Raw genomic sequence first — 109,664 nt, 5'->3', positions numbered from 1 at the left:
AAGCGTCATCGCGATGTCCTTGCAGGCGCAGATGGTGGCGCCGAGCATAGCATCGACATGTGATTCTTGCCCGAGCTGGTCGGCATTTGCGCAAGCTCTGCGCGGTTGCGCCGCCTCCATTGCCGCCCCACGTTACGCCGCAACGTCATGGCCCCGCGCCATCGGCGTCCCGCCTATGGGCGAGCCGGCAACGCCGGTCCCAAGCCCGCCATCCGAGGAATTCCCCCGATGTCCGATCTCTCCGGTTTTCCGATCACATTGCGCTGGCCGGCCCAGCATCCCGACCGGCTGCAGCTCTATTCGCTGCCGACGCCCAATGGCGTGAAGGTCTCGATCATGCTGGAGGAGACCGGCATCCCCTACGAGCCGCATACGATCGACATCGGCAAGAACGAGACTTGGACGCCGGAATTCCTCTCGCTCAATCCCAACGGCAAGATCCCGTCGATTCTCGATCCCGATGGTCCGGGCGGCAAGCCCTTCGCCCTGTTCGAATCCGGCGCGATCCTGGTTTATCTCGCCGACAAGGCCGGCAAGTTCCTGCCCACCGATCCGGCCCGCCGCTACGAGACCCTGCAATGGGTGTTTTTCCAGATGGCGGCAATCGGCCCGATGTTTGGCCAGCTCGGCTTCTTCCATAAGTTCGCCGGCCGCGAATACGAGGACAAGCGCCCGCGCGATCGCTACGCCAACGAGAGCAAGCGTCTGCTCGGCGTGCTCGAGACCAGGCTCGCCGGCCGCGACTGGCTGATGGGCGACGAATACACCATCGCCGACATCGCGACGCTCGGCTGGGTCCGCAATCTCGTCGGCTTCTACGGCGCCGGCGAGCTGGTCGAATACGACAAGCTCAAGCTGGTTCCGAAATGGCTGGAGCGCGGGCTCGCGCGTCCCGCCGTGCAGCGCGGGCTGGAGATTCCGAAGCGGGCGTAACACCACGTCATGCTCGGGCTTGACCCGAGCATGTCAGGCCGGATGAGGCTCCGATTGGCGCCTTCTCGTCACGAGGTTCTCGGGTCTGCGCTGCGCTTCGCCCGAGAATGACGCCCCTTAGTACTTGATCACGCCAAACCGCCGGAACGCATCGTGGATACGATCGGCATAGGCGTTGAAGCTCGGATAATCGCCGAGATGGGCGGGGCGCGGCCGCGGCAGCTCGATCTTGATCTCGTCGACCACCCGCCCCGGCGTCGGCGACATCACCAGCACCCGGTCGGAGAGGCCGATCGCCTCGTCGATCGAATGGGTGATGAAGACGACGGTCTTGGCCGTCTCCAGCCAGAGCATTTCGAGGTCGTGCCGGATCTGCGTGCGCGTGATCGCGTCGAGCGCGCCGAAGGGCTCGTCCATCATCAGGACGGACGGGTTGTGGATCAGCGCGCGGGCGATCGAGACGCGTTGGCGCATACCGCCGGAGAGCTGCTTCGGATAGCGGTCGGCGGCATGGCTGATGCCGAGCTTGGCGAAGAGCTCGAGCGCCCGCTCCTTCGCCGGCGCCAACGGCAGGCCGCGGATTTCGGCCTGCAGCATGACGTTCTCCAGCGCCGTCCGGAACTCCAGCAGCAGATGGTCCTGGAAGACGATGCCGATATCGGTCAGCGGCTCGGTCAAGCGCTTGCCGTTGACCAGCAATTCCCCGCCGCTGGTCGGGATCAGCCCCGCCGCCATCAGCATGAACGTGCTCTTGCCGCAGCCGGACGGGCCGATCAGGCTGACGAACTCGCCGCTCCGGATGTCGAGCGTCAGCCCGTCGACGGCCGTGAAGCCGCCGAAGGTCTTGACGATCCCGCGCCCCTGGATCGAGGCGGCGGGAGAGGCGGCTGCTGCAGTCATGCCTTATCCTCGTCGACTACGAGCAGGCCGGCGCCGAAGCCGGAAGGAGCTCGGTCGTGTAGTAGTCGGTGATCGGCTTGTCCTTGGGCAGGCCGAGATACTGCGTCAGCAGGTCGAAGCTCACGCTCCAGTTCTTCTCCGGCACCTTGCCGAGTGAAGGGGCGCCGGGCGCGCAGAGCAGCTTGTTGACGACGTCGAACTGGGCCAGAACCTGCGCCTTCTTCACCGAGGGGAATTGCGCGACGACCGCGTCGGCAGCAGCGTCAGGGTTCTTGCGGGCGGCGTCCCAGCCCTGCAGGCTCGCCTCGATGAACTTCTTGTAGAGCTCGGCATCGGCCTTGATCTTGTCGTCGCGGGCGATGATCGACAGGCCCACCGTCGGCACGCCGACATCGCGATAGAAGATGTCGCGGACCTTGAAGCCGCGCTCGCGGATCTGCACCGAATGGAAATCGGCGCCGCCGAGGATGGCGTCGACCTTCTTCTCCAGCAGCGCGCCAACGAAGGCGCCAGGATCGATGTTGATGACGTCGACCTTGCCCTTGTCGATGCCGTTGCTGGCGAGGATGGCGTCGAGCAGCGTCGTCTGCGCCGTGCCGGGCTGGACCGCGAGCTTCTTGCCGATGAGGTCCTTGGGCGAGGCGATTCCGCTCTCTTCCAGCGAGATGATGGCAAAGCCATTGGTCTGCAGCACCGGTGCGATGATCTTCACCGGCGCACCCTTGGTCCGTAGCTGCATGGCGGCCGGAGCGTCGGCGAAGCCGACATCGGTCTGGCCGGTCGCGACCATCTGCGCGGTCGTGCCCGAGCCCTTGCCCTCTTCGATCGTCAGGTTGATGCCGGCCTTCTCGTAGAGGCCCATCTGCTTGGCCATCATGAAGCCGGCATTCGGCGCTGCCGCGAGGAAGTTCAGCGTGATCTTCATCGGCTTGCCGCCGGCCTGGGCGAGCGCGCCGCTCGTGCCGAGCGCCAGCATGGCGGCGGCGGTGAGCAATGTCCTTCTCAGCATGGTCGTTCTCCCTGTGGTTCCGGTTTGCCCGGATTGGCGGTCGTGTCTTTGGTCGTCAGCCCTTGCGCTGCCAGGGCATCAGCAGCACCTCGAGCCCGTCGACGAGGTAGCTGAACAGGATGCCGACGACGCTGAGCGCCACCAGGCAGGCGAAGATCAGCGGCATGTCGAGGAAGCTCGTGCCGCGCAGGAGCAGATAGCCGAGGCCGGCATTGGCGCCGACGAACTCGCCGACGATCGCCCCGGTCGCCGCGAATACCGCCGAGACCTTCAACCCCGAGAAGATGTAGGTCAGCGCCGCCGGCACCCGGACATAGCGGAAGGTCTGCCAGGCCGAGGCTCCCATCGAACGCGTCAGATAGAGCACCCGTTCATCCAGCGCCCGAAAGCCTGTCATGCTCGCGACCAGCGTCGGGAAGAAGCAGAGCAGGAAGGTCAGCAACACCTTCGGGAACAGGCCGAAGCCGAACCAGACCACGAAGAGCGGCGCGATCGCGATCTTCGGCACGAGCTGGAAGAAGACGATGACCGGATAGATCGCCTTTTCGAGCAGCCTGACCGAGACGATGACGTAACCCAGCGGGATCGAGACCACCGCCGCCATCAGGAAGCCGAGCACGATCTCGTTCGCCGTCACCAGCGTGTGCTGGAAGATCAGCACCCGGTCGAGCCAGAGCCGCTCGAAGAAGGCGCTCGGCACGGGCAGGATGTATTCGGGGATGCCGGCCATCGGTACCAGCAGCTGCCAGGCGACAAGCAGCACGGCGAAGCTCGCCAGGGGCCAGGCGATGGCCGATACCCAGGCAGCAATCTTGCTTGAAGCCTGCGGTGCGGTCCCTGTGGTCGCGCTGGTGACGCTGTCGCTGCTCATGCTGATGTCTCTGTCGGCATCGTTTGCCCGGCTGCCCCTGTCGAAACGGCTGGCAGGGGCCCGATCTGTCGCCGCCTCAGCGGCCAGATCTCAGCCATGTTCCGGGCGGCAGTGGCGAGCGCCGCCGCGATCTCGCTGCGACGCGGCTCAAGCATGCGTGGCAGCGGCCCGGCGACGCTGAGCGTGCCGGCGATCGCCGCCCCCGCATCGGGCCCGGCACGGAAGGTCGTCGCCAGCGCGACGGTGCCGATCTCGCCTTCCTCGATGGCGAGCGCGAAGCCGCGGCTTCGCGTTTCAGAAAGATGCAGGCGCAAGGCGTCGACATCGCTGAGCGCGTTCGGACCGGCGCGGCCCTCCGCGTCGAAGCCGCGCGCGCAGACGATGCGCAGCGCCTCCGCCTCGGGCAGCGAAGCAAGCCAGGCCTTGCCGGTCGCGGTGGCGTGCAGGACGATGCCCATTCCCATCGGCGGCTCGTAGCGCAGGCCGGCGGTCGCGCCCTGGGCGCGCGCGATCCAGGTCAGGTTCTCGCCCTCGACCACGGCGAGGCGGCAATATTCGCGGGTGGAGCGGGCGAGTTCGTCGAGGACGAGCTGGCCGGCATCTGGCAGCCCGCGCAGGTCGAGATTGCGAAAAGCGAGCTGCGACAGTTTCAGCGTCAGCCCATAGGCGCCCGATTGCGCATCCTGGGTGACGAAGCCGCGCTCGGCCAGCGTCGCCAACAGCCGGTGCGTCGCGCTGACCGGCAAGCCGAGCTGCTCGGCGAGCACGGTCAGATCGGCGCCATCGGCTTCACCCGCCAGCGCCTCCAGCAGCTTGAATGCACGTTCGACCGCCGCGATCGTCACCCGTCTCCGCCCTCATTATGATTAAGATTGGAAATCATTTCCAATTTGGATTTCATTTCCGTATAAAGACGGGCCGAGGCCAAGTCAACGCGCCTCGCAGGTGAGCCGATGGAGGAACGATGAGCCTGGCAGGTGAGGGGGCGGTCGCGATCTGGCACGATATCGCACCGGAGGGCAGGGCAGATTTCTATGCCTGGCATGGCGAGGAGCACATGCCGGAGCGGGTCGGCATTCCCGGCTTCCTGCGCGGGCGCCGCTATGTCGCGATCGACGCTGACCTTGAATTCTTCAACCTCTATGAGGCCCAGAGCCTCGAAGTTCTGAAAGGGCAGGACTACACGGCGAGGGTCAACGCGCCGACGCCCTGGACGCAGTCGGCGGTGAAGCACTTCCGCTCGGTGGCGCGCGCGATCTGCCGTGTCTCCCACACCAGCGGTCCGGCCCAGGGCGGGCTGATCGCGACCTTTCGCTACGACGTGCCTGATAACATAGCCTCGGCCCACAAGGCGGCGCTGTTGCGCGGATTGGTGCCGGACCTGCTTGCCACCCGCGGGGTCGCCGCCGTGCACCTGCTGGCGGCGGATGCCGAGGCGAGCGGCATCGCCACTGCCGAGCAGAAGGTGCGCGGCATCGCCAACGCCGTGCCGCGCTGGGTGCTGCTGGTCGAAGGCTGGGGCGATGAGGCCGAATTCGTCGCGCTGGCACGCGATCAGCTTGCGGCTGAGGAACTTGAGGCCCTCGGCGGCCAGGGCCCTTTCTCCCTTGGCCTCTACCGTCACCAGATCACCCGGACCAAGACCTCCTGGAGTGCCGGCTGATGAGCGTGCGTCATGATCTCTCCGGCCGGCATGCGATCGTCACGGGTGGCGCCGGTGGGCTCGGCCGCGGCATCGCGTATGCCCTGATCGTGGCGGGCGCGAGTGTCGAACTCTGGGATCAGGACGCCGACGGCCTGGCGCAGGCGGTCGCCGAATTGGGGCGCCGCGCCAGCCAGCGCCAACTCGATATCCGTGACGTCAACGCGGTCGAGGCGGCCGCCGATGCTGCTGTCAGCAGCCATGGCCGCATCGACATCCTGATCAACAATGCCGGCGTGCTGGGCGAAGTGAAACCGATCTGGGAGACGACGCCGGAGAACTTCCAGCGCGTGCTGCAGGTCAACCTGTTCGGCGCCTATCTCGTCACCCGCGCCGTCGTCGGCCGGATGCTGCGCCAGGAACCGCGGCGCTCGCCGGACGGACATCCCTTGCGCGGCCATGTCGTCAACATCGCCTCGATACAGGGCAAGGAAGGTATGGCGCAGGCGGCCGCCTATTCCGCCTCCAAGGCCGGTTTGATCGCGCTGACCAAGAGCGTCGCCAAGGAGACGGCGAAGGAGGGCATCATCGTCACGGCGGTGACGCCGGCGGCCGCCGAGACCGCCATGGCCAAGGAGATTTCGGACGAGCGGCGCGCCGACATCATGTCGCGCATCCCGATGGGGCGTTTCGTCGAGGTATCGGAGGTGGCGCGCATGGTGCTCTGGCTATCCTCCGACGACTGTTCCTTCTCGACCGGCGGGATCTTCGACCTTTCGGGTGGTCGCGCGACCTACTGAGCGCCGCGCCGCGCGAGGCGCATGCCCCGTCTGCAAGGTCCCGTTCCTGGCTTCCTTCCGACGCCGGGCTTGTGCCAGCATGGCCGCTCCGGCCGTTCGGCTGCGATTCCAGGGACAAGTTCATGCTTTCGGTTCGCGATATCGCTCGCCGCGTCGCCAATGGCGCGATGTCGGCTCAGGCCGCCCTTGCTGACAGCGAGCGGCGCATCGTTGAGCGGGACGGCGATCTGCGCGCTTTCGCGGCTCGTCCGGAAACGCTTTCGCCCGGAGAAGGGCCGCTGGCCGGCATCGCCGTCGGGGTCAAGGACATCATCGATACCGCCGATCTGCCGACCGGCATGGGCTCGTCGATCTATGACGGCCATCGGCCCAAGGCCGATGCGTCCATCGTGATGGCGCTGAAGGCGGCAGGCGCGACCGTCGCCGGCAAGACCCAGACCACGGCCTTCGCCTTCCTCGACCCCGCTCCCACGCGCAATCCGCACGATCCCTCCGCGAGTCCGGGCGGCTCTTCGGCAGGTTCGGCCGCCGCGGTCGCTGCCAGCCTCGTCCCGCTCGCCATCGGCACGCAAACCGGCGGCTCGGTGATCCGTCCGGCCGCCTATTGCGGCATCGCTGCGATCAAACCCTCCTATGGGCTTCTGCCGACGGTCGGGGTCAAGCCTTTCTCCTGGTCGCTCGATACGCTCGGCCTGATGGCGGCCAGCGCCGATGATCTCGGCTTCGCCCTGGCGGCGCTGACCGGCCGCGCCGATCTCGATGCGCCCGAGGCGACATTGGACGGGCTCAAACTCGGTCTCTGCCGCCAGGAATTCACCGACAAGCCCGAGCCGGTTTGCGAAGGTGCGTTGCAGCGCATCGCCGATTTCGCACGCAAAGGCGGCGCAACCGTCCTGGACATTGCGACGCCGGCCGAACTCGGCGAGACCTTCCATGCCCACGGACCGCTGCAGAACTGGGAGGCGGCGCAGGCGCTCGCCTGGGAATACGCCAATCATCGCGAGGCCTTGCCGCCAAAGCTGCGCGCCTATCTCGACGAGGCCCGTACCACCACGCCGCAGGAATACGATGCGGCGCGCGGCACCTCCCGGCGCGGGCGCCGGGTAGCCGAGCGCTGGTTCGGCGAGGTTGACCTCGTGCTCACCTATGCTGCGCCGGGCGAGGCACCGGAGACCCTCGCTTCGACCGGTGATTCCAAGTTCAACCGGCTCTGGACCCTGCTCGGCACGCCCTGCCTCACCGTGCCGCTAATGCGTGGCCCGCGCGGCCTTCCGGTCTCATTCCAGCTCATCGGACGCTTCGGTGAGGATGCGAAGGTCATCGCCGTGGCGCGTGCGCTCGAGCGCCTGATCCTGATGCCGCAGTGACAAAATCCCGACGAAAGCTGGGCGCTGGTCCCGCTTGGGACAATATTGCAGCGCAACAACTCAGGCTCGATTGTGGCGGTAGGGATTTATACTGCTCTTTGGAATACTAAAAACCTTCCGCGCGAAGGTCTTGTTCGGAACTATCCACAAAGCAGTTCAATGCTTTAACCGCTGATTAAGAACGTTTCTCTGCTGCGACGCTCGCTGCGGCGTCGCAGCCACTTGCAGCGGCCGTCGTTTCTGCTAGCTTCCATGTCAGGTCAATGACAAAGGAGAGTTCTCATGAACCTCGCGCTAAGTCTCGACCGGTTGGCCATGGGTGCGGCATTTGCGCTGGTTCTGGCGATCGTGATCGGAGCGTTCTGACGGGGAAGTCAGTCTCAGTCGAAAGACCATGAACCAATTGAGAAGCGTCGCCGGAGAGGCCCGGCGGCGCTTTTCCTTTGAATCCAGCAAGGTGCCCGCTCAACTCTCCGGGCAGGGATTCTGGGTCACTTCCCAAGACATCATGTTGATCACACGACCGCAGGTGGCGAGGCGTCGGCCCATGGTGGTCCGGATGCAGGCCATGCTGCCTTCTGCGATCTTCTTGCCGTCGCTCCAGCAGAAGCAATAGGGCTCGGGGGCCTGTGCCAGGCGCGGCTTGTCGAGGGCTGCCGCGCGCTCCTGCGCAACGGCAGGGGTTTGGAACAGTAGCGCGATTGTCGCAAAGAGCGCCCAGAAGGGCAGCGCCGCTGCGCCTGAGCAGGGTAGCCTCCGAGGGGATCGGATCATGGCTCGCTCCCGTCGTTCGCCTAAAGGCTAACGTGACGGAAACCATAGCACGGCAGCGCCGAACCCCCAATGGTGGGATAGTCGGCTCAGCGGCGCTGATCTCCGCAGGCTCACCTTGCGAAAGTCGTACGACCCGACCATATTCCGGGTTCAGAGAGCCAATCCGGCTCCGGGAGGAACCATGTCTCTGATTTCGCTCGCCCGTCGTGGCCGTGCCGTTGCCCTCATCGCCGGCGCACTTCTGCTGGTGCCGATCATCGCCGAGGCCGCCCCGGGCGGCCGCAGCGTCGGCAGTCGCGGCTCGCGCAGCCAGTCGCAGGTCGCGCCGACGCCGACCGCGCCCGGCTCCTCGTTCCAGCGTAGCCCGACGCAGGCGCCTGGCCCGACGGCCGCCGCCCCGGCTGCAGGCGCAGCGGGTGCCGCCGCGCAGGCGGCTCGCCCGTCCATGGCGCGCAGCCTGATGATGGGCGTCGCTGGCGGCCTGCTCGGCGCTGGTCTGTTCGGCCTGCTCTCGGGCGCCGGCTTCGGTGGCCTTGCCGGCATGCTCGGCCTGCTCTTCCAGGTTGCCCTGGTCGGTGGCCTGATCTGGCTGGCGCTGCGCCTGTTCCGCCGTCGCAGCGAGCCGCAGCTCGCCGGCGCTGGCGCGCCGCTCGGTCGTGAGGCCTATCAGCCGCAGGCTGCTCCGGCCATGGCCGGCGGTCTCGGCGGTGGCGCTGCCGCTGCCGCTACGGCGGCTGCCAAGCCGGTCGAGTTCGAGCTGGTCGGTGCCGACTACGGCAGCTTCGAGCGCCTGCTGTCCGAGGTCCAGACGTCCATCTCTGATGAGAATGTCGCCCGTCTGCGTCAGATCGCGACGCCGGAGATTTCCGGCGCTCTTGAGGAAGAGTTCGCCGAGAACGCCCGCAAGGGCCTGATCGAGCGTGCCGCCGAGGTCAAGCTGCTGCAGGGCGACCTCGCCGAATCCTGGCGCGAAGACGGCTACGACTACGCCACCGTCGCGATGCGCTTCAGCCTGCTCACCGCCATGGTCGAGCGCAATGGCGGCAAGGTCGTCGAGGGCCACGCCACGATCCCGCGCGAGGTGATCGAGCACTGGACCTTCGTGCGCTCGCGCGGCGGCGAGTGGAAGGTCGCGGGGATTCAGCCGGTCGAATAAGCCGGCGACCACACCCGAAATCTGCACGGCCGGGCTCTGCCCGGCCGTTTTTCGTTTCGGGGGCCAGCGAAGCGCCTTATAGGCTTCCGCTGCCCGGCCGGCGTCGGCCTGGATACTGATTGGAGCGATCACTATGAGCGACATGCGTCTCGTCGTCGTCGGCGCCGCCGGCCGGATGGGCCGCTCGCTGGTCAAAGCGATCCATGACACGCAAGGCTGCGTGCTCTCCGCGGCGATCGAGCGGCCGGGCTCGCCCGTGCTCGGCCAGGATGCCGCGGTGCTCGCCGGCTTGCCCGCCAGCGGCGTCACGGTCAGCGACGACGCGCTCGCCGCCTTCGTCGAGGCTGAGGGCGTGCTCGATTTCACCACCCCCGACGCGACGGTGGCCTTCGCCGGCCTCGCTGCGCAGGCCCGCATCGTCCATGTCGCCGGCACCACGGGCATGGAGCCGCAGCATCTAGCGAAGCTCGAGGCGGCGGCACGCCATGCCGCCATCATCCGTTCCGGCAATATGAGCCTCGGCGTCAACCTGCTGGCAGCGCTGGTGCGCAAGGTGGCGGCGACGCTCGGCACCGATTGGGACATCGAGATCGTCGAGATGCACCACCGCATGAAGGTCGACGCGCCCTCGGGCACCGCCGTCCTGCTCGGTGAGGCGGCGGCGCAGGGGCGTGCCGTCGATCTCGTCGAATCCAGGGTCGCCGTGCGCGACGGCCAGGTCGGCGCCCGCCTGCCCGGCTCGATCGGCTTTGCCGCGCTGCGTGGCGGCACCGTCGTCGGCGACCATAAGGTGATCTTCGCCGGCGCCGGCGAGCGGCTCGAACTCGCGCACGTCGCCGAGGATCGCAGCCTGTTCGCGCAAGGCGCGGTCAAGGCGGCGCTCTGGGGCCGCGGCCGCAAGCCCGGGCTTTATTCGATGGCCGACGTGCTCGGCCTCGACAAGTTCTGAGTGCTGCGATGACGGCGCTTGCTGTTGCGCCTGGCGTGACGCATTGGCCAGGCTATCTCGATCCGGCCGAGCAGGCTGCGCTGGTTGCCGATTTGCGCGAGGCGGCGCGGCAGGCGCCGTTCTATGTGCCGCGCATGCCGAAGACCGGAAAACCATTCTCGGTCAAAATGACGAACTGCGGCGCGCTCGGTTGGGTCTCGGATGAGCGCGGCTACCGCTACCAGCCGCTGCATCCCGAGACCGGTGCGCCTTGGCCGCCGATCCCGGCCCGGCTGCTGCGCGCCTGGGAGGACCTCGCAGGCTATCCGCATCCGCCTGAGGCCTGCCTGGTCAACTTCTACGAGCCGACCGCAAAGATGGGTCTGCATCAGGACCGCGACGAGCAGGATTTCGACGCGCCGGTGCTGTCGCTCTCGCTCGGCGACACCGCGATCTTCCGCATTGGCGGTACAAGCCGCGGGGGCAAGACGATCTCGCTGAAGCTGGCTTCCGGCGATGCGCTCGCCTTCGGCGGAGAGGCACGGCTCGCCTATCACGGCATCGACCGCATCCTTGCGGGATCGTCGAGCCTGCTGCCGCAGGCAGGGCGGATCAATCTGACCTTGCGGCGGGTGACGAAGCCGTCAAGCTGACGAGTTCGGCGCGTCGTCGCCCGGCAGCTTCGGGAACGACCAGCCGAACAGGAGCGAGCCGGCGCGCAGGCCGAAGCCCGCGGCGAGCCCGCCCAGCATGACGAGCCTCGCGTCCAGCCCCATTTGCGCGAGCAGGACAGTCGTGGCGGCGCCGGCTGCTGCGGCGGTGACGTAGAAATCGCGGCTCCACAGCACCATCGGCCGGTCGCCGGCGAGGATATCGCGAATGATGCCGCCGAAGGTGGCGGTCACCGCGCCGAAGGCGATCGCAGAGGCGATCGGAACGCCTGATGCGAGCCCCTTCTGCGCTCCGACCACGGCAAAGAGCGCGAGTCCGGCCGCGTCGGCCCAGATCAGCAGGCGCTTGGCGCCCCAGCCATCGAGCATGCCCGGCTTGCAATAGGCGATGGCCCAGGCCGTCAGGGCGACGGCCGTGCACAGCATCACGTCGGACGGCGCCTCGATCCAGAAGACGCGCCGGTCGAGCAGGAGGTCTCGCAAGGTGCCGCCACCGACGCCGGTGACGGTGGCGAGCAGGATGAAGCCGAACGGGTCCATCCGCTTGCGGGCGGCGACGAGTGCCCCGGTCAGGGCGAAGACGACGACGCCCGCAGCTTCGAGCACCTGTCAGTTCACAGGCTTGTCGCCGGCATCCGCGGCCGGGCTGCCCGAGCCGTTGGCGGCGGGCTTGGGCGCGCCGGCCGAGACGCCGACCAGCGCCGGGCGCAGCACCCGCTCGCCGATCTTGTAGCCGGTCTGCACCACCTTCGAGACCAAGCCCTTGGCGATCGCGGCGTCGGGCGCCTCGAACATGGCCTGGTGCAGGTTCGGGTCGAACTTCTCGCCATGCGGATCGATCTTGCGCACGCCGTGGCGCTCGAGCGTCTTCAGCAACTCGCGCTCGGTCAGTTCGACGCCTTCGACCAAGGCGTTCACCGCAGTATCGGCGGCCGCGCGGGCCGCCTCCGGCAAGCTTTCGAGCGCGCGGCGCAGATTGTCGGCCGAGCCGAGCAGGTCGCGGGCGAAGCTGGTCACCGCATAGGCCTTGGCGTCGGCGATCTCGCGCTCGGTGCGTCGGCGCAAATTCTCCATCTCGGCGAGGGTGCGCAGCAGCTTGTCCTTGAAGTCGTCGCGCTCGGCCTCGGCCGTGGCGAGCGGATCGGGCGTCTGCGTCTCGACCGCCTCGGTCTCTGCCGTGTCCTGGCTCTCGGTTTCCGGCTTCGGATCGTCCTTCGCAGGGTTCTGCGTCATTCCATCATCCCAATCGTTGATCGTCATGCATCATTGCGGCGTAACCTCGAGGCACACCGGCTTCGTCGCCGATATCGGGCTTCGGCGGGGCGAAATCAAGCGCGGGCCATGGCCTTCGCCTTGGCGGCGGCCGGCTTGTCGGGCTCCTGGTTGAACACGGCGAGCAGCGCCTGGCGGATCAGCAGCTGGCGGCCGGTCGAGGTGATCTTCGCTCCCGTGAGGTCGGTGACGTAGAAGACGTCGACGGCTTTCTCGCCGAAGGTCGCGATATGGGCCGAGGCGATGTTGAGGTTGAGCTTCCCGATCGCGGTGGTGAGATCGTAGAGCAGACCGGGCCGGTCGAGGCCCGAGACCTCCAGCACCGTGTGCCGCGACGACAAGACATTGTCGATGATCACTTCGGGCGCGACCTGGAAGGTCCCGCCACGCGGTGGCGGAGTGCGGCGCTGGGCGACGAGGTCGGCGATCTTGATCTCGCCCTTGAGCGCGCGCTCGATTGCTGCCGCAATCCGCTCGGCCCGGCGCAATTCATCGTCGTCGCGCTCGAAGGCGCGCGAGACGAAGATCGTGTCGAGCACCAGCCCGTCGGTGGTGGTGAAGATCTGCGCGTCGACGATGTTGCCGCCGGCCGCCGCGCAGGCGCCTGTCACGATAGCGAGCAGGCGCGGATGGTCGGGCGCCAGCACGGTGAGCTCGGTCACGCCGCGGAACTGATCGGTTTCGACCTTTGTCGCAGTCGTCCGGCCGGCGATCTCGGCCTCGCGCAGGAAGCGCGCGTGCTGTTCCTGCCGCTCGGGTTCGACCTTGAGCCAGTAGGCCGGATAGTGCCGGGCGAGATAGGCGTCTCGCTCCTCCGTCGTCCAGTCGGCGAGCCTTGCCTCCAGCGCCTCCTGCTTGCGCTCGACCCTGGCCTTGCGTTCGATGCCGGAATGGCCGCCGGCGAGCACGATCTCGGTCTCGTAATAGAGCGTGCGCAGCAATTGCCCCTTCCAGCCGTTCCAGACGCCTGGGCCGACCGCCTTGATGTCGGCGACGGTCAGGACGAGCAGGAGCTTCAGCCGCTCCAGCGTCTGCACGATCGCGGCGAAGCTCTCGATCGTCTTGGGGTCGCCGAGATCGCGGCTTTGGGCGACGGTCGACATCACCAGATGGTTCTCGATTAGCCAGACCACCGTCTCGGTCTGCGCATCGGTGAGGCCGAGCCGCGGGCAGAGCTTGCGGGCGATGCGGGCGCCCTCGACTGAATGGTCCTCCGGCCGGCCCTTGGCAACGTCGTGCAGGAAGAGTGCGACATAGAGCGCGCGCCGGTTGGTGATCGTCGCGAAGATCGAATTCGCCAGGGGATGCTCGGCTTCGAGCTTGCCGGAGTCGATCTCGGCGAGAATGCCGATCGAACGGAGCAGGTGCTCGTCGACCGTATAGTGATGATACATGTTGAACTGCATCATCGCGACGATGCGGCCGAAATCCGGGATGAAGCGGCCAAGCAGCCCCGATTCGTTCATCCGCCGCAGCACCGCCTCGGGTGAGCGGCGCGCGGTCAGGATCTCCAGGAAGATGCGGTTGGCCTCGCGGTCCTGCCGCAACTGCGGCGTGACCAGCCTGAGTGACTGCGTCACCAGCCGGCTTGTATCGGGGTGGATGGCGAGATCGTCGCGGCTGGCGATCTCGTAGAGTCTGAGCAGATTGACCGGATCGCGCTTGAAGGCCTCGTCGTCGATGACGGCGAGGCGCTGGCCGCGCAGGGTGAAATCGGGGTGGCCTAGAGCCCGAACGCGCCGGCGCTTGGTGAAGGTGCCGATCAGGCTGGTCAGGCTGGCGCGCGGCTTCTGCTGTCGGGCTTCGAGCGCGGCGCAGACGATCGCGGTCAGGTCGCCGACATCCTTGGCGACGAGGAAATAGGCCTTCATGAAGCGCTCGACCGGCGCCTGGCCGCTGCGCCCGGCATAGCCGATCGCGGCCGCGACCTGGCGCTGCAGGTCGAAGGAAAGCCGCTCCTCGGCCCGCCCGGTGATGAAGTGCATCCAGCAGCGCACGCGCCAGAGGAATTCCTCTGAGCGCTGGAACATCGCGAACTCGCGCGCATCGAACAGCCCGGCTTCGACCAGCTCGGCGGAATCATCGACGCGGTAGGAGTATTTGGCGATCCAGAACAGTGTGTTGAGGTCGCGCAGGCCGCCCTTGCCGTCCTTGACGTTGGGCTCGACCAGATAGCGCGACGAGCCGGCGCGAGCGACGCGGGTCTCGCGCTCGGCGAGCTTGGCCTCGGTGAAGGCGGGGGCCGTGCCCTCGGCGATTTCGGCGCCGTATCGCCGGACAAGATCGGCAAACAGCGCCGCATCGCCGCAGATCAGCCGCGCTTCCAGCAGCGCGGTGCGGATCGTCATATCGGCCCGGCCCTCGCGGATGCAGTCGTCGACCGAGCGCACGGAATGGCCGACCTTCAGCTTCAGGTCCCAGAGCGGGTAGAGCATGGCCTCGACCACGCTCTCGCCCCAGGCGGTCTGCTTGTCGGGGAAGAGGAAGAGCAGGTCGACATCGGAGCCCGGCGCCAGCGTGCCGCGGCCATAGCCGCCGACGGCGACGACGGCGATGCGCTCGCCGGCGGACGGGTTCTCGACCGGATAGAAATGCCGCGTCGCTGCCGCATGCAGGCTGGCGACGACGCTGTCCATCACGCCGGAGAGCCGCTTGGCGCAAGACAGGCCGTTGCGGGTGCGGGCCAGGATCTCCCGTGCCGACTGGCGCCCTTCTTCGAGGTTGTCGCGCAGGGCACTGATCAGGGTGCTTCGCAGGCCGTCGCGATCCCCTTTGTCGAACGGCCGCGCCAACTTGCCGACCGCAGCTGTGGGATTCTCGATGAACTCGGCGAGGCGGGGCGCTGGCTTGTCGGGGGAGGGCGGCACTGAACGAGGCTCTTCGGGGCTTTCGGCAGAGGCGGCGGCCAACGATTCCTAGCACGAATGCGGCGAGGCGCAGAGCCTTAATTAAACGAGATACAATGTGAAAATATTGATCTCACATGGGTGTTCGTCTTGTTTGACAAACAGAACGTGTGAACCTAAAAAAAGGACACGCGCCGATTTGAGCCAGCAGCTTGCGGGCGCGAAACAAGTGCAGCTAAAGCGGGGGCGCCGGAGGCCAGAACGCCTCCTATCCCTTCGCGCAAAGTCTTCGAAGGGGACGCCATGCCGATCATCTCAGCCTTGACCCGCCGCGCTGTGCTCGCCGGCCTTGCCGCAGCCTCGCTCGCCTTCGGCAGCGCCATGGCGCAGGCGCCCAAAGAAATCCGCGTCGATTACGCCACCTACAACCCCGTCAGCCTGGTGCTGAAGGAGCGCGGCATCCTCGAAAAGGCGCTCGAGGCCGATGGCATCAAGGTGCGCTGGGTGCTCTCGGCCGGTTCGAACAAGGCGCTCGAATTCCTCAATGCCGGCTCGCTCGATTTCGGCTCGACCGCCGGCGCGGCCGCGCTGATCGGCAAGATCAACGGCAACCCGATCAAGTCGATCTATGTCTATTCGCGTCCCGAATGGACGGCTTTGGTCACCGGCGCCAAGAGCGAGATCACCAAGGTCGCCGAGCTCAAAGGCAAGCGCGTCGCCGTCACCCGCGGCACCGATCCGCACATCTTCCTCGTTCGTTCGCTCGCCGAAGCGGGGTTGACCGAGAAGGACGTCAAGCTCGTGCTGCTGCAGCACGCCGACGGCCGGCTCGCGCTCGAGCGCGGCGATGTCGAGGCCTGGGCCGGGCTCGACCCGATGATGGCCGCCGCCGAGGTCGAGGCCGGCGCCAAGCTCTTCCACCGGAAAGCCGCCGACAACACCTGGGGCGTCCTCAATGTCCGCGAGGAGTTCGCCGAGAAGAACCTGGAACTCGTCCGCAAGGTGCTCAAGGCCTATGAGGAGGCGCGCGCCATCGCGCTCGCCAACCCGGCCGAGGTCAGGAAGGCGCTTGTCGAGGCGACCAAGCTTTCCGACGCGGTGATCGAGCGCCAGCTCACCCGCACCGAGCTGACCCACAGCACGATCGGCCCGGCGCAGGCCGAAACCATCCTCGCCGCGGGCCTCGCCCTGCAGCAGGCCGGCGTCCTGCCGGCCAGTGCCGACGTCAAGGCGACGGTCGACGCGCTGATCGACAAGCGCTTTGCCGCGACGAACTGAGCGGGCATGATCCCGTCGCAATGAGTTCGATCGAGATCGCAGAAGCCATAGACGGGAAGCCGGCCGCGCCGCATGCGCGGCCGGCTTCCCGCATCGGCTTGCGGCTCGCCGGCTTCCTGCTGCCCGTCGTCCTCGCGATCATCTGGGAAATCCTGGTCCGGGCTGGTCTCGCCAATGGCCGGCTGATGCCGCCGCCCAGCGTGGTCGGCAAGACGCTCTGGCAGCTCGCGGCCAGCGGCGAGCTCTGGACCCATGCGCTGGCGACGCTCTGGCGCGTTGCTGCCGGCTTCGGCATCGGCGCCGCCGTAGGCACCGCGCTCGGGGCCCTGACCGGCGCCTTGCCGCTGGCGCGCGGCCTGCTCGACCCGACCCTGCAGGCCCTGCGCGCCATCCCCTCGATCGCCTGGGTGCCGCTCTTCATCCTCTGGTTCGGCATCTTCGAGGCCTCGAAGGTGGCGCTGATCGCGGTCGGCGTCTTCTTCCCGGTCTATCTCGGCGTCGCTGCTGCGATCCTCTCGATCGATCGCAAGATCGTCGAGGTCGGCCGCGTCTTCCGTCTCGGTCGCCTCGCCATGGTTCGGCGCGTGCTCTTGCCGGCGATCCTGCCCGACTGGTTTACCGCCTTGCGCGGCGGGCTCGGGCTCGGCTTCATGTTCGTCGTCGCCGCCGAGATCATGGGCGCCAGCGAGGGCCTCGGCTATCTCCTGGTCGACGGCCAGCAGCTTGGCCGGCCCGACACGATCATCGCCGCGATCATCGCTTTTGCCGTGCTCGGCAAGCTCGCCGACGGATTGCTGCTCGCCATCACGCGCCCTTTCCTCGCCTGGCAGGACACTGCCAGGGACAGGCTCTGAGGGGCGCGGCTGATGCTGGTCTTCGACAGTCTCGCCAAGACCTATGCCGACGGCACCCGCGCGCTTGCCGGTATCGACATCTCCGTCGCCGCCGGCGAGATCCTGGCGCTGGTTGGCGGTTCCGGCTGCGGCAAGACCACGCTGCTGCGTCTCGTCGCCGGGCTCGACCGGCCGAGCGAAGGCCTCATCCTGCTTGATGATGCCGCGATCACCGAGCCTCGGGCCGATGTCGGCGTGATCTTCCAGGAACCGCGCCTGCTGCCCTGGCTTTCGGTCGCCGACAATGCCGGCTTCGGCCTCAGCTCTCTGCCGGCAGCGGAGCGTTCCCGCCTCGTCACCGGCGCGCTCGCCCGCGTCGGCCTCGCCGGCTACGAGGCGCGCTGGCCGCGCGAGCTCTCCGGCGGCCAGCAGCAGCGCGTCGCTATCGCCCGCGCCCTCGTCACCCGGCCGAAGCTCCTGTTGATGGACGAGCCCTTCTCGGCACTCGACGCGACGACGCGCGCCAGCCTGCACGGCCATCTGCTCGCGCTCTGGGAGGAGAGCCGGCCGACCGTGGTGATGGTCACCCATGATGTCGAGGAGGCGGTGACGCTGGCCGATCGCATCGTGGTGATGCAGCCGCGGCCCGGACGCATCTTCGACGAGCTCGACAATCCGCTGACCCGCCCGCGCGACCGGCTCTCGCCGTCCTTCGAGGCGATCAAGCGCGAGGCGCTGCGCACGCTCGACCGCTCACTCACCGACAGCGAGCCGCGCCAGCACAAGACGGCCGAGAGTGCCGGCATGTGGTGGTAGACCGTTTGACAAAACGGACGTCTAGACCGTATGAAAGGACATACGCGCCGATTTGAGCCTCAGCTTGCGGGCGCGAAACAAATGCAGCTAAAGCGTGGGAACGAAGAGATGGCCTGATGCCGTCGACGCTCCCTCCGCCTTGTCTTGGAAGGAGTCAGTTGATGTCGGCCGCTCTTCACAGCCTCTCCCGCTCTCCCGACAATGCTCTGCCGCGCCCGGGGGCGGGCCAGATTGTGGCGCTGCTCGGCGCTGCCATCGAGGTGCGCTCGGCGGCGCTCCGAGGATTTGCGGGTCTCGCATCCGATGACGGGGTGGTTCCGACGCCCGAGATCGGCCTGCTCTGCGCCCGGCCGCGCTTCTTCCCCTGGCTCAGTCTCACCGAGAACCTGGCCTTTGCCTTGCCGAAGGCGACGCCGTTCGAGCGCGAGGGCCTGATCACCAATGTGCTGGTTCGCGTCGGCCTCGCCGCGCAGGCGACGCAGCGGCCAGGGGCGCTCTCGCCCGAGGAATTGCTGCGGCTCGCCATTGCCCGTCTCCTGCTGGTCAGGCCACGGCTGCTCCTGATCGACGAGCCGTTCGCGGCGCTCGACGCCGAGGCTCGTGAGCGGCTGGCGGCCTTCCTGCCCGAACTGTGTACGCAGGGGCGCCCCGCCGTCGTCATTGCGACCGGTTCCGTCGAGGAGGCCGTGCGCCTGGCCGACCGCATCCTCGTCCTGCCGCAAGGAGCGGGGCCGGTCGCCTTCAGTCTCGACAATCTGCTGGCCCGCCCGCGCGACGAGCGCTCCGTCGGCTTCGTCGCCCTGCGCCGCGAGTTGCGGCGCGCACTCGAAAAGGAAAGCCGCCATGTCGTGCCGGACGTAGAGGCGGCGGCCTGAAGCGGCTACAAGGCACGCCACCGCTTCACAGGGATTACGATCATGGACGTCACCGCGCTGCGCGCTTTGCAGGCCCCGCTCAAGGACAAGTACCGTGAGGCGCCGGATGCGGCGGTGATCACGCTGAAGGCCAAGGGCGAGCTCGACGACCAGCACATCGCCTGCAAGGTCGAGACCGGCCGGGCGATCGCGCTCGCCGGCCTGCATCCTGCGACCGGTGGCTCCGGCGCCGAGCTCTGCTCCGGCGACATGCTGCTCGAGGCGCTCGTCGCCTGCGCCGGCGTCACGCTGAAGGCGGTCGCGACCGCGCTCGAGATCGAGCTGAAGAAGGGCACGGTCCGGGCCGAGGGCGATCTCGATTTCCGTGGCACGCTTGGCGTCGCCAAGGATGCGGCGGTCGGTTTCAAGGCGATCCGCCTCTCCTTCGACGTCGAGACTGATGCGCCGCAGGAGAAGCTCGATACCTTGCTCAAGCTGACCGAGCGCTATTGCGTCGTCTTCCAGACCCTGAACGTCAAGCCGGAGCTGTCCGCGGTGTTGCAGACAGCCTGAGCTGACGCGCTCAGCCGGGCAGGGGGCGCGGCGTCCCGTCAGGGTCCGTCGCTTCCGGCTCCTGCGAGATCGGCGCGGTCAATGGGGTTATGATCGCGAAGGGCCGTTCGGCCATCTGCTCGGCCGCCGCCCGCTGCCTGATGCGCAAGCCCGCGACGGCCGCGAGCGCGGCGGTCGCGGCCGCCATCAAATAGAGCAGCCCGTTGATGTCGAGGCGCGCCATCACCTGGGCGCCGAGGATCGGGCCGAACGCCGAGCCGATGCCGCTGACCAGGATCAGCCGGCCGCTGACGGCGACGATACGATCCTGCGGCATGCGATCGAGCGCATGAGCAACGCAGACCGGATAGAGCGTCGACATGAAGCCGCCGAGCAGGGCGGCGACCGGCAGCACCAGCGCCAGATGGCGCGGGACGAGATCGAGCAGCACTGCCGCAGCGGAAAAGCCGAGAGCGAGCCCTGCCAGCACGACCCGGCGGTCGCCCCGATCCGACAGCCTGCCGACCGGGACCTGAAAGGCGAACCCGCCCAGCACCGCGACAAGCATGAACAAGGCGATCGTCTCCTGGGGAATGTTGTTCCGCGCCATCCAGGCCGGGAACAGCGCGTAGAAGGCACTGGTGACGATGCCCGAAACGACGCAGCCGATCACCGAGACCGGCGCCTGTCGTGTCAGCTCGCCATAGGCGAGGGTCGAGTCGCTCGGAAGCGGTGGCGCTTCTGCGCGTGTCGCGCTCACCATCATCAGCGCCAGCGCGAAGAGCGCGACGACGATGTTGAACGGCGTCGTCGAGGCGACAGGCAGCTTGCCGATCAGCAGCTGGCCGGCCGCCAGCGCCAGGAAAGTGCCGACCATGTAGATTGAGAAGATCCGGCCGCGCTGGTCCGGCGGTGCCTTGGCGTTGAGCCAGCTTTCCGTCGTGATGAACAGGCCGACGCAGCCGATGCCGATCGCCATCCGGCACAGGATCCAGCCGAGTGGCGAGACGAAGAGCGGCATTGCCGCGGTCGCGACCACCACCAGGCCGGCAAAGGCGGCGTAGGCACGGATATGTCCGATGCGCTGAATGACGTGGCCGCAGCCGATGGCGCCGATCGAGAAGCCGACAAAATAGGCGCTGAGCACGATGCCGGTGAGCGTCGCCCCGAAATCCTCTACCGTCAGGCGCAGCGACAGGAACGTGTTGAAGAAGCCGTTGGCGAGCTGCACGAGGCTCGTCGCGGCGATGAGCGTTCCGATCTGGACGAGCACGGCTGAAGGCCTCCGGCGCGATCTGGGAGGTCCCAGCTCTACGCCGGAATGTGCTCTCGCCATGGCAGAGCGGACGGAAAATGCGCTCTTGGGGCCCGAAATGCCGCCATCCGGCGTGCGCGGAGCACGCGCGCACAATGGCTGATCTCGTCACAAAGGTCGCCTCAGAGTTGCGATATAGGCTCTGATCGGGCCAAGCCCGAACCGTCCTGCATTGCTCGCCCCGATTGCAGGCGCTGCAACAGGAGACGCGTATGCCGATTCTCGCGACCATCGTCGGCGCCATCACCACTGGCGTGATCTACTGGATGATCTGGGGCGGCGGCATGGAATATGTCAGCCAGCGTCTCAGCGCCGGCAGCGAGCAGAAGCGCCGCGAGCTCTTGAGCAAGCGTCGTGCCGAGGCCGAAGCCGAGGCGCGCCGCACGGCGTTGAAGACGCTGCCGGAAAGCCGCGATGGCGCCGTCGCGCTGATGTGCCTCGTTGCCAACGAACGCGGTGAGCCGACGACCGAGCAGCTTGACCTCATCCGCAGCGAAATGCGCGTCATGCTGGAATACGGCGCCGATCTCGATGAGCGCCTCGTCCTGGCGCGCCATGCCGTGAAGGCCTCTCCCTCGAAGACGATCGCGCTGATGGATTTGCGCGATCTGCTGCGGCCGCATCTCAACCGGGCGGAGTTCGAGGAGCTCTTCGCCATGCTGCGCCGGGTCGCCGAGCTTCACGGCGGGCCGACCGATGGCCAGGACAGCCTGATCGGCGAGGCCGAGCGGCAATTGCCACGGCCACGCTAGGGTTGGTGGCGGCCCTTACTCTGCCGCCTTCAGCTTCACCTCTTTGGCGAATGGCAAGGCCGGCTCATTGGGCCTGGCATCGTCGAATTCGAGCGCGCCGATCCTCTCGGCCCGGCCGGTGACCTTGCCGGCCGAGGTCTTGATCTGGCTGACGTCGTCCTGCGCCTGGCGGAAATGATTGTCGAGCTTGTCGACGCGGTCGCCGAGCCGGCGGACGTCGTCGAGCAATTTGCCGACCTCCGACTGGATCACCTGCGCCTCCTCGCGCATGCGCGCATCGCGCACCAGCGACTGCATCAGCTGGATTGCCAGCGCCAATAGCGAGGGCGAGACGATCATCACCCGCGCCCGGTGCGCCTTCTGGATGACGTCGTCGAAATGCTCGTGCAGATCGGCATAGATCGATTCCGACGGCACGAAGAGCAATGCCATGTCCTGCGTCTCGCCCGGCAGGAAATAGCGCTCGGCAATGTCCTTGACGTGCTGGCCGACATCGCCGCGCACCCGCGCCGAAGCCTGCTTCTTCGCTTCGTCGCCGCGCGCCTCGCGCAGCATGGTGAAGCTCTCCAGCGGGAACTTGGCGTCGATGACAAGGCCGCGCCCATCGCCCGGCAAGGTTACCAGGCAGTCCGGCCGCTTGCCGCTTGAGAGCGTCGGCTGGAACGAAAAGAAGGCGGCGGGTAGCCCATCGCGGATGATCGCTTCCATCCGGCCCTGGCCATAGGCGCCGCGCGCCTGCTTGTTGGAGAGCACGTCCTTCAGCGTCACCACCTCGCCGGTGAGCTCGGTCAGGTTCTTCTGGGCGCTGTCGATGACGGCGAGCCGCTCCTGCAATTTGCCGAGGCTCTCGCTGGTCTGGCGGACATTCTGCTCCAGCCCGGCGCCGACCTGCTGGCGCAGCCCGTCCATCCGGTCGGCCATGATGCGGGCGAGGTCGCCCTGCCGGGTCGAGAGGATCTCGGCCATGGACTGCATGCGGCCGGTGAGCTCGGCTTGCAGCCGGTTCATCTCGGCGACCTTGTCATCCATCTCGCGGGCCCGTTCGGCCGCCATCGCCGCTTCCATTTCGCGCCGACGCGAGCCGCGCCAGGACGTGAACAGCGCCAGCGTCAGCAGGATGAGCGTCAGCCCGGCGAAGCCGAAGGCAGCCTCGGCCCAGCTCACCGGGCGCTCAAGCAGGACGAAAGCGATCTGGTTCATCGTAGAAGCCTACACGATTCGTGTGGCAATTCTAGAACGAAAGCGGAACAGTTTGACCGCTTCCCCACAAGAGCTTATGTCGCCGCAACTCCCGACAATCGTTTCAGAGCGCCCTATGGCTATCCGTCCTCTCGTCATCCTGCCCGACCCGATGCTGCGCAAGGTTTCCGCACCGATCGGCGACATCACGCCGGAGATCCGTAAGCTCGCCGAGGACATGCTGGATACGATGTATGACGCGCCGGGAATCGGCCTGGCCGCGATCCAGATCGGCGAGCCGGTCCGCCTCGTCACCCTCGACGTCTCGAAGAAGGCCGAGGAAGGCGAGCAGCAGGCGCGCGAGCCGGTGGTCTTCATCAATCCGGAGGTGACGTGGAGTTCGAAGGAGCTCAGCTCCTATGAGGAGGGCTGCTTGTCGATCCCCGAATATTACGAGGAGGTCGAGCGGCCGGCGCGGGTCAAGGTCAGCTATCGCGATCTCGACGGCAAGGCGCAGGAGATCGAGGCCGACGGCCTGCTCGCCACCTGCCTGCAGCACGAGATCGACCATCTCAACGGCGTGCTTTTCATCGATTATCTGTCGCGGCTGAAGCGGGAGCGTGTCACCAAGCGCTTCGCCAAGGCAGCGAAACGGGACAGCGCGGCCTGAACGGCAGGTCGGTAGCTATGGACAGCGTCATCGCATGAGCTTGCGCGTCATCTTCATGGGCACGCCGGATTTCGCCGTGCCCACTCTGACCGAGATTATCGGCCAGGGTCATGAGGTCGTTTCCGTCTATACGCGCGCTCCGGCACCGGCCGGGCGCGGCATGGAATTGCGGCCCTCGCCGGTCCAGGTCACGGCCGAGCGCTTCGGCATTCCGGTGTTCTCGCCCAAGACACTGAAGAACGCCGAGGCCGCCGAGATCATGGCCTCGCACGAGGCTGATGTCGCCGTCGTCGTCGCCTATGGTCTGATCCTGCCGAAGGCGATCCTGGAGGTGCCTGAACTCGGCTGCCTCAATCTCCACGCCTCGCTGCTGCCGCGCTGGCGCGGCGCGGCGCCGATCCAGCGCGCCATCATGGCCGGCGATGCCGAGACCGGTGTCTGCGTGATGAGGATGGAGGAGGGGCTCGATACCGGCCCTGTCGCCATGGTCGAGACGCTGGCGATCGATGGCAACGCCACGGCCGGCGAGATGCATGACCGGCTCGCCGGTCTCGGCGCCGATCTGATGGTCCGGGCGCTGCCGGCGCTTGGCCGGGGCGGCCTGCGCTTCACCCCGCAGCCCGAAGAGGGCGTGACCTATGCCAGCAAGATCGGCAATGACGAGGCGAAGCTGAGCTGGAACTGGCCGGCGCAGCAGGTCCACGATGTCGTGCGCGGCCTCTCGCCCTTCCCCGGCGCCTTCATTGAGGTTGACCTCGGCAAGGGGCCGGAGCGGCTGAAGCTGCTGCGCACCGCACGCGCCGGCGGCGCGGCCGAGCCGGGCACGCTGCTCGACGACGAGGGCACCGTCGCCTGCGCGGTCGGGGCGGTGAAGCTGCTTCAGCTCCAGCGCGCGGGGAAAGGGCCGATGAGTGCTCAGGAATTTCTGCGCGGCGCCAGGCTCGGCGCTGGCGCGAAGTTGTAAAGATGCCGCGCTACAAGCTCGTCATCGAATATGACGGCACACCCTTTTCAGGCTGGCAGCGCCAGCTCAACGGGCCGTCGGTGCAGCAGAGCGTCGAGGAGGCGATCGAGGCCTTCTGCGGCCATGCCGTGCGCCTGCATTGCGCGGGGCGGACCGATGCCGGCGTCCATGCCACCCACCAGGTCGCCCATGTCGATCTCGACAAGGACTGGCGCACCGATGTCGTGCGCGACGCCACCAACGCCAGGCTGAAGCGCCTGCCGGTGGCGGTGCTGAGCGCCGAGGCGGTGCCGGACACGTTCGATGCCCGGATCTCGGCGACGCGTCGCTATTACATCTACCGCATCCTCGACCGGCGGGCGCAGCCGGCTCTCGACGCGAACCGCGTCTGGCATGTCCCGGTCAGGCTCGATCACGAGGCGATGGACCGCGCCGCCAAGGCGTTGATCGGCCATCACGACTTCACCACCTTCCGCGCCGCCGAATGCCAGGCCAACGGCCCGATGCGCACGCTCGACCGGTTCGACTGCCGGCGCGAGGGGGCCGAGATCGTGGCCTATGTCCATGCCCGCTCCTTCCTGCACCATCAGGTCCGCTCCATGGTCGGCTGCCTGAAGATGGTCGGCATGGGGCGCTGGCCGGAGAACAAGGTCGGCAAGGTGCTGGCGGCGCGCGACCGCTCGCAATGCGCGGCGCTGGCGCCGCCCAGCGGGCTCTATCTCGCGGGCGTGGATTACTGAATTCGGCTTAGAATCCGGCCAGCCCGAAGGTCTGGATGACGGCATAGTCCGCCAGCAGGCTGGCACAGGCGACCGCTCCAGCGACGCCGCTCTCAGGCCCGAAGGCGGCGCGCGCCACGCAATAGCGCAGCCGCAGCACGATCGTCGCGAAGGCGAGGGTCTGGAAGGCTGCGATGCCCGGATTGGACCAGCCCAGCGCGAAGACTGTCGCCGGCACCGCCATCAGCCCAGCCGACAGGATGGCTGACCAGTTCCAGATGATGATGAAGCCGGTGAAGCGCGGATTGTGGGTGAGGTTCGGCGCGATTCCGACCAGCAGCGCCGGCACGGTGAGCACCGCCAGCATCTCGGCGGTGACGACCGCGGCGAGCAGCCCGGGCGCATCGAAGAGCCCGCCACTGTTCGACAGGCCGGCAAGGGTTCGTTCGGCCGCCAGCACCGGGATCATCGACGGAATGGTCAGGATGAGCGCGAGATAGGAGCGCCAGAAGCCGTCACGGCTCAGGTCGAGATCGGGTAGGGCCCTGGCGTCGGCTGTGAGCAGGCGCCAGGAGGCGATCAGGGAACGCGTCACATCGTCGGCAGCCAGCCTCATGGCTCAACCCTCCTGACGTCACGGCATTAGACTTTCGTCTAACTGTGATCCCTCAGCCGGGTTCCGTCAAGATTGCAGTGGCGTGGCGAAATAGGTCTTCAGCAGCCGGTGCGTGATCCGCTCGAGCGTCTTGAGATCGGCGGTCGCGACCCGTTCGTCGATCTTGTGCATGGTCTGGCCGACGACGCCGTATTCGACCACCGGGCAGTAGTTCTTGATGAAGCGGGCATCGGAGGTCCCGCCGGTCGTCGACAGGGCAGGGCGCTTGCCGGTTTCAGCTTCGACTGCCTCGGCGACCATGGCGACGAATGGCCCGGGCTGGGTCAGGAAGGCGACGGCATTGGTCGGCTCGAAGGCGATCTCGTAGCGCACGGCATTGCCGGCTGCCTCGCGCAGCCGCCGCTCGATCTCGGCGGCCAGCGTCTCCGGCGTCCAGAGGTCGTTGAAGCGGATGTTGAACACGGCCCGGGCTTGCGACGGGATCACGTTCGTCGCGGGATTGCCGACATCGAGCGTCGTTACCTCGAGATTGCTCGGGTCGAAATGCTCGGTGCCGGCGTCGAGCGGGGTCGCGTCCAATGCCGCCAGCAGCCGGACCATGCCGCGGATCGGGTTCTGGGCCAGGTGCGGATAGCCGACATGGCCCTGCACGCCCTGGACGCTGAGCTTGCCGGTCAGCGAGCCGCGCCGGCCGATCTTGATCATGTCGCTCATCGTCGCTGGATTGGTCGGCTCGCCGAGCAGGCAATGGTCGAAGCGCTCGCCGCGCTGATCGGCCCAGGCCAGCAGCTTGACCGTGCCGTTGACGGCCGGTCCCTCCTCGTCGCCGGTGACGAGGAAGGCGATCGAGCCCGGCGCCTCCGGGTTCTCGCGGCGATAGCGGATCGCGGCAGCAACCATGGCGGCGAGTCCGCCCTTCATGTCGCAGGCGCCGCGGCCGTAGAGCACGCCATCGACGATCTCGGCTGCGAAGGGATCACGCGTCCAGGCGGCGAGATCACCAGGCGGCACGACGTCGGTATGGCCGGCGATGACGAGGACCGGCCCCTCGCTGCCGATGCGGGCATAGAGGTTCTCGATATCCGGCATGCCGGGCTCGGAGAAGATTGGGCGCTCGACATTGAAGCCCTCGGCGCTCAGCACGGCGCCGAGTAATGCGAGCGCGCCGCCCTCTGCCGGTGTTACCGAGGGGCAGCGGACCAACGCCTGAGTGAGGGCGATCGGGTCGGTGGGATCGAAGTCGAGGGGGGCGGGCGTGTTCGGGCTCATCGAGCCCGTTTAGCAGCCCCTTCTTGCGCCGCAAGCGCCGCATCGGGATCGACGCCCGGCATCAGGCCGAGATCGACCAGCGCGACCAGCCAGGCCATGGTCGAGATCGCGACCAGCGAAGGCGCCCAGGCATAGCCGAGCAGCGGCTGCAATTCCCGCGGCAGGACGATGGCGCAGATCAGCAGGATGCCGAAGAGCGACGAGCCGCCCCGGTCGGTGGCGCGCTTCGCCGCCAGCGCCGCCCAGGGAAACAGGGCAAAGGCGTTGGCGAAGGCAACGATCTTCGTCGCGGTGAATTTGTCGGTCAGTTGCGGCGCAACCCACTGGATCGCCAGCAGGCAGAGCGCGAGCGCAATGCTGCCGAGCCAGAACTGGCGTAGGCCGATGCGGCCGTCGATATCGGTGAACAGGCGGATTGCGGACATGCGTCAGGCTCCGATTCCGCATCTTTGCACGCCCGGGCGCCCGAATGAAGCATATGCTTAATAAAAGGTTAATGCCCGCGAACCGCTTGTATCGCCAGAGAAAATGCTTGAATGCGGGAGGCGGCGCCGCTAGCTGCGGAACGTCCGCCGAGCTTCGGAAAGGCCGTTCGGCCGACTGGCAGGCGAAAATATGTCCGGGCGGCACGCTGCGCCGCCGAGCGAGGTTTCCAGGATGACCATTCGTCTGCATCGCGGCGATCTGCCTGATGGGTTCCAGCCGGGGCCGATCCTGGCGATCGACACCGAGACCCTGGGGCTCAATCCGCAGCGCGACCGGCTCTGCGTGGTGCAGCTCTCGCGCGGTGACGGCACCGCCGATGTCGTGCAGATTCCGAAGGAAGCGCCGGCGCCGGCCAATCTCTGCCGCGTCCTCGCCGATCCCGGCGTGCTGAAGCTCTTTCACTTCGCCCGCTTCGACATTGCCGCGCTGGAGAAGGCGTTCGAGGTCGTCACCGCGCCGGTCTACTGCACCAAGATCGCCTCCAAGCTGGTGCGCACCTACACCGATCGGCACGGTTTGAAGGATCTGGTCCGGGAACTGCTCGGCATTGACTTGTCCAAGCAGCAGCAATCCTCCGATTGGGGCGCCGACACGCTCACCGAGGCGCAACTCGGCTACGCCGCGGCCGACGTGCTGCATCTTCACGCACTGAAGGCGAAGCTCGACGTGATGCTGGAGCGCGAAGGGCGCGCGCATCTCGCCAAGGCCTGCTTCGATTTCCTGCCGACGCGCGCCGAGCTCGATCTCGCTGGCTGGCCCGAGGTCGACATCTTCGCGCATACGTAAAGTTGAGTTATTTGAACTAAGCTGTTCGCCGGGCGGCTGCCGAACCGGTTGCGCGCGCTCATTGGAGCGCGCCGGTTCGACATGAAAAAGCCGCTGGTGGCTGGCAATGGGCGGGCATGACCTTGGCGATCACGACCCCTGAGACGCGGAGCCCGGCGGCGATGCGGGCGCAGATCCGGCAGCGCGCCTTCCAGACGGCGCGCCGGCATTCTGCGCTCGTGCGCGTGCTGCGGCGGCTGATCCCGGTCGGCGCTGTCGTCGCGGTGGTCGGCCTGATCGTCGTCCCCTTCCTCAATCCGTTGCGTCAGGTCGGTAATCTTTCGCTGGGCGGCATCAGCCTGTCGGGCGGCAAGGTCGTGATGGAGGCGCCGAAGCTCGCCGGCTATCGCAAGGACAATAGCCCCTATGAGGTCACGGCCGACTCGGCCCTCCAGGACGTGCGCAATCCGACGCAGATCGAACTGGTCAAGATGACGGCGCGGGTGCTGGTGAAGGACGAGGGCTGGATCAACATCAACGCGCAGAGCGGCCTTTTCGACCAGCAGAAGGAGAAGCTGAAACTGGTCGACGATGTGAAGATCCGCACCGAGTCGGGCTATGATGTCCGCATGCGCACGGCCGATGTCGACTTCAAGGGTGGAACCGTCAATTCGCGTGAGCCGGTCAAGGTCAATCTCGGCACGACCACGATTGACGCCGACACGCTCGACGTGAAGGACAATGGGGCGCTGATTACCTTCGAGGGCCGCGTGCATGTCCTGATCGAGAACGCGCCGGCGCGCAGCCTCGCTGGGCCGGAGCGCGAGGGCAGCACGCCCAATCTCGAAGCCCTTCGTTCCGCCGGCAAGCCGTAAGATCATCGCACCGAGCCATGCAGGTCAACCACAGGTCACCGATGAAACCCTTCGTTCTCGCTCTCGCTGCCCTGATCGCGCCGGCCCTGTCCGTCGCTGCTCAGGCTCAGCAGCCGCCCGCGCGATCCGGCTCGGCGCCTGCTGCAGCGCCCGCCGCCGCGAGTGCTACGCCAGCCAAGCCGGCCAAGCCGCGTGGCGGCGCCCCGGGCTCGCCCTTCGGCGGCATGGGCGGTGACAGCAAGGAGCCGATCAAGATCGACGCCAACAAGCTCGATGTGCTCGACAAGGACAACAAGGCGGTCTTTTCCGGCAATGTCGTTGCCGTACAGGGCGAGACCACCGTGCGCTGCTCGGTGATGACGGTGTTCTATGAAGGTCGTGGCCAGGGCGGCACGCCGAAGCCGGCCCAACCTGCCGCGCAGGGCCAGGGTCAGAGCAGTGACGGCGCGATCAAGCGCATCGAATGCACCGGACCGGTCACCGTTGTCTCGAAGACCCAGGCCGCGACCTCGGACAATGCCGTCTTCGATCGCGCCAACAACAAAGTGATCATGACCGGCAATGTCGCTTTGAACGATGGCCCGAACATCACCCGGGGCGACCAACTCGTCTATGATACGCAGACCGGCGTCGCCAACGTGACCTCGAAGGGCCGTGTCCAGGGCTTCTTCGTGCCGAATTCGGGCGAGGCCGGTAAGGACGGCAAGGACGGCAAGGATAAGGCGGGGGCCAAGCCGGCCGCCGCACCGACCAACTGAATTCCTTTGCGGCTGGGGCGGTCGCAGGAAGGCGTTGCCAGTTCGGCGCGCCTCGCATACCAGAGCGGACCCATGTCGAACGCCAGCAGCTCGCGCTTTCTCCTGTGACGGTGCCTCTTTCTCCTCCTCCCGCGGCTGGCCAGCAGGCGCAGCCCGGCGTGACGCGGCCGGCCAAGGCGCCGGCGGTGCGCTCTGGCGTGTTCGCCAGGCTCGGCGGACTCTTCGGCAAGGGCAAGGACAAGCCCGCGGCTGAAGAGGATGTGCAGCCTGGTCGCATCGCGAGCGCTGTCGGTGGCACCGGCATCCTGGCCGTCAGCGGCCTGCGCAAGACCTACGGTTCTCGCAACGTCGTGAGCGAGGCCTCGCTCTACGTCCGCAACGGCGAGGCGGTCGGGCTGCTGGGACCGAACGGCGCCGGCAAGACCACGATCTTCTACATGATCACCGGCCTGGTCAGCGCCGATATGGGTGTGATCTCGCTCGAAGGGAACGACATCACCACTCTGCCGATGTACCAGCGCGCCCGGCTCGGCATCGGCTACCTCCCGCAGGAGGCGTCGATCTTCCGCGGCCTCTCCGTCGAGGACAACATCCGCGCCGTGCTTGAAGTGGTCGAGCCGAACCGCAAGAAACGCGAACGCGAACTCGACAAGCTGCTCGACGAGTTCAACATCGCCCGCCTGCGCAAGGCGCCTTCGATCGCGCTCTCGGGCGGCGAGCGGCGGCGCTGCGAGATCGCCCGCGCGCTCGCCGGCCGCCCCTCCTTCATCCTGCTCGACGAGCCCTTCGCCGGTATCGACCCGATCGCGGTGGGGGATATCCAGGAACTGGTCCGGCAGTTGACCGATCGCGGCATCGGCGTGCTGATCACCGACCACAATGTCCGCGAGACTTTGGGCCTGGTCGACCGCGCCTACATCATCCATTCCGGCCGCGTGCTGACCGAAGGCTCGCCGGCCGAGATCATCGCCAATGCCGATGTCCGCCGCGTTTATCTCGGCGAGGACTTCCGTCTCTGAGCGGAATTGGCGGGCGCTCCGCCTGCCGATGTTGCAGCGCATTAACTTCCCGGGGCGAAAGCCCCCGAAGAGCTTTGACGCCGCCGCAGCCTCCGGCTAGTCTTGTTGACAGGCAAGAACCGTGCCGAATTGCCGCAGGCTGAGGAGTCGGGATCGCGATGGCGATGATGCCACGCATGGAGCTGCGCCAGGGCCAGTCCCTGGTGATGACGCCGCAATTGCTGCAGGCGATCAAGCTGCTCCAGCTCTCCCATCTCGAACTGCAGAGCTTCGTCGAGGGCGAGCTCGAGCGCAACCCGCTGCTCGAGCGCAGTGACGAGACTCCGGAGCTAGGTTCACTGAACGGTGCGGGTGAAAGCCCGCTCGCCGTTGACGCAGAAACCTATGCTCGTGCCGAGAGTCTCAACACCCAGGAAGGCATGGAGGGCCGGCTCGGCACCGGGCTCGACAATGTCTTTCAGAACGAGCAGCCGCAGGCGGCGCGGCTTGAGACGCAAGGGGCCGACAGCCTGCCGATCATCGGCGGCAGCTATGGTGGTTCCGGCGGTTCCTTCGACGAGGGGCCGGACGGCTTCGAAAGCAGCCTGACCAGCGAACTCTCGCTGCACGATCATCTCAGCGCCCAGCTCGACCTTGCGATGACCGCGCCGGCGGAGCGGCTGATCGGCAGCCATATCATCGATGGCGTCGACGATTCCGGCTATCTGAGCGAGCCTCTGGCCGATATCGCCGAGCGCCTCGGCGTTGACCTCGCCAGGGTCGAGGCGGTGCTCGCCGTCGTGCAGGGCTTCGACCCGAGCGGTGTCGCCGCCCGCGATGTCAGCGAGTGCCTGGCGATCCAGCTGCGCGAGCGCAACCGCTACGACCCGGCGATGCAGGCCTTGCTCGCCAACCTGCCGCTCCTCGCCAGGCGTGACTACGCCGCCCTGAAGCGGATCTGCGGGGTCGACGACGAGGATATCGCAGACATGGTCGCCGAGATCCGGCGGCTTGACCCAAAGCCCGGTCGCGCCTTCGGCGGCTCGGCTGCCGAGACTGTGGTGCCGGACGTCTTCATCCGCGCCGCGCCGGACGGCTCCTGGCTGGTCGACCTCAATCCCGACACCCTGCCGCGCGTGCTGGTCAACCAGACCTATCATGCCCGCGTTTCGAAGGCTGTGCGGAACGATGCGGAGAAGGCGTTCATCGCCGAATGCCTGCAGACGGCGAACTGGCTGACACGCTCGCTCGAGCAGCGCGCCCGCACCATCCTCAAGGTCGCCAGCGAGATCGTGCGCCAGCAGGACGGCTTCTTCGCCCACGGTGTCGAGCATTTGCGTCCGCTCAACCTGAAAACGGTCGCCGATGCGATCAGCATGCATGAATCGACCGTCTCGCGCGTCACCTCGAACAAGTATCTCGCCTGCTCACGCGGCGTCTTCGAGATGAAGTACTTCTTTTCCGCCGCGATTGCCGCAACCGGCTATGGCGAGGCACATTCGGCCGAGGCCGTGCGCCACCGCATCAAGCAGATGATCGACGAGGAGGCGCCAGGTGACGTGCTCTCCGATGACGCCATCGTCGTCAAGCTGAAGGGGAACGGCGTCGACATCGCCCGCCGAACCGTGGCGAAGTATCGGGAATCGCTGCGCATTCCATCCTCGATGGAGCGCCGTCGCGAAAAGGCGGCGATGGCGCTCGCTGTACGCTGAGCCCCCGGGCGCTCGCCGGCGCCCGGCTTGGTTGGCATCACGCTGCGGCAGCTGCCGCAAGACACGCGTCGTGGGGCATGCCGCCTGTGCAGCTCCGCCCGGCGATGCATTGACAACCTCGGGGGCCCGTCCTTACCTCCTTAGGATGGTCGGCTACTGACCATGGCGACAAGAAGGGGAAGCACTCCATGAGCTTGCGAATCTCCGGCAAGAATCTCGATGTCGGCGAGGCCCTGCGCGGCCAGGCCGAAGCCAGGGTCGCCGCAGCGTTGGGCAAGTACTATGAGGGCGGCTACCAGGGCCACGTCACCGTCGGCAAGGACGGCACCGCGTTCAAGACCGATGGCGTCCTGCATCTCTCCTCCGGCATCACGCTCGAAGCCTCCGCCACTGCGCACGATCCCTACGCCAGCCTCGACAAGATGGCCGAGCGTATCGAGAAGCGGCTGCGTCGCTACAAGCGAAGACTGAAAGATCGCGCTGCGGCCACCAACGGGCGCGAGCCCGGGCTGGAAATCCCCAGCTATGTGATCGCTGCCCCCGATGAGGATATCGAAGAGCACGAGGCCGATCACGCCGGCGAGAATCCGGTGATCGTGGCGGAATCGACCAAATCCCTGCACCAGATGACGGTTGGCGATGCGGTCGCTGAGCTCGACCTGACCGGCGCGCCTGTGGTTATCTTCCGCCATGCTGGCAATGGCCGCATGAACGTCGTATACCGCCGCCGCGACGGCAATATCGGCTGGATCGATCCGCCGGCTTCTCTTTCTTGAAGTCTCGCCGCTGATGGAGCTCGGGCGCCGGCCGGGATGCCGGTGGCGCCTGCGTTCCGGCACGGGACATGCATGGATTGGCCTATGACGCTGACCGATCTTCTCCGACCCGACGCGGTGATCTCACCGCTGCGTGCCAACAGCAAGAAACAGGCCTTGCAGGAGCTGGCGCAGCACGCCGCCCTGCTGACCGGCCTGCCCGAGCGCGAACTCTTCGAAGCCCTGCTCCAGCGCGAGCGCCTGGGCTCGACCGGGATCGGCGACGGCATCGCGATTCCGCACGGCCGGATGGCCGGTATCGACCGGCTCGTCGGCCTGTTCGGCCGCGCCGATAAGCCGATCGACTTCGAGGCGCTGGACGGTCAGCCGGTTGACATCGTCTTCGTGCTGATCGCCCCGGAAGGGGCGGGGGCCGACCACCTGAAGGCACTGGCCCGCGTCGCGCGCGTGCTGCGCAACCAGTCGGTTCTGGAGCAGGTGCGCCATGCGCATGACCCGGCCGCCATCTACGCCATCCTGGCGGAGACTGCTGCCAAGGCGGCCTGAGAGAGGCAGCACGGGGCTGCCGCTTCCCTGGAATGATCTCAATCTAGGCTTGGAGGCCTTGCGCCAAGCGGCTATGACGCGGCCGAAACCGTGAGGCGCCGCGCGTTCTGCACATGGCGTCGTCGAACCGACGGAGCGCCGCCGATGGCCTATACCCATGTCGATCTCTTCCCGCTCGGCGAGGACAAGACGCCCTACCGTTCGCTCGGCAGCGACGGGGTCACGGTCGAGACGGTCGGCGGGCGCGAGGTCCTGAGCGTCTCGCGCGACGCGATCAAGCGGCTCTCCGAGCAGGCCTTCATCGACATCAACCATCTGCTGCGGCCCGGCCACCTCGCCCAGCTTGCGAAAATCCTCGACGACCCCGAGGCGACCTCGAATGACCGCTTCGTCGCCTATGACCTGCTCAAGAATGCGGGCATCGCAGCCGGTGGCGTGCTGCCCATGTGCCAGGACACCGGCACCGCGATCATCATGGGCAAGAAGGGCCGCAAGGTCTGGACCGAAGGGGAGGATGAGGCGGCGCTCGGCGAAGGCGTCTACGACGCCTATCTCAAGCGCAATCTGCGCTATTCGCAGGTCGCAGCCCTTTCCATGTTCGAGGAGAAGAACACCGCGACCAACCTGCCGGCGCAGATCGACATCTATGCCGAGGGCCAAGGGCCCAACGACTCCGCCTACAAATTCCTCTTCGTCGCCAAGGGCGGTGGCTCGGCCAACAAGACCTTCCTCTTCCAGGCGACGCCTTCGCTCCTGACCAAGGACCGGATGATGGCGTTCCTGAAGGAAAAGATCCTGACGCTCGGCACCGCCGCCTGCCCGCCCTACCACCTCGCCATCGTCATCGGCGGCACCTCGGCCGAGCAGAACCTCAAGACGGTCAAGCTCGCCTCGACCAAATATCTCGACGCGCTGCCGACGAAGGGCTCGCCCTCCGGTCACGCCTTCCGCGACATCGAGATGGAGGAGGAGGTCCACAAGTTGACCCAGGCGCTCGGCGTCGGCGCGCAGTTCGGCGGCAAGTATTTCTGCCATGACGTGCGTGTCATCCGCCTGCCACGCCACGGCGCCTCGCTGCCGATCGGGCTCGGCGTCTCCTGCTCGGCCGACCGTCAGGCCAAGGGCAAGATCACCAAGGACGGGATCTTCCTCGAGGCGCTCGAGACCGATCCGTCGAAGTACCTGCCCGAGATCGACCAGGCCAAGCTCGGCGGCGATGTCGTCAAGGTCGATCTTAATCGGCCAATGAGCGAGATTCTCGCCACATTGACGCAATACCCGGTGAAGACCCGGCTCTCGCTGACCGGGACGATCATCGTCGCGCGCGACTCGGCCCATGCCAAGATCCGCGAGCGGCTGGAGAACGGCCAGGGCATGCCGGACTACCTGAAGAACCATCCGGTCTATTATGCCGGCCCGGCCAAGACGCCGGAGGGCTTCGCCTCGGGCTCGTTCGGCCCGACCACGGCAGGCCGGATGGATTCCTTCGTCGACCAGTTCCAGTCCTTCGGCGGCTCGATGATCATGCTCGCCAAGGGCAACCGCTCGGCGCAAGTCCGCGAGGCCTGCAAGGCGCATGGCGGCTTCTATCTTGGCTCGATCGGTGGGCCGGCAGCGCGCCTCGCCCAGGACTGCATCCGCAAGGTCGAGGTGCTCGAATATCCCGAGCTCGGCATGGAAGCGGTCTGGCGCATCGAGGTCGAGGATTTCCCGGCCTTCATCGTCATCGACGACAAGGGCAACGACTTCTTCAAGGAGCTGAATCTCGGATGATCGTCCGCGTCGCGTTCGCCGCCCTGCTGATCCTTGTACCTGCCGTAGCGCTGGCACAATCGCGTCCCGTTCCGGCGACGTGCACGCGCGATCTGTTCCAGAACGAGGCGGCGATGCGCCAGCGGCAATATCGCATGCAGCAGGTCGCCACGGCCGATCAGGCGACGCAGTGCGCGGCCTGGCGCGACCATGTCGCCTTCATGCAGAAGGCCCGTTCCGTCTTCGCCACCTGCCAGAGCGGACGGCAGCGCGAGGAAAATGTCGGCCAGATGGACCAGTCGCTGGCCGACTACCGCCTGCTGCTCGCCAATCGCTGCGGAGGCCGTTGACTACCTGATCTCTGGCGGTTGGCCGAGCTGCGCCTTGAAAAAGGCGAGCACGCGGGCGTTGAAATCGGCGTGGAACGCGGCCCGGTCGAAACCGGGCTGATCGCTGCAGAGCTCGCCAGCCGACTGGGCCAGCTCGGCCGGGCAGGGCGGCAGGAAGGAGAAATGCTGGGAGCCGGGCACGGCGCGGAATTCGGGCTTTACCGGCAGCCAGTCCGCTATGTCTGCGACACTGGCCGGGGTCACGCCGTCACCTCCGTGCTCTGAGCCCCAGAGCTGAACCGGCACCAGCACGTTCTTGAAGCTCTGCTGCGTAAAGAAGACGCTGAGCGGGTCGGCGATGACCGCAGCCTTGATGCGCGGATCATGGCTGAGTTCCGGCAGTTCTCCCATGCGGACCTGATCGCAGAGCGGGCTGTTATTGCCCTCGCAGAGCCTGAGGCGCTTACCGAAATATGGATTGGCGCCGACGGCGACGAGTCCGGTATAGCCGCCCCGCGAGAAGCCGAAGAATCCGATCCGCTCGGCATCGACCCTGGCCGCATCGGGCCATGAGCCGAGCATGTAATCGACCGCGCGCTTGATGTCGGCCGGCCGCTCGACGAAGACCGAGAACTCGCGCGTACGGCTCTGGTCCAGGCTGGTGTCGCCGGGGTGGTTGATGGCGACGACGATGAAGCCGGCGTCGGCCAGAACCTCTGCCGTGTCACGGTGTCCGAGGAAGCTGCCGGTCCTGCCGTGCGAAACCACGATGAGCGGACGTTTCTCACCCGCGAGCGGACAATTCATGACGACGGACATGGCGAAAGGGCCGAGTTTCACCTCGCTCGGCGGCCGCGTGCACGGATACCAGACCGCGCCCTTCAACGGCTGAAGTAGCCCTTCGGCCGGAATTTCGACGGGCTTGAACCCGGCCGCCTGCGCCAGGGAGGGCACAAGGCAAAGGGCGATCCAGCAGAGGAGACGGCTGAGGTTCATGGCATGCTCGCGCTGCGGATGGGGATCAGGAGGTCGGTGCGCAACGCGGCAGGCGCTATCCCGCGCGATGACGTGTCGAGATAATGCTCCAGTATGGGCCGATCATCCGGCTCGTAGCCGCTGCCCGGCATCCAGTTCGTGTAGATGGCTTGCACGGCGGCTTTGATGCGGGTGTACGGACCGGTCAGCCGGTGCACGGCATAGTGGCCGCCGGGGATCTCCAGCGCCTCGATCTCTGTATCCTCTGGCCAAGGATCGGGCGAGGCGATGGCGGCGTAGTATCTGAAGCGATCGGCATGTTCGGGATTGCCGAAGGAGGCACCCCATTTCCCCGAGATCGTTCGTATGCCGGCGCGCAGACGCAGCTGCCGGTGCGTGTGAGGAATGGTGGCGAACGACCCGACATGCCGTAGCGCATGCAGCCATTGCGCCGGTCGTTCGACGATCGCGACAGTCGGCATGGCTTCATCGTCGCTGTCGTTACTGGCCGCCTGGTCGACGGTGAGGATCGCGCGCCTCATCTGCTGCCGGAATGCACGCGGCGACTGCCCGGTGAACTGGTGAAAGGCGCGCGTGAAGGCCTGCGGGCTATCATAGCCGACAGTCAGTGCCACTTGTGTGATGCTTTCATTCGAGCCGGTCAGGAGGCGTGTCGCGAGGGCCAGTCGGACTCGGCGGATCGTGGCCGCCGTCGTCTCGCCCACCACGCCGGCGTAGACACGGTGAAAATGGAAGGGCGAGAAATTGGCGAGGCGTGCGAGATCGTCGAGACGAAAGTCGGCCATCGGATCAGCAACGATGGCGGCGACCGCACGAGCCACGCGAGCGCGATAATCCTGTACTGTTCGATCGCTGGCCATCGAGAATAGCCTGCCCTATCGGTGAGCCGGAAACTTAGCTGCTTTTGCTAAAGTACCCGGAACGGGACCGGTCCGTTTCCTCATCATGCATCCCGATTCACCTCATGGATGTGAATGCCGCAATCGTCTTGCCCCCGAAACGCAGCGTGGCGAACGGGTTTGGGCAGGGCGGCATTTGAGGTATGGCTGTCGCGCCGCCGCCCTGCCGTGTTGCACCGCTGGGTTTCTGATGTGAGCAGCCACGAGATGATGGATGACTAGCGATACGACCTCTCCGCTCGGCATCGCCGTCGTGCCGGTGACGCCTTTCCAGCAGAACTGCTCGATCGTCTGGTGCACGCGCACCAAGGAGGCTGCGGTCGTCGATCCCGGTGGCGATGTCGAGCGCATTCGCGGCGCGCTGACGGAACTGGGTGTAACCCCGGTCGCGATCTGGCTGACCCATGGCCATATCGATCATGCCGGTGGCGCGACCGAGCTCGCCGGCGTGCTGAACCTGCCGATCGTCGGGCCGCACGAGGCCGACAAATTCCTGCTCGACGCGCTACCGCAGCAGGGGCTGATGTTCGAGATGCGGGGTGTGCAGGCGGTAACGCCGACGCGTTGGCTCGCCGAGGGCGACAGCGTTTCGGTCGGCGATGTCAGCTTTTCCGTGCAGCATGTGCCTGGGCATACGCCCGGCCATGTCACACTCTTCCAGAAGGATCTGCGCTTCCTGCTCGCCGGCGACACGATCTTCGCCGGCTCGGTCGGCCGCACCGATTTCCCCTATGGCAACCACAAGGACCTGATCGGCGGCATCAAGGGCAAGCTGCTGCCGCTCGGCGACGACGTTCAGTTCCTGCCCGGCCACGGCCCGGCCAGCACGCTCGGCGAGGAGCGCCAGACCAATCCGTTCCTGCAGGGGTGAGGGAGCCGTCGGGGCCGTCATTCTCGGGCGAAGCGAAGCGCAGACCCGAGAATCTCATGACGAGAAGGCGCTGATCGGAGCCTCTTTCAGCCTGAGATGCTCGGGTCAAGCCCGAGCATGACGCGGTTGAAGGGCTCCAGAAACGCTAACGGCCATGTCCGGAAGGGCGCGCGTACATCCGGCGTCGCTGGCTTCGGGTTCATGGCCGTCTTCAACGGGACGGAGGGCGGTGGAACGCCCTCGACATCACCGTGACCCCGATATGGGATTATGATCCTGTCATTGCAAGGGCGGTTCCATGAAAAACCGGCCGCGTCCTTAGGCGCTCGCTCGCGTTGCCGGTTTCGCGGCCCATGCGATAGTCGCGGCCATGTGGGAGATTCTCTCGACCTATTGGCCGCATATCCTCGGCGTCGTCTCGCTGGCGCTGACCGTCGTCGCGGCCAGCCATGCCGCGATGACCAAGGACGAGGTGCGCGCCGCCATCGGCTGGGTCGGCGTCATCGTGCTCTCGCCGATCATCGGGCCGTTGATCTATGCGGTGGGTGGTATCAACCGCATCCGTCGCGCCGCGATCGTCTCGCAGCGCAAGCCGAAGCTCGGTGCCGATCCGCTGGCGCAGACATTCGAGGTCTCGAACGCCGACATCGCCCGCGATTTCGGACGCCGCTTCGCCGCGCTGAAGACCCTGGGCGACAAGGCGACGCGCCGCCATCTCAAGTCAGGCAATGCGATTGCGGTGCTCAGGACTGGCGACCAGGCCTATGCGGCGATGGCAGAGGCGATCACGGCGGCCGAGCGCTCGATCATCCTCGAGAGCTATATCTTCGATCGCGATCCGCTCGGCTTGCGCATCGCTGCCGCGCTGATCGCGGCGGTTCGGCGCGGCGTCGATGTGCGCGTGCTGATCGATGCCGTCGGCGCGCGCTATTCGGTGCCGAGCATCGTCGGCCATCTGCAAAAGAACGGCGTGCCGACCGAGGTCTTCAACGGCAACATCATCATTGGCCTGAGGCTGCCCTATGCGAACCTGCGCACCCACCGCAAATTGCTGATCGTCGACGGGCGGATCGCCTTCGCCGGCGGCATGAACATCCGCCAGGGCTTCACCTCCGAATTCGCCGGCGAGGCTGCGGCCCACGATACGCATTTCCGCGTCGAGGGGCCGGTCGTCGAGGATCTGTTCGCCGTCGCGGCTGAGGATTGGCGCTTCGCTTCGGGCGAGGAGCTCGCCGGCGATACCTGGGCAGTCACGCCGGCGGTGGCGCCGCAAGGTCCGACCGTGCTGATGCGCGCGGTTGCATCTGGCCCCGACGCCAGCCTGGAGACCAACCACAAGCTGCTGATCGGCGCTTTCTCGGTGGCGCGGGCCTCGATCCGGATCATGTCGCCCTATTTCCTGCCGGATCGCGAACTGATCAGTGCGCTGATTACCGCGGCGCGGCGCGGCGTCGCCATCGACATCGTCGTGCCCGACGTCAACAACCTCGTCCTGGTCGACCGCGCCATGCGGGCGCAGTTCGACCAGGTGCTGAAGGATGGCTGCAAGGTCTGGCGCGCCACCGGCTCGTTCGATCACTCCAAGCTGCTCGCGATCGATGGTGCCTGGGCTTATGTCGGCTCGTCCAATCTCGATGCGCGCTCGCTGCGGCTGAACTTCGAGATCGACCTCGAAGTGCTCGACGAGGATTTCGCTGGAGGTATCGAGCAGCGCATCGACGCGGCGATCGCCAGAGCACGGCCGGTCACGCTGAAGGGGCTGCGGTCACGACCCTTCCCCTTGCGCCTGCTCGACCGGATGCTCTGGCTCTGGTCGCCCTATTTGTGAGGGTAGCGGCTTCACGGGGCAGGCCATTTACCGTCATGGTCGGGCTTGTCCCGACCACCCACGTCTTCGTTTCACTGATCGAGTTTGGTGGTCAAGACGTGGATGCTCGCCACAAGGGCGAGCATGACGGTGCGGGGCCTCAGGCGTCGAACACGCCCTTGAGGAAGTCCTGCTTGCCGACCTGGAAGCCGTTCTCTCGCAGGATGTCGTAGGCCGTCGTGGCGTGGAAATAGAAATTCGGCACGGCAAAGCGGGTGAGGTAGTCGACGCCCTTCATCGTCACGGTCGCCGACGGGCCGCGCGGGAAGGTCACGTCCTTGTCGAGCCCGGCGTCGAGCGCCGCCTTGTCGACCGAGGCGATGAAGTCGAGAGTTTTCGCGATCCGTGCCTTCAGCTCCTCGAAGCTCTTCTCCTCGTCGGGAAAACGCGGATTCTCGGCTCCGCTCACCCGGGCGGCCGCGTTCTTGGCGAAGTCCGACATCAGCTGAATCTGCCGGGTGAAGGACAGCATGTCCGGGGCGAGCCGGCTCGAGAGCAGCACCTCCGGCTGGATCTTGCGCTCGGACGCCTCAGAGCCCGCCTTGTCGAGGATCGCGTCGAGCGCCTTCAGGGTCTGGATGAAACCCGGGAAGACGGCGGCATAAGCGGAAAGCGGCATCGGAAATCCTCACCAACGAAAACGGGCCCGGAAAGGGCCCGCTGCGTCTGCCGATATAAGCCTTTCCCCGCCGATGTCAGCGGGCGCCGGCGTCAGTCCTTGGCGCGCTCGACATAGGCCCCGGTCTCGGTCATCACGACGATCCGGGTGCCGGGGCCGATATGCGGCGGCACGGCGGTGCGCACGCCATTGGTCAGGATCGCCGGCTTGTAGGAGGAGGAGGCGGTCTGGCCCTTGGTCACCGGCTCGGTCTCGGCGACCTCGCAGGTGACGCGCTGCGGCAGCTCGATCGCGACGGCGCGGTCCTCGAACACCGAGAGCGAGACCTTCATGCCTTCCTGGAGATAGGGCGCCATGTCGCCGACAACGCCGCCATCGACCGGGATCTGGTCAAAGGTCTCGGGGTTCATGAAGACGTACTGCTCGCCGTCCTGATAGAGATAGGTGAAATCGCGATCCTCGACATAGGCGCGCTCGACCTGCTCGGTGGTCTTGTAGCGCTGGGTCATCTTCACGCCGTCGGCGATGCGGCGCATGTCGATCTGCGTCGTCGGCGTGCCCTTGCCCGGGAAGAAGCTCTCGGCCGAGATGACCGTGCAGAGATGCCCGTCGAGATCGAGGACGTTGCCCTTGCGGACGGAGGAGGCGATGACCTTGACCACGTGCGGTTTCCTTGGCTGGCGCGGGCTGCGTCCGCGCGCTATGCGAATTCCTGTGCCGCGCCACTACCGCATTCGAGGCGCAAACGGAAGCGCGCAGGCCGTTTGTGCAGGCTTTCAGCGCAGTGAGGCTCGATGAGCGAGACGCTCCCGCCCTTCTGGCGGCCGGATATCCATGCCGACCGGCGTCCGGCGCTGCTGGCGCGTGGGCGGATCAAAACGGCGCTGCGGCGCTGGTTGGAGGCGCGCGACTTCCTCGAGGTCGAGGCTGCGATCCTGCAGCTCTCGCCCGGCAACGAGACGCATCTGCACGGGTTTGCCACCACGCTGGTCGACGATGGCGGCGCGAGGCATCCCTATTACCTGCACACCTCGCCGGAGTTCGCTGCAAAGAAGCTGCTGGCGGCCGGCGAGCCGCGCATCTTCGATTTCGCCCGTGTCTTCCGCAATCGCGAGCGCACCGCCTTGCACCATCCCGAGTTCACCATGCTGGAATGGTATCGCGCCGGGGAGGATTACGAGGCGCTGATGGATGATTGTGCGGCCTTGCTGGCCGAGGCGGCGCGCGCGGCGGGGGCGAGCGTGCTGCGCTGGCGCGGCGCCGAGGCCGATCCGTTCGCGGCGCCGGAGCGGCTGACCGTGCAGGATGCCTTCCGTCGCCATGCCGGCATCGATCTCAAGCGCACGATCGCGGCCGACCTCTATCTCGACCGCCCGGCGCTCGCGGCCGATGCCGCTGAGGTCGGCATCCGCCTCGCCGAAGACGACAGCTGGTCCGACATCTTCAGCCGCATCCTCTCCGAGAAGGTCGAGCCCGAGCTCGGCCGCGGCCGCGCCACCATCCTGTGCGAATACCCGATCTCGGAGGCGGCGCTGGCACGGCCCAAGCCGGGCGACCCGCGAGTCGCCGAGCGCTTCGAGCTCTATGCCTGCGGCGTCGAGCTCGCCAACGCCTTCGGCGAATTGACCGATCCGGACGAGCAGCGCCGGCGCTTTGAGGCTGACATGGACGAGAAGCAGCGCATCTATGGCGAGCGCTACCCGATCGACGAGGATTTTCTCACCGCACTTAGCCTGATGCCGCAGGCCTCGGGTATCGCGCTCGGCTTCGACCGGCTGGTCATGCTCGCGACCGGCGCGCGCCGGATCGAGGATGTGCTCTGGACGCCAGTCGCGGAACCGGGCAGGGGAGGGCGATGACGATCCACCAGCCGCCCGGCCAGCCGCTGAAGACGGTCGACGCCCTCGTCGAGCGTGGCCTCGTTGCGCCCGCGCGGCGTGACACGCTGGCCGCAGTCGGCAGGCGCTATGCCGTCTCGGTGACGCCAGCGATCGCGGCGCTGATCGACCCGGCCGACGACGCCGACCCGATCGCCCGCCAGTTCATTCCCGCTCCGGCCGAGCTGACGACGCTGCCGGAGGAACTCGCCGACCCGATCGGCGACGAGGTGCATTCGCCGGTCGAAGGCGTCGTCCACCGCTATCCCGACCGTGCCCTGCTCAAGCTGGTCCATGCCTGCCCGGTCTATTGCCGGTTCTGCTTTCGCCGCGAGATGGTCGGCCCCGGCGGTGATGCGCTCACTGGCGAGAAGCTCGACGCTGCGCTCGCCTATCTCGCCTCCCGCCCGGAGATCTGGGAGGTGATCATGACCGGCGGCGACCCGCTGATCCTTTCCGCCCGGCGGCTGCGCGAGGTCGCCAGGCGCCTCGCCGCGATCGGGCATATCAAGGTGGCGCGCTGGCATACGCGCGTGCCGATGGTGCAGCCGGAGCGCATCACCGAGGACTATGCCCGCGCGCTGCGCATCCCCGGCAAGGCGAGCTACATCGCCATCCACGCCAACCATCCGCGCGAGTTCACCGAGGAGGCGAAGGCTGCGCTGGCACGTCTCGTCGACGCCGGCCATGTCCTCGTCAGCCAGAGCGTGCTGCTCAAGGGCGTCAACGCCGATATCGCGACTTTGTCGGCGCTGATGCGCGCCTTCGTCGAGAACCGGGTCAAGCCATATTACTTGCACCATCCCGACCTCGCGCCGGGCACCTCGCATTTCCGGTTATCGCTGGCGGAAGGGCAGGCGCTGGTCAAAAGTCTGCGCGGCAACCTTTCCGGCCTGTGCCAGCCGACCTATATCCTCGACATCCCCGGTGGGGCCGGCAAGATCCCGGTCGGTCCCGCCTTCCTTTCGGGCTGCGAGACGCCCGGCGCGCAAGGCTTCGCGGAGGATCGCCATGGCGACCTCCATGCCTATCCGCCGGTCTGAAGCTGCCCTTGTCGCGGCGATCCGCGAAGGACTGAGCCATGCTGAACTCTGCTGCGTCCGAAAAACTGCCGTTCGCGATCGTCTCCGATATCGCCTGCCCGTGGTGCTTCATCGGCAAGACCCGGCTCGAGACCGCGCTCGCCAACCACAATCTCACCGAGCGCGTCGCCATCACCTGGCTGCCCTATGAGCTAAACCCGGAGATGCCGGCTGAGGGCATGGATCGCACCGCCTATCTCGACGGCAAGTTCGGCCCGGGCAAGCGCCGCGAGATCGAACTCCGCCTGTCGGAGGCGGCTTTGGAGAGCGGCGTCACCTTCAACTGGGCGAAGGTGACGAAGAGCGTCAACACCCGCATGGCGCATATGCTCGTCGCCGCCGCTGCAACTGTTCTGCGCGGCAGCGAGATGACCGCGGCGCTGTTCAAGGCCTATTGGCAGGATGGACGCGATATCGGCGATCTCGAGACGCTGGTCGCGATCGCCGGCGAGCAGGGCTTCGACGAGCAGGCGGCACGCGACGAGTTGTCCAATGACGAGCTGCGCGAGACCGTGATCGGGCTCGAGGCGCATGCCCAGAAGGTCGGCGTCACCGGCGTGCCCTTCTTCATCGTCGACGGCAAGCTCGCGGTCTCCGGCGCCCAGCTGCCGGAAGTCTGGACCCAGGTCTTCGCGCAGGTCCTGGCGGCGAAGCCTAATGACGAGGATGAGTGACGCGTTCCGCAGTGCATTTTCTCTGCTGGATCGAAAAAAAGACCTGTCTCAAAAATGAGAAATCCTTGCATCGACATTCGAATCGTGCCTTTCACCCGGTAGCAGGCGGAGGGCAGGGCGATGACGCAGAAGATCAATGATCTCCGGGACCGCATGATCGTCGCGCTCGACGTGCCGACGGTCTGGGACGCCTACCGCATTGTTTCGACGCTGGGTGACGGGGCGAGCTTCTACAAGATCGGCTACCGGCTCGCTTTCGCCGGTGGACTCGACCTCGCCCGTCAGCTGGTGACCGAGGGCAAGAAGGTCTTCCTCGATCTCAAGCTGCACGACATCGGCAATACCGTCACCGAGGGCGTGGAATCGCTGACCAAGCTCGGCGTCACCTTCCTCACCGTGCATGCCTATCCGCAGACTATGCGCGGCGCGGTCGAGGGGCGAGGCGAGGCGGCCCTGAAGCTGCTCGCGGTCACTGCCCTGACGTCCTATGATGATGGCGACCTCAAGGATGCCGGCTATGGGCTCGCGGTGCGCGATCTCGTGCGCATGCGCGCCCAGCAGGCCCGCACCGCTGGCGTCGACGGTATCGTCTGCTCGGCCGCCGAGACTGAGATCGTGCGCGGTGTGATCGGCCCCGACATGGTCATCGTCACGCCCGGCATCCGGCCGGCTGGCAGCGCGGTCGGCGACCAGAAGCGCACGCTGACCCCGGCCGAAGCGATCCGAGCCGGCGCCGACCACCTCGTCATCGGGCGTCCCATCATCCGCGCGGCTGACCCGCGTGCAGCGGCCGCCGCGGTCATGGACGAGATTGCGGGCGCCGCTTAGATTATCGCGCGTCCGAACGGACGCGATCACGATGATCTATCATAGCGTTATCGCATCGGAGTCTTCCGAAAAGTGGGGTCCACTTTTCGGTCCGATGCGATAGTCTGCCGCTCCTTTCCACCGGATCCGGATATGGCAATGCCCAAGGGATATGTGATCGGTCGCGCCAAGGTGACCAATGCGACGCAATGGGCGGCCTATGCCGCGAAGGCTTCCGAAGCGATCAAGCAATATGGCGGCACGCCTTTGGTGCGCGGCGGCCAGATGACGGTCGGCGAGGGCGAGGGCCGGGCCCGCAACGTCATCCTCGAATTCCCCGACTACGCCACAGCGAAGGCCTATCTGCTCTCGGCCGAATACGGCGAGGCCCGCAAGCTGCGCGAGGGCGCAGGCGAGATCGACCTCGTCGCGGTCGAGGGCGTGTGACCATGGCGAAAGGCTACTGGATCGCTCGCCTCGACGTACAGAACGAGTCGGAATACGCGACCTACCGCTCGCTCAACGCCATCGCCTTTGCCAAATATGGCGGCAAGTTCCTCGTCCGCGGCGGCGAGTACAAGCTCGCCCGCGGCGAGGGTCGCAAGCACAACGTCGTCATCGAGTTCAAGGACATCGAGACGGCGCGCGCCTGCTACGAATCGCCGGAATACCAGGCGGCCGTGCAGCACCTCGCCAAGGTCGGCGCGGTCGATCTCGTCATCATCGGCGGCTATGACGGGGCGCAGCCGGGCGATTGAGATCGCTCGGCCCTCAGCTTTCGAACAGGTTGCGATAGCGGCTCGGCTGCGAGCGCAGATACTGCTTCGGCGCCTTGATGCTGGCGCCGAGATGGGCGGCGGCATGCCAGGGCCAGCGCGGCTCGTAGAGAATGCCGCGGGCCAGCGCGACCATGTCGGCATCGCCGCCGGCGACCACCGCCTCGGCATGCTCGTAGTCGGTGATCAGGCCGACGGCGATGGTCGGCACGCCGGTCGCCGCCTTGACCGCCCGGGCCAGCGGCACCTGATAGCCCGGCGAAAGCGCGATCTTCTGCGCGGCTGAGACGCCGCCGCTGGAGACATGCACGAAGCTGGTGCCACGCACCTTCAGCGCTTCGCAGAAGGCGACGGTCTGCGCGATGTCCCAGCCGCCCTCGACCCAGTCGGTGCCGGAAACGCGCACGCCGACCGGGATCGCAGCCGGAACCGCCTCGCGCACCGCGTCGAAGACTTCGAGCGGGAAGCGCATGCGGTTCTCCAGAGAGCCGCCATAGGCATCGTCGCGCTGGTTCGACAGCGGCGACAGGAACTGGTGCAGCAGATAGCCATGGGCACAATGCAGCTCGATCGCCTGCAGGCCGAGCCGCACCGCCCGGCGCGCCGTTGCGACGAAGGCCTCGCGGACCCGCTTCAGCCCGGCTGCGTCGAGCGGCAGCGGCGGCCGGTCCGTGGCCTGCATCGGCAGGGCCGAGGGGGCGAATGTCTGCCAGCCGCGATCCTCGAGCGGGCGCTGCCCGCCACCGGTCCAGGGTGAATGGACCGAGGCCTTGCGGCCGGCATGGCCGAGCTGGATGCCGATCGGCATGTCTGAATGGCGGCGGAGCGCTTCAAGCACGCGCGCCAGCGCCGCTTCGTTCGCATCGCTCCACAAACCGAGATCGTCCGGGCTGATCCGCCCGTCCGCCTCGACAGCGGTCGCCTCGATGATCAGGAGCCCGGCACCCGACAGAGCAAGGTTCCCGAGATGGATCAGGTGCCAATCCGTGGCCGAGCCTTCTTCAGCCGAATACTGGCACATCGGCGCGATCACGATCCGGTTCGCCAGATGAAGGCCGCCGAGATCGAAGGGTTGGAAGAGCTGGCTGGACATGGACGTCTCCGGACAGGCGGGTTCGGGCGCATGATGGCGGTTCAGGGCGAGATCAGCCAGATCGCCAGGGGGAAGGTGAGTGCGGCGGCGGCGGTCGAGATCACGATCGCAGCCGCGATCGGGCGGCTGCCGGTGTCGAAGCGCTCGGAAATGACGAAGACATTGGCTGCGATCGGCAGTGCCGCATAGAGCACGCCGGCCTGGACCCAGAACGGATCGAGCTTCAGGACCAGCGCCAGCACCACCCAGGTCAGCAAGGGGTGCAGGACGAGCTTGCCGACGACGAGCGGCAGGACGCCGCGCAGGGGCAGCCTGCCCTGGCCGCTCCACTGGAAGGCGGCGATGCCGAGGGCGAAGACGCCGACTGGGGCCGCCGACGCGCCGAGGAAGAGCAGGAAACGGTCGACCGGCTCCGGTAGCGCGACGCCGCTCAGCGACAGCGCGATCCCGGCCAGGATCGAGAGCATGAACGGGTTGACGATCGTGCCGCGAACGAGCTTGAGCGCGATCGAAAACGGCGAGCCCTGACCGCGCCCGGCCTCGATCAGTCCGATCGAGAGCGGCACGATCAGGGCCGTGTCGCAGATCAGGCCGATCGCGATGGGCGCCGCGGCGCTGTCGCCGAGGAAGGCGAGCATCAGCGGTATGCCGAGGAAGGCGAAATTGCCGCCGACCAGCGCCTGAGCCCGCGATACGGTGTTGGGGAAAGGCAGGCCGAGCAGGCGCCGCTGCAACAGGATGGCGAGGGCGAGTACCCCGACCCCGATCAGCGCGAGCGCGGCGAAGAAGACGCCGTTCCACAATTCCGCGATCGGCTGGCGCGACATTACCCGCAGCACCATCGCCGGCGTCGCCACCATGAAGGCGAAGGTGTTGAACACCCTGACGGTATCGGCTGCGAACAGGCCGCGCCAGGCGGTGAAGGCGCCGAGCCCTATCACCGCGAAGAAGGGCGTGCTGGTGGCAAGGAATTGCAGCATGGGCGGACCGGTCGCCCGCGCAGCGGGCCTGTGACATCGCGCTAGCAGATTTTGACGGCTATCGCGGCTGCCACAGACGCATGGGGCCTGCGCTTGGGCGGCGTTAGTGCCGCTCGGCCTCCACTGCGGCAGTCTTCGAGCTGCTGCCGCGCCGGGCCTTCAGGATCGGCTCGACGATGACATGCATGCCGACGAGGCAGAGCCCGCCGACGATGAGCCCGAACACCGCGGAGGCCGCCGCGGTGGCCAGCCATTCGAGCAAGCCCGTGAGCGCTGGCCAGGCCTGCCCGGCCGCGACGGCGACGCCATGGATGGCATGCTCGATCCCGGCGAGCCCGTAGCCGGCGAGGCCGTGGATGATGATGCCGCCGCCGACCCAGAGCATCGCCGCCGTGCCGACCGCGCTCAGCACCTTGAGGAAGGGCGGCATGCCGGTGACGAGGCCACGACCGAGGAGCCGGATCGGGAGAAGGCCGCTGCGTGCCAGCGCGACGCCGGCATCGTCCGCCTTCACGATCAGGGCAACGACGCCATAGACCAGCACGGTCATGCCGAGGCCGACCACGGCCAGCACCAGCGCCTGCATCCAGAAGGAGGAGGCGGTGACGCCGGCGAGCGTGATCGCCATGATTTCGGCCGAGAGGATGAAATCGGTCTTGATCGCGCCGGCGATCTTCTGCTCCTCGAGCTGCTTTGCGTCGAGGATGTCGGTGCCGCCCTCGCCGGCGGCCTCGTCATGATGGGCATGCGGCACGGCGAGTTCGTAGACCTTCTCGAAGCCCTCGAAGCAGAGATAGGCGCCGCCCGCCATCAAGAGCGGCGTGATCGCCCAGGGCGCGACGAGGCTGAGCACCAGCGCTGCCGGCAAGAGGAAGAGCAGCTTGTTCTTCAGTGAGCCGAGCGCGATCTTCCCGATGATCGGCAATTCGCGCTCCGCCGCGAAGCCGACGGCGTAGCGCGGTGTCACCGCCGCGTCGTCGATGACGATGCCGGCCGCCTTGGCACCGGCCTTGGTCGCCTGTGCGGCTGCGTCGTCGAGCGCGGCCGCAGCGACTTTGGCCAAGGCTGCGACGTCGTCGAGAAGGGCGAACAGTCCCGAGCTCATGGCGGTCTCCAGGCGAGGCCGCAGGGTGGGCGGCGCGCAGCTGATAAGCGATCAGATTTGCCCTGATATGACAGCAGCGAGGCGCTCGCAGGCAAGCGGGAGCGGATGCGGACTTGACTCCGGCACGGTTTGGAGTCGCTTTATGCTTGGAACAAAAAGTGAACATATACTCCGATGGCTGACGCTTCCACCCGTTCCCTGGCTGCCCTGCGGCAGAGCCTCGCTCTGGCGGGGCTGGCGCGCGAGCTCGCGCCGGTGGAGCACGTCGCCTTCGGGGCGCCCTCGCTGGACGAGCCGCTGGGAGGCGGCATCGCACGCGCCGCCCTGCATGAGGTCTATGCCTCGGGCGCGGCCGATCTTCCCGCCGCCACGGGCTTCGCCGCGGCCCTGGCGCTGCGCGCCGCCGGATCGCGACCTTTGCTCTGGGTCCGGCAGGATTTCCTCGACGCCGAGGCCGGGCGCCTGCATCCGCCGGGCCTGGCCGAGCTCGGGCTCGATCCGTCGCAGATCCTGCTGGTCAGGGTCAGGGACGGCGAGGGAGCGTTGCGGGCCGGCGCGGAAGCGGCGCGCTGCGCCGCGCTCGGGGCGACGCTGATCGAGCCGTGGGGCGCGCCGCGCCAATTCGACCTGACCGCCAGCCGCCGCCTCGCGCTGGCGGCGGAGGCCTCCGGCGTCCTGACCCTGCTGTTGCGGGTAGCAGCGCAGCCGGAGCCCAGCGCCGCCAGCACGCGCTGGCAGGTGCGCGCTTTGCCGTCGCGGGCGCGGGAGGCGCAGGCGCCGGGCGATCCCGCCTTCGGATTACGGCTGCTGCGTCATCGCGGCGGCCTTGGTGAGCGTGAGTGGCGTGTGGAGTGGAACCGTGACGAACGATGTTTCCGGGACAGGATTGGGGACGAGGGAGGCAACAGGGATGCAGCGCCGCTATCTCGCCCTCTGGTTTCCCTATCTGGCGAGCGAGCGCCTGCGCCGGCGGGCCTCCGCCGGGCCGGATGAGCGCCCGCTCGTCCTGGTCGAGAAGGATCGCGGTGCGTTGCGCCTCGCCGATTGCGACAAACAGGCGGTCAAGCTCGGCCTGACGCGCGGGCTGACGTTGGCCGACGCCCGCGCCCGCATCCCGGAGCTGGCGGTGGTCGAGGCGGATCCGGCCGCCGACCAGCGCTTGATCGAATGGCTCGCCGCGCTCTGCGATCGCTTCACCCCGCTCGTCGCGCTCGATCCGCCGCATGGGCTCGTGCTCGACATCACCGGCTGCGCCCATCTCTTCGGCGGCGAGGTGGCCCTGCGCCAGCGGCTCGGCCTCGGCATGCGCCGGCTCGGCCTGAGCCTGCTCGCCAGTATCGCCGGGACACCGGAGGCGGCCCGCGCCCTCTGCCGTTTCGGCGACTGCGCCGTCTCCCGTCCGGGCGAGGATGAGCGACGGACACTGCCGCTGCCGGTCGCGGCGCTGGAGGCTTCGCCAGAGACGGTGATCGCCCTGTCGCGCGCCGGGCTGAAGACGCTGGGCGATCTCGCCGGCCGGCCCTCGCATACGCTCGCCGCCCGCTTCGGCGAGACACTCGTTACAAGGCTGCGCCGCATCCTCGGCCATGAGGACGCCCGCATCACGCCTTTGCGGACGCCGCCCGATTGCGTGGTCGAGCGGCATTTCCCCGATCCGCTGCAGGACACAGACGGGCTGGAGGCGATCGTCGCCCGCCTGCTCGGCGAGGCCGGACGCCTGCTCGAGGCACGAGGCGAGGGCGGGCGCGTCTTCGAGATCAGCTTCTTTCGCAGCGATGGTGCCGTGCGCCGGCTGGCGCTGGAGACTGGCCGGCCGTCGCGCGACGCCGCCGCGATCCTGCGGCTCTATCGCGAACGCATCGACAGCCTGGCCGACCCGCTCGATCCCGGCTTCGGCTTCGACGCGATCAGAATCGGGGTGCTGGTCTGCGAGCCGCTCGGAACGCCCCAGGCGAGCCTCGACGGGCGCGCCGTCGAGGAGGAGGCGGTGGCCGATCTGATCGACCGGCTGGTCGCCCGCTTCGGCCGTGAGCGCGTGCTGCGCTTCGTCGCGCAGGACAGCCATCAGCCCGAGCGCGAGGCTGCGTTGGTCCCGGCAGCCGCCAAGTCGGACGAGGCGCCCTGGCCGGTCTCGCAACCGGACGAGCCGCCGGCCCGCCCGCTCCAGCTTTTCGAGCCACCCCAACCGGTCGAGACCCTGGCCGAGGTGCCGGATGGCCCGCCCTTGCGCTTCCGCTGGCGGCGCGTGCTGCACGAGATCGCCCGAGCCGAGGGGCCGGAGCGGATCGCGCCGGACTGGTGGCGCGACGGGCCCAATGAACACACGCGGGATTACTATCGCGTCGAGGATGCGCAGGGGCGCCGCTTCTGGCTCTTCCGCGCCGGTCTCTACGGCCGCGAGACGACCGCGCCGCGCTGGTATCTGCACGGGCTGTTCGCATGAGCGGGCATGCGACCTCTCGGACCGGGCGCCCACGCACTCCCTCCCCCCTTGTGGGGGAGGGTTGGGGAGGGGGGTATCGAGAGTGCTGTGCTGGAAGGCTGGACCCAACCGATATCGAGGGCGCCCTGCTCCCGCAGCAGCACGACTGGCTACCCCCCTCTCTAACTCTCCCCCACAAGGGGGGAGAGGACAGGGCGCGGTTCCCACGCGCGGGCGATAACCTTCGGCAGGCGCGGTCATGACCGCCTATGCCGAGCCCGTCGCCGCGACGAATTTCTCCTTCCTGCGCGGCGCCTCGCCCGGGCCGAACCTGGTGATGACCGCGCTGCTGCTCGGCCAGACCGGCCTCGGCATCGCCGACCGCAACACGGTCGCCGGCGTGGTGCGGGCCTGGAGCGCGCTGCGCGATCTGCGCGAGGATGGCGTACTGGCTCCCGAAAAGATTCGCGAAGGTGGCAGCCCCGGCGAATACATCTGGGTCGAGAACCCGGCCTTCGCCGACTTACCCTTCACCTTGCCTCAGCTCCAGGCGATGGCGAAGGCCTTCAAGCTCGTCACCGGCAGCCGCCTCGTCTTCGCCGACAGCGCGCCCGACATCGTCGTCTACCCCGCCAACCGCGCCGGCTGGGGCCGGCTCTGCCGCCTGCTCACCACCGGTAATCTGCGTGGCGGCAAGGGCGAGTGCATCCTCAATCTCGAAGACCTGCTGAACGATGCCCGCGACCTCCTGCTGATCGTCATGCCGGAACGCCGGCTCGACGGTTTGTCCGAGATACTCGCCCGGCTCGACGATGCCGCGCCCGGTGCGGTCTGGCTCGCCGCCAGCATGTCACGCCGCGGCGACGATCGCCGTCGCCTTGCCCGGCTGAAAAGCATCGCGGCTGCGACCCGCACGCCGCTGATCGCCAGCAACGACGTGCTCTATGACGCGCCCGAGCAGCGCGACTTGCAGGATCTGCTGACCTGCATCCGCGAGGGCACGACGATCGACAAGGCCGGGCGCCTCCTCGAAGCCAATGCCGAGCGCCATCTCAAGGCGCCGCAGGAGATGGCTCGGCTCTTCAGGGACGCGCCGGAGGCGATCGCAGAGACGCAACATTTCCTCGGGCGCATCGATTTCGATCTGGGCGAGTTGAAATACGAATACCCCGACGAGCCGGTGCCGCCCGGCTGGGAGCCTCAAGCCTGGCTGGAGGAACTCGTCCGGAAATGTGGCGAAGTCCGCTATCCGGAAGGTGTGCCGGCGAAGGTGCGCGATCTGCTGGCCAAGGAGCTCGCCTTGATCGGCAAGCTCGACTACGCCCGTTATTTCCTGACCATCCGCCAGATCGTCGATTTCGCCGAGAGCAGGGGCATCCTCTGCCAGGGCCGGGGCTCCGCCGCCAATTCCGCCGTCTGCTACGTGCTCGGCATCACCGCCGTGAATCCGGCCGAGAGCGACGTGCTGTTCGAGCGCTTCATCTCGACCGAGCGGCGCGAACCGCCCGATATCGACGTCGATTTCGAGCATGAGCGGCGCGAGGAGGTGATCCAGTGGATCTATGAACGGTATGGTCGCACTCGCGCCGGCATCGCCGCGACCGTAATCCATTACCGGCCGCGCAGCGCCATGCGCGAGGCCGGCAAGGCGCTGGGACTGACCGAGGACGTCACTGCCCGCCTCGCCTCGACGCAATGGGGTAGCTGGGGCTCCGACATCACCCGCAACCAGATCCGCCAGGCCGGGCTCGATCCCGACAACCCGGTGATCGCGCAGGCGGTGCGGTTCGCCGTGCGCCTGCTCGGCTTCCCGCGGCATCTCTCGCAGCATGTCGGCGGCTTCGTGCTGATGCGCGAGCGCCTGGACGAGACCGTGCCGATCGGCAATGCCGCGATGGAGGATCGCACCTTCATCGAATGGGACCGTGACGACATCGACGCTGTCGGCCTGATGAAGGTCGATGTGCTCGCATTGGGCATGCTGACCTGCATCCGCAAGGCTTTTGACCTGCTGCGCGATAAAGAGGAGATCGATCTGGGGCTCGCGGATGTCCCGCAGAAGGACGAAGCGACCTACGACATGCTCTGCGAGGGAAAATCCCTCGGTGTCTTCCAGGTCGAGAGCCGGGCACAGATCAACATGCTGCCGCGGCTGAAGCCGCGAAAGCTCTATGACCTCGTCATCCAGGTCGCGATTGTCCGCCCCGGCCCGATCCAGGGCAACATGGTGCATCCCTATCTGAAGCGGCGGGCCAAGATCGAGGACGTGACCTATCCGTCACCCGCGCCGGAGCATGGCCCGCCCGACGAGCTCTTCGAGGTCCTCAACAAGACGGAAGGCGTGCCGCTCTTCCAGGAGCAGGCCATGCGTCTCGCTATGGTCGCGGCGAAGTTCAGCGACATCGAAGCCAACGGCCTGCGCAAGGCGATGGCGACCTTCCGCAATGCCGGCACCATCGGCAATTACGAGGCGATGATGGTCGAGCGCATGGTTGGGCGCGGCTATGAGCGTGATTTCGCCCAGCGCTGCTTCGAGCAGATCAAGGGCTTCGGCAGCTACGGCTTCCCCGAGAGCCACGCCGCCTCCTTCGCCAAGCTGGTCTATGTCTCCTCCTGGCTGAAATGCCATCATCCCGCGATCTTCGCAGCGGCGCTCTTGAACTCGCAGCCCATGGGCTTCTACGCCCCGGCGCAGATCGTCCGGGAGGCGCAGGAGAATGGCGGCGTCGAGCCGCGCCCGATCGATGTGAATTCCAGTGCCTGGGACAACCTGCTGGAGCCAGGGGAGCCGGGTTGGAAAAGTCCCTGGGCGCTGCGTCTCGGTTTTCGCCAACTCGACGGCTTCAAGGAAGACTGGGCGGAGCGCCTCGTCGCCGCCCGCGGCGAAGGTTACCGCGATGTCGAGGAACTCGCTCGCCGCGCCCGCTTGCCGGCCCGTGCCATGCGCCTGCTCGCCGATGCCGACGCCTTCCGCTCGCTGGGATTGGATCGACGCGAGGCGCTCTGGGCGGTACGCCGTCTGCCGGACGACGAGGCGCTGCCGCTGTTCGAGGTGGCGCAGGCGCGCGAGCTCGGCGCCGAGCAGGCCGCTGCATTGCCTGCGATGCCGCTCGCCGAGCATGTCGTCGCCGATTACCAGACGGCGCGGCTCTCGCTGAAGGGCCACCCGATGGGCCTGCTGCGACCCCGCTTCGCCCGCGAGCGCATCGCCAGTTGCGAGCAGATTTCAGCGATGCGCGATGGGACCTGGGCCAGCGTCGCCGGCGTCGTGCTGGTGCGCCAGCGTCCCGGCAAGGGCAATGCCATCTTCATCACGCTGGAAGACGAGACCGGCATCGCCAATGTCGTGCTCTGGGCCCGCGATTTCGAGCGCTTCCGCCGCGAAGTGATGGCGGCGCGGCTGCTCCTCGTCGAGGGCAGGGTGCAGAAGAGCCCGGAGAACGTGATCCACCTGATGGCGAAACGCGTCGTCGATCGCTCGGCCGAGCTGCTCAGCCTGTCCGACACCCACCGGGCCGAGATCGTGCTCACCCGCGCCGACGAATTCCAGCATCCGCAGATTCTGCGGGCGCATCATCCCCGCAATGTCCGCATCCTGCCGAAGTCGCGCGATTTCCATTGAGGCCGGGAGCCTCATCACAACTGCATCCAGTCGCCATTCTTTGAATGCTCTGGCGTGACTAGATTGTCGGCCTCACTGTCAGTTCGCACGCAGGCCTAAGGAGACGTCATGAACATCATCCGCGCCGGGACAAGGGCTTCGGCGAAAGGCTCGAGCGACTGGTTCAGCGGCACCGTCCGCATCGATCCGTTGTTCAATCCGCATGCAGCAGAGCGCGTGCAGGGCGCCAGCGTCACCTTCGAGCCGGGAGCCCGCACCGCCTGGCACACCCATCCGCTCGGCCAGACGTTGGTCGTCACCGCGGGCTTCGGCCGCGTGCAGCGCTGGGGTGGCCCGGTCGAGGAGATCAGGCCGGGCGACGTGGTCTGGTTTCCGCCGGGCGAGAAGCACTGGCACGGCGCCGGGCCGGAGACGGCGATGACCCATATCGCCGTGCAGGAGGCCCTGGAGGGCAAGGTCGTCGACTGGCTCGATAAGGTTTCGGACGCGGAATATGACGGCCGAGGGCCGGCGGTGATGTGAAGTCACCGCACCTTGGCGCGGAAAAGGCGGCCCTCAGGCCGCCTTCTTGCCCGCATCGAACGGAATCTCGATGTCGACGGCGAGCGTCGAGACCTGGGGCCCGCGCTCCATCCGGACGGTGACCTTGTCGTCGTCGACCTGCACATGCTTGGCGATCACGCGCAGGATCTCGTCGCGCAATTTGGTCACGAGGTCGGCGCCATCGGCCGACAGGCGCTCATGGGCGAGCAGGACCTGCAGGCGCTCGCGCGCGGCGGGAGCCGACTGGGGCCGGAAGAAGAGACGACGCAGGTTCATGCCGCTTTCCTTCCGAAGATCTTGCCGAAGAAGCCGCGTTTTTCGCCGGGAATGGTCATCGGCAGGTTCTCGCCCTTGAGGCGGCGCACCGCGTCGAAATAGGCGAGCGCCGGCGCGCTGCGCTCATCCGCCAGGGTGACGGGTGAGCCGATATTGGAGGCGCGCAGCACGTCCATGCTTTCGGGGATGATGCCGAGCAGCGGGATCGACAGGATCTCGAGGACGTCCTCCACCTTCAGCATGTCGCCGCGCTCGGCGCGGGCCGGGTCGTAGCGGGTGAGGAGCAGGTGCTTCTCCATGCGCTCGCCGTTCTCGGCCTTCAGTGTCTTCGAATCGAGCAGGCCGATGATGCGGTCGGAATCGCGCACCGAAGAGACTTCCGGATTGGTCACCACGATCGCGATGTCGGCATGGCGCATGGCGAGGGTGGCGCCGCGCTCGATGCCGGCCGGGCTGTCGCAGATCACCCAGTCGAAATGGCTCTTCAGCGCGCCGATGACCTTCTCGACGCCCTCGGAGGTGAGGTTGTCCTTGTCGCGGGTCTGCGAGGCCGGCAGGAGGTAGAGCGTCTCGACCCGTTTGTCGCGGATCAGCGCCTGCGTCAGCTTGGCTTCGCCCTGGATCACGTTGACGAGGTCGTAGACCACCCGCCGCTCGGCCCCCATGATCAGGTCGAGATTACGCAGGCCGACATCGAAGTCGACGACCACGACCTTGTCGCCGCTCTGCGCCAAAGCTGCGCCCAGGGCGGCGGAGGACGTCGTCTTGCCGACGCCGCCCTTGCCCGATGTGACCACGATGACCTTGCCCATTGACCTCTCCTAGTTCCGGTGGACGCGTTGTCTGTCGACTCTTCGATGTGGCGCGAATTCTTGTCGTTCGGCCGGTCCAGGCCGAACGGAAAGCGCGCTAGGCCAGTGACCCGGCCGTGAAGGTTTCGCCTTCGAGCCAGAACTGGACGGGCTTGCCGCGCAGGCCTGGCTCCAGGTCCTCGGCCGTCTTGTAGTAGCCGTCGATGCCGACCAGCTCGGCCTCGAGCTTGCGGCAGAAGATGCGGGCCTCCGCGTTGCCCAATGTGCCGGCCATCGCCCGCCCCCGCAGGGTGCCGTAGATATGGATCGAACCGCCGGCGATGACCTCGGCGCCGGAGGCGACCGATCCGACGATGGTCACGTCGCCCTCGGCGAAGATCGACTGCCCCGAGCGCACCGGCTGGGTGACGACGAGCGACGCCGGCGCGGTCCTGGCGGGCAGCGGCGTGGCGGGGGCCTCTGCCGCGGTCTCGGCGACAGGAGCTTCCTTGGCCGGCTCGGCCGCCGGTTCCTCGATGTCTCCGGTTGTTTTTCCGCCCGACATGGCCGGCGGCAGATCGTTCCCCAGCATGGAGGGGCGTGCGCCCTCGATCCCCATGATCCGAACATTGCGCGCGCCGAGCTTGCCGACGAGGTCGCGCAGCTGCGCGCGGTCGATATCCAGGCCCTCGACGTCCAGCACGACCGGCCGCCGCAGGAAGAAGCCGGCGGAGCGGCCGGCGAGATCGTCGAGCCGCACCAGCCAATCCTCGAAGGGCAGCTCGGGTGTCAGCGTCAGCGCAAGGTAGGATCGCCCCTTGAGGCGGATCGGCCGGGGTTTGGTTAACACGGCGGTCATCTTGGTAAATTTTCGGTTGCTCAGATGTAAGAATCGAATGGTTAACGAGCGGTAAATAGGTCGGACGATTTGCAGGGAAAGTATCGCGCAGGCATGCGGAGATGATACGAAAATGCTTTGATTATCAAAGTGATGAGAGCGTGCCGCGTTGAGGCGCTACGGCAAGACGCATTAAGAAAATTGCGCGGAGCGCTTGCGTTGCCCCGCGACCGGAGCCTGGCGGCGAGCCTTGTATTCAGCGGAGCTTCGCAGGCTGCCAGAATGCACTGTCAGCGCCCTGGGCACCGATTGCTGGGCCGCGATGTCGAGAGAAAGGCTGGTGCTGCGAGAGAGGATTGAACTCTCGACCTCTCCATTACCAATGGAGTGCTCTACCACTGAGCTACCGCAGCAGGACCGTGCTTATGCTGGCGTTTCGGGTCGATCGAGGACCCGGAAGGCGCCGCGCCGTTCCGAAGCGGCGTCCTGATGCCATAAGCCCTGCGCCGACGCAACCTGTTACGCACATATCCCTGCATCTGAAAATGAAGGGCGCCTGAGCACTCCCTTCGCACGGGAGTGGTCACAGGTTCGATTCCCGCTCGCCTTCAGTCCGGCAGCAGCAGGCGCTGGTCGATGCGGAAGAGCCGGCCGTCGCCGAGGAGATGGGCGGAGAAGCCCAGGCCAAAGAGCGGCCGGAAGGCGGCGTCGCGGACGTTGAGGCCGCCGGCATAGGCCCCCATCGCCGGCATGACGCAGCGCGTCGGTGACAAAGCGAAGCAGCGCCGGCGCAGCGCCCGGCCGCGCATCCGGACCTTGGCGGCGGGGTGCAGATGGCCGGCGATCTCTGGCAGTACACCAGCAGGGCTCGGCTCGTGCTGCAGCCTGACTCCGCGGAGGTCGATCTCGTCGACCACCGCGCCGCCCATGGCGGCCGAGATCGCCGGGTCGTGGTTGCCGCTGATCCAGAGCCAGTCGCGGCCGGCCTGATAGCCGCGCAAGGTCGCAAGGCAGCTCTCGTCGATCCGCGCTTCGGCGCCGCGATCATGGAAGGAATCGCCGAGCGCGATCACGCGCGCCGGCTGATAGCGCAGGATCGCGGCGCCGAGCAGCCGCAGCGTCGCGGCGGAATCATAGGGCGGCAGCAGCACGCCGCGCGCCGCATAGGCCGAGCCTTTCTCGAGGTGCAGGTCGGCGATGACGAGCGTGCGCTCGTCGGGCAGGTAGAGCGCGCCGGAGAGGTCGGGCACGAGCGCGAGCCGGCCGAGCATGAACGCCTCGGCCGCCGTTTCCGTCGCTTGCTGCGCCGCCAGGGTCACGCCATCGCCTCTTCGAGCATCTGGGCTTCGGCTTCCGCCAGGATTTCGTCGGCCGCCTCGCCATGGACCGCCTCGCGCCCGATCTCGAGCATGACCGAGACCGAGAGTGGCGAGACGTGATCGAGCGGCTGATGCACGATTCGCCCGCTGATCCGTGTCAGCATCTGACCCAGGCGGCCGATATCGAGCAAGCCCGTCGCGGCATCGGCGCGTGCGGCGCGCAGCAGCACATGGTCAGGCTGGTGCCGGCGCAGCACGTCGTAGACGAGATCGGTCGAGATCGTCACTTGCCTCCCGCTCTTCTCCTGGCCGGGAAAGCGGCGCTCGATCAGCCCGCCGATCACGGCGCAGGAGCGGAAGGTGCGCTTCATCAGCGCCGATTCGGCCAGCCAGTCCTCGAGATCGTCGCCGAGCATGTCCTGCGAAAAGAGTTCGTCCAGCGAGAGCGCCCCGCGTGCGATCGCCGCCGCCATGTCGCCGAGCGTCCAGACGGCGATGCCGTAATCGTTGCAGACGAAGCCGAGCGGTTTCAGCCGCGCCCGCTCCAGCCGGCGGGTCAGCAGCATGCCGAGCGTCTGGTGGGCGAGGCGGCCCTCGAAGGGGTAGGCGACGAGGAAGAAGCGCCCTGCGCGCGGAAAAGTCTCGACCAGAAGCTCGCCCGGCTTGGGCAGCCGCGATTTCAGCCGTTGTGCATGCAGCCAGGACGAGACCTCGTCGGGCAGCTTCGCCCATTCCTTCGGCGAGGCCAGGATGGCGCGGACGCGGGCGGCAAGGAAGGTCGAGAGCGGGAACTTGCCGCCATTATAGGACGGGATCTTAGGATCGGTGCCGGCGGCGGTGCGCGAGCAGACCACCTCGTTCTCGACGATCCCCTCGAAGCGCAGCACCTCGCCGGCGAAGATGAAGGTGTCGCCGGGGGTCATCGTCTCGGCGAAATACTCTTCCAGCTCGCCGAGCATGCGCCCGCCGCGGCTGAGCATCTTCTGGCCGCCGGGACGGGCCGGTCGCGAGCGGCCGAGCCGGACCTTGAGCATGGTCGACTCGACGATCGTGCCGACATTCATCCGGTACTGCTGGATGACGCGGGCATTGCTGGCGCGATAAAGCCCGTTCTTGCTCTGCCGGAGCTTGGCGAAGCGCTCATAGCTCTTCAGCGCATAGCCTCCGGTCGCGACGAAATCGACCACCGCGTCGAAATCGGCGCGGGTAAGGTCGGCATAGGGCGAGGCTGTCAGGACTTCCTCATAAAGCGCGTCGGGCTCGAAGCCGTCGGAGCAGGCGACGCCGAGTACGTGCTGGGCGAGTACGTCGAGCGCGCCGATCCGTGGCGGCGGCGTATCCTGCGCCGCCTCCGCCACCGCATCGAGCGCGGCGCGGCATTCGAGCAATTCGAAGCGGTTCGACGGCACAAGCAGCGCCTGCGAGGGCTCGTCCATGCGGTGGTTCGAGCGGCCGATGCGCTGCATCAACCGGCTCGCGCCCTTGGGCGCGCCGACATTGACGACGAGGTCGACATCGCCCCAGTCGATGCCGAGATCGAGCGTCGCGGTGCAGACCACGGCCTTCAGTTTGCCGGCCGCCATCGCCGCCTCGACCTTGCGGCGCTGGCCGACATCGAGCGAGCCGTGATGCAGCGCGATCGGCAGCGTCTCGTCGTTCACGCTCCACAGCGCCTGGAACATGAACTCGGCCTGCATGCGCGTATTGACGAAGACCAGCGTCAATTTGTGCGCTTGGATCGCGGCATAGATGTCGCCGACGGCATGGGCGGTGACATGGCCCGCCAGCGGCAGCCGGCGGCTGGTCGCCATGATGCCGATTTGCGCCTTCGCCCCGCCCGTGACGGTGACGAGGCCCGACGGTGTCTCGGCGCCGCCGAGATAGGCCTGCAGGTCCGCCGGTTCGCGCACCGTTGCCGACAGGCCGACCGCGCTCATCTCGGGCGCGAGGCCGCGCAGCCGGGCGAGATCGAGCGAGAGCAGGTCGCCGCGCTTGGAGGTGACGAGCGCGTGCAATTCGTCGAGCACGACGCGGCGCAGGTTCGCGAAGAACGGCTTCGCATCGCGGTGCGAGACCAGCAGCGCGAGCTGCTCGGGCGTGGTCAGCAGGATGTCGGGCGGGCGCTCGATCTGGCGGGCGCGCTTGGCCGGCGAGGTGTCGCCGGTGCGGGTCTCGACCTTGACGGAGAGCCCCATCTCGCGGATCGGCGTCTCGAGATTGCGGGCGATATCGACCGCGAGCGCCTTCAGCGGCGAGACATAGAGCGTGTGCAGCCCGTCTCTCTCTGCGCCGCGCTGGGTCAGCTCGATCAGCGAGGGCAGGAAGCCGGCAAGCGTCTTGCCGGCGCCTGTCGGCGCGACCAGCAAGGTCGAGCGCCCGGCCCGGGCTTCCTCGAGCAGTGCGAGTTGATGCGCCCGGACGCTCCAGCCGCGGCTGGCGAACCAGGCGGAGAAAGCCGGCGGGAGAGGCGAGGGCGCATCCATCGGAGGACAGAGATAGGCTCTGTCGAACGAAAAGGGAACGGCGGGCTCGTGCCTTTCACGCGGCGATGCCAGCGTTCGATCCCAGCACCACGACCCTGCTGCCGACGGGCACGCGTCGATAGAGGCCCATGATGCCCTGGTTGAGCAGCCGGATGCAGCCCGACGAGACCATCGTTCCGATCGTCCAGGGTTCGACGGTGCCGTGCAGTCGGTTGTGTGGAGTCACTTGCCAAGAGCAGACGTTCCCCCCAGGCGAGTTTCCCGACCGCTACTCGCCTATGCTGGAAAGCAATTCGTCGAGCTGCTCCAGCTGCTCCGGCAATGCGGCCGCCGAGCCCTGTAGTGCTTCCTCAAGCGCCTCCTTGGACGGATAGACTTCGTGGAAATTTAGCAGCGTCTTCCCGCCCAGGTCCTCGAAGGTCACGGTCGTGACCGCGCCCTCTTCGCCCTCGTCGTTGGTCCAGACGATGCGCTCGTTCGGCACCACCTCGAGGTACTTGCCGTAGAAGGCCATGGTGTCGGAACCGCCGGCGCCGAATTCCAGCCGATATTTGCCGCCGGTACGGACGTCCATATCACACGATACGAGCGAAATGCCGGATACCGATTTTGGCACCCACCAGCGCTGGAACAGCTCGGGCTGGCTCCACGCCCTGTAAACCGTGCTCGGCGGCGCATTGAATGTCCGCGTTACGACGAGTTCGCGATCCCCTCTGCGCTCGACTGACGTGTGGTTCTGCGCACCACCTGCACTGTTAACTTGCTGATTCATCGCTTTCCTCCTGTTTTATTTCGCTGATGATTTCGTCCAATGCTTCGAAGCGGGCTTCGAAGAGCTTACGATGCGCCTCGATCCACTCGGCTTCCGCCTTGAGGCCGCGTTTCCCAAGCTTGCAGGTCCTCACCCGCCCGACCTTCTGCGTGACGACGAGCCCCGCCCGCTCGAGAACCTGGACGTGCTTCTTCATGCCGGTCAGCGTCATCTGGAACTTATCCGCGAGACTGGTGATCGACGCGTCCCCTCGCCCAAGCTGATCGATGATCCCGCGACGGGTCGCATCGGACAGCGCCGCGAACGAGAGATCGAGGGGAGGACTTATATACTGAACCATATAGTTCAGTGTCTAACCTGCTCATGCAGGAAGCGCAAGCGTCCCCAACTTGCCCTGCCGTAGACCGGTCATTCGAGGTGATACACCGCGGCAGCGGCGGCAAAAATCGTCTGCTGCGGGTCAAAAGTGGACCTTCGAGCCGCTGATGAACGAATGTCAGCTTTCAGCGCCTACTCCCCGAAAGCAGTCCGCCGGCTAACGGCCCATTTCCTGCCGGCCAGACAGACCTATCGAACGCCTGCTTTCTACCAGACATCGCCGTTCTCGACCCATGGGCGAACAGGGCCGTGACCAGGTGGCGACCTGATCTGAGGATAGCGTTTGGGCAGTCCGAGGTTCGAGCTTGTGTCCGAGGTCGACGCGGAGGCGGCTTAGCGATCGCCGCTCTTCGTGCCCTCAGCGGCGCTCGGCGATGACGAGCAGCCCTGGCACCGGCTGGCCGCGATCGATGCGGGTACTTTGCGCCTCGATCAGTATTGGCTCCAGCCTCGCCTCGCCGAGCCTCTCCCTGAGCCAGCCCTCGGCATGGGCGAAGCGCCGGTCCTGGCCGACGGCGACGCCTTCGCCGGCATGGCTCTGCACCGTGAAGGCGAGGAGCCCGCCCGCCTTGAGGACGCGCGCGCTCTGATGAAAGCTCGGCGCAAGGTCGCCGAGATAGACGAAGACGTCGGCGGCGATGACGAGATCGGCCGAGGCGTCGGGGCGGCTCGACAGGAAGGCGGTCAAGCCCGCCGTGGCGAGCTTGTCGTAAAGCGGCTGGCCATCGGCGCTGAGCTTGTCGCGCGCCTTGGCGACCATGCGCGGCGAGAGATCGCAGCCGGCGAGGAACTCCACCTCGGCGCGGATCGCTTCGCCCATCAGCCCGGTGCCGCAGCCGAGATCATAGGCCGTTCCGAAATGGAAGGGCTTTCCGGCCTCTGCGCAGCGGCGCGCCAGCGCCTCCTTCAGCAGTGCTGGCGCCTGGTATTGCAGTGTGCCGACGAGGTGGCTGTCGAAGCGGTCGGCGTAACCGTCGAAGAGCACGCCGGAGAAGTTCTCCGAGGTCGCCTGCTCGGCCGCCAGGGCGCCGATGCGGGCGAGGTCGAGCTTGGCGCCGACATGGTCGTTCGGGTCGAGGTCGAGGCATTGCCGCCAGGCGGTGGCGGCCTCCTCATTGTGCCCGAGCGCCTCCTGGGCCAGCCCGTAAAGATGCCAGGCGGCGGTGAAATCGTAGTTCTCGGCGAGCGTTTGATCGAGGATATCGATCGCCGCCTGCGCGTCGCCATCCTTCAGCGCCGCCTCGGCCCAGGCATAGCGACGGTCGAGACGTTCATCGCCGGAACTGGCGGAGTACACGCTGCTGCCCTTTTCGATCATGCTGCGGGTTTAACCGAGCCAAATGACACTGGCCAGACGATGAAGCCTTCCGACCTCCTGATGCCGACCCCCGCCGGGCTCTATTGCCCGCCGGCCGATATCTACGTCGATCCGGTACGTCCGGTAGCGCGGGCGCTGATCACCCATGGCCATTCCGACCATGCCAGAGCCGGCCATGGCGCCGTGCTGGCGACGCGCGAGACGCTGGCGATCATGGCGCTGCGCTATGGCGAGGCCTTCACCGGCTCGCAGCAGGCGGCGGCGCCGGGCGAGACCATCCGCATCGGCGCGGTCGACTTCCGCTTCGTCCCGGCCGGCCATGTCCTCGGCTCGGCCCAGATCGTGGTCGAGCACAAGGGCCTGCGCATCGTCGTCTCCGGCGACTACAAGCGCGAGCGCGATCCGACCTGCGCGCCGTTCGAGCCGGTCACCTGCGACGTCTTCATCACCGAGGCGACCTTCGGCCTGCCGGTATTCCGCCATCCGCCGGCCCATGCCGAGACCGCCAAGCTGGTCGATTCCGTCCGGCTCTTCCCGGAGCGCACGCATATCGTCGGCGCCTATTCGCTGGGGAAGGCGCAGCGGCTGATGGCGCTGATCCGCGAGGCCGGCTACGAGCGCCCGCTCTACATCCACGGTGCGGTCGAGAAGATCACCGAGTTCTACCGGGCCGAGGGCGTGCCTCTCGGCGAAGTCCGCAAGGTCGAGCCAAGCGAGCGCAAGGCCGAGGAACGCAAGGCATTTGCCGGCGAGATCGTCATCTGCCCGCCGAGCGCGATCCAGGACCTGTGGTCGCGCCGTTTCCCCGATCCGGTCACCGCCTTCGCCTCGGGCTGGATGCGCGTGCGGGCACGGGCTCGTCAGAAGGGCGTCGAGCTGCCGCTGATCATCTCCGACCATGCCGACTGGGACGACCTGCAGGCGACGATCCGCGAGGTCTGCGCCGGCGAGATCTGGATCACCCATGGCGAGGCCGAGGCGCTGGCGCATTGGTGCGGCACAGTCGGGCTGAAGGGCACGCCGCTCCACCTCGTCGGCTATGGCGACGAGGGCGAGGCCGAGCCGGACGCCAGGCCGGCGGAGGTGTCGGCATGAACCGCTTCGCCTGGCTGCTCGACCGCCTCGCCTATGAGCCGCGCCGCAACGGAAAACTCGCGCTGATCGCCGATTACCTGCGCACCACGCCCGATCCCGATCGCGGCTATGCGCTCGCGGCGATGACCGGCGGGCTGGTGTTCCAGAATGCCAAGCCCGGCCTGATCCGCGCCTTGATCGCCGAGCGCACCGACCCGGTGCTGTTCGCACTCTCCTATGACTATGTCGGCGATCTCTCCGAGACGGTCGCGCTGATGTGGCCGGCGCGGCACGGCGTGAACGACGTGCCGCATCTGCCGGATGTCGTCGCCGGCCTGCGCAACTCCGGCAAGACCGAGATGCCGCGCCTGATCGCCTCCTGGCTCGATGCGCTCGACGAGACCGGCCGCTGGGCCCTGCTCAAGCTGATCACCGGTGCCCTGCGCATCGGCGTCTCCGCCCGCCTCGCCAAGACCGCGGCGGCGAGCCTAGGCGGCATTCCGGCCGACGAGGTCGAGCAGGTCTGGCATGGGCTGGAGCCGCCTTATACCGCGCTGTTCGCCTGGCTGGAGGGCTCAGGCGCGCGACCCGAGGCGACCGATCCGGCGCCGTTCCGTCCGGTCATGCTCTCGCATGCGATCGAGGACGGCGATTTTGACAAGCTCGATGCCGGCGAATTCGCCGCCGAATGGAAATGGGATGGCATCCGCGTCCAGGCTGTCGCCGGCACGCGGCCCGACGGCAGCCGGACCGTCAGGCTCTATTCCCGCACCGGCGAGGAGATCGGCGGCGCCTTTCCCGATCTGACCGAGGCGCTGACGGAGGACGGTGCGATCGACGGCGAGTTGCTGGTGATGCGCGACGGCGTCGTCCAGAGCTTCAACACGCTGCAGCAGCGGCTTAACCGCAAGCAGGTGACGCCGAAGATGCTGGCCGAGTTCCCGGCCCATATCCGCGCCTACGACCTGATGGCCGAGGCCGACGACGACCTGCGTGCCCACCCGTACACGGAGCGGCGCGCCAGGCTCGAAGCGTTCCTCGGCAGGCTCGACAACGCCCGTTTCGACCTCTCGCCGACCATAGCGTTCTCGAGCTGGGATGAGCTGACGGAGGCTCGCGCCGATCCGGCCAGCGCCGGCGCGGGCCCCGATGCCGAGGCGGTCGAGGGCTGCATGCTGAAGCGGCTCGACTCGCCTTACCTGCCCGGGCGACCCAAGGGCTACTGGTACAAATGGAAGCGCGATGCCCGCCTGGTCGACTGCGTGCTGATGTATGCCCAGCGCGGCCACGGCAAGCGCTCCTCCTTCTATTCCGATTACACCTTCGGCGTCTGGCGGGTCGGGGAAGCGGGCACGGACGAGCTGGTGCCGGTCGGCAAGGCCTATTTCGGCTTCACCGACGAGGAGCTGATCGAGATCGACCGCTATGTCCGCAAGAATACGCTGAATCGCTTCGGGCCGGTGCGCGAGGTGACGCATACGTCGTCGAGCGGGCTGGTCTTCGAAGTGGCCTTCGAGGGTTTGCAGCGCTCGACACGCCACAAATCCGGCATCGCCATGCGCTTTCCCCGCATCAACCGCATTCGCTGGGATAAGCCGCCGGGCGAGGCCGACCGGATCGAGGCGCTGGAGGCGCTTCTGCCGGCGGGGGGCTGATGCGGAGGGCTCAGCGGATCAAGAAGGCCGCAGCGAGCAGGATCGCCGCCGCGAGCGCGTGATAGGCGGCGAAACGCAGGAAGGTTTCACGGCGCACCCGCGCGAACACGCCCTGCGCATAAGCCTCCGGCGGGCGCTCCGCCTGGTCGAGCATCAGCCAGATCTCGGTACGCTTGTAGGGCCGCAGCGGCGCCTGCTGTGCCAGCATGAGCAGCACCGCGACGACGAGGAGTGCGCAATAGCCGCCCGCCTTGAGCGCGGCCGGCGGACTGCCGGAGAGGCCGACCATCAGGCAGAAGGTGGCAAGGCCGGCAAAGCCGCAGGCGCGCGCCGTCGAGATTTCCGCGAGCGTCCGCAGGCGGCGCAGCGGGTCGGCCTTGTCCGGATCGCCAGCGCTCGACATGCGGCTTCCCATGCGGAGGGCGGCCGGGGCCGTTCTAGAACCCCGTCACCGCCGGCAGCGCCAGAATAAGCACTCCGACCAGCCAGATGCCAAGCGACGTCGCATCACTATTCCGTCGGCCGGTGAGGCGCTCGAAGACCGCGGCCGGTGCGCCGGCGAGGATCAGGCAGGCGACCGAGACGAAGAGCGAGGTGAAATAGTAAAGCAGGATCGGCGAGGTGACGAAGAAGGACGGCGCCAGCAGGAACTTCACCAGGATGAAGGCCGGGTCGAAATAGGGCGAGAAATGCATGCCTGAGAGCAGGGAGAAGCCGGCGATGCCAACGAGCAGCCCGTCCTGCCGCACCAACCTGTCGCGATCATCGCCATTATCTGTGGTCTGATTCATGGCGTCACCCCGTGGCGGCGGGCAGGAGCCCGAGCATGCGGACGATGTAGAACAGCAGGAAGCGCAGCAGGAACAGCCAGACGATCGCGAACAGATTGAGCAGCGGAGGCGGCACCAGCGCCGGCGTCGCCAGCCGCACCAGGTTCAGGATCGGATCCGTGATCTGGCAGAAGACACGCCAGATCACCTTGTCGCTGTCGGGTGGGAAAAAGAGGGAGAGGATATAGCGCCCGAGCAGCGTGTAGATCAGCGCGGCCAGCATGAGATTGGGCAGGTGGAAGACCCAGAACCCGACGGAATCGGTCAAGCAGCTTTCTCCTGTAGCCGGCCGGGCGCGCGGCGAAATCTCGATTTGCGGCAGTGTGAACGGGAAGGGGCGGGAAGTAAGTCCCGCCCCTTCGTTGGTGTTCAGGGCCGGAAGGCGATCAGCTCGTCTTCTCTTCCATGATCGTGCCGCCGCGCGGGCGCCGGCAGGCGTCGACGAAGTCCATCATCGCCTTGGAGGGCGCGGCGGTCAGCATCGACACGACATACATCGCCAGGAAGCCGGCCGGCAGGCCGAACAGCGCCGAGGAGATGTTGTTGATGTTGAACCAGCCGACCTTGGAGGCAAGCGGGTTGGTCACCAGCGCCGGGCCGCTGGCGATCGCCGGGTCGGCCAGGAACTTCGCCATGTTCTCGGGCGAGATCAGCGGCGCGCCCGAGACCGGGTTGAGCAGCGAGCTCATCCCGAAATACTGCACGCCGAGATGCGGGTAGTATCGGCTGATCACCAGGTAGAACAGCGTCAGACCGAAGCCGATCGTGATGCCGGCAATGGCGCCCGCCGAATTGGCGCGTTTCCACCAGATGCCGAGCACCAGCGCCGGGAACAGTCCGCCCGCCGCCAGCGAGAAGGCCCAGGACACCATGGCAAGGATGTCCGAAGGCCTGGTCGAGGCGGTGTAGGCTGCCAGCACCGCCACGATGACGAGCAGCACGCGCGAGACGATCAGGCGGCGTGCAGTCGGCGCGTTCTTGTCGATCATCTTGTAGTAGACGTCGTGCGAGAGCGCATTGGCGATGGCGAGCAGGAGCCCGTCCGCGGTCGAGAGCGCGGCGGCAAGGCCGCCGGCCGCGACGAGGCCGGTGATGACATAGGGCAGACCGGCGATCTCGGGCGTCGAGATCACCACCACGTCGGTGTTGATGCCGAAATCCTGCAGGCGCAGCACGCCGGTATGGCCACTGACCGCACCGCAGGCCGCCGTGATCGCCTGGACGCTTTCCGCCGCCTTGCCGCAGATCGTCACCAGGCCGAGCTTGCCCCAGCTGAAGACCCATTGCGGCATGTCGGCGAGGTTCTTGCCGATCAGGGTCGAGTAGACCTCCAGCTTCGAGAACGCCGCATAGGCCGGCGCCGTGAAGTAGAGCAGGAAGATGAACAGCAGCGACCAGGCGACCGAGATGCGGGCGTCACGCACGGACGGCGTGGTGAAGTAGCGCATCAGCACGTGCGGTAGCGAGGCGGTGCCGACCATCAGGCACAGGATCAGGGCGAAATAGTTCGCCGGGCTGTAGTTCAGGAACGGTGTCGTGTGGGGCTTGAGCGTGGCTGCGGTGGCGAGGTTGTTCTGCAGGAAGCTCTGCTCGAGCGCGGTGATCTCCTGCAGGGCCTGGCCATAGGTGAGCTGCGGGATCGGCAGCCCGTATTTCTGTGCCGACAGGATGACCACCGGGACCAGATAGGCGACGATCAGCACGATGTACTGCGCGACCTGCGTCCAGGTCACCGCCCGCATGCCGCCGAGCATCGAGCAGACCAGGATGCCGGCAAGACCGACATAGACGGCGACGGTGAAGTCCATGTCGAGGAAGCGCTGCGCGATCAGGCCGGTGCCGAAGATCTGCGCCACCACATAGGTGAAGGAGCAGGCCAGCAGCACGATGACCCCGAGAAAGCGCGCGACGTTGCCGCCATAGCGCGCCGACAGGAAGTCGGGCACGGTATAGGCGCCGAACTTGCGCAGGAACGGCGCGATCAGCACCGCGACGAGCACATAGCCGCCGGTCCAGCCGAGCACGAAGGCGAGGCCGTCATAGCCGAGCAGGAAGAGCGAGCCCGCCATGCCGATGAAGGACGCCGCCGACATCCAGTCTGCGCCGGTCGCCATGCCGTTGTAGAAGGCCGGAACGGAGCGCCCGGCGACATAATATTCCGAGACCTGGACCGTCCTGGAGATGATGCCGATGATGGCATAGACTAGGATGGTGAAGCCGACGAACATGTAGCCGAGGATCTTGTTCGGGACGCCGGCCTTTTCCAGGATGGCGACCAGGATGATGAAGGCGACGAAGCCGCCCGTATAAATCCCGTAGATGCGGCCGAGGCTTGAGGTGAAGCCACCCGAGCCGGCCTGTGCTTCGCTCGACATGATCGTAGCCCTCCCCGGCTCAATCGTCTTCGGCCACGCCTGCGTCGCGATCGATCTTGTCCTGCGCCTTGGCGAACCAGAACAGCATCACGACGAAAGCGATGAGTGATCCCTGGGAAGCCATATAGAAACCCAGAGGGAATCCGAAGATCTTGATGCCGTTCAGCGGCGTCACGAACATGTGGATGGCGTAGCTGAAGAACAACCAAAGCGCCATCATGACGAGCATGAGCTTGCTTGTTTTCTGCCAATGGTGATCGTCTTCTTGCGAATCCATGAAACGTTTCTCCCGAGAGTTTGATTATTGCTTGTTGTGCAACTCCGGCTGTTGTCGGATTCTCGTGATTCGCGCCTGTCCGGTCCCCAACCGCCTAACGGTAGGTTAATGGAAGTGGGTCGACGAAAGAATGTGTACTAAAGACGTAAGTCTCCATCCAAAGACCAAGTCGCGACCGCGTTGCAGCCGCAGTCGATCTGCGCGACATCGCAATGATCGGGCATCGTCCCCGCCGAAACCGGCGGTGGCGCTTGAGATCGCGACCGCGCAGGGCCAGACTGTGCGGCAATCGATGGGAGGGAATGCCAGTAATGAGTCGTCAGCCGTCGACCCGGATCGTGATCGCGGACGATCATCCGCTCTTTCGCGGCGCGCTGCGCCAGGCGGTGTCGCATGCGCTTGCCGGCTCGGAGGTGAGCGAGGTCGGCTCGCTCGAGGCGCTCGGCCAGGCGCTCGCCGAGGCCTCAGATACCGACCTCATCCTGCTCGATCTCAGCATGCCGGGCGTGCAGGGTTTTTCCGGCCTGCTTTTCCTGCGCGCCGCCCATCCCGAGATTCCGGTGATCGTCGTCTCGGCCAATGACGACCCCGCGGTGATCCGCCGCTGCATCGAGTTCGGCGCGCTCGGCTTCCTGCCCAAGACCGCCGAGGTCGCGCAGATGGGCGAGGCGATCCAGGCCGTGCTCGACGGCGGCGTCTGGACTCCGCCCGGCGTCGATCTCTCCGCGCCGGTCGATCATGAGACCGCCGACATGGTCCGCCGCCTCGCCACGCTGACGCCGCAGCAGGTGCGCGTGCTGATGATGCTGTCGGAGGGGCTGCTCAACAAGCAGATCGCCTATGAGCTCGGCGTCTCCGAGGCGACGGTCAAGGCGCATGTCTCGGCGATCCTGACCAAGCTCAATGTCGACAGCCGCACGCAAGCCGTGATCGCCGCCGCCAAGATCGCCGGCGCCGGCTGGGCAGCGCAAGGCGCTTCGGCGACGAGCTGAGACGCGTAGCGGTTGACGGCGGCGTTCAGCGCAGGTTCAACCGCGAGCGGGTTTTGTCCTGCTGTCGATCCGTAAGGGGATTTCCATGGCTAATGGTGGTGGCACCGAGCGTTTTCTGGGCGGTTCCGTCCTCAGTGTCCTCGTGCGCCTGTTCTTCATCTCGCTCTTGGTCGGCGCGGCGATGGCGTTCCTTGGCCTGTCGCCGCGCGGTCTCTTCGACTCGGTGCTGCGCTTCGTCCGCTCGATCACCGATCTCGGCTTCGACGCGGTCCGCGAGGTCGGCGGCTGGGCGATCGCCGGCGCCTTGGTCGTCGTGCCGCTCTGGCTGCTCAGCCGGCTCTTTGCTTCGAAGCGGTAGGCAACGGATCGGTCGCCTGCGCCTGACGCGCTTCCTGAAGGTCCTTGCCCGGGAGCATCAGGGCAAGGCCCGCCGCGGCAAATGACAGGATCGCCGATACGGCGATCGCGGCCGAGAAGCCCGTGCTGAACGCCTGTGCCGATTGAACGCCGCCGGCGTTGCCGAAAGCCGCGACCGCCACGGCAATCCCTGAGACACCGCCGAGGAAGCGGAACATGTTGAAGATGCCGGCGGCTTTGCCGATCTCCGGCTTGTCGACCGCGCTCAGCACGGCGTTCTGGGCAGCGGGCATGGCCATCGAGATGCCGGCACCCGCGATGACGAGCGGCGCGACCAGATTGGCGAAGGCGAGATCGGGCGCGGCGATCAGGCTGATCCAGCCGAAACCGAGCGCCTGCAGTAGCACGCCGCCGGTGACGATAAGGCGCTCACCGAGCTGGTTGATCAGTCGCCCTGCGATCGGCGCGACGAAGAACAGCGTCGCCGTCCAGGGCAGAAGCCGCAAGCCCGCATCGAGCGGCCCGTATCCCTGCGCGACCTGAAAGAACTGGGGCAGGAAGAACACGACGCCATACATGCCGGCATAGAACAGGAAGCTCGCGACGACGCCGGCCGCGAACCGGCGCGAGCGGAACAGGCGCAAGGGGATCATCGGCTGCGGCGCGGAGCGCTGCCAGCCGATGAAGATGAGGGCGAGCACCACGCCTCCGACCAGAGCCGTGAGGATTTCTGTGCTGGCCCAACCGGCGCCGTTCCCACGCAGGATGCCCCAGACCAGTCCGAGGGCGGCGAGCGTGACCAGCACCACGCCGAGCCCGTCGATCGCTTTGTCCTGGCCCTGGCTTTCCGGAACATGACGGCGGGCGAGGAGAATGATGGCGAGGCCGATCGGCAGGTTGATCCAGAAGATCCACTGCCAGGCCAGCCCTTGCGAGATCGCGCCGCCGACGAGCGGGCCAGCGATGATGCCGAGCCCGGTGACGCCGCTGAAGATGCCGAGCGCCTTGCCGCGCTCCTGGGGCGGGAAGGCCGCGCTCAAGAGCGCCATGGCGAGCGGCATCAGCAAGGCTGCGCCGACGCCCTGCAGGGCGCGTCCCGCGATCAGAAACGTGGCGTTGCCCGAGAGAGCGCAGATGATCGAGGCCGCGACGAAGACGGCGATCCCGGCGCTGAACATCCGCTTGCGCCCGAGGCGGTCGCCAAGCGCGGCGCCGGTCAGGAGCAGCACGGCGAAGCTCAGATTATAGGCGTTGAGCGTCCACTGCAGCGCTTCGATCGATGAGCCGAAATCGGCCCGGATCGTGCTCAGGCTGGTCGCCACGACCATGGCGTCGAGGGCTGCCATGAGCGAAGCCGCCGAGGTCAGGCCGAGCACCCAGGCCTTCTGTGAACTGGATGGTGCCGGGGCTTTCGATTCCGCCGATCGGCTTTGGTTCACATCATTCATCGCCCGAGGCTCCCTTGAGGCTTTGCTTGCATCATGCAAGTTTGTGACTCGCTTGCATGATGCAAGTCAAGTGGAGCTGAAAGCGAGTTCCGAAGGGCCGGAAGTCGATCGCGTGGAGCAGGGGAAAGGTGTGGGGGCGCGAGCTGCGCCTTTGTGAAGGGCGTGGCATTGGCGAGTGGAAGGCGGAATGCGCTACGACGGTCGTGCTTCAGCCGTCAGCCACGTATTCGATCGGGCGCTCGAGGCGCGAGCAGCTACCGCTGTGTTTTCGGGCGTGGCTGGCGCCGCTGCGCAACGATATCCACGACCGCGACTTCGCCCTCGCCGTCAGCCTCTCGCAACTGCAGCGTTACCGGCTGGCCATCGGCGCGATTCGTGAACAGAACCGGACCGGGCTCGACCCATTTGTCGCCCCAATGGGTCAGGGCGATGATCACCGGCTTCAGCTCCAGCCCCTTCTGGGTGAGCAGGTATTCGGCAGGCTCGCCGGACGAGCCGCCTTGCCGGCGCTCCATCAGCCCGGCCGCGACGAAGGCTTCGAGGCGCTTGGCGAGGATGTTGGTGGCAATGCCGAGCTTCTTCTGGAACTGCGAGAAGCGCGTGTAGTCGCGGAACATCGCATCGCGCAGGATCAGCAGGCTCCAGCGTTCGCCGACCAGCTCCAATGCAAAGGCGGCGGCACAGTCCTGATTGGCGTAAAGGCGTCCGAGCATACCAAGAAGATAGCGCTTCGCTTGCGTCACGCAACTTTCGGCGCGACGGCCTGCTCAGGCTCACGTCCAGCCGCCGCCCCGGGCTTGTGTCAGGGCTGGCTGATCTTACTCGGCTCGCGCTGTCTTCTTCAGATCGTCTCGCCGCGCGCGATCGCCTCAGCATCACGCCCGACCAGCACGTCGAGCCGCGGCAGTCCGGCCTTGCGCATCTGCATATCGAGCCCGCGCTTGACCTCGCCGACCAGCCCCGGCCCCCTGAACACCATCGCCGAATAGAACTGCAGCAGGCTCGCCCCGGCCCGGATCTTGGCGAAGGCGGTCTCCGCCGAATCGATGCCGCCCACGCCGATCAGCGGGAACTGGCGTTCGACGCGCAGGAAGGTCTCGGCAAGGATCCGCGTCGAGGCCGCAAACAGCGGTTTGCCCGAGAGCCCGCCGGTTTCGACCTTGTTCGCGCTGCGCAGGCTGTCCGGCCGCGCGATCGTCGTGTTCGAAACGATCATGCCGTCGACCTTGCGACGCCTCGCGACTGAAACCATGCCATCGAGCTCGGACAGGGAGAGGTCGGGCGCGATCTTGATCAGCACCGGCGTCGGCTTGCCCCCGGCCGCGGCCTCGTCGCGGGCGGCGAGCGTGCGCGCGATCAAATCGTCGAGCGCGTCCTCGGCCTGCAGGTCGCGCAGGCCAGGCGTATTCGGCGAGGAGACGTTGACGGTGAGGAAATCGGCGAGCGGCGCGAGCCTGCCCGCCAGCACCGCATAGTCGGCGCTGCGATCGGCCGAATCCTTGTTGGCGCCGAGGTTGACGCCGACGATGCCGCCCTTCTTCCGACGCGCTGAAAGCCTAGCCGCGACCGCCTCCATGCCCTCGCTGTTGAGGCCGTAGCGGTTGATCACCGCCTCGTCCTCTGGCAGGCGGAAGACGCGCGGGCGCGGATTGCCGGGCTGCGGCAGCGGCGTCACCCCGCCGACCTCGACAAAGCCGAAGCCGAGCCCGAGTGCGCCGTCGATCGCCTCGGCATTCTTGTCGAAACCGGCGGCGAGGCCGACCGGGTTGGCGAAACGCAGTCCGAAGGCCTCGACCGCCAGCGACGGCGGATCGGCCGCCGGCCGCAGCGGCGGTGCAACCGCCAGCGCCGCGATCGTCAGCCGGTGGGCCTGCTCGGCGTCGAGCTTGTGGATCAGCGGCCGCGCCAGGCCGAACAATGCTCCGATCACGCGATATCCTCCGGAAAAACGTGACCGCCATCGTCGAGCGGCAGCGGCGCGATCCAGCGCGCCTGCTTCGGATCGAGTGGGGCATAAAGATGCGGGAACATTGCGCCGCCGCGCGATGGCTCGTAGCGCAGGGCCTCGCCGAGCTTGGCGTCATCGACGGCGATCAGCAGCAGGCAGTCCTGACCGGCGAAATGCTTTGCTGCGGTTTCGCGGACTTGCCCGGCGGTCGAGAAATGGATGAAGCCGTCGGCGAGGTCGATTGGCGCTCCCTTGAAGAGGCTTGTGGCCTCAGCCTCGCGCCAGAGCGCCTCGGGACAGATCTTGTAGATGAGCGGCATGGCGCTCGGCATATCGCTTGCGGGGCGTCGACAAAAGCGGAAACCGTGCCGCATCGAGGTGCTTCGGGGATTTCTTCGCCTGGATGTCGGCTTGCCTATGCCGGAGCGCCACTTGCGGTCAAAAAAACCGCCATCGGTGGCCGCTAGGCACAGTGAATCAGATTGAATTCTTACCGGATAGGGGATATTTCCTATATCGATCCCCGCTTAGCGCCGCGTCGGCACCATCAGGAAAGAGGCCTCTCCGCGATGCTGTCCCATGACCAGATCTGGAGCGCGATCGACACGCTCGCCCAGCGCTATGGCCTCTCCCCGTCCGGTCTGGCCCGCAAGGCCGGGCTCGACGCCACCACTTTCAACCGCTCGAAGCGTGTCGGCACCGATGGACGCGAGCGCTGGCCCTCGACCGAATCGATCGCCAAGATCCTTGCCGCCACCGGCGCCTCCTTCGACGAGTTCATGAACGTGATCCGGCGCGGTGCGCCGCCAACGCGCACGATTCCGCTGATCGGCTTCGCCCAGGCCGGTTCCGGCGGCTTCTTCGATGATGGCGGCTTCCCGCTCGGCTCGGGCTGGGACGAGGTCGCCTTTCCCGGCCTGCAGGACGAGAAAGCCTATGCGCTCGAGATCGCCGGCGATTCCATGCTGCCGCTCTATCGTGACGGTGACACCATCATCGTCTCGCCCGGTGCCGCGATCCGTCGCGGCGACCGTGTCGTGGTCAAGACCGTCGAGGGCGAGGTGCTGGCCAAGCAGCTCAGGCGCCAGACGGCGAAGACGGTCGAGCTCGCCTCGCTCAATCCGGAGCATTCCGACCGCGTTCTGGCGCTCGCCGAGATCGCTTTCATGGCGCGGGTGATCTGGGCGAGCCAGTAAAGCATCGGCCCGAAAAGTGGGAACCGGTTTTCGGGTAAAGCCGATGCTCAGAAGGTCTCAGGCCAATACGCGCTGCGCCGGCAAAGACACAGTGAAGACTGCGCCGGTCTCGGACGGTTCGAGCGCGATCATGCCGCCATGCAGCCGCACCAACTCGGCGGCGATGGCGAGGCCGAGGCCGGTGCCGCCGGGGTTGACCGAGCCACGGAAGGCCTGGAACAGGTTGTCGCGCGCCCGCGCCGGCACGCCCGGCCCGTTGTCGGCGATGCGGAGGATGATCTCCTCATGACGCCGGCCGGCGCTGATCCTGAGCGCTGGCGTCCGCTCGCCGGCTTCCGCGATGCTGTCGAGCGCCTGGATCGCGTTGCGCATCAGATTGGACAGGACGCGGGCCATCTGGTCGGGATCACAGGGCGCGATCACCTCGGCCGGCACCTCGTTGGCGAAGACGATCGTGCCGTTCTCGCCGAGGCCGAGCAGCTCGGCCTGTTCGGCGACGAGCTGGCGCAGCGCCACATCGCGCAGCGTCGGGTTCGCCTCGGTGGCCCGGCCATAGGCGAGCGTCGCCTGGCAGAAATCGATGGCGCGCCCGAGGGTCGCGATCAATCGCGGCGCGAAACGCCTGATCTTCGGATCGCGCGTCTCGGTCAGCCGGTCGGACATCAATTGCGCCGCGGCCAGCATGTTGCGCAGGTCGTGGTTGATCTTGCTGACGGCGAGCCCGAGCTCGGCGAGGTGCTTCTTGGCGCGAAGATCGTCGGCGAGCGTCGCCTGCATGCGCGCCAGCGCCCGCTGCGCCTCGCCGATCTCGTCGGCGCGCTGTGTCGGCTCGATGATCCGGCGTGGATTCTCCGGGTCGTGCTCGAACTCCATCACATTGGCAGCGAGATGCCGGATCGGCTGCACGATCAGCCAGTTCAGTGAGAGATAGACCAGCCCCGCCGTCAGGATCGAGATGATCAGCGTGACCAGCGTCAGGTTGACCGAGAACTTCAGCATGGCCCGCCGCAGCGGCCGTTCGTCGATCACCATTTCGACGAAGTCGGCGGCGCCGACCGCCTGTCCGACCACTCGGATCGGCATCTCGTGCGACGGGCTGACCAGCGTCGCCACCGATTCCACGATCGACTGCATCCAGCTCTGGTCGCGCAGGTCGACGGTCTTGGCGACCTCGTGAGGCATCGAGTCGAGGCTGAGCAGGCGCCGCGCCCCACCGACACGCGCGGCGATGGCGGAGGCACCGACGCCGGCGAGCAGCCGCTCCTCGCTGCCCTCGGGCATGCCTTCGGCCGGAGCGCCTTCGAGCACGAGCACGGCGATTTGTGCCGCCGCCAGCCGGTCGTTCAGCCAGTTGCGCCTGAAATTTGCGACCGAAGGCAGATAGATCAGCACCTCGGCCAGCATCACGAACAGGATGGTCAGGACGAGCAGCTTGGCCGACAGGCCGAGCTGCGTCGGCCCGCGCGGAACGCTGATCGACAGAGCATTGGGATCGAACCGTCTCGGGGACATCAAGAGCCAATCTACCCGAAACGGCGCAGAAAGCCGATCAGCCGGCGAATGCCCGGCTTCGCCGCCAGTGGCGCCTGGAAAGAGAGCGCTGCTCGCTGCGAAATCTCGGAGAGGCTCTGGGACGGAACGATGAACCCGGCCATGTCCCTGACGTTCATCCTCTTCTGCACGGCCAGGGCCCAAAGCGCGATCAGTTCGGCGGCCTGCGCCCCGGCGATGACGACGCCGAGGATGACGCCCTTGCTGTCGGTGATCAGCTTGATCAGCCCCTCCGCCTGCTGCTCTGCCTGAGCGAGCCCGCTCTCGGCATAGGGCCAGCGCAGCACCCGGATCGCGCCCTGCGCGCGAGCCTGTGCCTCGCCCTGGCCGACGCTCGCCAATGCCGGCCGGCCGTGAATGGTGCGCGGCACCTGGTCCCGCCTGAAGCGAATCGGCAGGCGAAACAGGGCATTGCGGAGCACGAGCCCCGCCTGATGCTGGGCAGCCTGGCTGGGCGCCATCCCGGCTGCCGCGCCGCCGGCGCAGGCGCCGATGGCGTAGATGCGGCGATTGGCAGTGCGCAGCGAGGCGTCGACGATGACGCCTGTGTCGTCGGTGCGAACTCCCGCAAGGTCGAGTTCGAGCGCCGCGATATTCGGCTTGCGGCCGCTCGCGACCAGGAGATGCGTGCCATCGATGGCGATATCGCCGTCGAGGACAAGGCGTGGCCGCTGCCGGTGGCTCTCGGCGCGCAGGACCAGCCGGCCTTCATGCAAGGTGATGCCGTCCCCGAGCAGGGCGCGCCTGAGCACGCCAACCGCTTCCGGATCCTCGTCCGGCAGCAGGCCGTCCGGCGCGATCAAGGTGACATCGCTGCCGAGCGCACGCATCGCCTGCGCGAGCTCGACGGCTGCTGCTGCTCCGCCGAGCACGACCAGCCGGTCCGGCTGCTTCGCCAGATCGAAGATGCTGTCCTCTGTCAGATAGGACAGGTTGGCGAGGCCCGGAATCGAAAGTCGCGCCGGCAGCGAGCCGGTGGCAATGATGAAACGCCGGGCTCTGATCACCGTCTCGCCGACGCTGATCTGATGGCGGTTCTGGAAGCGCGCTTCGCCCTTGAGCACGAGGACACCCAGGGCGGTAAGGCGCTCATCCGAGTCGTTCGTGGCAGACTTGGCTGCAACCCGGTCGAGGTGAGCCCGGACGCGGCTATAATCGATCTGGCCCGAATCTGCCGCAAGGCCGAAGGACGTGGCGCCGGCGACGGCCCGCGCCTGGCCGGCTGCGGCGCGCAAAGCCTGGCCGCGTGCGCCCTCGTTCGGGGGAAGCTCGCTCCCACCATGCCGAACCAGGACGGTTCGGACGCCGAACAATGCAGCGGCCGTCGCGACCGCAACCCCGCCCGGGCCATGGCCGATGACGCAGATATCCGGCGTCAGCGGCTCCTTGCTGGCTGCTGGGCTGGCGGTATCACTCACGCCGCGTCTCCCGGTCGCTAGAGCCGGATGATTTCAGTTGGAATCGCAGGGCGATGCCAACTGAAATCTGAATCCGTCTCTCATCAAAGGGTTAGAGCAGGATCTATGCGAAAAACCGGTTCCCACTTTTTCGCATCCTGCTCTGTCCTGCTGGTGCAGATGCGTTGCCGCACCGGCGGAATCAAGCGCGCCGTTGCGATACCCGGGTAGAAACGGCCAATTCCGGCGAGACGATGGTTGGACGCCTATCTTCAGGCGATCTTGCGGGGCTCGTCCTTGCCGAACTCCGACACCGGCTGCGGCCGGCCGAACAGGTAGCCTTGCGCCCGCTGGGCGCCGAGCAACTGCACCGCCATGCGCTGCGCTTCCGTCTCGATGCCTTCGACGACCACGTTCATCGACAGGCGTCGGGCGAGCTGGCACACCGCCTCGATCACCGCCTTCGAGGCCTCGTCGCTATTGACGTCACGGCTGAAGCTCTGGTCGATCTTCACCTGCGAGAACGGATAGGTCGAGAGATAGGCGAGGGAGGAATAGCCCGTGCCGAAATCGTCGAGTGCGAACTTCACCCCGATCGCACGGAGTTCGTTGATGACCTCGAGCGTCGTCTTGTTGTCCTCGATCAGCAGCGATTCCGTCACCTCGAGCGTCAGCCGACCAGGCGCGAGATGGGAAAGCAGCAGCGCATTCTTCACGGTTTCGACGATGCGACGGGGCTCACGGAACTGCAGCGGCGAGATGTTGACGGAGACGCCGACGCCGTCGGGCCATTTCGCCGCATCGCGGCAGGCCTGGCGGATCGCCCAGTCGCCCATTCCGGCGATCAGGCCAGATTGTTCGGCGATCGGGATGAAAACGCCGGGCGGGACCATCCCGCGCGTCGGGTGCCGCCAGCGCATCAGCGCCTCGCGCGTCACGATCTCCTGCGTGCGCAGCTCGATGATCGGCTGGTAGTACAGCTCGAGCACGCCGTCGGCACTGGCCTGGCGCAGATCGAGCTCGATCTCGTGGCGTTCGAGCATCTCTTCCGCCATGGCCGGGTCGAAGAAGGTCGCGGTGTTGCGGCCGGCTCCCTTCGCCTTGTAGAGCGCCGTGTCGGCATGGCGCAGCAGGTCGGCGGGCGTGGCGCCGTCGACCGGCGCGAGCGCGATGCCGATGCTGGCGGTGACATAGACTGTCTTGGTATCGAGCTCGAAGGCCCGGTCCATCGTCTCGATCATGCGCTGCGCGATCATCCGGACCGTCGCGACATCGGTTGCCGGCAGGATCAGCACGAATTCGTCGCCGCCGAAGCGCGCCAGCAGGTCGTTGTGGCGGATCGTGCTCTTCAGGCGCTCGGCGGTCTGGATCAGGACCCGGTCGCCGATGTCGTGGCCGAGATTGTCGTTGACCTGCTTGAAGCCATCGAGGTCGATATAGAGCAGCGCGAAGGTCTCGCCGGTCCGCTCGTGCCGGCGGAAGGCATCAGCCAGCTGCGTGTTGAACTCGAACCGGTTGGCGAGCCCGGTCAACTCGTCGAAGCGCGCCATCTGCTCGATCCGCGCCTCGGTCGCTTTCCGCTCCGTCGCATCTTCGGTGAGCATCAGGACGCCGCCTTCGGCCGCGGGCGCGAGGGTGACGACGAGCATCCGGCCATTGCGTGACTGCAGCTCGTAGATGGCCGCCTGCTGCGTCATCCGGACGCCATCGAGCGCCGCCTTGATGTCACGCACCTGTTCCGGCGTCATCACCTGCCGCTCGACCAGGAAACGGGCGATCGCGGTAATCGGCGTGCCCGGTAGCGCCAGTGTCTCGGGAACCCCGTAGAGAGCGGCATGCGGCGCGTTCGAGACCGCAAGATCGAGCTTGCGGTCGAACATCGCCAAACCATGGATCATCGTGTTGAGCGCGGCGTCGAGAGTCAGGTTCTGCGAGCGCAGCGCGGTCGCCAGGGCCTTGGATTGCTTGGTCGCGTCGCTCAGTGCCAGCAGGTTGCGGTGCAGCGAGTTGGTGATCGCGATATTGGCGCCGACATAGAGGAAGGCAAAATAGCCGATGTACTGGTAGTACGGATTTTGCGCCTGGATCAGGCCGATCGCCATCGGGACGCAGAAGGTCAGGAGCTGGACGGCGACGAATTTCGGCCGTCCCGCGTTGCGCGCGACATAGCCGGAGGCGAGCGCGATCGTCGAGGACACTGAGGTGATATGGGCGGCGGGATCGTCGGTCCAGGCCAGCGCCGCATAGCAGCTGAAGCCGAGGACCGCGCTGAATACGGTCGCGCCGAGGAAATACTCCCGGTCCCAGCGCCTAGTCTGCGCGAGCGTATCCTCGGAATGGTCGAGCCGGCGATAACGGACCACCGTGATGATCCGCATGACGACGACCAGCGCGACGCCAAGCGTCAGCGCCATGAACAATTCGGCCCTGGTGGCAATCCAGCACAGGAGTGGCGTGAGGATACCGGCGATACCGCCGGGGATGATCGAGCCCGGCGAGGAGAACAGCGAAGAGACGAGCAGGCGATAATCGACAAGGTCGACCGCGTTCCGGCCGTCATGCCCGGCCGGCTGTCCCGCGATCGTCCTGTCTGCGCTGGCGTCGCGCAACCGGTTCGGCACTCCCGCCATCCGCTCCTGCCTTTTGACGGTCTCCGGAGAGGCGGTTGAACGACCTATCCTATGCCGCGTCACCTAACGGCTTTAAGAGGGAAAGGTAAAAGTTTCATGAGAGTTACACGGCGGAGTCGCACAATCCTTGCGAACGCCGGTATGGCGGGCGTTCGCTGCGGCCTGTTCAGCCGGCGCCGGCACCGGCGAACCGGTCTTCCGGGACCCGCTGATAGACGCGCGAGAGCATGCGGTCCTGCGTCTGGGCGATGCGCTGCAGCTTCGAGATCGCGCTCGGGTGCAGGCGCAGCATACAGTCGGTCCAGAGCTGGCCGAGATATTCGAGTTCCTCGCGCAGATTGCCGGCGCGGCGGTTGAAGGCCGAGAACAACGCCGTCCTGGCGGCGTGGATCGGCAGCGAGTCGGCGGCGTATTTGCGCAGCCAGTCCTCGCCCGTGCCGGCCGGCACCACCGCCTCCAGCCCGCCCGCGGCCATGAACTCGGCTGCGCTCATCTCCTCGCCGGACTGCAGCATGTGCTCGGCCGCACGCTGCCCCATCCGGCGCGACAGCAGCCCTACGGCCGTGATCGGGAAGTGGTTGAACTTGATTTCCGGGTAGACGAACGACGCCTGTTCCTCGGCGATCATGACATTGCACGAGCGCGGTGCGTCGATGCCGCCGCCGATCGCCTTGGCGTGGATAGTCGACAGGGTGACGACCATGCCGTTGAGGCCGCTCGCGTTGCGCAGCGCGTCCTCGACCGAGAGCCGGGCGTATTCTGCCAAGGCGGGGCGGTCATTCTTGGCGAGGCAGTCGAGATAGAAGTCGAGGTCGCCGCCGAGCGTGAAGAACGGTCCTGTGCCGCGGAAGGCAAGGAAACGCACCGGGGCGTTGTGATACTGCTCCGACGCACCCCAGAGATCGATGATCGCCTGCTGAATTTTGCCGAGGCTCTCGAGCAGCTGCAGCGTGAAGACCGGCTTCAGCTCCGGCTTGATGGTGACCCAGAGCAGGCGCAGCTCCGGCTCATAGGCGAGCTGAACCTCCGGCAGGAAGCCGGCGTGGTGGCGGATCGCTTCGATCACATCGCCATTGGTGAGCTCGGCAACGGTCTGGCCGCCAGCCGTGGGTGCATAGCTCTGAAACATCGTCTTGTCTCCGCCTCGCATCGCACCCCTCGACATCGCCGAGGGTAGACAAAGTTAATGATCTGTAAACGCAAACCGCCGGAAATGGTTAATTTACTTAAGTTTTATCGGTTACGTCTCAAGTCGGCTCACCAGCGAGAACCGCGCCCTTCGGTTGTTTCGTCAGCGCCGCTATCGTGCCGTCGGTGCACGCAATGGGCGTGCCACCGTACCACCATTCGGTCAGGGTTGCCGAGATAAGGAAAATTTTACCAATCGACGCAACGCTTTGTGATGTGCGTCGACGTGCCGGCGAAGGGGCTGGGAGCGGTGTAACTTTGTCCGCGGAAAGCAATGGCGGGCGAACGCTCGGAACAGGGCTGTCCCATCTGGAGACCAACGGCGTCGCAGTTGTGCCGCAATCGGTCGTGCATGGAGACGTAGCAATTCGCTTGGTCTTGTCCGGACCGGGCCGAGCGGCTAACCATGAACCAACACCTGCCGCCATATGACTGCAGGCCTTCCGACGAGCTGACGCCTTGAGCCGCCAGACCGAAGCCGACGATGAAAGAAGGGCGCGCCTCGCTGCCGCCCTCCGCGAGAATCTGAAGCGCCGCAAGGCGCAGGCCCGGGCTCGGCGCACCTCGGACACGCCGGCCGAGGACCAGCTACCGCCCGCCCAGGCCGAACCTCCCCGGTCCTGATCCCCCTTTTTGGCCGGCGCCCGCCGCCGGCCGTCCTGCAGGACGAGCCCAATGGACCGTATCCGCATCACCGGCGGCCAGCGCCTCAATGGCGTGATCCCGATTTCCGGTGCGAAGAACGCAGCGCTGCCGCTGATGATCGCGAGCCTCCTCACCGACGAGACGCTGACGCTGACCAATGTCCCGCGGCTCTCCGACGTCAGCGCGCTCTCGCGCATCCTCTCCAATCACGGCGTCGATCGCTCGGTTGCCGGCAAGCGCATCGGCCAGAGCGCCGAGACCGGTCAGACGGTCGCTCTGACGGCACGCCAGATCGTCGACACCTGCGCGCCTTATGACCTTGTCTCGACGATGCGGGCGAGCTTCTGGGTGATCGCGCCGATTCTGGCTCGCATGGGCGAGGCCAAGGTGTCGCTGCCCGGCGGTTGCGCCATCGGCACCCGCCCGGTCGATCTCCTGCTGATGGCGCTGGAGCGCCTCGGCGCGACGATCACCATCGAGGGTGGCTATGCGCTGGCTCGCGCGCCCAAGGGGCTCAAGGGCGCCGAGATCGTCTTCCCGAAAGTCACCGTCGGCGGCACCCATACCGCGCTGATGGCTGCGGTGCTGGCCGATGGCACCACCGTCATCGAGAACGCTGCGCGCGAGCCCGAGGTGGTCGACCTCGCCGCCTGCCTCGACAAGATGGGCGCCAAGATCGAGGGCGCCGGCACCTCCCGCATCATCATTCAGGGCGTCTCTCGTCTCGGTGGGGCGCACCACGCCGTCCTGCCGGACCGGATCGAGACCGGCACCTATGCGATGGCGGTGGCAATGACGGGCGGCGACGTCCTGCTTGAAGGGGCGCGCGCCGATCTGCTCCAGGCGGGGCTGGATGTTCTCAGCCAGGCCGGCGTCGACATCTCCGAGACCAATGAAGGCATTCGCGTCCGCCGCAATGGCGCGGCGCTCGAGCCGGTCGACGTCACCACCGATCCTTTCCCGGGCTTCCCGACCGATCTCCAGGCCCAGCTGATGGCGCTCATGACGATGGCCAAGGGGACATCGCGCATTCGCGAGACGATTTTCGAGAACCGCTTCATGCATGTGCAGGAGCTCGCCCGGCTCGGCGCGAAGATCCGGCTCGATGGCGATGCCGCCTATGTCGACGGTGTCGAGAAGCTTACCGGCGCACCGGTGATGGCGACCGATCTGCGCGCCTCGGTCTCGCTCGTCATTGGCGGCCTCGTCGCCGAGGGCGAGACGATGATCAACCGCGTCTATCATCTCGATCGCGGTTTTGAGGCGCTGGAGACCAAGCTTGGTCGCTGCGGCGCCCAGATCGAGCGCATCAGCGGTTGACGCAGGGCCAGACCCCCGCCAGATAAGGCGCATGTCCGATCCCGTTGCCGAGCCGCTGAAACTGATTGCGCTGGATGCCGACGATCTGTCGGTGATTTCGGCGCATCTGCAGGATGCGGTGTTGAAGCGCGGAGATATCGCCTATCTGCCGGCCGAGAAGCGCTTCGCCCTGGCGTTGCGCCGCTTCGACTGGGAAGGCGCGACCCAGGGCCAGAAGCGCCGCCGGCTCTCTGCCCTGCATTTCGAGCGGGTGACGGCCGCGCGCAGCACGAAGATCGCGACGGGCGAGGGCGCGGTGCTCAGCCTGCTCGCCGTCACCTTCGCCGAGAGCGATGGGCCGGCCGGGCAAGTCACCCTGCATTTCTCCGACGGCGCCGCCATCCGCCTCGATGTCGAGTGCATCGAGGCGCAGATGAAGGATCTCGGCCCGATCTGGGAAGCGGTCGCGACGCCTGCCCATCCGGAAGCCGGCTGAACTCCTTCCGGTCAGGATATCCCGATGCCGATCAGGCTTGACGCACGCGATGCCGGTTTTGAGCGCGAGTTCACCGCTCTGCTCGCGATGAAGCGCGAGGTCTCCGAGGATGTCGATCAGGTCGCAGCCGCGATCATCGCCGATGTCCGCGCCCGCGGCGATGCTGCTTTGATCGATTACACCGAGCGTTTCGACAAACTCTTGCTGACGCCGCAGACGCTGCGCGTCACCGATAGCGAGATCGAGGCGGCGGTGGCGGCCTGTACGCGGGAGCAGCTCGATGCGCTCGAGACGGCCCGCTCCCGGATCGAGACCTATCACCTGCGCCAGAAACCGACCGATTCCTGGTCGCGCGATGCGCTCGGCGTTGAGAGCGGCTGGCGCTGGAGCGCGATTGAGGCCGTCGGCCTCTACGTCCCGGGCGGCACGGCGAGCTATCCCTCGTCCGTTCTGATGAATGCGATTCCGGCCAAGGTCGCCGGCGTCGAGCGTCTCGTCATGGTCGCGCCGACACCGCGCGGTGAGGGTAACCCGCTCGTGCTGGCGGCGGCGAAGCTCGCCGGCATCGACGAGATTTATCGGATCGGCGGGGCTCAGGCGATCGCCGCGCTTGCCTACGGCACAGCGACGATCGCACCTGTCGCCAAGATCGTCGGCCCCGGCAACGCTTATGTCGCCGCTGCCAAGCGCCGTGTCTTCGGCACTGTCGGCATCGACATGATCGCCGGCCCGTCAGAGGTTTTGGTCCTGGCCGATGCGGACGCAAATCCCGACTGGATCGCCGCCGATCTCCTCGCCCAGGCCGAGCACGACACCGCCGCCCAGTCGATCCTGATCACTGACGATGCCACACTCGCCAATGCGGTCGAGCGTGCGGTCGAAGGCCAGCTCAGGACCTTGCCGCGCGCCGAGATCGCCGGTGCGAGCTGGCGTGATTTCGGCGCAGTCATCCTGGTCGAAGCGCTCGACATGGCGATCCCGCTGGTCAACCGGCTGGCGCCGGAGCATCTCGAGATCATCGCCGCTGAACCGGAGCGCCTGGCGGGACGCATTCGCAATGCCGGTGCGATCTTCCTCGGCGGACATACGCCCGAGGCGATCGGCGACTATGTCGGGGGCTCGAACCATGTCCTGCCGACGGCCCGTTCCGCCCGCTTCTCCTCGGGGCTCGGCGTGCCCGATTTCATGAAGCGGACCTCGCTTCTGCGCTGCGGGGTGGACGGTTTGCGTGCACTCTCCGGCGCCGCGGTCACGCTCGCCGAGTCCGAGGGCTTGCAGGCCCATGCGCGTTCCGTGACGATCCGACTCAACGGCTGAGGTCGGGACAGCGATTCTGCACCGACATCCCGCTGCGCGGAGAAGACATGTCGGAACGCAACCATCTGGTCGCCGTCACGCTCGACGAAGCCTCGCTCGGCCGGGGTGGCGCCGACCAGGAGCATGAGCGCGCTGTCGCGATCTACGACCTGATCGAACGCAACCACTTCGCCGTACCGGATTTCGACGGCGGCCCCTATGCCGTCCATCTTGCCTTGGTCGAGCGGCGCCTTGCCTTCGAGATCAGGAGCGCCGATGGCGCCCCGGTCGTCACGCACCTTCTCTCGCTGACGCCGTTGAGGCGCATCATCAAGGACTACGAGTTGGTCTGCGACAGCTACTATGCTGCTATCCGCACGGCGACGCCGTCGCAGATCGAGGCGATCGACATGGGGCGCCGCGGCCTGCACGACGAGGCAGCTCACCTGCTGGTCGAACGGCTGACCAACAAGGTCGAGATCGACCGCGAGACGGCCCGCCGCCTCTTCACCCTGATCTACGCGCTGCACTGGAAGGGCTGAGCGCTTGGAGCCGTCCGCCCCGCGCAAGCTCCAGAGCGTACTGTTCATGTGCGCCTATAACGCGGTGCGCTCGCCCATGGCGGAGGCGATGGCCAAGCACTTCTTCGGCAAGTCGGTTTACGTCCAGTCGGCCGGAGCACGCAAAGGCGAGGTCGACCCCTTCGCGTTGGAGGTCCTCGACGAGATCGGCATCGACGCCCGCAAGCACAAGCCGAAATCGCTCGAAGAGCTGGAGGAATGGGAGGGGCTCAACTTCGATCTGATCGTCACGCTCTCGCCCGAGGCGCATCACAAGGCGCTCGACCTGACCCGCACGGTCGCCTCCGAGGTCGAATACTGGCCGACGCCGGACCCTACCGTCGTGCAAGGCTCGCGCGAACAGGTCCTCGAAGCCTATCGCGCCGTCCGTGACGGCCTGATGCAGCGGATCACGAAGCGGTTGAGATCCTGAAGCTCTACTGGATCAGCACAGCCCCGCCACAGCGCACGCCGCTGACCCAGCTGTCGGCCTGGCCGAGCCCGATCCCGAGTGTGTTGAGCAGGCTCGTCAGCACTTGGTCGAGGGGCGCCGCCGCACCGGCGATGACACCGGAGACGGCGCCGCCGAGGCCGGGTATGGGTAAGCCGAGTCCCAACAGCTCGACACGCAGGTCGAGATCAGCGACCAGCCGCGACAGCAGGCTCGCGACAAAGTTCTGCGTCGAGGTCGTCTTCTTCTCGGCGCGCTGGATCTCGGCATAGCTGAAGCTGACCGGGGTCTCGCTGGTATTGCTGATCGTGACATGCGCCCGACCCGTCACTTTTGCGAGGCCGAGCAGGTTGAGCAGCGTTGCGGCCGGAGGGTTCGGTCGCGTGCTGAAATTGCTGAACTCGGCGTTGGAGACATCTCCGATCCAGGCATCGACCACGGCCGGCGTCACGCCGAGCGTTACCCGCGCGCTTGTGATGTCGCCGGCGCCGCAGGAGATCGAGGTCAGGCGGGCCGTCGCGGAGGCGAGTTCCAGATAAAGCGGCAGCTTGACCAGCGAGGCCTGGCCGCTGCCGACGAGGGTGAGGGTGAGCAACAGGCGCGTCTGGGCGGTGTGGACCGTAGCGCCGTTGCGGCCTACGCGCACCAGGCTGGTGCCGACCGGTCGCTCGCCGATGCCGAGCTTCAGCGAAACCGAAGCGAGGCCGGGCACGTTGACCGCCAGGCCGAGATCGAGCTGGCGTGCGCCATTGGCGATCTGGGCCGTGGCCGAGACGAGGTCGAGTGCCGACAGCGATGCTTTGATTGGCACCTCCTCGTTCAGCTGACGGCTGCCATAGGTGCCGAACGAGACCAGGCTCTGCAGGTTGATGCGCTGGCCTGAGCCGGCGAGCACCGATGCCAGACGCCCCAGCGCCGCGATCGCGTCGCTGCCCGCGCCTTGGGCGCGCGCCCCATCCTGGGCCGCCAGGATGACGTCCCCGATACGGACCTGGGCGCGGGCGACCTCGTCGAAGGTCAGTGCGGAGATCGAGGCGCGCGTCGCCAGCTGCCGCGCGAAGCCGAACAGGTCGATCCGGGCCCGCGCCAGCCCCTCATAGTCCATGACCGATAGCGACAGGCTCGTTCCGAGCAGGCCACCGAGCAGGCCGTTGAGGGCGCCGCCCTCCAGCCGGACCAGCCGCGAGCCGACGGCGAAGGCGGCCTGCATGTCCTGTGCGGCGGTCGCCCGCGTCAGGATTGCGACGTCGCCGGCTTCGTTTCCAAGGCCGCTCGCTCCAATCACCCGGCCGAGGATCATCGGGGTGGTCGCGCGCATCTCGATCCGGGCAGCGTTCGCGCCGGCCGCCGAGCTCGGCTGGAAGCGCATTTCAGGCGCAAGCGTCGCATCCGCCGTATAGGTGCCCAACTGCACTCTTTCGACTGCGGCTGCGGTATAGCCGTTGCGTCCGGCGCTTGATCGTGCGGCCGCGTCCGCCTTTCCGAGGTCAGCCGCGGCGGCGAGCGCGGCGAGATCCGTCGCGGTCTGCTGCCGGCGCTTTTGGTAGAAGAAGCTCCCGACATCGACGGCCATCGTGCCGAAGCCGAACAGAACCATGGAGCTGCCGGCGAAAACGATCGATGAGAGCCCGCGGTGGTCGGCAAACAGCCTCCGCAAGAGATTGATCATGACGGCCTCCCTTGCCGTTTGCCTCGACGGGCGGGTTCAGTAACCGCCGCGCTGCACCACGGCCCGGCGCTCGACCACCGGGGTGGGGAGCGCAACTATCGAGCCGAGGCGATTGAAGATGCTGTCGGAGAAGTCGTAGACGACCGCCACCTCGAAGCTCGGCGCCGGCGCACCCAGGGCGGTCGTCCGCACTGTCAGCTTGCTCGGATCGAGGAAAGCGTATGAGCCGATGCTGCGTGTGACAAAGGCGCGCGCCAGCCGCTCACGCTCGGTGTCGTCGAGCCCGCCGACGGAAGCACGGGCCGCCTCCGCCGCCAGTTGCTGCACGCCGTGATACACGCCAAAGGCGTGGCCATAGCCGATGATACCGAAGAGGAGCAGCAGCAGAAGTGGCGCGATGAAGGCGAATTCTACGGCAGTGGCTGCGGAGCAATCAATCCGTAGGCGTATGAACGAGCGCATGGCATGTTCACTCCACGGGAAGTTACAACCATAGAGTGTATAGCCGGCGCCTTTATAAACCGTAAAACCTACATTCAGGACTACGGGGTAATCATTGAAACGAATTGGCTGATTAATCGAAATTTAAGGGGCAGGGCCCAGGAGCTTCACTGAGGGCAACGTTACGTTAGCTAAGCCGAGAAACGACCTGACGAATGAGCACCGTCGCGATACCGACCAATGTCCGCTCTCGGCAGCTCCGACAGTGGCGCGATATCGGTCTGATCGCAGGCTTGGCGCTCTGCTCCGGCCTTGTAACCCTTGCCAGTTTGCCCGGTCCGATTGCCGGCCCAGCCGTACCGCTGGCAGTCATCTTTCCGCCCTGGGTCTCCGGCGAGGAGGCCGTGGCGCGCAGCCTCGCGACCGGCGCCAGGCTCCTGCGGCAAGGTGCGATGCCCTTCGTCGTCGTCCTTGCGCCAGAAGCTGGGATAGTGCCGGCGGCGAGGCCGGTCGGCGCCATGCTGATGCTGCGTCTCGACGGGCTTGCCGGTTGCATCATCTCATCGGAGGCCGAAGCGAACCGCCTATGACTTTGACCTTGTCTGGCCTTCGCGACCTCGTCGCGCGCTGCCTCATCGGCCTCGCCTTCCTCCACGTCCCACTGCTCGCGATGGCGTCCCTGCTGCAGTCCGGCGACGGGCTGGTGCCGGGGTTGAGCGCGTTGTTGCTCGCGCTCGCGGCGCTGATCGCCTATCGCGGCGTCGGTGCGACGTTGCTGACGCAGTGCGCGATCGCTGTTGCCTTGATCGGCCAGGTCTCGATTCTGGTCGCGGTCTTCTCCGGGCATCCCTGGCAGCCCGACATGCACATGTACTACTTCGCCGTGCTCGCGCTGCTCGCCGGCTTCTGCGACTGGCGGCCGATCATCCTGGGCGCTGCGCTTACGGCGGCGCACCATCTGGTGCTGCAGTTCGTCCTGCCTGCCGCTGTCTTCTATCAGGGCGGCAATCTGCTGCGGGTGCTGTTGCATGCCGTCATTGTGGTTGTCGAAACCGCCTTCCTTGCAGCGATCGCAGTGATGACTGCGCGCATCTTCGCGCAGACCGAGGCCAATCTCCGCCGAGCCGAAGAGGTCGCCGAGCGCGAACGCCTGGCGAGCGAGCGCGAACGGGCGCTCGCCGACGAAGCCGAGGCGCGTGCCGGACATCTGCGCGCGATGGTCGAGCACTTCCGTGACGAGATGGACGGCGCCATGGCCGTTCTCGACAAGGCGTCCGAGGTGATGCAGGTCGACGCCCGTGGCCTCACCGGCGCTTCCGACCGGGCGCGTCAGCAAATCTCGCTCGTCTCGCGCAGCTCGACCGAGGTGACGACCAGCATCGAGCAGACCGCGGCAGCCAGCCAGGAGCTTGCCAGCTCGATCGCCGAGATCGGCCGCAACGTCACGCAATCGGCCGGCAGCTCGCAATCGGCGGCCAGGCTCGCACGCGCAGCCAGCACTGAGATCGAGGCGTTGGCACGCACCGGCGAAAGCGTCGGCGCCGTGGCGGAAATCATTCGCGGCATCGCGGCGCAGACCAGCATGCTGGCGCTGAACGCGACCATCGAGGCGGCGCGTGCCGGCGCGATGGGCAAGGGCTTTGCCGTCGTCGCCAGTGAGGTCAAGACGCTCTCGGCGCAGACCGCGTCTGCGACCGAGGAGGTGGCGCGCTCGATCGAAGCCATCCAGACCGCCTCGCAGCGCTCGCTCAAGTCGATCCGCGAGATGGTCACGGCGATCGGCGAGGTCGAGACCGTCTCGGTCGCCATCGCCTATGCGGTAGGCGAGCAGGATCGCGCCACCGCCGAGATCGCCAAGGAGGTTCAGATCTCTTCCGATGGCGCCGGCCGCAGCGCCCAGACCCTGCAGAGCTTCGAGGCGGTGACCGAGCGCACCTACGCTGCAGCTGGCAGCCTGCAGAGCTCGTCCGCCGATCTTGCGACGCAAGCACAGCGCATCCGCCGCGAGGTTGCGGAGTTCTGCGAGCGCGTCGCCGCGGCTTAGAGCCGGATCCGATCGGGTTAGATCAGCCTGATCGGTAAACGGGTTCTAGCTACCAAGGGCGTCCGGGACCGACGGTCCCGACACCCAGCCATTCGCTGAGCGTCGCGGCGATATCGGCGAAGCTCGCCCTGCGGCCGATCTCGCGCGCCGGCACAGCCGGCCCGAAGCCGAGAATCGGCACATGCTCGCGCGTATGGTCGGTTCCGGGCCAGCTCGGATCATTGCCGTGATCGGCGGTGATGACGGCGAGGTCGCCGGGCCGGAGCAACGCCTCGAGCTTCGGCAGGTCGCGATCGAAGGCTTCGAGCGCCGCCGCATAGCCCGGAATGTCGCGGCGATGACCGTACTCGGTATCGAAGTCGACGAGGTTGACGAAACAGAAGCCGCCATCGGGCAGCCGCGCGAACGCCTCCAGCGCCGCTGCCCACATGGCGGCATTGCCGAACGGCTTGATCTCCTCGCCCGTGTTCCGGTGGGCGAAGATGTCGCCGATCTTGCCGACGGTGACGATCGGCCGGCCCTTGGCCGCGAGCCGGTCGAGGATGGTCTCGTCCGGCGGCGGGATGGAAAAGTCCTTGCGGTTGCCGGTGCGGGTGAAGCCTGTTTCGGCCGTGCCGACGAAGGGGCGGGCAATGACGCGGCCGATCCTCAAGGGGTCGACCAGGACACGGGCCTTCTTGCAGAGGTCGTAAAGCCGCTCCAGGCCAAAATGCTCCTCATGCGCAGCGATCTGCAGCACCGAGTCGACCGAGGTGTAGCAGATCGGCTTGCCCGTCCGGATATGCTCCTCAGCGAGTTTGTCGATCACCGCCGTGCCGGAGGCGTGCTTGTTGCCGAGGATGCCGGGCAGGGCGCCTTCGCGGATGATGGCGGCGACAAGATCGGACGGAAACGAACTCTCCAGCGCGGTGAAATAGCCCCATTTGAACGGGACCGGGCAGCCGGCGATCTCCCAATGGCCGGATGGCGTGTCCTTGCCTTGGCTGATCTCTACGCCGTAGCCGTATTGCCCCTGCGGCGCGTCCGACCGCGTCACGCCGGCGAGCGGTTTACCCGTCGAGGCCTCGCAGGCATGGCTCAGGCCCAGTCGGGCGAGATTGGGGATATGGAGCGGCCCGCTGCGCAGGCCGTCGCGGTCGCCGCGCCCCTCGGCACAAGCCTCAGCGATATGGCCGAGGGTGTCGGCGCCGGTATCGCCATAGGCGGCGGCATCCTCAGCGCCGCCACAGCCGACGGAATCGAGAACGATCAGGATGGCGCGTGCCATTGTCAGTCCCGCACCGCGGCGCTATCGGCCGCCGGCTCGAGGTTGAGCGCAGCCGCCAGCAGCGCCTGCGTATAGGCCTCGCGCGGGCGCTGGAAGATCTCCTCGGCCGGCCCTTCCTCGACCACCTTGCCGTTCTGCATCACCACCACCCGGTGCGACAGCGCCCTGACCACCTTGAGGTCGTGGCTGATGAAGAGATAGCCGAGCTTGCGCCTGGCCTGGAGCCCGCGCAGCAATTCGACGATCTGCGCCTGCACCGACATGTCGAGCGCCGAGGTCGGCTCGTCGAGCACGACGAATTTCGGGTCGAGTGCCATGGCGCGGGCGATCGCAATGCGCTGGCGCTGGCCACCGGAGAACTCGTGCGGATAGCGATCCATCGTCGAAGGATCGAGCCCGACATCGGCGAGCGCCTGCGCCACGATCTCGCGCTGGCGCTGGTAGCTGAGCCCCTTCTGCTGGACGGTGAGCCCCTCCGCGACGATGTCGGCGACCGACATGCGCGGCGAGAGCGAGCCATAGGGGTCCTGGAAGACGACCTGGAGATCCTTGCGCTTCGGCCGCACCGCGGCGCTGCTCAGACCGTCGATGCGGTCGCCGAGGAAGACGATCGGTCCCTCGGAGGAGATCAACCGCAAGATAGCGAGGCCGAGCGTCGTCTTGCCCGAGCCGGATTCGCCGACGACGCCGAGCGTCTCGCCCTCGCGCACCGTGACCGAGATGCCGTCGACCGCCTTCACATGGCTGGTCGTGCGGCGCAGCAGCCCGGTCTTGATCGGGAACCAGACCTTGATCGGACCGGCCTCCAGCAGGATTGGGGCGCCGTCGGGAACAGGTTCTGGCCGGCCCTTCGGCTCGGCAGCGAGCAGGCGCTGCGTATAGGCATGCTGCGGCTTGCCGAAAATATCGGCGACCGGGCCCTGCTCGACGATCTTGCCCTTCAGCATCACGCAGACCCGGTCGGCGATACGCCGGACGATGCCGAGGTCATGGGTGATGAACAGGATCGCCATGCCGAGCCGGCCCTGCAATTCCTTGAGCAGGGTCAGGATCTGCGCCTGCACGGTCACGTCGAGCGCCGTGGTCGGCTCGTCGGCGATCAGGAGGTCGGGTTCGTTGGCTAGCGCCATGGCGATCATCACGCGCTGGCGCTGGCCGCCCGAGAGCTGGTGCGGATAGGCGTCGAGCCGGCTTTCCGCATCGCGGATGCCGACCAGTGACAGCAGTTCGAGCGTCCGCACACGCGCCTTCTCGCCGCGCAGGCCCTTGTGCAGTTCGAGGATCTCGCCGATCTGCCGCGCAATCGGATGCAGCGGATTGAGCGAGGTCATCGGCTCCTGGAACACCATGGTGATGTCGTTGCCGCGGACCTTGCGCATCGCGTCTTCGTCGGCCGCGATCAGGTCCTGGCCGTTGAACAGCACCTTGCCGGACGGATGATACGCCGCCGGGTAGTTCAGCAGCTTCAGGATCGACAGCGCCGAGACCGATTTGCCCGAGCCGGATTCGCCGACGATCGCCAGCGTCTCACCCTTGGCAATCTCGAACGAGATCTTGTCGACCGCGAGCGTCTCTTGCCCGCCCTGGCGGAAGGCGACGGAGAGGTCCTGAACGGAGAGGAGCGGGGAGGAACTCACGAAGTCAGCTCGTTTCTCAAGGCGTCCAACGTGTCGGCATTCAACGGGACGAAATTGAACTTCCGCGGAGAAATGGACCAAGCGGGATCGCGCTGGATACCGCGTATCAACTTCGCGTCGCCGGTTACGAAATGGGTGCAGTTGAATCGGAAAGCGGTAGCTGCGTGGATGGCGTCCGGAACCTTCAGAGACCGGACGCGCGCCCGCATGAGCGCTGCTTGCGCAAGAATATCGCGATCGATTGCCTTTGTTTGAATAAGCAGACCATCGGGTACGAGGTTGCCAATGTACCAATCGTGATGAAATCGGCTCTCTGGATTCTCATCCGTCCCAGCGCGGTCGATGAGGCCTCGAATTGGGTCGACAAGAACTTCGGTGAGTGAAAGATCGCTGGTGATGAAAGGTGTCTCGGTACCGGCTCCCTCGGCGATCAGATTGATCAGGGCCTGGCCTTCTGCCGTCGGTTTTTCGATGGCGTCAATGATCGCGCAGGCGTCGAGATAAACCAGCCCAGCCACGATCGCTATCGGCTCCACTCGTCGCGGAGCTTTCGGACGCGCGCGACTGAGTCATTGGCGCTGGGCTTCAGCTTTCGCCGATGTTCCAGCAGCTCGGCGATCGCAGCTACACGCGCTGCGCTTTTTGCATCGACCTCATCTGCCTCGATGACGACCTTAACCGTCTTTGCAAGCCCCAGCTCTGCCCGCAAGTCCTCCGGCAGCTTCTCGACTGGATAGTGCTCGCGCACGATCTTGTTCATCGCCTCTCTCCTCGCGGCAATCATAGCACGGCCCTCACGCGAAGGTCTTGCGCGGGTCGAAGGCGTCGCGGACGGCTTCGCCGATGAAGATCAAGAGCGACAGCATCAGCGCGATCACCATGAAGCCGGAGAGGCCGAGCCAGGGCGCCTGCAGGTTGGCCTTGCCCTGCGCCAGGAGTTCGCCGAGCGAGGGCGAGCCGGGCGGCAGGCCGAAGCCGAGGAAGTCGAGCGAGGTCAGCGTCGTGATCGAGCCGTTGAGGATGAAGGGCAGGAAGGTCAGCGTCGCCACCATGGCGTTGGGGAGCAGGTGCTTGACCATGATCGCCCGGTTGGAGAGGCCGAGCGCCCGCGCGGCGCGGACATACTCGAAATTGCGCGCCCGCAGGAATTCGGCGCGGACCACGCCGACGAGCGCGACCCAGGAGAACAGCAAGAGGATGCCGAGCAGGACGAAGAAGCTCGGCGTGATGATCGCCGCGACGATGATCAGCAGATAGAGCGCCGGGATCGAGGTCCAGATCTCGATGACGCGCTGGAAGATCAGGTCGGTCCAGCCACCGAAATAGCCCTGGATCGCGCCTGCGGCGATGCCGATCACCGAAGAGATCGAGGCCAGGATCAGCCCGAACAGGATCGAGATACGGAAGCCGTAGATCAGGCGCGCGACGACGTCGCGGCCCTGATCGTCGGTGCCGAGCCAGTTCCACTCGAGCTCGCGGCAGGTCATGCCGCCGGTGCGCTCGGCGATCGGCCGGCATTGCTCGTCTTTCAGCATCCAGGTCGGCGGGGCAGGGGCCGGCACTGGCAGGTCGAGATTATGGGTGCGGTAGGAATAGCGGATCAGCGGCCACAGCGCCCAGCCATTGGCTGCGATCTCCCTGGCGATGGTCGGGTCGCGATAGTCGGTGGTGGCGAGGAAACCGCCGAATTTCTCCTCGGGATAGTTGACCGCGACCGGGAACAGCGTCTCGCCCTTGTAGCGGACGATCAACGGCCGGTCGTTGGCGATGAACTCGGCGAAGAGCGAGAGCACAAACAGCGTCAGGAAGATCCAGAACGACCACCAGCCGCGCTTGTTCGCCTTGAAGCTGTTGAGCCGGCGCCGGTTGATCGGCGAGAGCTTGAGCCAGCCTTGGTTGGCCTGTGCCGGCGCGACCGCAGGGGCGGCGCTGCGCAGGCTGGGCGGCGGGGCGTCGAGCAATGTGTCGCTCACCTCAGGCCTCCCGCGATTCGAAGTCGATGCGCGGGTCGACCCAAGCATAGGTCAGGTCGGTGATCAGGTGCACGACGAGGCCGATCAGCGAGAAGATGAAGAGATTGGCGAAGACCACGGGATAATCGCGATTGACGATCGCCTCGAAGGAAAGCAGCCCGAGCCCGTCGAGCGAGAAGATCGTCTCGATCAGGAGCGAGCCGGCGAAGAGCGCATGCACGAAGGCGCCGGGGAAGCCGGCGATGACGATCAGCATGGCGTTGCGGAAGACATGGCCGTAGAGCACGCCGCGCTCGGACAGGCCCTTCATCCGCGCCGTCAGCACGTATTGCTTCCTGATCTCGTCGAGGAAGGAGTTCTTGGTCAAAAGCGTCGAGGTCGCGAAGGCGCCCAGCGCCATCGCCAGCACCGGCAGGGCGATATGCCAGAAATAATCGCCGATCCTGCCGAGCAGGCTGAGTTGCGCCCAGTTTTCCGAGGTCAGGCCGCGCAGCGGGAAAATCTGCCAGAACGAGCCGCCGGCAAAGAGCACGATCAGCAAGATCGCGAACAGAAAACCGGGGATGGCGTAGCCGACGATGACGACCGCACTGGTCCAGGTGTCGAAGCGCGAGCCGTCCTTCACCGCCTTGCGGATGCCGAGCGGGATCGAGATCGCGTAGGAGAGCAGGGTCATCCAGAGGCCGAGCGTGATCGAGACCGGCAGCTTTTCCTTGATCAATTGCAGTACCGGCGCATCGCGGAAGTAGCTGCGGCCGAAATCGAAGGTCGCATAGTCCTTCAGCATCTTGAAAAAGCGCTCATGCGCCGGCTTGTCGAAGCCGAACTGCTTTTCCAGCTCTTTGATGAAGGCAGGGTCGAGCCCCTGTGCGCCGCGATAGGCCGAGCCTGAATCCAGCGCCTGCGCCCCGGCATCGCCGCCCGAGCCGCCACCGACCCGCTCGGCCGCGCCGCTGTTGGGATTCTGCAATTGCGAGATCACCCGCTCGACCGGCCCGCCCGGCGCGAACTGCACGATGACGAAGGAGATCAGGAGGATACCGAACAGGGTCGGCACCATCAGCGCCAGACGCCGGGCGATGTAGTTCAGCATGCCCGCTTATGCCTTCCCGATTCGCTTCGCCTTCTCGGGATCGTACCACCATGTCCCCGGCGCGCCGGAGCCGTATTTCGGCTTGGTCTGCGGGCGCTCATACATGTCCCAATACGCGAGCCATTCGCTGGCGTTCCACCACATCGGGATCCAGTAGCGCCCGGCGCGCAGCAAACGGTCGAGGCATTTGGCTGCCACCACCACCTCGGCATAGCTGTCGGCCTGGCCGACCGCCTCGATCATCGCATCAATCGCCGGACTGGCGATGCCGCCGACATTGCGCGAGCCGCGCGTCTTGGCGGCTTCCGAGCCGTAGAGGATGCGCATGCTGTCGCTCGGGATGGCGCTGCCGCTCATCGCCCGGCTGATCATGTCGAAGTCGAACTCGTCGAGCCGGCGCTGGTACTGCGCCCCATCGACGATGCGCGAGGTCGCGTTGATGCCGAGCCGCTTGAGGTTGGCCTGGAAGGGCTGGGTGTGCGGCTGCAGCGAGGGCGTCGAATCCAGGAACTCGATCTCGAAGGGCTGGCCGTTCGGCAGCTTCATCACATTGCCGTCGCGCTTGCAGCCGGCGGCGCGCAGCATCTCGTCGGCGCGGCGCAGCAAAGCGCGGTCGCTGCCGGAGCCGTCGCTGACCGGCGGCAAATAGGGCTCGCCGAAGACCTCGTCGGGCACCTTCCCGCGGAAGGGCTCGAGCAGCTTCAATTCTTCCGGCGAGGGCAGGCCGACCGCCTTCGAATCCGAGTTCTCGAAATAGGAGGTCGCCCGCGAGAAGGACGAGAACATGATGTTCTTGTTGGTCCACTCGAAGTCGAAGGCGAGGCCGAGCGCCTCGCGGATGCGCGGATCGGCGAACTTGTCGCGGCGCAGGTTGTAGATCCAGCCCTGCGAGCCGATCGGTTCGGTCTTCGGCAGGGCCTCCTTCTTGACCTTGCCTTCGTTGATCGCCGGGAAGTCGTAGCCGGTCGCCCAGATGCGCGAGGTGAACTCTTCCTGGAAGGTGATCACGCCGCTCTTGAAGGCTTCGAACGCCACTTGCCGGTCGCGGAAATACTCCCAGCGGACGCGGTCGAAATTGTTCTGGCCGATATTCACCGGCAGATCCTTGGCCCAGTAATCCGGCACCCGGTCGAACTCGATGAAGCGGCCCTGCTCGAGGCGGCCGACCTTGTAGCCGCTCGAGCCGAGCGGCGGCTCCAGCGTCGAGGCCTCGAAATTGCGCGTCGACCAGTATTTTTCGGAGAACACCGGCATGCCAGCGACGACGAGATGCAGGTCACGGCTGCGCTTGGGCGAGAGCTTGACGACGATGAGGTCGTCGCTTTCCGCAACGGCCGAGGTCATCTCGGCGAGGATCAGCCGGTAGGTCGGGTGGCCCTTGCTCTTGAGCAGGTTGAGCGAGAAGGCGACGTCGCCCGCAGTGACGCGCGAGCCGTCATGGAAGCGTGCCTCCTGCCGCATGCGGAAACGATAGGTCAGCTTGTCGGCCGAGACTGCGACACTCTTCGCCAGCAGGCCATAGAGCGAGCCGGGCTCATCGGCCGAGCCGGCCATCAGGCTGTCGAAGCAGGCCTCCATGCCGGCTGCGCCATCGCCCTGCAGCACGAAGGTGTTCAGCGTGTTGAAGGTGTCGAAGCTCTGGTTGCCGCCGCCGCGCTTGATCTGGATGGTAATCGAGCCGCCCTTGGGCGCCTTCGGGTTGACATAGGCGAAATGCGGGAAGTTCGGTGGCAGCGCCAACTCGCCGAAGGTCGAGAGGCCGTGGACCTCGTTCTCCTGCGCCAGAGCTGCCGTGAGCGAGCCCGGCAGCGTGGCCGCGGCTGCGAGCGCGCCGCCGCTTTCGAGCAACCTGCGGCGGGTGATCCGGATCGCCATGCAAAAACCCCTTGCGATTCGTTGTCCGATTATGTCGTCACACCCGGCCGAAGCCAGTGTTGCGCGCATTCCCCGTCATGGTGACGGCAATTGCATGGCGCCGACAAGCAAAAGCCGGGCTTTGGGCCCGGCTCATGTGGTCACATTGGCGCGAAAGGCGCGGCCAAATCAGGGCTTCGGCAGCGGCTTCGGCGCCTCGGCCAGCGTATTCAGATAGGCGATGACGTCGGCGCGCTGCTCGGGCTTGCTCAGGCCGGCAAAGGCCATGATGGTGCCCGGGACGTAAGCCTTCGGGCTCTTCAGGAAGTGGTCGAGCGCATCGGCGTCCCAGCTCTTGTCGCCACGGCCCTTCATCGCGGCCGAATAGCCGAACCCTGTGACCGAGCCTTCATTGCGGCCATAGACGTCGTAGAGATGCGGGCCGACCTTGTTGGCGCCGCCCTTTTCGAAGGTGTGGCAGGCCTTGCAGGCGCCGACAGCCTTTTCACCCTTGGCCGGATCGGCCTTGGCGAGGCGCACCGCGATCGGCTCCTCTGCAACTGCCGTCGGGGCGCCGGCGCCGCCAGCCGCAGCCGGCTCGAGGCTCGGCAGGTCGTAGCCGGGAACGGCCGGCTTCTTCGGGGCGAAGACGATGCCAGCCGTCATGTTCAAGGCCATCACGACGAGCAGGGTCGAAAGGCCCGCGCCAGCGATCTTGTTCAGTTCGATATTCATCGTCTCTCACAACCCCCGGCCCGCCCGTCGGCGAAGCAAGACAGCGCTGCGGCCGGACCCTCGCAGGCACCGGCACGTCAGCGCTGCTTAACCGCTTTGCGCGCTGCATTGCAACTCGTATAAGCACGCTCCGCTTTGAGACCTTTTGCCGCCCCGCGAGCTTTCCCCAGACAATGCCCAACCCGCTGATCCTGATCCCGGCCCGCATGCAGGCGACGCGCCTGCCGGGTAAGCCTCTGGCTGACATTCTGGGCGAGCCGATGATCGTTCGCGTCTGGCGCCGTGCCATGGAATCGGGCGTCGGCGAGGTCGTGGTCGCAACCGACGAGGCCCGCATCGTCGCGGCGATCGAAGAGGCTGGCGGGCGGGCGGTGATGACCAGCCCCAAGCACCAGACCGGCTCCGATCGCATCAAGGAAGCAGCCGACATCGTCGACCCCGAGGGCAGGCACGACATCATCGTCAACGTCCAGGGCGATTTCCCGACGCTGGCGCCGACTGCGATCGCCGCGGCGGTGGAGCCGCTGGCCGATCCGGCCGTCGATATCGCGACGCTGGCCGGCGTGATCACCGATGAAGAGGAGAAAACCGCGCCGAGCGTGGTCAAACTGATCGGCAGCGAGATTTCCCCCGGCCGGATGCGCGCGCTCTATTTCACCAGGGCGACGGCGCCTTACGGCGATGGCCCGCTCTATCACCATGTCGGCCTCTACGCCTATCGCCGCCGCGCGCTCGATCGCTTCGTCAGCCTGCCGCAGTCGCCGCTCGAACTGCGCGAGAAGCTCGAGCAGCTGCGCGCCCTCGAGGACGGCATGCGCATCGACGCCATGATCATCGATCACGTCCCGCGAGGCGTCGACACACCCCCTGATCTGGAGCGCGCCCGCACGTTCCTGAAGTCCCACGCCGGAGCCTGAAGACCCCAATGTCAGTCGTCGTTTCCTATCAGGGCGAGCCCGGAGCCTTCTCCTCGCAGGCCGCCCTCCAGGTCTTCCCGGATTGCGAACTGCTGCCCTGCCGGACCTTCGAGGACGCGCTTGCGGCGGTCTCGGACGGCGCCGCCCGCTACGGCATGATCCCGATCGACAACTCGATCGCTGGCCGCGTCGCCGACATCCATCATCTGCTGCCGCGCTCCGGCCTGCACATCATCGGCGAGCATTTCCTGCCGATCCGCTTTCATCTGATGGCGGTCGAGGGCGCGACGCTGGCGACCCTGAAGACGGTGCAGAGCCATATCCACGCGCTCGGTCAGTGCCGCAAGATCATCCGCAAGCTCGGCCTCAAGGCCGAGGTCGCGGCCGACACCGCCGGTTCCGCCAGGCAGGTGGCCGAGGCGGGCGACACGACGCGTGCGGCGATTGCACCGCACATCGCCGCCGAGGTCTACGGCCTCAAGATCCTGATGGAGGACATCGAGGACGAGAAGCACAACACCACGCGCTTCGTCGTGCTCTCGAAATATCCCGAATTCGCCCGTCAGGGTGCCGGCAAGACGGTGACGACGCTGATCTTCCAGGTCCGCAACCTGCCGGCGGCGCTCTACAAGGCGCTCGGCGGCTTTGCCACCAACGGCGTCAACATGACCAAGCTGGAAAGCTACATGGTCGACGGCCATTTCTCGGCGACGATGTTCTACAGCGACGTCGAGGGCCATCCCGACGACCCGGCGCTGCGCCGCGCGCTCGACGAACTCGCCTTCTTCTCGAAGGAGATGAAGATCCTCGGCGTCTACCCGGCGCACGCTTTCCGCGACAGCTTCCCCGAGCCGGGCGAGTAAAGGACCGGGGAAAACGGTTCATGTCCGCGCAGACAGGTCAACCTGGACCCGCTGCGCCCGACAGCTTGGCCGGAGCGTTTACGCACCGGCCATCGCAAAGATCGGAGCGCTTGGACGCTCACGGACTCAGCCGAAGTAAAACTCCGCTCCGGTGAACTGCGACGGTGTGACGCCGATCAGCCAGATGGCGGTGTCCGCATCGACCTGGATGATGCTGAAGGAGCCGTAATCATAGGTATTTGCCTTCAGAGTGGCGAAGTCCTTTAGGTCGGTCCCAATGAAGCTCACGACATCGCCTCCGCCAGGCGTGAACTCGTTGACCACCTGGATACCCGACCCGCCATTGATGATGACGGTGTCGTTGCCCGAGCCGAGGAAGAGATAATCGACGCCGGAGCCGGCGTCGAAGGTGTCGTCCCCTCCCTCTCCGAGAAGGACATCGACCCCGGCGCCGCCGTACATGACGTCGTTGCCGTCGCCCATGTAGAAGTAGTCCTGGCCAGCGTCGCCAAAAGCGGTCTCATGACCGCGGCCGCCGACAATGATGTCGTTACCGTCGCCGCCGAAATAGACGTTGTTGCCGTTGCCACCGTAGAGATAGTCGCTGCCAGCATCGCCGAGGAGCCAATCGGCACCATCCTCGCCGATCAGGACATCGATGCCGTCGCCGCCATAGAGGACGTCGTTGCCATCTCCGCCGATCAGGTAGTCGCGATCGGCCTCGCCATACAGGTAATCGTCATTGGCATCGCCAAACAGGGTGTCGCTCCCGGCCCCGCCCAGCAGGACGTCGACGCCGGGACCACCGGAGGCCCAGTCATTGCCGGAGCCGCCATAGATGTAGTCGTTGCCGAGGAGGCCGTTGGCAACGTCATCGCCCTCGCCGAGCACCAGGACGTCGGCGCCGAGGCTGCCTGTCAGCCTGTTGTTGCCGGCATTGCCGGTGATGGTCTGGCCGCTGCCGGAAAACTGCGCTTCCGCGTTCTCGACATGGTCAGGAAGGGTGTACGAGCCTCTTGCAACGACTACGGTGTCGATGCCCTCTCCGGCTGCTTCGACGATGATGTCGTTCCAGGTGTCGACCGAATAGGTGTCGTTCCCCGCGCCGCCGATCATAACATCGGCCCCTTCCCAGCCGTTCAGAAGGTCGTTGCCAGCGCCGCCGCGAATTGTATTTGAAAGCTCATTGCCTAGTAATGTCTGGCCGGACGAGAGCATTCCGGTCAGATTTTCAACGTCGTGGTTCAATATATAGGAAGATGCATATGACAGAACTGTGTCGATTCCGCTGTTGTAGACCTCTTCGATCCAGTCCCTGCTTGAATCGACAATATAGGTGTCATTACCGGTGCCCCCAAACAGAGTATCGTCCCCGGTGCCACCGTCGAGCACGTCGTTGCCCGAATGACCATACAGGAAGTCTGAGGCTGCGCTGCCCGTCAGTTGGTCCGCTCCGGAGAGAGCACCACCCAACTCCCAGCTGATGGACTGCCGGAAACTGGTGAGCGAGATCGACGTGCCCGTCACCTGCTCGATGATCGTGCTTCCATCGGCGGTCGTGCGGATAAGGCCGGTGACGGTGCCGCCAGTTGGCTCGTTGCTTCCATCGAATGTGAAGCCCGTGCCGACAACCTGCGTCCGCGTGCCGTCGAGATTCGTCAGGACAAGGAGCGTCCCGCCGTTCTGACTTGTGAAATTATAGGTGATCGTATTGTGCCAAGGAACCGTGCCCGTGCCGGGGCCAACATTGTAGCGAACTAGCGTAGCCATTCAGCGACCCGGGTACATGCAGCCGATCAAGGTAGCATTGTTGCTAGCGTACCCGTTTAGCGAGAACAAGGGGTGGCCTGGCTTTTGGCAGCGGACTCATACCAATAGCTGACGGCGACGACGCAAATGGCAGCGAGGAAATAGCTTGGCGGGCCTAGAGCGCCCTGCGCGGCCCCTGGCCCGACTTCAGAACGTCAGCGAGGCGCGGCGGCTTGACGGTCTCGACAGAATTGGCGCCCTACGGCTCCTCGCCATCCACCGCCCAGGCTTTCAGGATCGTGTTGGCGATCGCCATATGCGGCGGGCAGAACAGCTCGTCGGGGTGCTTGCCCTCCAGCATCTGCAGCGCCTCGGCGCGGCTGAACCAGCGGCCGGCCTCGAGCTCGGTGCCATCCAGAACGATGTCATCGTTCAGCGCCTCGGCGATGCAGCCGATCATCAGCGATCCCGGGAAGGGCCAGGGCTGCGAGGCGATGTAGCGCACCGTGCCGGTGCGCAGGCCGGCTTCCTCCCAGGTCTCGCGGCGGACCGCGTCCTCAAAGGTCTCGCCCGGCTCGACGAAGCCGGCGATGCAGGAATACATGCCGGGCGCAAAGCGCGCCTGGCGCGCCAGCAGGCAGTTGTCGCCGCGCACCGCCAGCATGATCACGACCGGGTCGGTGCGCGGGAAATGCTGGGCGCCGCAGGCCTCGCATTGCCGCTTCCAGCCGGCCGAGCCGAGTTTCGTCGGCGCGCCGCATTGGGCGCAGCAGCGATGGCGCGCATGCCAGTCGAGCAGGGCCTTGGCCTCGCCGAGCGGGCCGAGTTCCTCCTTCGGCACCAGCCGCTTCAGCGCGACGCTGCGCAGGTCGCTGACGATGAGCACCGCCTGCTCTCGCAGGCCTTCCAGCAACTCGCGGTCGATCAGCCGGCCAAAGCGCGGCGCTCCAGCGGGATCGAGCCCAAGAAAGACCTCGTCCAGCGCCGGGCCGAGCCCGTCAGCGCCGCTTTCGTCGAACCAGACGGTCTGGGTCTCGGCGCCAGTTCGCAACAGGATCGGGGTCTCGCCGGCGACAACGGTGAAGCGCGCATCGCTGCGCGCCCGCAATTCGGCGACCTCGTCCGGCCGGTCGCGCAGATCGGCACGACGGTCGAGCGGGCTGGTGGCGAAGCCGGTCTGGGCTGAGCGTTCTTTGCGGCGGGAGGCGTCGTTCATGCCTCCCGTCCTACTCCGCTTTCGTTCCGATCGGAACGGGGTTGAAAGCAGAATTATACGTATGCGAACGTTCGCCGGCGCTTAGGTGTTTCCGCGTCCGCGCAGCAAATGGATGATGCCGGAGAAGTCGGTGCCGCCTTCGCCCCAGGCATTGTGAAGGCCGTAGACCTGCGCCGCGGCGGCGCCGAGCGGGGTCGAGGCTCCGGCCGCCTGCGCCGCCTCCTGCGCGAGCTTCAGGTCCTTCAGCATCAGCGCCGAGGCGAAGCCGGGCTTGTAGTCGTTGTTGGCCGGCGAGGTCGGGACCGGGCCCGGCACCGGGCAATAGGTCGTCAACGACCAGCACTGGCCCGAGGAGGTAGAAGCGACGTCGAACAGCGCCTGATGCGACAGGCCGAGCTTCTCGGCCAGCACAAAGGCTTCCGAGACGCCGATCATCGAGATGCCCAAGATCATGTTGTTGCAGATCTTCGCCGCCTGGCCGTTGCCGGCGTCGCCGCAATGCACGACCTTCTTGCCCATGGCCGACAGGATCGGCTCGCCGCGCTTGAAGGCGTCCGCGCTGCCGCCGACCATGAAGGTCAGGGTCGCGCCCTGCGCGCCGCCGACGCCGCCGGAGACCGGCGCGTCGAGCGAGAGGCAGCCGCGCTCGGCGGCGAGCGCATGCGCCTTGCGGGCGCTCTCGACGTCGATGGTCGAGGAATCGATCAAGAGCGTGCCCGGCTTCACCACGGGGAGGATGTCGGCCCAGACCCCCAGCACATGCTTGCCGGCCGGCAGCATGGTGACGACGATCTCCGCCTCAGCGACCGCTTCCTTGGCCGAAGCGGCGATGCCGACGCCGAGCGCGGCCGCCGCATCCTTCGAGACCTGCGAGAGGTCGAAGGCAAAGACCTTGTGCCCGGCCTTGACCAGGTTGCCGGCCATCGGCCCGCCCATATTGCCGAGCCCGATGAAAGCGATGGTGCTCATGGTCGTGTCCTTCCCGCTGTTATTGGCGTCATGCTCGGGCCTGACCCGAGCATCTCTTTCAGGAGATTCTCGGGTCTGCGCTGCGCTCCGCCCGAGAATGACGGTGCGTCTTCAATTCCCCTTCGCCCGCCCGACCAGCGAGCGCGCCACGATCATCCGCATCACCTCGTTGGTACCCTCGAGGATCTGGTGGACCCTGAGGTCGCGGACGATCTTCTCGATGCCGTAATCGGCGAGATAGCCATAGCCGCCATGGATCTGCAGCGCCTGGTTGGCGACCTCGAAGCCGGTGTCGGTCGCGACGCGCTTGGCCATGGCGCAGAGCTTGGTCGCATCCGGCGTCTTCTCGTCGAGCGCCGCCGCGGCGCGCCAGAGGAAGGTCCGCGCCGCCTCCAGTTCGGTCGCCATGTCGGCGAGCTTGAACTGCAGCGCCTGGAAATCGGCGATGCGATTGCCGAAGGCCTTGCGCTCCTGAGCATAGCCGATTGCCTTGTCGAGCGCGCCCTGCGCCCCGCCGATCGAGCAGGCGCCGATATTGAGCCGCCCGCCGTCGAGCCCGGCCATGGCGATCTTGAAGCCGATGCCCTCCGGCCCGATCCGGTTGGCGACGGGGACGCGGCAGTTCTCGAAGATCACCGCCCGCGTCGGCTGGGCATTCCAGCCCATCTTCTTCTCGTTGGCGCCGAAGGAGAGGCCGGGCGTGCCTTTCTCGACGACGATGGTCGAGATGCCCGACGGGCCGGCCTCGCCGGTGCGAACCATCACGACATAGATGTCGGCGACGCCGGCGCCCGAAATGAACTGCTTCTGGCCGTCGAGCACGTAATGGTCGCCGTCGAGCACCGCCTTGGTCTTCAGCGCGGCGGCGTCGGAGCCGGCGCCCGGCTCGGTCAGGCAATAGCTCGCCAGATGCTCCATGGTGCAGAGCTTCGGCAGGTACTTCTGCCGCTGCTCGTCCGACCCGTAGCGGTCGATCATCCAGGCGCACATGTTGTGGATCGAGATATAGGCCGCGACCGTCGGGCAGCCCGTCGACAGCGCCTCGAAGATCACCGCTGCGTCGAGCCGCGACAGGCCGGAGCCGCCGACATCGTCGCGGATGTAGATGCCGCCCATGCCGAGGGCGGCCGCCTGGCGCATCTCCTCGACCGGGAAATGCTTCTCCTCGTCCCAGCGCACAGCATGCGGCGCCAGGGTCTCGGCTGCGAAGCCCTGGGCCATGTCGCGGATGGCGATCTGGTCTTCGGTGAGGGAGAACATGCCCTGGTCTCCTTCGCCGCCAGCCTCAGCCCATCGTCGGGATGACGAAGCTTGCGCCGTCCTTGATGCCAGACGGCCAGCGCGCCGTCACCGTCTTGGTCTTGGTGTAGAAGCGGATCGAGTCCGGGCCGTGCTGGTTGAGATCGCCGAAGACCGAGCGCTTCCAGCCGCCGAAGGTGTAGTACGCCAGCGGTACCGGGATCGGCACGTTGATGCCGACCATGCCGACCTGGACCTTCGAGGCGAAGTCGCGGGCGGCATCGCCGTCGCGGGTGTAGATCGCGGTGCCGTTGCCGTATTCGTGATCGTTGGTCAGCTTCAGCGCTTCGTCATAGCTCTCGGTGCGCAGCACGGAGAGGACCGGTCCGAAGATCTCCTCCTTGTAGATGCGCATATCCTTGGTGACGTTGTCGAACAGGCAGCCGCCGACATAGAAGCCGTTCTCGTAGCCCTGCATCTTGAAGTCGCGGCCGTCGACGACGAGCTTGGCGCCTTCGCCGATGCCGATGTCGACATAGGATTTGATCTTCTCCATCGCCGCCTTGGTGACGACCGGGCCGTAATCGGCTGATGTGTCGGTGGAGGGGCCGATCTTCAGGCTCTCGACGCGCGGGATCAGGCGCTTGACCAGTTCGTCGGCGGTCGCCTTGCCGACGGGAACCGCGACCGAGATCGCCATGCAGCGCTCGCCGGCCGAGCCGTAGCCGGCGCCGATCAGAGCATCGACCGCCTGGTCCATGTCGGCGTCGGGCATGATGATCATGTGGTTCTTGGCGCCGCCGAAGCACTGAACGCGCTTACCATTGGCGCAGCCGCGAGCGTAGATGTACTCGGCGATCGGGGTCGAGCCGACGAAGCCGATCGCCTTGATGTCGTGGTCGTCGAGAATGGCGTCGACCGCCTCCTTGTCGCCGTTGACGACGTTGAGGATGCCGGGAGGGCCGCCAGCCTCGATGAACAGCTCGGCAAGGCGTATCGGCACGCCGGGGTCACGCTCGGACGGCTTCAGGATGAAGGCATTGCCGCAGGCGATGGCGGGGCCGAGCTTCCAGAGCGGGATCATTGCCGGGAAGTTGAACGGGGTGATGCCGGCGACGACGCCGAGCGGCTGGCGCAGCGAATAGATGTCGATGCCCGGGCCGGCGCCGTCGGTGAACTCGCCCTTCATCAGGTTGGGCACGCCGAGCGAGAACTCGACGACCTCGACGCCGCGCTGGATGTCGCCCTTGGCGTCGGGAATGGTCTTGCCGTGCTCGCGGGCGAGCAACTCGGCGAGCTCGTCATTGTTCTGCGCGATCAGGTCGAGGAACTTCATCAGCACGCGGGCGCGGCGCTGCGGGTTGACCGCCGCCCATTTCGGCTGGGCTTCGAGCGCGTTCTCGACAGCGGCGCGCAGCTCCTGCTGCGAGGCGAGGGCGACCTTGCCGATCACCGAGCCGTCCATCGGCTGGTAGACATCGGCCGTGCGGCCCGAGGTGCCAGCGACGTGCTTGCCGCCGATGAAGTGACCGATCTGACGCATGGCATCCTCCCCTAAAGTCGTGTGACGCTGATTTGAGCTACCCCTATCATTATCGTTTGCGCACGGCTATAGGCAGATATCGGCTAACGTCGTGCAAAAACACAGATACGGGAGCAGCGCCATGGAACGGTTCGACTGGGACGACCTGCGTTTCTTCCTCGCCGTCGCCCGCTCCGGCCGGCTCACCGCCGCCGCGCGCCGTCTTGGCGCCGATCATGCCACCGTCTCGCGCCGCATCACCTCGCTGGAGGAATCGCTCAAGGCCAAGCTGTTCGAGCGGCGGCCGCAGGGTTATGCGCTGACCGGCCATGGCGAGCAGTTGCTGGCCAAGGCCGAGAGTATGGAAACCGAGGCGCTGGCGATCCAGAGCGAGATCGGCGGCGCCGACATGGCGCTCTC

Annotated in this window: 110 protein-coding genes, 1 tRNA gene and 1 pseudogene (2 of these 112 running past the window's edge); 53 read left to right on the top strand and 59 right to left on the bottom strand. The window is 66.6% G+C overall.

What is annotated here, in order from left to right:
• Positions 1-9, bottom strand: partial view of a DUF2306 domain-containing protein gene (locus ACSQ3M_RS09595; protein ID WP_436149830.1) — the beginning only. 396 nt of this gene lie to the left of the window's left edge; 9 of the gene's 405 nt are visible here — the first part of the coding sequence; it begins with the start codon at positions 7-9; the stop codon falls past the left edge of the window.
• Positions 10-228: 219 nt separating this feature from the next.
• Between ACSQ3M_RS09595 and ACSQ3M_RS09590 the strand changes: the two genes are divergently transcribed.
• Positions 229-933 (top strand): glutathione S-transferase N-terminal domain-containing protein, encoded by a 705-nt coding sequence (locus ACSQ3M_RS09590; RefSeq protein WP_436149829.1) that lies wholly within the window; start codon positions 229-231, stop codon positions 931-933.
• 117 nt (positions 934-1,050) lie between these two features.
• Here the strand turns inward: ACSQ3M_RS09590 and ACSQ3M_RS09585 are convergent, their stop codons facing one another.
• The 4 genes from ACSQ3M_RS09585 to ACSQ3M_RS09570 are packed head-to-tail and all read right to left on the bottom strand — an operon-like array spanning position 1,051 to position 4,558.
• Positions 1,051-1,833, bottom strand: a complete 783-nt coding sequence (locus ACSQ3M_RS09585) for an ABC transporter ATP-binding protein (protein ID WP_436149828.1) — start codon at positions 1,831-1,833, stop codon at positions 1,051-1,053.
• 16 nt (positions 1,834-1,849) lie between these two features.
• Positions 1,850-2,842: an ABC transporter substrate-binding protein gene (locus ACSQ3M_RS09580; protein WP_436149827.1), complete on the bottom strand. Its 993-nt coding sequence runs from the start codon at positions 2,840-2,842 to the stop codon at positions 1,850-1,852.
• A gap of 55 nt (positions 2,843-2,897) precedes the next feature.
• Entirely contained in the window at positions 2,898-3,713 is an 816-nt protein-coding gene (locus tag ACSQ3M_RS09575; protein ID WP_436149826.1) for an ABC transporter permease, read from the bottom strand.
• Positions 3,710-4,558, bottom strand: a complete 849-nt coding sequence (locus ACSQ3M_RS09570; protein WP_436149825.1) for an IclR family transcriptional regulator — start codon at positions 4,556-4,558, stop codon at positions 3,710-3,712. Before ACSQ3M_RS09570 ends, ACSQ3M_RS09575 begins: the two co-directional genes overlap by 4 nt.
• Before the next feature lie 119 nt (positions 4,559-4,677).
• Between ACSQ3M_RS09570 and ACSQ3M_RS09565 the strand changes: the two genes are divergently transcribed.
• The 3 genes from ACSQ3M_RS09565 (at position 4,678) to ACSQ3M_RS09555 (ending at position 7,522) form a co-directional block, all read left to right on the top strand.
• Positions 4,678-5,376, top strand: a complete 699-nt coding sequence (locus ACSQ3M_RS09565; protein WP_436149824.1) for a hypothetical protein — start codon at positions 4,678-4,680, stop codon at positions 5,374-5,376.
• Positions 5,376-6,155, top strand: a complete 780-nt coding sequence (locus ACSQ3M_RS09560; RefSeq protein WP_436149823.1) for an SDR family NAD(P)-dependent oxidoreductase — start codon at positions 5,376-5,378, stop codon at positions 6,153-6,155. Before ACSQ3M_RS09565 ends, ACSQ3M_RS09560 begins: the two co-directional genes overlap by 1 nt.
• A gap of 122 nt (positions 6,156-6,277) precedes the next feature.
• Positions 6,278-7,522 carry an amidase gene (locus ACSQ3M_RS09555; RefSeq protein WP_436149822.1) on the top strand — a complete coding sequence of 415 codons (1,245 nt, stop codon included), beginning with the start codon at positions 6,278-6,280 and terminating at the stop codon, positions 7,520-7,522.
• Positions 7,523-7,987: 465 nt separating this feature from the next.
• On the opposite strand, the gene ACSQ3M_RS09550 is transcribed toward ACSQ3M_RS09555, so the two are convergent.
• On the bottom strand, positions 7,988-8,296 hold the full coding sequence (locus tag ACSQ3M_RS09550) for a hypothetical protein (RefSeq protein WP_436149821.1): 309 nt from the start codon (positions 8,294-8,296) through the stop codon (positions 7,988-7,990).
• A gap of 181 nt (positions 8,297-8,477) precedes the next feature.
• Between ACSQ3M_RS09550 and ACSQ3M_RS09545 the strand changes: the two genes are divergently transcribed.
• The 3 genes from ACSQ3M_RS09545 (at position 8,478) to ACSQ3M_RS09535 (ending at position 11,033) form a co-directional block, all read left to right on the top strand.
• Positions 8,478-9,452: a TIM44-like domain-containing protein gene (locus ACSQ3M_RS09545; protein WP_436149820.1), complete on the top strand. Its 975-nt coding sequence runs from the start codon at positions 8,478-8,480 to the stop codon at positions 9,450-9,452.
• A gap of 142 nt (positions 9,453-9,594) precedes the next feature.
• Complete coding sequence (gene dapB, locus ACSQ3M_RS09540) at positions 9,595-10,401, top strand: 4-hydroxy-tetrahydrodipicolinate reductase (protein ID WP_436150297.1); 807 nt, start codon at positions 9,595-9,597, stop codon at positions 10,399-10,401.
• Between the two features lie 8 nt (positions 10,402-10,409).
• Entirely contained in the window at positions 10,410-11,033 is a 624-nt protein-coding gene (locus tag ACSQ3M_RS09535; protein WP_436149819.1) for an alpha-ketoglutarate-dependent dioxygenase AlkB family protein, read from the top strand.
• Here ACSQ3M_RS09535 and ACSQ3M_RS09530 read toward each other — a convergent pair.
• The 3 genes from ACSQ3M_RS09530 to ACSQ3M_RS09520 form a co-directional block, all read right to left on the bottom strand.
• Complete coding sequence (locus ACSQ3M_RS09530) at positions 11,025-11,657, bottom strand: trimeric intracellular cation channel family protein (protein WP_436149818.1); 633 nt, start codon at positions 11,655-11,657, stop codon at positions 11,025-11,027. The genes ACSQ3M_RS09535 and ACSQ3M_RS09530 overlap by 9 nt on opposite strands.
• Positions 11,658-11,660: 3 nt before the next feature.
• Positions 11,661-12,284, bottom strand: coding sequence for a nucleotide exchange factor GrpE (gene grpE, locus ACSQ3M_RS09525; protein ID WP_436149817.1), 624 nt, complete (start codon positions 12,282-12,284; stop codon positions 11,661-11,663).
• Positions 12,285-12,379: 95 nt separating this feature from the next.
• On the bottom strand, positions 12,380-15,145 hold the full coding sequence (locus tag ACSQ3M_RS09520; protein ID WP_436150296.1) for a [protein-PII] uridylyltransferase: 2,766 nt from the start codon (positions 15,143-15,145) through the stop codon (positions 12,380-12,382).
• Positions 15,146-15,481: 336 nt separating this feature from the next.
• Here ACSQ3M_RS09520 and ACSQ3M_RS09515 point away from each other — a divergent pair, with 336 nt between their 5' ends.
• The 5 genes from ACSQ3M_RS09515 to ACSQ3M_RS09495 all read left to right on the top strand — a co-directional run bounded on the left by ACSQ3M_RS09515 (position 15,482) and on the right by ACSQ3M_RS09495 (position 19,523).
• Positions 15,482-16,447, top strand: a complete 966-nt coding sequence (locus ACSQ3M_RS09515; protein ID WP_436150295.1) for an aliphatic sulfonate ABC transporter substrate-binding protein — start codon at positions 15,482-15,484, stop codon at positions 16,445-16,447.
• A 20-nt stretch (positions 16,448-16,467) separates the two neighbouring features.
• Complete coding sequence (locus ACSQ3M_RS09510) at positions 16,468-17,301, top strand: ABC transporter permease (RefSeq protein ID WP_436149816.1); 834 nt, start codon at positions 16,468-16,470, stop codon at positions 17,299-17,301.
• A gap of 12 nt (positions 17,302-17,313) precedes the next feature.
• Positions 17,314-18,096: an ABC transporter ATP-binding protein gene (locus ACSQ3M_RS09505; protein WP_436149815.1), complete on the top strand. Its 783-nt coding sequence runs from the start codon at positions 17,314-17,316 to the stop codon at positions 18,094-18,096.
• A gap of 161 nt (positions 18,097-18,257) precedes the next feature.
• Complete coding sequence (locus ACSQ3M_RS09500; protein WP_436149814.1) at positions 18,258-18,971, top strand: ATP-binding cassette domain-containing protein; 714 nt, start codon at positions 18,258-18,260, stop codon at positions 18,969-18,971.
• Positions 18,972-19,013: 42 nt separating this feature from the next.
• Positions 19,014-19,523, top strand: a complete 510-nt coding sequence (locus ACSQ3M_RS09495) for an OsmC family protein (RefSeq protein ID WP_436149813.1) — start codon at positions 19,014-19,016, stop codon at positions 19,521-19,523.
• A gap of 10 nt (positions 19,524-19,533) precedes the next feature.
• Here the strand turns inward: ACSQ3M_RS09495 and ACSQ3M_RS09490 are convergent, their stop codons facing one another.
• Entirely contained in the window at positions 19,534-20,775 is a 1,242-nt protein-coding gene (locus ACSQ3M_RS09490) for an MFS transporter (RefSeq protein ID WP_436149812.1), read from the bottom strand.
• A gap of 254 nt (positions 20,776-21,029) precedes the next feature.
• Between ACSQ3M_RS09490 and ACSQ3M_RS09485 the strand changes: the two genes are divergently transcribed.
• Positions 21,030-21,569, top strand: coding sequence for a hypothetical protein (locus ACSQ3M_RS09485; protein WP_436149811.1), 540 nt, complete (start codon positions 21,030-21,032; stop codon positions 21,567-21,569).
• Between the two features lie 15 nt (positions 21,570-21,584).
• Here ACSQ3M_RS09485 and ACSQ3M_RS09480 read toward each other — a convergent pair whose 3' ends face one another.
• The gene (locus tag ACSQ3M_RS09480; protein WP_436149810.1) at positions 21,585-22,769 is read right to left on the bottom strand and encodes a DNA recombination protein RmuC; all 1,185 of its coding nucleotides are present in this window, start codon (positions 22,767-22,769) and stop codon (positions 21,585-21,587) included.
• A 115-nt stretch (positions 22,770-22,884) separates the two neighbouring features.
• Between ACSQ3M_RS09480 and def the strand changes: the two genes are divergently transcribed.
• Genes def through truA form a run of 3 tightly spaced genes read left to right on the top strand, consistent with a single transcriptional unit; the run spans position 22,885 to position 25,122 of the window.
• A complete protein-coding gene (gene def / locus ACSQ3M_RS09475; RefSeq protein ID WP_436149809.1) occupies positions 22,885-23,418 on the top strand; it encodes a peptide deformylase in 534 nt (177 codons plus the stop codon).
• 34 nt (positions 23,419-23,452) lie between these two features.
• Positions 23,453-24,382: a methionyl-tRNA formyltransferase gene (gene fmt, locus ACSQ3M_RS09470; protein ID WP_436149808.1), complete on the top strand. Its 930-nt coding sequence runs from the start codon at positions 23,453-23,455 to the stop codon at positions 24,380-24,382.
• Positions 24,383-24,384: 2 nt separating this feature from the next.
• Positions 24,385-25,122 (top strand): tRNA pseudouridine(38-40) synthase TruA, encoded by a 738-nt coding sequence (truA, locus tag ACSQ3M_RS09465; protein ID WP_436149807.1) that lies wholly within the window; start codon positions 24,385-24,387, stop codon positions 25,120-25,122.
• 7 nt (positions 25,123-25,129) lie between these two features.
• Here truA and ACSQ3M_RS09460 read toward each other — a convergent pair whose 3' ends face one another.
• The 3 genes from ACSQ3M_RS09460 to ACSQ3M_RS09450 form a co-directional block, all read right to left on the bottom strand.
• Positions 25,130-25,717, bottom strand: coding sequence for a hypothetical protein (locus ACSQ3M_RS09460; RefSeq protein ID WP_436149806.1), 588 nt, complete (start codon positions 25,715-25,717; stop codon positions 25,130-25,132).
• Positions 25,718-25,783: 66 nt separating this feature from the next.
• Positions 25,784-26,986, bottom strand: coding sequence for a succinyl-diaminopimelate desuccinylase (dapE, locus tag ACSQ3M_RS09455; RefSeq protein WP_436149805.1), 1,203 nt, complete (start codon positions 26,984-26,986; stop codon positions 25,784-25,786).
• On the bottom strand, positions 26,983-27,411 hold the full coding sequence (locus ACSQ3M_RS09450; RefSeq protein WP_436149804.1) for a DUF805 domain-containing protein: 429 nt from the start codon (positions 27,409-27,411) through the stop codon (positions 26,983-26,985). Before ACSQ3M_RS09450 ends, dapE begins: the two co-directional genes overlap by 4 nt.
• Positions 27,412-27,643: 232 nt before the next feature.
• On the opposite strand from ACSQ3M_RS09450, the gene ACSQ3M_RS09445 reads away from it, so the two are divergent.
• The 9 genes from ACSQ3M_RS09445 (at position 27,644) to ACSQ3M_RS09405 (ending at position 36,004) form a co-directional block, all read left to right on the top strand.
• Positions 27,644-28,258 (top strand): ribonuclease D, encoded by a 615-nt coding sequence (locus tag ACSQ3M_RS09445; RefSeq protein WP_436149803.1) that lies wholly within the window; start codon positions 27,644-27,646, stop codon positions 28,256-28,258.
• Positions 28,259-28,374: 116 nt separating this feature from the next.
• Positions 28,375-29,112 (top strand): LPS export ABC transporter periplasmic protein LptC, encoded by a 738-nt coding sequence (gene lptC, locus ACSQ3M_RS09440; protein ID WP_436149802.1) that lies wholly within the window; start codon positions 28,375-28,377, stop codon positions 29,110-29,112.
• A 41-nt stretch (positions 29,113-29,153) separates the two neighbouring features.
• Positions 29,154-29,870: an LptA/OstA family protein gene (locus tag ACSQ3M_RS09435; RefSeq protein ID WP_436149801.1), complete on the top strand. Its 717-nt coding sequence runs from the start codon at positions 29,154-29,156 to the stop codon at positions 29,868-29,870.
• A 158-nt stretch (positions 29,871-30,028) separates the two neighbouring features.
• The gene (lptB, locus tag ACSQ3M_RS09430) at positions 30,029-30,889 is read left to right on the top strand and encodes an LPS export ABC transporter ATP-binding protein (RefSeq protein WP_436149800.1); all 861 of its coding nucleotides are present in this window, start codon (positions 30,029-30,031) and stop codon (positions 30,887-30,889) included.
• 158 nt (positions 30,890-31,047) lie between these two features.
• Complete coding sequence (gene rpoN / locus ACSQ3M_RS09425; protein WP_436149799.1) at positions 31,048-32,580, top strand: RNA polymerase factor sigma-54; 1,533 nt, start codon at positions 31,048-31,050, stop codon at positions 32,578-32,580.
• Positions 32,581-32,768: 188 nt separating this feature from the next.
• Positions 32,769-33,356 carry a ribosome hibernation-promoting factor, HPF/YfiA family gene (hpf, locus tag ACSQ3M_RS09420; RefSeq protein ID WP_436149798.1) on the top strand — a complete coding sequence of 196 codons (588 nt, stop codon included), beginning with the start codon at positions 32,769-32,771 and terminating at the stop codon, positions 33,354-33,356.
• Between the two features lie 84 nt (positions 33,357-33,440).
• The gene (gene ptsN, locus ACSQ3M_RS09415) at positions 33,441-33,902 is read left to right on the top strand and encodes a PTS IIA-like nitrogen regulatory protein PtsN (protein WP_436149797.1); all 462 of its coding nucleotides are present in this window, start codon (positions 33,441-33,443) and stop codon (positions 33,900-33,902) included.
• 144 nt (positions 33,903-34,046) lie between these two features.
• Positions 34,047-35,675, top strand: coding sequence for a fumarate hydratase (locus ACSQ3M_RS09410; RefSeq protein ID WP_436149796.1), 1,629 nt, complete (start codon positions 34,047-34,049; stop codon positions 35,673-35,675).
• Positions 35,672-36,004, top strand: coding sequence for a hypothetical protein (locus ACSQ3M_RS09405; protein WP_436149795.1), 333 nt, complete (start codon positions 35,672-35,674; stop codon positions 36,002-36,004). Before ACSQ3M_RS09410 ends, ACSQ3M_RS09405 begins: the two co-directional genes overlap by 4 nt.
• Here ACSQ3M_RS09405 and ACSQ3M_RS09400 read toward each other — a convergent pair whose 3' ends face one another.
• On the bottom strand, positions 36,005-36,979 hold the full coding sequence (locus ACSQ3M_RS09400; protein WP_436149794.1) for an alpha/beta hydrolase family protein: 975 nt from the start codon (positions 36,977-36,979) through the stop codon (positions 36,005-36,007).
• Positions 36,976-37,839: an AraC family transcriptional regulator gene (locus ACSQ3M_RS09395; RefSeq protein WP_436149793.1), complete on the bottom strand. Its 864-nt coding sequence runs from the start codon at positions 37,837-37,839 to the stop codon at positions 36,976-36,978. The genes ACSQ3M_RS09400 and ACSQ3M_RS09395 overlap by 4 nt, the downstream gene beginning before the upstream one ends.
• A gap of 253 nt (positions 37,840-38,092) precedes the next feature.
• Between ACSQ3M_RS09395 and ACSQ3M_RS09390 the strand changes: the two genes are divergently transcribed.
• Positions 38,093-38,749, top strand: a complete 657-nt coding sequence (locus tag ACSQ3M_RS09390; protein WP_436149792.1) for an MBL fold metallo-hydrolase — start codon at positions 38,093-38,095, stop codon at positions 38,747-38,749.
• Between the two features lie 370 nt (positions 38,750-39,119).
• On the top strand, positions 39,120-40,577 hold the full coding sequence (locus ACSQ3M_RS09385; RefSeq protein ID WP_436149791.1) for a phospholipase D-like domain-containing protein: 1,458 nt from the start codon (positions 39,120-39,122) through the stop codon (positions 40,575-40,577).
• Positions 40,578-40,716: 139 nt separating this feature from the next.
• On the opposite strand, the gene ACSQ3M_RS09380 is transcribed toward ACSQ3M_RS09385, so the two are convergent.
• Both ACSQ3M_RS09380 and efp read right to left on the bottom strand, forming a co-directional pair.
• Complete coding sequence (locus tag ACSQ3M_RS09380; RefSeq protein ID WP_436149790.1) at positions 40,717-41,235, bottom strand: DUF1993 domain-containing protein; 519 nt, start codon at positions 41,233-41,235, stop codon at positions 40,717-40,719.
• A gap of 92 nt (positions 41,236-41,327) precedes the next feature.
• Entirely contained in the window at positions 41,328-41,897 is a 570-nt protein-coding gene (gene efp / locus ACSQ3M_RS09375; protein WP_436149789.1) for an elongation factor P, read from the bottom strand.
• 132 nt (positions 41,898-42,029) lie between these two features.
• Between efp and epmA the strand changes: the two genes are divergently transcribed.
• The 6 genes from epmA (at position 42,030) to ACSQ3M_RS09345 (ending at position 46,433) form a co-directional block, all read left to right on the top strand.
• Positions 42,030-43,094 (top strand): EF-P lysine aminoacylase EpmA, encoded by a 1,065-nt coding sequence (epmA, locus tag ACSQ3M_RS09370; RefSeq protein WP_436149788.1) that lies wholly within the window; start codon positions 42,030-42,032, stop codon positions 43,092-43,094.
• Positions 43,091-44,155, top strand: coding sequence for a lysine-2,3-aminomutase-like protein (locus ACSQ3M_RS09365; protein WP_436149787.1), 1,065 nt, complete (start codon positions 43,091-43,093; stop codon positions 44,153-44,155). Before epmA ends, ACSQ3M_RS09365 begins: the two co-directional genes overlap by 4 nt.
• A gap of 38 nt (positions 44,156-44,193) precedes the next feature.
• The gene (locus tag ACSQ3M_RS09360) at positions 44,194-44,868 is read left to right on the top strand and encodes a DsbA family oxidoreductase (protein ID WP_436149786.1); all 675 of its coding nucleotides are present in this window, start codon (positions 44,194-44,196) and stop codon (positions 44,866-44,868) included.
• 120 nt (positions 44,869-44,988) lie between these two features.
• Positions 44,989-45,696, top strand: a complete 708-nt coding sequence (gene pyrF, locus ACSQ3M_RS09355; protein ID WP_284168283.1) for an orotidine-5'-phosphate decarboxylase — start codon at positions 44,989-44,991, stop codon at positions 45,694-45,696.
• A 138-nt stretch (positions 45,697-45,834) separates the two neighbouring features.
• Positions 45,835-46,122 (top strand): DUF1330 domain-containing protein, encoded by a 288-nt coding sequence (locus ACSQ3M_RS09350; RefSeq protein ID WP_436149785.1) that lies wholly within the window; start codon positions 45,835-45,837, stop codon positions 46,120-46,122.
• 2 nt (positions 46,123-46,124) lie between these two features.
• Positions 46,125-46,433, top strand: coding sequence for a DUF1330 domain-containing protein (locus ACSQ3M_RS09345; RefSeq protein WP_110490220.1), 309 nt, complete (start codon positions 46,125-46,127; stop codon positions 46,431-46,433).
• A 13-nt stretch (positions 46,434-46,446) separates the two neighbouring features.
• Here the strand turns inward: ACSQ3M_RS09345 and ACSQ3M_RS09340 are convergent, their stop codons facing one another.
• The 3 genes from ACSQ3M_RS09340 to ACSQ3M_RS09330 form a co-directional block, all read right to left on the bottom strand.
• Positions 46,447-47,544, bottom strand: a complete 1,098-nt coding sequence (locus ACSQ3M_RS09340; protein WP_436149784.1) for an NADH:flavin oxidoreductase/NADH oxidase — start codon at positions 47,542-47,544, stop codon at positions 46,447-46,449.
• 41 nt (positions 47,545-47,585) lie between these two features.
• Positions 47,586-48,524, bottom strand: coding sequence for an AEC family transporter (locus ACSQ3M_RS09335; RefSeq protein WP_436149783.1), 939 nt, complete (start codon positions 48,522-48,524; stop codon positions 47,586-47,588).
• Positions 48,525-48,627: 103 nt separating this feature from the next.
• On the bottom strand, positions 48,628-49,629 hold the full coding sequence (locus tag ACSQ3M_RS09330) for a DUF808 domain-containing protein (RefSeq protein ID WP_436149782.1): 1,002 nt from the start codon (positions 49,627-49,629) through the stop codon (positions 48,628-48,630).
• Between the two features lie 174 nt (positions 49,630-49,803).
• Between ACSQ3M_RS09330 and ACSQ3M_RS09325 the strand changes: the two genes are divergently transcribed.
• The 4 genes from ACSQ3M_RS09325 to ACSQ3M_RS09310 all read left to right on the top strand — a co-directional run bounded on the left by ACSQ3M_RS09325 (position 49,804) and on the right by ACSQ3M_RS09310 (position 56,195).
• The gene (locus ACSQ3M_RS09325) at positions 49,804-50,622 is read left to right on the top strand and encodes an ImuA family protein (RefSeq protein WP_436149781.1); all 819 of its coding nucleotides are present in this window, start codon (positions 49,804-49,806) and stop codon (positions 50,620-50,622) included.
• On the top strand, positions 50,540-52,072 hold the full coding sequence (locus ACSQ3M_RS09320) for a Y-family DNA polymerase (RefSeq protein ID WP_436149780.1): 1,533 nt from the start codon (positions 50,540-50,542) through the stop codon (positions 52,070-52,072). Before ACSQ3M_RS09325 ends, ACSQ3M_RS09320 begins: the two co-directional genes overlap by 83 nt.
• Before the next feature lie 238 nt (positions 52,073-52,310).
• Positions 52,311-55,673, top strand: coding sequence for an error-prone DNA polymerase (locus ACSQ3M_RS09315; RefSeq protein ID WP_436149779.1), 3,363 nt, complete (start codon positions 52,311-52,313; stop codon positions 55,671-55,673).
• Between the two features lie 108 nt (positions 55,674-55,781).
• On the top strand, positions 55,782-56,195 hold the full coding sequence (locus tag ACSQ3M_RS09310; RefSeq protein WP_436149778.1) for a (R)-mandelonitrile lyase: 414 nt from the start codon (positions 55,782-55,784) through the stop codon (positions 56,193-56,195).
• Between the two features lie 33 nt (positions 56,196-56,228).
• Here the strand turns inward: ACSQ3M_RS09310 and minE are convergent, their stop codons facing one another.
• The 10 genes and pseudogenes from minE to ACSQ3M_RS09260 all read right to left on the bottom strand — a co-directional run bounded on the left by minE (position 56,229) and on the right by ACSQ3M_RS09260 (position 64,370).
• On the bottom strand, positions 56,229-56,492 hold the full coding sequence (gene minE, locus ACSQ3M_RS09305) for a cell division topological specificity factor MinE (RefSeq protein ID WP_436149777.1): 264 nt from the start codon (positions 56,490-56,492) through the stop codon (positions 56,229-56,231).
• Positions 56,489-57,304 carry a septum site-determining protein MinD gene (gene minD, locus ACSQ3M_RS09300; protein WP_436149776.1) on the bottom strand — a complete coding sequence of 272 codons (816 nt, stop codon included), beginning with the start codon at positions 57,302-57,304 and terminating at the stop codon, positions 56,489-56,491. The genes minE and minD overlap by 4 nt, the downstream gene beginning before the upstream one ends.
• 97 nt (positions 57,305-57,401) lie before the next feature.
• Positions 57,402-58,142, bottom strand: coding sequence for a septum site-determining protein MinC (gene minC, locus ACSQ3M_RS09295; protein ID WP_436149775.1), 741 nt, complete (start codon positions 58,140-58,142; stop codon positions 57,402-57,404).
• Positions 58,143-58,459: 317 nt separating this feature from the next.
• Positions 58,460-58,534 (bottom strand) — tRNA-Thr (locus ACSQ3M_RS09290).
• Between the two features lie 195 nt (positions 58,535-58,729).
• Positions 58,730-59,392, bottom strand: a complete 663-nt coding sequence (gene pdeM, locus ACSQ3M_RS09285) for a ligase-associated DNA damage response endonuclease PdeM (protein WP_436150294.1) — start codon at positions 59,390-59,392, stop codon at positions 58,730-58,732.
• A 44-nt stretch (positions 59,393-59,436) separates the two neighbouring features.
• Complete coding sequence (locus ACSQ3M_RS09280) at positions 59,437-61,923, bottom strand: ligase-associated DNA damage response DEXH box helicase (RefSeq protein WP_436149774.1); 2,487 nt, start codon at positions 61,921-61,923, stop codon at positions 59,437-59,439.
• Positions 61,924-61,978: 55 nt separating this feature from the next.
• Positions 61,979-62,134: pseudogene (locus ACSQ3M_RS09275) on the bottom strand (L,D-transpeptidase); the annotation flags it as partial.
• A gap of 57 nt (positions 62,135-62,191) precedes the next feature.
• Positions 62,192-62,695: an SRPBCC family protein gene (locus ACSQ3M_RS09270; protein WP_436149773.1), complete on the bottom strand. Its 504-nt coding sequence runs from the start codon at positions 62,693-62,695 to the stop codon at positions 62,192-62,194.
• Positions 62,679-63,035: an ArsR/SmtB family transcription factor gene (locus tag ACSQ3M_RS09265; RefSeq protein WP_436149772.1), complete on the bottom strand. Its 357-nt coding sequence runs from the start codon at positions 63,033-63,035 to the stop codon at positions 62,679-62,681. Before ACSQ3M_RS09265 ends, ACSQ3M_RS09270 begins: the two co-directional genes overlap by 17 nt.
• 396 nt (positions 63,036-63,431) lie before the next feature.
• Positions 63,432-64,370: a methyltransferase gene (locus tag ACSQ3M_RS09260; RefSeq protein ID WP_436149771.1), complete on the bottom strand. Its 939-nt coding sequence runs from the start codon at positions 64,368-64,370 to the stop codon at positions 63,432-63,434.
• Positions 64,371-64,430: 60 nt separating this feature from the next.
• Here ACSQ3M_RS09260 and ACSQ3M_RS09255 point away from each other — a divergent pair, with 60 nt between their 5' ends.
• Both ACSQ3M_RS09255 and ACSQ3M_RS09250 read left to right on the top strand, forming a co-directional pair.
• Entirely contained in the window at positions 64,431-65,486 is a 1,056-nt protein-coding gene (locus ACSQ3M_RS09255; RefSeq protein WP_436149770.1) for a ligase-associated DNA damage response exonuclease, read from the top strand.
• Positions 65,483-67,120 carry a cisplatin damage response ATP-dependent DNA ligase gene (locus ACSQ3M_RS09250; RefSeq protein WP_436149769.1) on the top strand — a complete coding sequence of 546 codons (1,638 nt, stop codon included), beginning with the start codon at positions 65,483-65,485 and terminating at the stop codon, positions 67,118-67,120. Before ACSQ3M_RS09255 ends, ACSQ3M_RS09250 begins: the two co-directional genes overlap by 4 nt.
• A 10-nt stretch (positions 67,121-67,130) precedes the next feature.
• Here ACSQ3M_RS09250 and ACSQ3M_RS09245 read toward each other — a convergent pair whose 3' ends face one another.
• The 5 genes from ACSQ3M_RS09245 to ACSQ3M_RS09225 all read right to left on the bottom strand — a co-directional run bounded on the left by ACSQ3M_RS09245 (position 67,131) and on the right by ACSQ3M_RS09225 (position 70,602).
• Positions 67,131-67,523 (bottom strand): hypothetical protein, encoded by a 393-nt coding sequence (locus ACSQ3M_RS09245; protein WP_436149768.1) that lies wholly within the window; start codon positions 67,521-67,523, stop codon positions 67,131-67,133.
• A gap of 34 nt (positions 67,524-67,557) precedes the next feature.
• The gene (locus tag ACSQ3M_RS09240) at positions 67,558-67,911 is read right to left on the bottom strand and encodes a hypothetical protein (protein ID WP_436149767.1); all 354 of its coding nucleotides are present in this window, start codon (positions 67,909-67,911) and stop codon (positions 67,558-67,560) included.
• Between the two features lie 4 nt (positions 67,912-67,915).
• Complete coding sequence (locus ACSQ3M_RS09235) at positions 67,916-68,218, bottom strand: YggT family protein (RefSeq protein ID WP_436149766.1); 303 nt, start codon at positions 68,216-68,218, stop codon at positions 67,916-67,918.
• A 118-nt stretch (positions 68,219-68,336) separates the two neighbouring features.
• Positions 68,337-70,325 carry a sodium:solute symporter family protein gene (locus ACSQ3M_RS09230; RefSeq protein WP_436149765.1) on the bottom strand — a complete coding sequence of 663 codons (1,989 nt, stop codon included), beginning with the start codon at positions 70,323-70,325 and terminating at the stop codon, positions 68,337-68,339.
• A 19-nt stretch (positions 70,326-70,344) separates the two neighbouring features.
• A complete protein-coding gene (locus tag ACSQ3M_RS09225) occupies positions 70,345-70,602 on the bottom strand; it encodes a DUF4212 domain-containing protein (RefSeq protein ID WP_436149764.1) in 258 nt (85 codons plus the stop codon).
• A 311-nt stretch (positions 70,603-70,913) separates the two neighbouring features.
• Between ACSQ3M_RS09225 and ACSQ3M_RS09220 the strand changes: the two genes are divergently transcribed.
• Complete coding sequence (locus tag ACSQ3M_RS09220; RefSeq protein WP_436149763.1) at positions 70,914-71,594, top strand: response regulator; 681 nt, start codon at positions 70,914-70,916, stop codon at positions 71,592-71,594.
• An 85-nt stretch (positions 71,595-71,679) separates the two neighbouring features.
• Positions 71,680-71,952, top strand: a complete 273-nt coding sequence (locus ACSQ3M_RS09215; protein ID WP_436149762.1) for a DUF6460 domain-containing protein — start codon at positions 71,680-71,682, stop codon at positions 71,950-71,952.
• Here the strand turns inward: ACSQ3M_RS09215 and ACSQ3M_RS09210 are convergent.
• Positions 71,924-73,297 carry a DHA2 family efflux MFS transporter permease subunit gene (locus ACSQ3M_RS09210; RefSeq protein ID WP_436149761.1) on the bottom strand — a complete coding sequence of 458 codons (1,374 nt, stop codon included), beginning with the start codon at positions 73,295-73,297 and terminating at the stop codon, positions 71,924-71,926. The two genes, ACSQ3M_RS09215 and ACSQ3M_RS09210, sit on opposite strands and share 29 nt — an antisense overlap.
• On the opposite strand from ACSQ3M_RS09210, the gene ACSQ3M_RS09205 reads away from it, so the two are divergent.
• On the top strand, positions 73,296-73,556 hold the full coding sequence (locus ACSQ3M_RS09205) for a hypothetical protein (protein WP_436149760.1): 261 nt from the start codon (positions 73,296-73,298) through the stop codon (positions 73,554-73,556). The two genes, ACSQ3M_RS09210 and ACSQ3M_RS09205, sit on opposite strands and share 2 nt — an antisense overlap.
• A gap of 97 nt (positions 73,557-73,653) precedes the next feature.
• On the opposite strand, the gene ACSQ3M_RS09200 is transcribed toward ACSQ3M_RS09205, so the two are convergent.
• The 3 genes from ACSQ3M_RS09200 to ACSQ3M_RS09190 all read right to left on the bottom strand — a co-directional run bounded on the left by ACSQ3M_RS09200 (position 73,654) and on the right by ACSQ3M_RS09190 (position 75,667).
• Positions 73,654-74,142 (bottom strand): winged helix-turn-helix transcriptional regulator, encoded by a 489-nt coding sequence (locus ACSQ3M_RS09200; RefSeq protein WP_436149759.1) that lies wholly within the window; start codon positions 74,140-74,142, stop codon positions 73,654-73,656.
• Positions 74,143-74,240: 98 nt separating this feature from the next.
• Entirely contained in the window at positions 74,241-75,329 is a 1,089-nt protein-coding gene (locus tag ACSQ3M_RS09195) for a quinone-dependent dihydroorotate dehydrogenase (protein ID WP_436149758.1), read from the bottom strand.
• Positions 75,326-75,667: a DUF952 domain-containing protein gene (locus ACSQ3M_RS09190; protein ID WP_436149757.1), complete on the bottom strand. Its 342-nt coding sequence runs from the start codon at positions 75,665-75,667 to the stop codon at positions 75,326-75,328. The genes ACSQ3M_RS09195 and ACSQ3M_RS09190 overlap by 4 nt, the downstream gene beginning before the upstream one ends.
• A gap of 249 nt (positions 75,668-75,916) precedes the next feature.
• Between ACSQ3M_RS09190 and ACSQ3M_RS09185 the strand changes: the two genes are divergently transcribed.
• Positions 75,917-76,543, top strand: coding sequence for a S24 family peptidase (locus tag ACSQ3M_RS09185; RefSeq protein ID WP_436149756.1), 627 nt, complete (start codon positions 75,917-75,919; stop codon positions 76,541-76,543).
• A gap of 57 nt (positions 76,544-76,600) precedes the next feature.
• On the opposite strand, the gene ACSQ3M_RS09180 is transcribed toward ACSQ3M_RS09185, so the two are convergent.
• The 4 genes from ACSQ3M_RS09180 to ACSQ3M_RS09165 all read right to left on the bottom strand — a co-directional run bounded on the left by ACSQ3M_RS09180 (position 76,601) and on the right by ACSQ3M_RS09165 (position 83,250).
• Positions 76,601-78,055, bottom strand: a complete 1,455-nt coding sequence (locus ACSQ3M_RS09180; protein WP_436149755.1) for a sensor histidine kinase — start codon at positions 78,053-78,055, stop codon at positions 76,601-76,603.
• An 11-nt stretch (positions 78,056-78,066) separates the two neighbouring features.
• On the bottom strand, positions 78,067-79,512 hold the full coding sequence (locus tag ACSQ3M_RS09175; RefSeq protein ID WP_436149754.1) for an FAD-dependent oxidoreductase: 1,446 nt from the start codon (positions 79,510-79,512) through the stop codon (positions 78,067-78,069).
• A gap of 251 nt (positions 79,513-79,763) precedes the next feature.
• Positions 79,764-82,121: a putative bifunctional diguanylate cyclase/phosphodiesterase gene (locus ACSQ3M_RS09170; RefSeq protein ID WP_436149753.1), complete on the bottom strand. Its 2,358-nt coding sequence runs from the start codon at positions 82,119-82,121 to the stop codon at positions 79,764-79,766.
• A gap of 166 nt (positions 82,122-82,287) precedes the next feature.
• Entirely contained in the window at positions 82,288-83,250 is a 963-nt protein-coding gene (locus ACSQ3M_RS09165; protein WP_436149752.1) for an enoyl-CoA hydratase-related protein, read from the bottom strand.
• A gap of 734 nt (positions 83,251-83,984) precedes the next feature.
• Between ACSQ3M_RS09165 and murA the strand changes: the two genes are divergently transcribed.
• The 5 genes from murA to ACSQ3M_RS09140 are packed head-to-tail and all read left to right on the top strand — an operon-like array spanning position 83,985 to position 88,038.
• The gene (gene murA, locus ACSQ3M_RS09160; protein WP_436149751.1) at positions 83,985-85,274 is read left to right on the top strand and encodes a UDP-N-acetylglucosamine 1-carboxyvinyltransferase; all 1,290 of its coding nucleotides are present in this window, start codon (positions 83,985-83,987) and stop codon (positions 85,272-85,274) included.
• 31 nt (positions 85,275-85,305) lie between these two features.
• Complete coding sequence (locus ACSQ3M_RS09155) at positions 85,306-85,749, top strand: DUF2948 family protein (protein ID WP_436149750.1); 444 nt, start codon at positions 85,306-85,308, stop codon at positions 85,747-85,749.
• Positions 85,750-85,773: 24 nt separating this feature from the next.
• Positions 85,774-87,066: a histidinol dehydrogenase gene (gene hisD / locus ACSQ3M_RS09150; RefSeq protein WP_436149749.1), complete on the top strand. Its 1,293-nt coding sequence runs from the start codon at positions 85,774-85,776 to the stop codon at positions 87,064-87,066.
• Positions 87,067-87,113: 47 nt separating this feature from the next.
• Positions 87,114-87,587 (top strand): UPF0262 family protein, encoded by a 474-nt coding sequence (locus tag ACSQ3M_RS09145; protein WP_436149748.1) that lies wholly within the window; start codon positions 87,114-87,116, stop codon positions 87,585-87,587.
• A gap of 46 nt (positions 87,588-87,633) precedes the next feature.
• A complete protein-coding gene (locus ACSQ3M_RS09140) occupies positions 87,634-88,038 on the top strand; it encodes a low molecular weight phosphatase family protein (RefSeq protein WP_436150293.1) in 405 nt (134 codons plus the stop codon).
• Positions 88,039-88,042: 4 nt separating this feature from the next.
• On the opposite strand, the gene ACSQ3M_RS09135 is transcribed toward ACSQ3M_RS09140, so the two are convergent.
• On the bottom strand, positions 88,043-89,725 hold the full coding sequence (locus ACSQ3M_RS09135; RefSeq protein WP_436149747.1) for a pilus assembly protein TadG-related protein: 1,683 nt from the start codon (positions 89,723-89,725) through the stop codon (positions 88,043-88,045).
• Positions 89,726-89,761: 36 nt separating this feature from the next.
• Positions 89,762-90,187 (bottom strand): TadE/TadG family type IV pilus assembly protein, encoded by a 426-nt coding sequence (locus ACSQ3M_RS09130; RefSeq protein WP_436149746.1) that lies wholly within the window; start codon positions 90,185-90,187, stop codon positions 89,762-89,764.
• 194 nt (positions 90,188-90,381) lie between these two features.
• On the opposite strand from ACSQ3M_RS09130, the gene ACSQ3M_RS09125 reads away from it, so the two are divergent.
• Both ACSQ3M_RS09125 and ACSQ3M_RS09120 read left to right on the top strand, forming a co-directional pair.
• Entirely contained in the window at positions 90,382-90,756 is a 375-nt protein-coding gene (locus ACSQ3M_RS09125) for a hypothetical protein (RefSeq protein WP_436149745.1), read from the top strand.
• Positions 90,753-92,210 (top strand): methyl-accepting chemotaxis protein, encoded by a 1,458-nt coding sequence (locus tag ACSQ3M_RS09120; protein ID WP_436149744.1) that lies wholly within the window; start codon positions 90,753-90,755, stop codon positions 92,208-92,210. Before ACSQ3M_RS09125 ends, ACSQ3M_RS09120 begins: the two co-directional genes overlap by 4 nt.
• 49 nt (positions 92,211-92,259) lie before the next feature.
• Here the strand turns inward: ACSQ3M_RS09120 and ACSQ3M_RS09115 are convergent, their stop codons facing one another.
• The 8 genes from ACSQ3M_RS09115 to ACSQ3M_RS09080 form a co-directional block, all read right to left on the bottom strand.
• Complete coding sequence (locus tag ACSQ3M_RS09115) at positions 92,260-93,477, bottom strand: phosphopentomutase (protein WP_436149743.1); 1,218 nt, start codon at positions 93,475-93,477, stop codon at positions 92,260-92,262.
• 2 nt (positions 93,478-93,479) lie between these two features.
• Positions 93,480-95,114 carry an ABC transporter ATP-binding protein gene (locus ACSQ3M_RS09110; RefSeq protein ID WP_436149742.1) on the bottom strand — a complete coding sequence of 545 codons (1,635 nt, stop codon included), beginning with the start codon at positions 95,112-95,114 and terminating at the stop codon, positions 93,480-93,482.
• The gene (locus ACSQ3M_RS09105; protein WP_436149741.1) at positions 95,111-95,632 is read right to left on the bottom strand and encodes a type II toxin-antitoxin system VapC family toxin; all 522 of its coding nucleotides are present in this window, start codon (positions 95,630-95,632) and stop codon (positions 95,111-95,113) included. The genes ACSQ3M_RS09110 and ACSQ3M_RS09105 overlap by 4 nt, the downstream gene beginning before the upstream one ends.
• Positions 95,633-95,637: 5 nt before the next feature.
• Positions 95,638-95,874, bottom strand: coding sequence for a hypothetical protein (locus tag ACSQ3M_RS09100; protein WP_436149740.1), 237 nt, complete (start codon positions 95,872-95,874; stop codon positions 95,638-95,640).
• Between the two features lie 34 nt (positions 95,875-95,908).
• Positions 95,909-97,087 carry an ABC transporter permease gene (locus tag ACSQ3M_RS09095; RefSeq protein ID WP_436149739.1) on the bottom strand — a complete coding sequence of 393 codons (1,179 nt, stop codon included), beginning with the start codon at positions 97,085-97,087 and terminating at the stop codon, positions 95,909-95,911.
• Position 97,088: 1 nt separating this feature from the next.
• Positions 97,089-98,180, bottom strand: a complete 1,092-nt coding sequence (locus ACSQ3M_RS09090; protein WP_436149738.1) for a microcin C ABC transporter permease YejB — start codon at positions 98,178-98,180, stop codon at positions 97,089-97,091.
• A 6-nt stretch (positions 98,181-98,186) separates the two neighbouring features.
• A complete protein-coding gene (locus tag ACSQ3M_RS09085) occupies positions 98,187-100,055 on the bottom strand; it encodes an extracellular solute-binding protein (RefSeq protein ID WP_436149737.1) in 1,869 nt (622 codons plus the stop codon).
• 168 nt (positions 100,056-100,223) lie between these two features.
• Positions 100,224-100,769: a c-type cytochrome gene (locus ACSQ3M_RS09080; protein WP_436149736.1), complete on the bottom strand. Its 546-nt coding sequence runs from the start codon at positions 100,767-100,769 to the stop codon at positions 100,224-100,226.
• A 173-nt stretch (positions 100,770-100,942) separates the two neighbouring features.
• Here ACSQ3M_RS09080 and ACSQ3M_RS09075 point away from each other — a divergent pair, with 173 nt between their 5' ends.
• Together ACSQ3M_RS09075 and ACSQ3M_RS09070 are read left to right on the top strand one after the other, a co-directional pair.
• Positions 100,943-101,686 carry a 3-deoxy-manno-octulosonate cytidylyltransferase gene (locus ACSQ3M_RS09075; RefSeq protein ID WP_436149735.1) on the top strand — a complete coding sequence of 248 codons (744 nt, stop codon included), beginning with the start codon at positions 100,943-100,945 and terminating at the stop codon, positions 101,684-101,686.
• 8 nt (positions 101,687-101,694) lie between these two features.
• Complete coding sequence (locus ACSQ3M_RS09070; RefSeq protein WP_436149734.1) at positions 101,695-102,549, top strand: prephenate dehydratase; 855 nt, start codon at positions 101,695-101,697, stop codon at positions 102,547-102,549.
• Positions 102,550-102,675: 126 nt separating this feature from the next.
• Here ACSQ3M_RS09070 and ACSQ3M_RS09065 read toward each other — a convergent pair whose 3' ends face one another.
• The 5 genes from ACSQ3M_RS09065 to ACSQ3M_RS09045 form a co-directional block, all read right to left on the bottom strand.
• Complete coding sequence (locus tag ACSQ3M_RS09065; protein WP_436149733.1) at positions 102,676-104,319, bottom strand: calcium-binding protein; 1,644 nt, start codon at positions 104,317-104,319, stop codon at positions 102,676-102,678.
• Positions 104,320-104,557: 238 nt separating this feature from the next.
• Positions 104,558-105,514 (bottom strand): NAD(+) diphosphatase, encoded by a 957-nt coding sequence (gene nudC, locus ACSQ3M_RS09060; RefSeq protein ID WP_436149732.1) that lies wholly within the window; start codon positions 105,512-105,514, stop codon positions 104,558-104,560.
• Positions 105,515-105,595: 81 nt separating this feature from the next.
• Positions 105,596-106,582 (bottom strand): 3-hydroxyisobutyrate dehydrogenase, encoded by a 987-nt coding sequence (gene mmsB, locus ACSQ3M_RS09055; RefSeq protein ID WP_436150292.1) that lies wholly within the window; start codon positions 106,580-106,582, stop codon positions 105,596-105,598.
• A 12-nt stretch (positions 106,583-106,594) separates the two neighbouring features.
• Positions 106,595-107,743, bottom strand: coding sequence for an isobutyryl-CoA dehydrogenase (locus tag ACSQ3M_RS09050; RefSeq protein ID WP_436149731.1), 1,149 nt, complete (start codon positions 107,741-107,743; stop codon positions 106,595-106,597).
• A 25-nt stretch (positions 107,744-107,768) separates the two neighbouring features.
• Positions 107,769-109,265, bottom strand: coding sequence for a CoA-acylating methylmalonate-semialdehyde dehydrogenase (locus ACSQ3M_RS09045; RefSeq protein WP_436149730.1), 1,497 nt, complete (start codon positions 109,263-109,265; stop codon positions 107,769-107,771).
• Positions 109,266-109,386: 121 nt separating this feature from the next.
• Here ACSQ3M_RS09045 and ACSQ3M_RS09040 point away from each other — a divergent pair, with 121 nt between their 5' ends.
• On the top strand, positions 109,387-109,664 hold the 5' end (the start) of the coding sequence (locus tag ACSQ3M_RS09040; RefSeq protein ID WP_436149729.1) for a LysR family transcriptional regulator. 661 nt of this gene lie beyond the right edge of the window; 278 of the gene's 939 nt are visible here — the first part of the coding sequence; it begins with the start codon at positions 109,387-109,389; its stop codon lies beyond the right edge, outside the window.

Source organism: Allobosea sp. LjRoot90 (assembly GCF_964254315.1).
GTDB lineage: Bacteria > Pseudomonadota > Alphaproteobacteria > Rhizobiales > Beijerinckiaceae > Allobosea.
This window is presented reverse-complemented; position numbering and strand designations above follow the sequence as displayed.

Excerpts from the sequence above, each read along its gene's own strand:
- ACSQ3M_RS09510 (WP_436149816.1), top strand. The coding sequence starts at position 16,468 with ATGAGTTCGATCGAGATCGCAGAAGCCATAGACGGGAAGCCGGCCGCG.
- nudC (WP_436149732.1), bottom strand. The coding sequence starts at position 105,514 with ATGAACGACGCCTCCCGCCGCAAAGAACGCTCAGCCCAGACCGGCTTC.
- ACSQ3M_RS09085 (WP_436149737.1), bottom strand. The coding sequence starts at position 100,055 with ATGGCGATCCGGATCACCCGCCGCAGGTTGCTCGAAAGCGGCGGCGCG.
- minC (WP_436149775.1), bottom strand. The coding sequence starts at position 58,142 with ATGACCGCCGTGTTAACCAAACCCCGGCCGATCCGCCTCAAGGGGCGA.
- murA (WP_436149751.1), top strand. The coding sequence starts at position 83,985 with ATGGACCGTATCCGCATCACCGGCGGCCAGCGCCTCAATGGCGTGATC.
- ACSQ3M_RS09380 (WP_436149790.1), bottom strand. The coding sequence starts at position 41,235 with ATGCCGCTTTCCGCTTATGCCGCCGTCTTCCCGGGTTTCATCCAGACC.
- def (WP_436149809.1), top strand. The coding sequence starts at position 22,885 with ATGGCTATCCGTCCTCTCGTCATCCTGCCCGACCCGATGCTGCGCAAG.
- ACSQ3M_RS09315 (WP_436149779.1), top strand. The coding sequence starts at position 52,311 with ATGACCGCCTATGCCGAGCCCGTCGCCGCGACGAATTTCTCCTTCCTG.
- ACSQ3M_RS09280 (WP_436149774.1), bottom strand. The coding sequence starts at position 61,923 with ATGGATGCGCCCTCGCCTCTCCCGCCGGCTTTCTCCGCCTGGTTCGCC.
- ACSQ3M_RS09590 (WP_436149829.1), top strand. The coding sequence starts at position 229 with ATGTCCGATCTCTCCGGTTTTCCGATCACATTGCGCTGGCCGGCCCAG.
- ACSQ3M_RS09435 (WP_436149801.1), top strand. The coding sequence starts at position 29,154 with ATGAAACCCTTCGTTCTCGCTCTCGCTGCCCTGATCGCGCCGGCCCTG.
- ACSQ3M_RS09320 (WP_436149780.1), top strand. The coding sequence starts at position 50,540 with ATGCAGCGCCGCTATCTCGCCCTCTGGTTTCCCTATCTGGCGAGCGAG.
- ACSQ3M_RS09505 (WP_436149815.1), top strand. The coding sequence starts at position 17,314 with ATGCTGGTCTTCGACAGTCTCGCCAAGACCTATGCCGACGGCACCCGC.
- ACSQ3M_RS09325 (WP_436149781.1), top strand. The coding sequence starts at position 49,804 with ATGGCTGACGCTTCCACCCGTTCCCTGGCTGCCCTGCGGCAGAGCCTC.
- ACSQ3M_RS09190 (WP_436149757.1), bottom strand. The coding sequence starts at position 75,667 with ATGCCGCTCATCTACAAGATCTGTCCCGAGGCGCTCTGGCGCGAGGCT.
- hpf (WP_436149798.1), top strand. The coding sequence starts at position 32,769 with ATGAGCTTGCGAATCTCCGGCAAGAATCTCGATGTCGGCGAGGCCCTG.
- ACSQ3M_RS09395 (WP_436149793.1), bottom strand. The coding sequence starts at position 37,839 with ATGGCCAGCGATCGAACAGTACAGGATTATCGCGCTCGCGTGGCTCGT.
- fmt (WP_436149808.1), top strand. The coding sequence starts at position 23,453 with ATGAGCTTGCGCGTCATCTTCATGGGCACGCCGGATTTCGCCGTGCCC.
- ACSQ3M_RS09130 (WP_436149746.1), bottom strand. The coding sequence starts at position 90,187 with ATGCGCTCGTTCATACGCCTACGGATTGATTGCTCCGCAGCCACTGCC.
- ACSQ3M_RS09585 (WP_436149828.1), bottom strand. The coding sequence starts at position 1,833 with ATGACTGCAGCAGCCGCCTCTCCCGCCGCCTCGATCCAGGGGCGCGGG.
- ACSQ3M_RS09555 (WP_436149822.1), top strand. The coding sequence starts at position 6,278 with ATGCTTTCGGTTCGCGATATCGCTCGCCGCGTCGCCAATGGCGCGATG.
- ACSQ3M_RS09450 (WP_436149804.1), bottom strand. The coding sequence starts at position 27,411 with ATGTCCGCAATCCGCCTGTTCACCGATATCGACGGCCGCATCGGCCTA.
- ACSQ3M_RS09065 (WP_436149733.1), bottom strand. The coding sequence starts at position 104,319 with ATGGCTACGCTAGTTCGCTACAATGTTGGCCCCGGCACGGGCACGGTT.
- ACSQ3M_RS09405 (WP_436149795.1), top strand. The coding sequence starts at position 35,672 with ATGATCGTCCGCGTCGCGTTCGCCGCCCTGCTGATCCTTGTACCTGCC.
- minE (WP_436149777.1), bottom strand. The coding sequence starts at position 56,492 with ATGAACCTGCGTCGTCTCTTCTTCCGGCCCCAGTCGGCTCCCGCCGCG.
- ACSQ3M_RS09580 (WP_436149827.1), bottom strand. The coding sequence starts at position 2,842 with ATGCTGAGAAGGACATTGCTCACCGCCGCCGCCATGCTGGCGCTCGGC.
- ACSQ3M_RS09385 (WP_436149791.1), top strand. The coding sequence starts at position 39,120 with ATGTGGGAGATTCTCTCGACCTATTGGCCGCATATCCTCGGCGTCGTC.
- ACSQ3M_RS09265 (WP_436149772.1), bottom strand. The coding sequence starts at position 63,035 with ATGGTTCAGTATATAAGTCCTCCCCTCGATCTCTCGTTCGCGGCGCTG.
- hisD (WP_436149749.1), top strand. The coding sequence starts at position 85,774 with ATGCCGATCAGGCTTGACGCACGCGATGCCGGTTTTGAGCGCGAGTTC.
- pdeM (WP_436150294.1), bottom strand. The coding sequence starts at position 59,392 with ATGCTCGGCCGGCTCGCGCTCGTGCCCGACCTCTCCGGCGCGCTCTAC.
- ACSQ3M_RS09180 (WP_436149755.1), bottom strand. The coding sequence starts at position 78,055 with ATGTCCCCGAGACGGTTCGATCCCAATGCTCTGTCGATCAGCGTTCCG.
- truA (WP_436149807.1), top strand. The coding sequence starts at position 24,385 with ATGCCGCGCTACAAGCTCGTCATCGAATATGACGGCACACCCTTTTCA.
- ACSQ3M_RS09245 (WP_436149768.1), bottom strand. The coding sequence starts at position 67,523 with ATGTCGAGCGCTGGCGATCCGGACAAGGCCGACCCGCTGCGCCGCCTG.
- rpoN (WP_436149799.1), top strand. The coding sequence starts at position 31,048 with ATGGCGATGATGCCACGCATGGAGCTGCGCCAGGGCCAGTCCCTGGTG.
- ACSQ3M_RS09575 (WP_436149826.1), bottom strand. The coding sequence starts at position 3,713 with ATGAGCAGCGACAGCGTCACCAGCGCGACCACAGGGACCGCACCGCAG.
- ACSQ3M_RS09255 (WP_436149770.1), top strand. The coding sequence starts at position 64,431 with ATGAAGCCTTCCGACCTCCTGATGCCGACCCCCGCCGGGCTCTATTGC.
- ACSQ3M_RS09215 (WP_436149762.1), top strand. The coding sequence starts at position 71,680 with ATGGCTAATGGTGGTGGCACCGAGCGTTTTCTGGGCGGTTCCGTCCTC.
- ACSQ3M_RS09400 (WP_436149794.1), bottom strand. The coding sequence starts at position 36,979 with ATGAACCTCAGCCGTCTCCTCTGCTGGATCGCCCTTTGCCTTGTGCCC.
- dapE (WP_436149805.1), bottom strand. The coding sequence starts at position 26,986 with ATGAGCCCGAACACGCCCGCCCCCCTCGACTTCGATCCCACCGACCCG.
- ACSQ3M_RS09165 (WP_436149752.1), bottom strand. The coding sequence starts at position 83,250 with ATGTTTCAGAGCTATGCACCCACGGCTGGCGGCCAGACCGTTGCCGAG.
- ACSQ3M_RS09075 (WP_436149735.1), top strand. The coding sequence starts at position 100,943 with ATGCCCAACCCGCTGATCCTGATCCCGGCCCGCATGCAGGCGACGCGC.
- ACSQ3M_RS09335 (WP_436149783.1), bottom strand. The coding sequence starts at position 48,524 with ATGCTGCAATTCCTTGCCACCAGCACGCCCTTCTTCGCGGTGATAGGG.
- ACSQ3M_RS09330 (WP_436149782.1), bottom strand. The coding sequence starts at position 49,629 with ATGAGCTCGGGACTGTTCGCCCTTCTCGACGACGTCGCAGCCTTGGCC.
- ACSQ3M_RS09270 (WP_436149773.1), bottom strand. The coding sequence starts at position 62,695 with ATGAATCAGCAAGTTAACAGTGCAGGTGGTGCGCAGAACCACACGTCA.
- ACSQ3M_RS09090 (WP_436149738.1), bottom strand. The coding sequence starts at position 98,180 with ATGCTGAACTACATCGCCCGGCGTCTGGCGCTGATGGTGCCGACCCTG.
- ACSQ3M_RS09225 (WP_436149764.1), bottom strand. The coding sequence starts at position 70,602 with ATGGATTCGCAAGAAGACGATCACCATTGGCAGAAAACAAGCAAGCTC.
- ACSQ3M_RS09220 (WP_436149763.1), top strand. The coding sequence starts at position 70,914 with ATGAGTCGTCAGCCGTCGACCCGGATCGTGATCGCGGACGATCATCCG.
- ACSQ3M_RS09240 (WP_436149767.1), bottom strand. The coding sequence starts at position 67,911 with ATGAATCAGACCACAGATAATGGCGATGATCGCGACAGGTTGGTGCGG.
- ACSQ3M_RS09070 (WP_436149734.1), top strand. The coding sequence starts at position 101,695 with ATGTCAGTCGTCGTTTCCTATCAGGGCGAGCCCGGAGCCTTCTCCTCG.
- ACSQ3M_RS09495 (WP_436149813.1), top strand. The coding sequence starts at position 19,014 with ATGGACGTCACCGCGCTGCGCGCTTTGCAGGCCCCGCTCAAGGACAAG.
- ACSQ3M_RS09250 (WP_436149769.1), top strand. The coding sequence starts at position 65,483 with ATGAACCGCTTCGCCTGGCTGCTCGACCGCCTCGCCTATGAGCCGCGC.
- ACSQ3M_RS09350 (WP_436149785.1), top strand. The coding sequence starts at position 45,835 with ATGCCCAAGGGATATGTGATCGGTCGCGCCAAGGTGACCAATGCGACG.
- pyrF (WP_284168283.1), top strand. The coding sequence starts at position 44,989 with ATGACGCAGAAGATCAATGATCTCCGGGACCGCATGATCGTCGCGCTC.
- ACSQ3M_RS09210 (WP_436149761.1), bottom strand. The coding sequence starts at position 73,297 with ATGGCAGCCCTCGACGCCATGGTCGTGGCGACCAGCCTGAGCACGATC.
- ACSQ3M_RS09410 (WP_436149796.1), top strand. The coding sequence starts at position 34,047 with ATGGCCTATACCCATGTCGATCTCTTCCCGCTCGGCGAGGACAAGACG.
- ACSQ3M_RS09460 (WP_436149806.1), bottom strand. The coding sequence starts at position 25,717 with ATGAGGCTGGCTGCCGACGATGTGACGCGTTCCCTGATCGCCTCCTGG.
- ACSQ3M_RS09390 (WP_436149792.1), top strand. The coding sequence starts at position 38,093 with ATGACTAGCGATACGACCTCTCCGCTCGGCATCGCCGTCGTGCCGGTG.
- ACSQ3M_RS09135 (WP_436149747.1), bottom strand. The coding sequence starts at position 89,725 with ATGATCAATCTCTTGCGGAGGCTGTTTGCCGACCACCGCGGGCTCTCA.
- ACSQ3M_RS09205 (WP_436149760.1), top strand. The coding sequence starts at position 73,296 with ATGAGCGAAGCCGCCGAGGTCAGGCCGAGCACCCAGGCCTTCTGTGAA.
- ACSQ3M_RS09360 (WP_436149786.1), top strand. The coding sequence starts at position 44,194 with ATGCTGAACTCTGCTGCGTCCGAAAAACTGCCGTTCGCGATCGTCTCC.
- ACSQ3M_RS09565 (WP_436149824.1), top strand. The coding sequence starts at position 4,678 with ATGAGCCTGGCAGGTGAGGGGGCGGTCGCGATCTGGCACGATATCGCA.
- ACSQ3M_RS09080 (WP_436149736.1), bottom strand. The coding sequence starts at position 100,769 with ATGAATATCGAACTGAACAAGATCGCTGGCGCGGGCCTTTCGACCCTG.
- ACSQ3M_RS09045 (WP_436149730.1), bottom strand. The coding sequence starts at position 109,265 with ATGCGTCAGATCGGTCACTTCATCGGCGGCAAGCACGTCGCTGGCACC.
- ACSQ3M_RS09145 (WP_436149748.1), top strand. The coding sequence starts at position 87,114 with ATGTCGGAACGCAACCATCTGGTCGCCGTCACGCTCGACGAAGCCTCG.
- ACSQ3M_RS09545 (WP_436149820.1), top strand. The coding sequence starts at position 8,478 with ATGTCTCTGATTTCGCTCGCCCGTCGTGGCCGTGCCGTTGCCCTCATC.
- ACSQ3M_RS09185 (WP_436149756.1), top strand. The coding sequence starts at position 75,917 with ATGCTGTCCCATGACCAGATCTGGAGCGCGATCGACACGCTCGCCCAG.
- dapB (WP_436150297.1), top strand. The coding sequence starts at position 9,595 with ATGCGTCTCGTCGTCGTCGGCGCCGCCGGCCGGATGGGCCGCTCGCTG.
- ACSQ3M_RS09125 (WP_436149745.1), top strand. The coding sequence starts at position 90,382 with ATGAGCACCGTCGCGATACCGACCAATGTCCGCTCTCGGCAGCTCCGA.
- ACSQ3M_RS09560 (WP_436149823.1), top strand. The coding sequence starts at position 5,376 with ATGAGCGTGCGTCATGATCTCTCCGGCCGGCATGCGATCGTCACGGGT.
- ACSQ3M_RS09365 (WP_436149787.1), top strand. The coding sequence starts at position 43,091 with ATGACGATCCACCAGCCGCCCGGCCAGCCGCTGAAGACGGTCGACGCC.
- ACSQ3M_RS09535 (WP_436149819.1), top strand. The coding sequence starts at position 10,410 with ATGACGGCGCTTGCTGTTGCGCCTGGCGTGACGCATTGGCCAGGCTAT.
- ACSQ3M_RS09140 (WP_436150293.1), top strand. The coding sequence starts at position 87,634 with ATGTGCGCCTATAACGCGGTGCGCTCGCCCATGGCGGAGGCGATGGCC.
- ACSQ3M_RS09230 (WP_436149765.1), bottom strand. The coding sequence starts at position 70,325 with ATGTCGAGCGAAGCACAGGCCGGCTCGGGTGGCTTCACCTCAAGCCTC.
- grpE (WP_436149817.1), bottom strand. The coding sequence starts at position 12,284 with ATGACGCAGAACCCTGCGAAGGACGATCCGAAGCCGGAAACCGAGAGC.
- ACSQ3M_RS09480 (WP_436149810.1), bottom strand. The coding sequence starts at position 22,769 with ATGAACCAGATCGCTTTCGTCCTGCTTGAGCGCCCGGTGAGCTGGGCC.
- epmA (WP_436149788.1), top strand. The coding sequence starts at position 42,030 with ATGAGCGAGACGCTCCCGCCCTTCTGGCGGCCGGATATCCATGCCGAC.
- ACSQ3M_RS09115 (WP_436149743.1), bottom strand. The coding sequence starts at position 93,477 with ATGGCACGCGCCATCCTGATCGTTCTCGATTCCGTCGGCTGTGGCGGC.
- ACSQ3M_RS09445 (WP_436149803.1), top strand. The coding sequence starts at position 27,644 with ATGACCATTCGTCTGCATCGCGGCGATCTGCCTGATGGGTTCCAGCCG.
- ACSQ3M_RS09120 (WP_436149744.1), top strand. The coding sequence starts at position 90,753 with ATGACTTTGACCTTGTCTGGCCTTCGCGACCTCGTCGCGCGCTGCCTC.
- ACSQ3M_RS09310 (WP_436149778.1), top strand. The coding sequence starts at position 55,782 with ATGAACATCATCCGCGCCGGGACAAGGGCTTCGGCGAAAGGCTCGAGC.
- ACSQ3M_RS09500 (WP_436149814.1), top strand. The coding sequence starts at position 18,258 with ATGTCGGCCGCTCTTCACAGCCTCTCCCGCTCTCCCGACAATGCTCTG.
- ACSQ3M_RS09170 (WP_436149753.1), bottom strand. The coding sequence starts at position 82,121 with ATGGCGGGAGTGCCGAACCGGTTGCGCGACGCCAGCGCAGACAGGACG.
- ACSQ3M_RS09485 (WP_436149811.1), top strand. The coding sequence starts at position 21,030 with ATGCCGATTCTCGCGACCATCGTCGGCGCCATCACCACTGGCGTGATC.
- ACSQ3M_RS09050 (WP_436149731.1), bottom strand. The coding sequence starts at position 107,743 with ATGTTCTCCCTCACCGAAGACCAGATCGCCATCCGCGACATGGCCCAG.
- ACSQ3M_RS09345 (WP_110490220.1), top strand. The coding sequence starts at position 46,125 with ATGGCGAAAGGCTACTGGATCGCTCGCCTCGACGTACAGAACGAGTCG.
- ACSQ3M_RS09340 (WP_436149784.1), bottom strand. The coding sequence starts at position 47,544 with ATGTCCAGCCAGCTCTTCCAACCCTTCGATCTCGGCGGCCTTCATCTG.
- ACSQ3M_RS09100 (WP_436149740.1), bottom strand. The coding sequence starts at position 95,874 with ATGAACAAGATCGTGCGCGAGCACTATCCAGTCGAGAAGCTGCCGGAG.
- ACSQ3M_RS09155 (WP_436149750.1), top strand. The coding sequence starts at position 85,306 with ATGTCCGATCCCGTTGCCGAGCCGCTGAAACTGATTGCGCTGGATGCC.
- lptC (WP_436149802.1), top strand. The coding sequence starts at position 28,375 with ATGACCTTGGCGATCACGACCCCTGAGACGCGGAGCCCGGCGGCGATG.
- minD (WP_436149776.1), bottom strand. The coding sequence starts at position 57,304 with ATGGGCAAGGTCATCGTGGTCACATCGGGCAAGGGCGGCGTCGGCAAG.
- ptsN (WP_436149797.1), top strand. The coding sequence starts at position 33,441 with ATGACGCTGACCGATCTTCTCCGACCCGACGCGGTGATCTCACCGCTG.
- ACSQ3M_RS09550 (WP_436149821.1), bottom strand. The coding sequence starts at position 8,296 with ATGATCCGATCCCCTCGGAGGCTACCCTGCTCAGGCGCAGCGGCGCTG.